Genomic DNA, 115,343 nt, shown 5'->3' with positions numbered 1-115,343 from the left:
CCCGCCCGGTCACCCGGCCATGCGGCGGCCAGCGCCTCACCCGCCGCCGCCGCGTGCCGCAGCCAGAGCTCCCGCCCGGCCGGGACGGCGGCCGCGTGCAGGACGCAGATCGCGTACTCCTCGCCGAGCCCGCCGTCCTGCGGCGGCTCGCCGGACAGCAGCGCGATCGCGTACGGCGCCACCGAGGCGGACACGCCCCGGATCCACAGGTACGCCGAGGCCGCCGCCAGCAGCCGCAGCCCGAGCGCCCGCTCCCCCGCCCCGGCCGCCCACCGCAACGCCGCCAGCAGGTTGCCGTGCTCGGCGCCCAGCACCGGCAGCCAGTCAAGCTGCTCGGCGCGGAGCAGATGCGCGTCGGCCGCCCGCGCCAGCTCCAGCAACTGCCGGGCATGGGCACGCCGGGCCTCCTCGCCCTCGCCCGCCTCCTCCAGCCGTTCGGCCCCGTACGCGCGAATCGTCTCCAGCATGCGCACCCGGCCGTCGCCCGCGACCTCCAGCAGCGACTTGTCGGCCAGCGACTCCAGAACGTCACCCCCGGCCCCGCACACCTCGCGAGCGGCCCGCCCGCTCGCGCCGCCCGCGAAGACGGTGAACCGGCGCGCCGCCCGCTGCTCCTCCGGCGACAGCAGCTCCCAGCTCCACCCGACGACCGACCGCAGCGTACGGTGCCGCTCGTCGGCCGTGCGGACGCCCCGCGCCGTGACACCGAGCACGTCGTCCAGCCGCGCGGCCAGCTCCCGCACGCCGAGGGTGCGCAGCCGCGCCGCCGCCAGCTCGATCGCCAGCGGCAGATCGTCGAGGGCCGCGCAGATCCGCCGGACGAGACCAGGATCGGCGGCGAGCCCACGCCCCGCGGCGGCCGCCCGGTCGGCGAACAGCCGGACCGCCGCCGCGCCGTCAAGCGGACGCACCGGCCAGACGTGCTCGCCGATCACCGCGAGCGGTTCCCGGCTGGTCGCCAGCACCCGCAACCGCGGACAGGCCGCCAGCAGCCGCCCCGCCAGCGCCGCGGCCTCGTCGATCAGATGCTCGCAGTTGTCGAGGACGAGCAGCAGCTCCCGGTCCGACAACGCCGCGACCAGCCGCTCCAGCGGCGCCCGCGCCCCGCCCGCGAGCTGGAGCCCGTCGTGGCGCAGGCCGAGCGCGGCCAGCAGCGCCTGCGGCAGCCCGCCGCCGTCGCTCAACGCCGCCAGCTCGGCGAAGCACACCTCACCGTCCGCGCCCGCGGCGACCTCGACCGCCAGCCGGGTCTTGCCGACGCCGCCCGGCCCGGTCAGCGTGACCAGCCGCGCCGTCCGCAGCAGAGCGGCGACCCCGGCCACCTCGCGTTCCCTGCCCACGAACGAGGTGAGCTGCGCGGGCGGCGCGGCCGGCGACGGCGCGGGACCAGCGGCCAGCAGCTCGCGGTGCAGCGCGGCCAGCTCCGGCGACGGGTCGGCGCCCAGCTCGCCGGCCAGCCGCCGCCGGGTCTCCTCGAACACCAGCAGCGCCTCCGCCTGCCCGCCCCCGGCCGACAGGGCCCGCATGAGCAGCGCGGCCGTCCGTTCCCTGAGCGGATGGCGGCGGGACAGCTCCCGCAGCTCCGGCACCGCCGCGCGGTGCTCGCCCAGCCGCAGCTCGCCCTCGATGCGGTCCTCCAGCGCGGCCAGCCGCAGCTCCTCCAGCCTGGCGGCGGCGGCGTGGGCGCTCTCTCCGTCGGGCAGCCCGGCCAGCGCCGGCCCGCGCCACAGCCCCAGCCCCTCGCGCAGCAGCCGCACCGCGGCCCCGGCGTCGCCGTCACGCAGCGCCGCCCGGCCCTCGGCGGCGAGCCGTTCGAAGCGGACGGCGTCGACCGCGTCCGCCGGCACCACGATCCGGTAGCCGGCGCCGGTCCGTTCGATGGCCGCCTCCGGGCCGAGGGCCGCGCGCAACCGCGACACCTGGGATTGCAACGCGTGGGCCGACGGCTCCGCCCCCTGGCCGAGCTCCCCCGCCAGCCGCTCGGCCGGCACCACCGCACCGGGACGCAGCAGCAGCAGCGCCAGCAGGGCGCGGCGGGCCGGCCCGCCCAGCGGCGCCTCGGTGCCGTCGTCGTGCCAGGCCCGCGTCTCGCCGAGGATTCCGAACCGCATGCCGGTGATTATCCACCGGCCCCGCGAGCCGAGCCCGAGAGCCGAGCCCGAGAGCCGGGCCTGGTGAGCCGCGCCCGTGAACAGGGCCCCTAAACAGGGCCCCTGAGCTGAGCCCGTGAGCTGAGCCTGGTCAGGCGACGCCGAGCGGGCCGAGCCAGGTGCCGCCCGAGACGTCGATCGTCTGGCCGGTCACCCAGCGGCTGTCCGGCCCGGCCAGGAAGGCGACGACGTCGGCGACGTCCTCGGGCTCGCCAAGCCGGCCGAGCGCGGTGATCGCCTCCAGCCCGGCGACGAGCTCGGGCGTGAGGGTGTGCCCGGCCGTCATGTCCGTACGCACGACGCCGGGCGCGACCGTGTTCACCGTGATGCCGCGCCGGCCCAGCTCGTTGGCGAGCGTCGGGGCCAGCGACTCCAGCGCGGCCTTGCTCACGGTGTAGGCGATCTGCATGGTGACGGCGAAGCGGCTGGCCGTGGAGCCCATGTTGACGATCCTGCCGCCGTCGTTCAGCAACGGCAGCGCCCGCTGGATCACGAAGAACGGCGCGACCACGTTGATCGCCAGCACCCGCTCCAGCTCGTCCGGCGAAACCTGCGCGACGGGGGCGATGGACGCGATGCCCGCGTTGTTGACCAGCACGTCCAGCCCGCGGTCGGCGAGCCCGGCGGCCAGGCCGTCGAACAGCCGGTCCAGCGCGTCGTCGGCGCCGAACCTGGCCTGGACGGCGAAGGCGCGGCCGCCCCCCTCCTCGATGCGCGCCACCGTCTCCTTGGCCGCCTCGGCGTTGCCGCCGTAGTGGACGGCGACCAGCGCGCCCTCGGCGGCGAGCCGCAGCGCGACCGCCCGCCCGATCCCCCGGGACGCGCCCGTCACCAGTGCCGTCTTCCCCGTCAGCATGCCCATCGTCCTGTTCCTCCGTGCACGGCCGGTCCCCTGGTGGCCCCGGTGATGGGTTTGACGATGGCGAAGACCCCTCACCGGACGCTCACCACGACCTCACCGGCGGAGCGCCTTTACAATGTAGATTCATAAGCGGTCAGGCGAAGATCTCCTGGGACGGGGTCAGGCTCGCCGACATGTTGCGTTCCATCATGCGCAGCGCCGCCTCGCCGAGGTCCTCGTGGATGGCGGCCACGCAGTCCGGCGGCACCGTCAGGTCCACGTGCCGCACGTACGCGTCCAGCGCGCTGTAGAGCACGCACTGCTCCGTCACCTGCCCCGTCAGCACGACGGTCCCGACCTCCAGATGGGTGAGCAGGTACTCCAGGGACGTGCCGAAGAACGCGCTGTGGCGCACCTTGGGCAGGAAAGCGCACTCCGCCGGCGGCAGGATCGGCTCGACCAGGTCCGGCCGCTCCCCCTCCATCGCCCGTTTCTCCAGCTCGTGCCGGTCCGCGGAGAAGTCGCCGTAGTTGTCGTTGACGTAGATCAGCTCCACGTCGTCGCGCTCACGAGCGCGGGCCACGAGCCCCGCCAGCGGCTCCACGATCGGCGCGACGTGCCGGGTGAGCTTGTCGGCGTCCTTGTGGTCATAGGGATTCAGCATGTCGATGACGACCAGCGCGGATTTAGTCATGACCCTCACCTTCTCCGGACGGCCGCGGCTAATCCCGTGCTGGTTGATCATGACGCCGAGGATGTTGCCGAACGGGGTGGCCCCCATCTCCAGCAGCCGCGCGCTCCCTCAGGGACTCGGCGGACTCACCACGCCGCTGACGCCGGAGACCGCGATGGTGCCTTGCCCAGGGTCAGCGCGGTGAGCGCGAGAGTCGAGGGCGATGTGGCGATTGTCGCTCATCACCCAGAGCCGGCCAGGTGGGACCTGAACACTGAACTTCACATACGACGCGGGCAGGCCGGCGACGTACGGCTCGTCCAGCGCCCTGCCGTCCACCTGAAGGCGCCCCCGGGAATCGCAGCAGATCACGGTGCTTCCCGGCACGCCGATGACCCTCGACACGTGCAGGGCGTCCGGGGTGATGCCGCGCCAGTCGTCCGGTATGAAGGCGATGACGTCGCCCAGGCGGGGAACGTAGTCATCGGCAGTCCGCCGCACCGTGAGGCGCGCCCCCATCTCGATGGTCGGCTTCATCGACTCGCTCGTCATGGTCATGCGGAATTTCGCCGGCAACCGTGCGCAGAAGGCCACAGCCTGCGGTGGCGATCAGGACCGGAAAGACACGCGCCACGGCGGCCGTGCGTAAAGGAATCACCAGGGCATTATCCGGGACGACGTGCCTGGCGGCTCCGCACCAAGGCCATGGCCTGCCGCATGACGTCGCGTACCTCGTCTGGTCCGTCGCCACTGGCGCGCACCTCCCGGGGGCTCGGGTCGTACGGGGCCGGTGTTGCCGTGCCGCGCCGGCGGTGCCACAGTGCCAGTGATGCCCAGTTGGCAACACTGGGGGCGAAATGTCCTTTTTGTGGCAGAATGCGGGACTGCGTTGCGTCTCCCGCCACCTGGAGGAACCTCATGCGCAGACCCCTAGGGGTGCTCGCCGCCGTCACCACCGTCGCCACCCTCGCCGCCTGCGGCCCGTCCGACGACGCGGGGAACGCGGCGGCCGGCGCGGCGTCGCGGATCACCGCGCCGGCGGACACCGCGACGCCGGCCCCATCCGCGAAGCCGGACAAGAAACCACAGAAGGAGTCGGACGACTGCCAGGTCGGCGTGGCCCGCCCGGAGGTCGCCGCGCTCACCATCGTGGCCGGCGCGACCCGACGCGACTGCGTCCGTCCGGCGCTGCTGCGCATCCGCGTCAAGCGCGCCGTCCCCGGCGCCGACCCGGTCGTCAAGAGCGGCGCCACCAGGGACGGGAAGATCACCCTGCGGCTGCCGTGCAAGCCCGGCACGTACTACGCGGTCGCCACCGACTACCGGGGCGGGACCGCCACGTCCAAGGCCGTCCGGCTGACCTGTGCCACGCCCACCCCGACCCCCACTTCTACCCCCACGGCCCCGCGGACGCAGGCGTCCGGCGAGCCGACGGCCAAGGCGTCCGCCACGTCCGCCGGCACGGCGGTGGAGAACGAGGTCGTCCGGCTCACCAACGCCGAACGGGCCAAGGGCGGCTGCGGCCCGCTCACCCACGACGCCAGGCTGCGGCGGGCCGCGTTCGGACACTCGGCCGACATGGCGAAGAACGACTACTTCGAGCACGACTCGCAGGACGGCCGCGACATGGTCGACCGCATCCGCGCCACCGGCTTCACCGGCTCGGCCTGGGCCGAGAACATCGCCATGGGGCAGCGTACGGCGGCCGAGGTCGTCAAGGGCTGGATGAACAGCGACGGCCACCGGGCGAACATCATGAACTGCGCCTACACCCACATCGGCGTCGGCGCGGCCAAGGACGGGCAGGGCCGGCTCTACTGGACACAGGACTTCGCCAGACGTTGATTCGGCCCGCCGCCGGGCAGTGTCGCTGACCACCACATGCCGGGGCCGGCGTGACCTACCGTGATGGTATGTGCACGCACGGCTCCGCAGGACGTACAGCGAAGGACCGGCCATGACCCAGACCACTCCCCCCGGCCCGGCGAGGACCGGCGACGGCCCCCACAGCCTGAAGCGCGTGATGGGCCCCGGGCTGCTGCTGCTGTTCATCATCGGCGACATCCTCGGCACGGGCGTCTACGCGCTGATGGGCGAGGTCGCCGGCGAGGTGGGCGGCGCCGCCTGGCTGCCGTTCGTCGTCGCCTTCGCGGTCGCGCTGATCACCGCCTGCTCCTACCTGGAGCTCGTCACGAAGTATCCGGAGGCCGCGGGCGCCGCGCTCTACGTGGACAAGGCGTTCGGCAGGCACGCCCTGACCTTCCTGGTGGCCTTCGCCGTCATGTGCTCGGGCATCACCTCCGCCTCGGCCGCGGCGCGGGCCTTCGCCGCCAACCTGGTCGAGGGGTTCGGCCTGGACGGGGGCAACCTCCTCGTGCTGCTCATCGCGGCCGGCTTCATGCTCCTGGTCATGGCCGTCAACCTGCGCGGCGTCGGCGAGAGCGTCAAGGCCAACGTGGTGCTCACCCTGATCGAGCTGTCCGGGCTGCTGCTGGTCATCGTGCTCAGCATGTTCTTCATTTTCGGCGGGCAGGCGGACTTCTCCCGCGTGGTCGCCTTCGAGACCGCCGCCGACAAGAACGTGTTCCTGGCGATCAGCACGGCGACGTCGCTGGCCTTCTTCGCCATGGTGGGCTTCGAGGACTCGGTCAACATGGCCGAGGAGACCAAGGACCCGGTGCGGACGTTCCCGCGGATGATGTTCACCGGGCTCGGCATCACCGGGCTGATCTACGTCCTGGTGTCGATCTGCGCCGTCGCCGTGGTGCCGGTCGGGCAGCTCGCGGGCAGCGAGACCCCGCTGGTGACCGTGGTGCGGACGGCGACGCCGGACTTCCCGATCGCCGGCCTGATGCCGTTCATCTCCATGTTCGCGGTCGCGAACTCCGCGCTGATCAACATGATGATGGCCAGCCGGCTCCTCTACGGCATGGGCAGGCGGGGCGTGCTGCCGCCGGTCCTGGCCTCGGTGCACCCGGTCAGGCGTACGCCGCAGGCGGCGATCCTGTTCACCACCGTGCTGGCCGTCGGGCTCATCGTCTTCGTCTCCCTGGATCCGGAGAGCCCGGTCGTGGCGCTGCTGGGCGGGACGACGTCGCTGCTGCTGCTCGCCGTGTTCGCCGCCGTCAACGTGGCCGTGCTGGTGCTGCGGCGGGACCGGGTGGAGGTCGCGCACTTCACCGCCGGCCGGGTCCTGCCCGTGCTGGGCACGGTCACCTGCCTCTACCTGGTGCTGCCGTGGTCGTCCGGGCGGCCGGCCGGCCAGTACGAGATCGCGGGTGTGCTGCTGGTGCTCGGGGTGGCCCTCTGGCTGGTGACCCGGCTGTTCACCAGCCCCAGGACCTGACGCGCGGTCCCCGTGTCAGGGGCCGAGGATCAGCCGGCGCACCGCCTCCTCCCCCTCCCCCAGCACGGCCGCGGCCCGGTCGAGCGAGTCGTCCACGGCGGCGGCGAACGCCCCCGGACCGCCGAGCGCCGCGACCGTCGCGGCGGGCAGGAACTTGACCAGCAGCGCCGCCGTGCCCGGCGGCAGGCCCGCGAAGTGCACGGTGAGCAGGCCGTGGTCGCGCAGCAGCACCATCGCCAGCGCGGCCGTGGCCTCGATCGGCTCCAGCGGCGGCGCTCCCGGCCCGGCGCGGCGGGCCAGCTCCGCGTTGAGCGCCTCCCCCGGCAGGCGGGTGATGAACGGGGTGTCCTGGACGAGCTCGCCGCCGAGCCGCTCGCGCAGCGCCGCGCCGACCAGCCGGGTCGAGGCGATCAGCTCGCGTACGCGTTCGTCGGTGTAGTCCTCCAGGGTGCGCACGACGGCCGGGTACAGCACCGGACGGCACTCGCTGCCCAGCTCGTAGGCCCTGGCCCGGGCGCGGGCCACCAGGTCGGCCCGGCCGCCGAGCAGGCCGACGCGGGGGCCGGCGACGCCGTACTTGTCCAGGCCGGTGGCGCCGAGGTCGGCGCCGAGCCGCAGCGTGCGGGGCTGGCCGAGGGCGGCCGGGCCGACCCGCGCGCCGCCGGCGTCGTCCACCACGACGAGGGCGCCCCGGGTGTGCGCCAGCTCGACCGCGCGGTGGATGTCGGCCTCGTCGAGGGCTTCGTAGGTGACGGCGAGCCTGGTCACGGCCACCACCGAGACGTCGGGGTGCGCGTCCAGCGCCCGTTCGTACGCCTCCAGGCCGGTCGTGTCGGCGAGCCGGCCGCCCGCGTCGCGCACCGCCCGGACGACGGCCGGATGGCTGTAGGACGGGGACAGGCCGACCACGGTGGAGCCGGGACGGACGACGACCTGCATGGCCGCGTAGAGGGCGGCGGTCAGGCGGTTGGTGACCAGGATGTCGTGCTCGCCGGGGGTGCCGCCCAGGTGGGCGAGCCCGAGCTCGCGCAGCCGGTCGCCGTACAGGGCGCCGGTCCACTCGTCGTCCATGAGCCAGGGGTCCACGTCCGGCATCGGCAGGCCGCGTTCCAGGCCGGTGACGTTGTGGAGCGGCGCGCCGGCCGCCCGCCGGCGCTGGATGTGCCGCCAGGCCTCGGCCTGTTTGCGCAGGTGGGCCTCGGTGTCGGTGAGGATCGTGCCGGACGCGTACGGCAGCCCGTCGGAGGGGCGTACGGCTTGAGCGGTCATGACCCCAGAAGATCAGACGGGCCGCCGGACGGACAACACGGACAGGAAGCTCGTTTTTTACGAGTGGACTATGAACAACGTAGTAGTGTGCTGGGCATGGAACTCGGTATCGCCTTACCCACCTCCGGGCCCCTGGCCGGCCCCGCCGCCATCGCCCGCGTCGCCCGAGAGGCCGAGCAACTCGGCTACGACTCGGTGTGGACCTACGAACGACTGCTGCGGCCGACCGCGCCGGTCGCCATCGGCGGCGGCGACCCGCAGCCGGTGCCCGAGATCTACCGGCTGGCCTACGAGCCGCTGGAGACGCTGAGCTACGTGGCCGCGCTCACCGACCGCGTCAAGCTCGGCACCAGCATCATCGACGCCCTGCTGCACCCGGCCGTCGTCCTCGCCAAGCGCCTGGCCACCCTCGACCAGCTCAGCGGCGGGCGGGCGGTGGCCGGGCTCGGCCAGGGCTGGATGCCGCAGGAGTTCGCGGCCGCCGGGGTGCCGATGAGCCGGATCGGGCGCGGCATGGACGAGGTCGTGGCCGCCATGCGGGCCTGCTGGGGGCCGGACCCGGTCGCGTACGAGGGCGACTTCACCCACATCGCCGAATCCGAGATCAACCCGAAGCCGGTGCAGCCGCGGCTGCCGGTCCTGCTCGGCGCGATGACGCCGGGCGGCATCCGGCGGGCCGCGCGCATCGCCGACGGCCTCAACCCGGTGGTGATCACCCGCGACACGCTGGTCGACATGGCCAAGGCGTTCCGGGCGGCCGTCGAGGAGCAGGGCCGCGACCCGGGCTCGGTGACCGTGGTGGCGCGGGCCAACGTGCCGCTCACGGCCGAGCCGCTGGGCGACGATCGGCCGTTCCTGGGCGGCTCGCCGCGCCAGGTCGCCGACGACCTCGCGGGGCTGGAGGGCACCGGCGTGGACCACGTGCTGTTCGCCACCGCGGGCAGCGGGACGGAGGCCGGGCTCGACGAGACCCTCTCCCTCTATTCCGACCTCATCCGCCTGGCCCGCCCGTAGCCGAAGGACCGCCGGCGGCGAACGGGGGCCGCCGCCGGCGGGTCGCCCACCTGATCGCCGCCCGGGGCCGCGAAGGCAGTTCACGTCGTGAGCACGACCTTGTTGCACTCGTCCTGCTTGTGCTTGAACAGCTCGAAGCCGTGCGGCGCCTCGTTCAGCGGCATCCGGTGCGAGATGACGAAGCTCGGGTCGATCTCGCCGGAGCGGATCCGGTCCAGCAGCGGCCGCATGTAGCGCTGGACGTGGCACTGACCGGTGCGGATGGTCAGCGAACGGTTCATGACGGTGCCCATCGGGAACTTGTCGACGAACCCGCCGTAGACGCCGATCACCGACACCACGCCGCCGTTGCGGCAGGCCATGATGGCCTCACGCAGCACATACGGGCGCTCGGTCTCCAGCCGGGCGGCCTGCTTGGTGCGGTCGTAGGCGTACATCGCCGGGGTCGGATGATGGGCCTCCATGCCCACCGCGTCGATACAGGCGTCCGGGCCGCGCCCGCCGGTCATGTCACGCAGCGCCTCCAGCACGTTCACCTCCTCGTAGTCGAGCACCTCGGCGCCGGTCCGCTGGGCCCGCTTGAGCCGGTACGGGAACCGGTCGATGACGATGACCCGGTCGGCGCCGAGCAGGAACGCGCTGGCCGCGGCGAGCTGCCCCACGGGCCCCGCACCCCAGATCGCGATCGTCTGGCCCGGCTTGATGTCGCACATCTCCGCGCCCATGAAGCCCGTGGGGAAGATGTCGGACAGGAACAGCACCTTCTCGTCCGGCAGGTCGTCCTCGATCTTGATCGGGCCGACGTCGGCGAACGGGACCCGGGCGTACTCGGCCTGCCCGCCGGGGAAGCCCCCCAGCATGTGCGAGTAGCCGAAGATCCCGGCGGGCGCATGCCCCATCAGCTTCTCGGCCATGCCCGCGTTGGGGTTGGAGTTCTCGCACACCGAGTACAGCTCCGCCTCGCAGGCGAAGCAGGAGCCGCACGCGATCGTGAACGGCACCACCACACGATCCCCCGGCTGCAGGTTGCGCACGCCGGGACCGACCTCCACGACCTCGCCCATGAACTCGTGGCCGAGGATGTCGCCCTTCTTCACCGTCGGGATGTAGCCGTCCACCAGGTGCAGGTCGGAGCCGCAGATCGCGGTCGAGGTGACGCGGACGATCGCGTCCCGCGCGTTGAGGATCTGCGGGTCCGGGACGTTCTGGACCTCGACGCTGTTACGGCCGGTCCACACATTGGCCTTCATGCGCGTGCTCCGATCGGTTGTGCGGGACGCTGGTGGAGCTGACGCCGGGCGCGGTGCCCCTCGGGGCTGCCCTCGGAGCGGACCACCTCGCCGGTCTCCATGACCTGCTTGAAACGGCGCAGATCGTCGCGGACCTGCTGCTCAGGATGCTCGCCCAACATGCGGGCGACCGCGGCGGCCAGCTTGCGGCCGGGCGCGCCGTACTCCAGCGAGACGTCCACGACGGTGCCGCGCCCGCCGGGGCCGTCGGTGAAGCTGACCAGGCCCGCGTTGCGAACGCCCTTGCCGGGCACCGAGCGCCAGGCGATGAGGTCGCCGGCCCGCTCGTCGATGATCTCGGCCTCCCATTCCAGGTCGACGATCGGGCCCTTGGCCTTCCAGCGGGAGCGGCGCTGGTCGATGGTGTGCACCGAGTCCAGGTGGACCATGAACGTGGGCAGGTTCTCCAGGTCGCGCCAGAAGCGGTAGACGTCCTCGCGCGGCTTGTTGATGGTGATGGAGGCGCGTACCTTCAGCGGCCCCTTGGTCTTGGCGGTGCCGCCCCGGGCGCAGGCGGTGTCCAGAGCGGTGAGCCCGGCGACGGCGCCGAGCGCGGCCAGCGCGCGGGTGCGGCGGGCGCCGGTGCGGTTCGCGGCGGCCCTGCCCAGGACGCCGAGGTCCATCGCGTCGCCGGCGACCCTGGTCCACGCCCACTGGGCGGGGTTCTTGGCGCCGAGGAGCAGTGCGGCGTGCAGCAGCTCGCGCCCGCCGACGAACCTGGCGACGGTCGTGGCCCCCGGCGTGTCGTCGACGCCGCACAGGCGGGTCACGGCCCGGGGCGCCGCCAGTTGCGCCGCGCCCAGCGCGAGGCTGGTCCACCCGAGCGCACGGGCGAATCTGTCGGTCATCATGCGTCCTAACGCAGGTTGTGGTGGTGTGTGGGTACGCCGCGGGCGGTCCCGTTCTGCTGACGCCCGGGCTGGATGACGCCAGGTGGCGTCCGGGCTCGTCCTGGGCCGCTTGGAGTGCGTGCGCAGGCCGTCGATGCCCTCGGCGCGGACGGCGACGAGGTCACGCCGGGTGTTCGGCGGCGGCGGCCTTCGGGCCTTTGGCGAACTCCTGGACGATGCGCTCGCAGAAGGCCGGCAGGTCGTCGGGCGACCGGCTCGTGGTGATGTTGCCGTCGGTGACGACCGGCTCGTCGACCACCTCGGCCCCGGCGTTGCGCAGGTCGGTGCGCACGCTCGGCCACGAGGTCAGCCGGCGGCCCCGCGCGACGTCGGCCTCGACGAAGTTCCACGGGCCGTGGCAGATCGACGCGACCGGCTTGCCCGACTGGACGAAGTCCCGGACGAACCGCACCGCTGCGGGTTCCATCCGCAACTTGTCCGGGTTCACCGTCCCGCCCGGCAGGAGCAGCGCCTCGTAGTCGTCGACCGACACCTCGCCGACCAGCCGGTCCACCGTGAAGGTGCCGGCGTCTTCGAGGTCATGGTCGCGTGCCTGGATCTCGCCGCTGGTGATGGAGACCACGACGGTGCGGGCGCCGGCGTCGTCCAGCGCCTGCCGCGGCTGCTCCAGCTCGACTCGCTCCACCCCGTCGGCCGCCAGGATGGCGACCCGGCGTCCGTTCAGCTCTCCGGCCATGTCAGGCCCCCGCCATCGCCGGGTGCAGGACGACCTTCGTCCAGCCCTCGTCTCGCTTGTCGAAGTGCTCGTACGCCTCCGGCGCGCGGTCGAGGGGCAGCTCGTGGCTGACGATGAAGGACGGTTTGGCCTTGCCCGCGGCGATCAGGTCGCGCAGCTGCCGGTTGTACTTCTTGACCGGGGCCTGGCCGCTGCCGATGTGCTGGCCCTTGAACCAGAACATGCCGTAGTCGAAGGCGAGTTTGCCCTGTTTGGCCAGCTCGTCGCTGGCCCCGGGGTCCTGCGGGGTGAAGACGCCGACATTGCCGATCTTCCCGGTGAAGCGTACCGAGGCGACCAGCCGGTTCATCGTCAGGTTGGGCTGCTCCCGGCCGTCGGGGTCGTGCGCCTGATAGCCGACGCACTCGCAGCCGTTGTCCGCGCCCAGCCCCATCGTCTCGTCCAGAACGGCCTGCACCGGGTCGACCTTGGAGTCGTCGATGGCGATCGCGCCGATCGATTCGGCCAGCCGCAGCCGGTCGGGGTGGCGGTCGACGACCATCACCTTGCTCGCCCCTCTGATGGTGGCCGAGAGGGCGGCCATCAGCCCGACCGGGCCCGCGCCGTAGATGACCGTCTGGTCGCCGGGCTGCACGCCGGCCATCTCGGTGGCGTGGTAGCCGGTCGGGAAGATGTCGGCGAGCATCACGTAGTCGGTCTGGCGCTGCTCGGCGTCCTCGCCCAGCCGCAGGCAGTTGAAGTCGCCCCAGGGCACGCGCAACAACTCGGCCTGCCCGCCGCCGTAGGGGCCCATGTCGGCGAAGCCGTAGGCGGCGCCGGCCATGTTCGGCTCAGGCTGAGCGGTCAGGCAGTAGTTCGTCAGCTGGCGCTCGCAGTTCTTGCAGTGCCCGCACGAGATGTTGAACGGCAGGACGACCCAGTCGCCCACCTGGACCTTGTCGACCCCGTCGCCGACCTCGACCACCTGACCCATGTTCTCGTGCCCGAACCAGCGGCCGGCCTCGAAGTCGGTCCGGCCCTCGTACATGTGCAGGTCGGAGCCGCAGATGTTCGCGGACGTGATCCGCACCAGGACGTCGGTCGGCCGCTCGATCCGCGCGTCCGGCACGTCCTTCACGCTGACCTGCCGCGGCCCCTCGTACACCACTGCCTTCATGACGATCCCCCCGTCGCAGCTGCCTCCCACCCCACCGGGCGGCCCCCAGAGCGATACCCCCAGAAAACCCCCTGAACCCACAGGCGAACGCGTTAAGCGACTTGATGGGCACTAACCGTCACACAACAGAGAACTCGGCCCCCGCCGTCGGCCGGTTGCTGTTCTGCAAGCCGGCGACCTCGCCCTGTTCGCCCGCATCGCCCCGATACAGCCCGCATGCGTCGCGCCACGAAGGGTATTCACCTGCCGGGATTCCGCCCGGCTACCGGCGAGGAGCGCCCATGGCCATCAGTCAGCAGCATCGGCCGGAGATCGTCGTCGGACTCGTGGCGACCCCGCCGGACTATCCGGCGCAGGTGGTCGCGCGGCTCGCCGTCGAGCTGGCCGCCCGGCTCGCCGAGCGGGTGGACCCGGACGTGCGGTGGATCGTCCGGGCAGGCTGGGGTGACGTGGCTCCGCGCCGCGACGGCGGCGTCGAGGCGCTGCTCGACGATCTCGCCCGCCGGCGCGCCGACGCCCGGTGGGACGTCGCGATCTGCCTGACCGACCTGCCGCTGCACACCGATCGGGTGCCGCTGGTCGCGCAGACGTCTGCCCGGCGCCGCGTCGCGATGGTGTCCTTGCCCGCGCTGGGGCTGCGCCAGCTGCGGGCGCTCCGCGCGGCTGTCCCGGATCTCGTGGGCCGGCTGCTCGCCGACACGTCCGAGGAGCGGGTGCCGCCGGCCGGCCGGGCACCGGCCGAGCTGACCGGCCAGGTCGCCGCCATTCACCGAGTGGTCGGCGAAGCCGGCGCCGGGGAACTGGGCTACGTCGCCTCGCGGCTGGCCGGCCGGGTGCGGCTCCTGATCGGAATGGTCCGGGCCAACCGCCCGGGGCGCGCCCTGCTGGGCCTGTCCAAACTCCTGGCCGGCGCCTTCGCCACGGCCGCGTTCGCGCTCACCACCAACACCATCTGGGAGATGGGAGTCGCGCTCGGCGGACTCCGCCTCACCGTGATCATGCTTCTCGGACTGACCGCGCTGGTGACCTGGCTGATCATCGCGCACGACCTGTGGGAGAAACCGGACCGGGAGACACCGGCCGAGCTGGCCAGGATGTTCAACCTGGGCACGATCCTCACCCTCACCCTGGCCGCCGTGGCGTCCTATCTGGTGCTGTTCGCCGGAACGACACTCGCCGCGGCGCTGCTGATCGACACCTCCGTGCTGGAGCAGGACCTGCAGCGGCCGGTCGGCCTCACCGACTACCTGACCCTGGCCTGGATCAGCAGCTCGCTGGCCACCGTCGGCGGCACGATCGGCTCCGGGCTGGAGGACGAGGACACGGTGCGGGCCGCCGCCTACGGCTACCATCCCGAACCCGGCGGCTGGCGGGACGAGAAGGACACGTAGCTTCCGCCCCGGGCCAGGGCCGGACCGCACTGCCGGACGGGCACTGATCGCCATGTCGAGCGCACCAGCGGGCCGGAGCGGGTGGAGCCGTCGCCGCCTTCCGGCTCGGTCCGCAGGCCGAGGGCCTTTAGCAAGATGCCGCACGGAGCGAGCTCGCCCAGCTCCTCCACCCTGCCCTGCACGACCCCGATCCCGCGTTCGGACGCCTCGGCAACGGCTTCGGCCAGCAGCCGGCTCTTCCCCGACCCCGGCTCGCCGTCCACCAGCAGCGTTCCGCCCCCCACCTCGCCGCAACTTCTGTAGCAGGCCATCGACGAGACGCCGCGAACTGGGCGCTCTCGTCCACGGTCAGCCGGTCGCGCAGCGCGTGCAGCACGGCGCGCAACGCCGCGTAGGACTGGTAGCGAGTGGGAGGACGTGAGGTCCGCCATGCCGAAGGACCTGGCCTCGATCTTGCCCTGATCGCCGCCGAGGGGTGCCACACCAGCGGGAATTTCCGGCCGGACTATGACCAGGGCCCCCGTCAGCGGCAGAGCTCGCCGAGGTTGTTGCGGGCGGCCCATTCGCGAAGCTCGTGGAAGGCCTGCCGGAGGTCCTCGCCGACCGGGGTGAGCCGGTAGAGGACGGCCGTGCTCGGCCCGTCGGCGAGCTGCCGCTCCACCAGGCTCGCCGCCATCAGCTCGCGGAGCCGGTCGGAGAGGATGCCGTCGGTGATGCCGGGGATCATCTTGGCGAGCTCGCCGAACCGCGCGGGCCGCTGCATCAGGGCCACGATGATCATGCCGTTCCAGCGTTTGCCGAGCACCTTGAACACGTCCACGAACTGCACGTCGCACCCGCTGACCTGCGCGTGCTGATCCGCGGCCACGACGGGGGAAGGACGCTCGGTCATGGCCGCCAGCCTACCCGCCCCCGCCGCTCCGGCCCCCCGCTCCGGCCTTTACCGGCCTTGGCCGGCCGTTCACCGGCGCTGGGGGCGGCGGCTGGCAGCCTGGGAGAAGGAGTGGAGGTGGTGGTCATGGCCGGACTCGCCGTCACGGGGTGCGCGCTGCTGCTGGCAGGGACCGCGCAGGCCCCCGCCGCCGCGCCGACGTCTCCGTGCCCCACGCCCGCCGCCGGGCGGCCCACCGTCGTGCTGGTGCACGGCGCCTGGGCCGACACCTCCAGCTGGAACGGCGAGATCAAGGCCCTCCAGCGGGCCGGGTACGACGTGCGGGCCGTGGGCAACCCGCTGCGCGGCCTGACCGAGGACGCGCAGACGGTACGCGACTTCCTCAACAAGCTGGCCGGCCCGGTCGTCCTCGTGGGCCACTCCTACGGCGGCTCGGTGATCACGAACGCCGCCGCGGGCGACCAGGACGTCAAGGCCCTGGTGTACGTGGACGCGGCGGTCCCGGACGTGGGCGAGACCACCGCCCAGCTCAGCGGCGCCGGGTCCGCGCTCGGCGGCGACCCGGCCACCCTCTACGACCGGGTCCCCTACGCCGGCGCGAGCGGCGGGGCGGCCGACCTGTACCTGAAGCGGCAGGTCTTCGTGCGCTCCTTCGCCTCGGACCTGCCCAGGAGCGAGGCCCGGCGGCTCTGGGCCGCGCAGCGGGCCGCCTCCACGGCCGCCTTCCAGACGCCGTCGAAGGCGGCGGCCTGGAAGACGATCCCGTCATGGTCCTTCATCGCCACCAGTGACAAGATCATCGTCCCGGCGTCACAACGGGCCATGGCCGAGCGGGCCGGCTCCCGGGTGACGCAGTTCGCGGGCGGCTCGCATCTCGCCCTCGTCTCGCAGCCGGCCGCCGTGACCCGGGTCATCCAGGAAGCGATCTGTTCCGTACGCTGACCGCGGCTCATACGCGGGCGGCGTGGCGGGCGGCGCGGTAGCCGAAGACGACGGCCGGGCCGATGGTGGAGCCGGGGCCCGGGTAGGTGCGGCCCATGACGGAGGCGGTGGTGTTGCCCGCCGCGTACAGGCCGGGGATGGCGCCGCCGTCCTCGCGCAGCACGCGGGCGTGCTCGTCGGTGAGCAGGCCGCCCTTGGTCCCGAGGTCGCCCGGATAGACGCGGAACGCGCGGAACGGCCCCTTCTCCAGCGGCCCGAGGTTCGGGTTGGGCTTGACCCGCGGGTCGCCGTAGTAGTTGTCGTAGACGGTGCGGCCGCGGCCGAAGTCCGGGTCCACGCCGGTGCGGGCGAAGCCGTTGAAGCGCTCGACGGTCGCGGCGAGGCGTACGGGGTCGACGCCGATCTCGGCGGCCAGCGCCTCCACGGTCGGGGCCTCGGCCAGCAGGCCCGCCCGCCTCCACTTGCCCGCCTGCCCGGCGACGGCGGTGTTGAGGTAGCGGCGGGTGTGCCGGACGTCGGTGACCAGCCACATCGGGCCGGCCTCGCCGTGCTTGAGCATGTCGTGCCCGACGTCGATGTAGGACGCCGACTCGTTCGTGAAACGCTCGGCGGCGGCGTTCACCATGATCGAGAACGGCAGGGAGCGCTCGGCGACGAGGAAACGCGGCTCGCCGTCGGGGCCGAGCAGGGACGCGCCCCACCAGGCGTCGTCCATGAGCGCCAGCGCGCCGCCCGCCTTCGCGCCCATCGCGATGACCGTGCCCTGGTCGCCCTCGGGGGCCGAGGAGTAGCCGGGGATGCCGTGGTGCTCGCGCCGCCATGCGCCGTTGCTGGCGAACCCGCCGGCGGCCAGGACGACGCCGCGCCGGGCGCGGATCCGGCGGGCGCGGCCGCCCCGTTCCACGACCGCGCCGACGACCGCGCCGTCCTCGATGACGAGGTCGACGATCGGGGCGGACAGCCAGACGGGGGTCTGCTGGGTGCGGACGATGTGCATGAGCGAGGCGGCGAGCGAGCCGCCGATGCCGGTCGGCCGCCTGCCGCCGGCGTACTGGCCGAGCGTGCGGAAGACGAACCGGGCGCCGCGTACGAAACCGCTCGGGGTGGACCAGGCGCGCGACAGCAGCCACACGTCGTCGGTCATGAGCGGCAGCGGGATGCCGCTCTCCTTGGAGCGGGCGCTGTCGTACCAGGCGCCGAGCAGCTTGGTGTCGAACGGCGCGACCTCGAGCGCCCGGCCCACCTTGCCGCCCGGCCGGTCGGGGTAGTAGTCGGGGTAGTCGGGGGACCTGCGCCAGCGCACGCCGAGCCGGCCGAGGAAGGCGACCACCTCGGGGGCGGTCCGCACGTACGCCTTCCTGCGCTCCGGCGAGGAGGCGGGGCCGGTCTCCTCGATGACCTCGTCCATGTACCGCAGGGCCTCCTCGGCGGAGTCGCGGACGCCGGCGCGCAGCATGAGCGGGTTGGCGGGCATCCAGAGGCCGCCGCCGGAGACGGACGTGGTGCCGCCCCAGCGCGGGGTGCTCTCCACGATCAGGGCGTCCAGTCCGCGGTCGGCGGCGGCGATGGCGGCGGTCAGGCCCGCCGCGCCGGAGCCCGCGACGAGCACGTCGACGATGCTGTCCCAGTGGTCGGTCAACTCGGCCCCTCTCGGCTCGCGGAAGTCGCCTCCCTCGAACCGGACGCAATTGTCCGGTTGGGACCGTAGTCTGGGCGATGACCGCCCGCCGGGTCAATACGCCTCAGACCGTCTTGACGGCACCGCCGTCGATCACGTAGTCGGCCCCGGTGACGCTGGCGGCGTGGGGCGAGGCCAGCCACGTCACCAGCGCGGCGACCTCGCCGGGCTCGACGAGCCTGCCGGTGGTCATCCCGGTGCCGGCCGGCAGCTGCGCCAGGAGCTGCTCGTGCTCGACGCCGAGCGCGCCGGCCAGCGCCGCGCCGTACCCGTCGGGGGACTCCCACAGCGCGGTGCGGGTGGCGCCGGGCGAGACGGTGTTGACCCGCACGCCCTGCGGCCCGAACTCCTCGGCGAGGGCCTTGCCGAACGCCGTCAGCGCCGCCTTGGCGGTCGTGTACGTGACCGGCCCGGCGTGCGGCAGGCGCGCGCCGTTGGACGAGATGTTGATGACCGCGCCGCGGCTGCGCACCAGGCCGGGCATGGCGGCCCTGGTGGCGCGTACGGCGCTGAGGAAGTTCAGCTCGTGGTCTCGGAGCCAGTGGTCGTCGGTGGCGTCGAGGAAGCCGCCGACGGGGCGGTCGCCCACGTCGCCCCCTCCGACGTTGTTGACCAGCAGGTCGAGCTCGCCCAGCTCGGCCAGGGCGCGCTCGATCAGCGCGGCGGGGCCGTCAGGGGTGGACAGGTCGGCGGCCAGCGCGATCGCCCCGGTCTCCTTGAGCTCGGGCGTGATCGTGCGGGCCGCGGCGACGACCCGCACGCCCTCGTCGCGGAGCGCCCGCACGATGGCGAGCCCGATGCCCCTGCTGGCGCCGGTCACGACGGCGGTCTTGCCCGTGAGTCGCAGATCCATGACGTTCTCCTTCGCAAAGTCGCGTCACTCCAGATGCGATCACCTTAGGACTTGCAACATCAATGATGCAAGTTAGGGTTGAGTGGCGACCGTGGCGTAACCTGTACGGATGAGCGGAACGACACGGGCGCTGAGGTCCGACGCCGAACGCACGGTCAGGACGATCCTCGCCGCGGCCGAGCGCGTGCTCAGCAGGAACCCGGCGGCGAGCATGGAGCAGATCGCGGAGGCCGCCGGGGTGGCGCGCACCACCGTGCACCGCCGTTTCGCCTCCCGCGACGCGCTGGTGGCCGCGCTGGCCTCCTGGGCCACCCGGCAGTTCGCCGAGGCCGTGGACGCCGCCCATCCCGAGACCACGCCGCCGCTCGTCGCGCTCTACCAGGTCACCGCCAACGTGCTGCGCGTCAAGATCGACTGGGGTTTCGCCATGAACCTGGCGTTCACCACCGACGCGGCGGCCCAGGTCCACGCCGACGTGGCCGAGCGCTGCGAGCGGCTGTTCGCCAGGGCCCGCGAGACCGGGACGTTGCGCGCCGACGTCGATCTGAGCTGGGCGCGGCGGGTCTACTACGCGCTGCTCCACGAGTCGGCGCAGGACCGCGACGGCGACCCCGAGGCGCTGGCGGCGCGGCTGGTGGACACCCTGCTGCGCGGCATGGGCACCGGGCAGGGGCTCTGACCCCGGGCGGAAAAGCATTGGCGCCGCGGATCGGCGGCTGGCTAGCGTGACGTGCGCGGGGCGGAGACGTGTGCCCGCCCGCGCCCGCCGTTCCGCCAGATGGGAGATCTGATGAGTTCGCAGCTCGCCGCGCTCTGCTTCGGCGCGCACGACCCCGTAGGACTCGGCCGGTTCTGGGCCGGTCTGCTGGGCAGGAAGCTCACCGACGGCCGCCACGACGGCGTCGTGCTCCCGCCGGACGACGAGACCGGCTTCGAGATCCGCTGCCTGCCGACGCTGGAGAAGAAGGTCGGCCAGAACCAGGCGCACTTCGACCTGACCAGCGACTCCCCCGAGCACCAGCAGCGGACGGTGGCCCGGGCCCTGGAGCTCGGCGCGCGGCACATCGACGTCGGGCAGCGCCCGGAGGAGGGCCACGTGGTGCTCGCCGACCCCGAGGGCAACGAGTTCTGCGTGATCGAGGCGGGCAACAAGTTCCTCGCCGGATGCGGGTTCATCGGCGCGCTCGCCAGCGACGGCACCCAGGCGGTCGGCTACTTCTGGAGCCAGGCGCTCGGCTGGCCGCTGGTCTGGGACCAGGACGAGGAGACCGCCATCCAGTCGCCGCGCGGCGGCACGAAGATCACGTGGGGCGGCCCGCCGGTCGCCGCGAAGCACGGCAGGAACCGGCTGCACTTCGACCTCGCTCCCCCGGAGGGCGGCGACCAGCAGGCCGAGATCGAGCGGCTGCTCTCCCTCGGCGCGAGCCTCGCCGGCGGCGATCGGCGCGGCGGCGGCCTGGTGGAGATGCTCGACCCCGACGGCAACGAGTTCTGCCTGCTCGCCCCCCAGTGATCAGCCCAGTGATCAGCCCAGTGACAAGCCGGGTGATCAGCCGAGCGCCTGGTCCAGGTTGAAGGCCGCGCTGATGAGCGCCAGGTGGGTGAAGGCCTGCGGGAAGTTGCCGAGCTGCTCGCCGGTCTGCCCGATCTGCTCGGCGTACAGGCCCAGGTGGTTGGCGTAGGTGAGCATCTTCTCGAAGGCCAGGCGGGCCTCGTCGAGGCGGCCGGCCCGCGACAGCGCCTCGACGTACCAGAACGAGCAGATCGAGAACGTGCCCTCGGGGCCCTCCAGCCCGTCCGGGCTCTGCTCGGGGTCGTAGCGGTAGACCAGGGAGTCGGAGACCAGCGCGTCGCCGAGCACGTCCAGCGTGGACAGCCACTTGGGGTCGGTCGGCGAGACGAACTTCGCCAGCGGCATCATCAGCACGGCGGCGTCGAGCACCTCCTCGCCGGCGTGCTGGACGAACCCCTGCAGCCGTTCCGACCAGCCGTGCTCCATGATGTCGCGGTAGATCGCGTCGCGGCTCTCGCGCCAGCGCGGCATGTCGGCGGGCAGGCCCCGCTGGATCGCCATGCGCATGGCGCGCTCGATCGCGACCCAGCACATCAGGCGGGAGTAGGTGAAGTTCTTGCGCCCGCCGCGCGTCTCCCAGACGCCCTCGTCCGGCTGGTCCCAGTGGGCGCAGACCCAGTCGACCAGCGTGCACAGCTCGTCCCAGCGCCGGCTGGAGATGGGCGTGCCCCACTTGTTGTACAGGTAGACCGAGTCGATCAGGGCGCCGTAGATGTCGAGCTGGAGCTGGCCGACCGCGTCGTTGCCGACCCGGACGGGACGCGAGCCGCGGTAGCCCTCCAGGTGCGGCAGCTCCTCCTCGGGCAGCTCGCGGCGGCCGTCGATGCCGTACATGATCTGCAGCGGCCCGGCGGGGCAGCTGCCGTCCATCCGGACGTGCTTGTCCAGGAAGCCCATGAACGCCTCGGCCTCCTCGGTGAAGCCGAGCCGGAGCAGGGCGTAGACGCAGAACGCGGCGTCGCGCACCCACACGTACCGGTAGTCCCAGTTGCGCCGGCCGCCGATCTGCTCGGGCAGGCTCGTGGTCGGCGCGGCGACGATGCCGCCGGTCGGCGCGTACGTGAGCAGCTTGAGCGTGAGCGCCGAACGGTGCACGATCTCCCGCCAGCGGCCCCGGTAGCGGGAGGCCGACAGCCACTTGCGCCAGAACCCGACCGTGGCGGTGAACAGCTCCTCGGCCTGCTCCAGCGGGCAGCCGCGGGGCTCGACGCCGGGAGCGGCCCGGTCGAGCGCGAACACGGCCCGCTCCCCCTCGCGCAGCACGAACCGGGCGGCGGCGTCGCGGCCGTCGTGCTCGACGGGCACGCTGGAGAACAGCGTCAGGCCGAGCGTCGGTGACGTGAACACGGTCAGGCCGCCGTCCTGGGTGACGGTGTGCGGCAGGCGGCCGTAGTCGAAGCGGGGCGCGACCAGGGCGCGGAAGGGCAGCCGACCGCGTACGACGGTGACCCGCCGGATCAGCCGGTGCCGGTCGACCTCGGTGCTGTCCCGTTCCACGGGCATGAAGTCCTGGATCTCCCCCACGCCGTCGTCGGCGAAGAACCGGGTGATCAGGACGTTGGTGTCGGGGAAGTAGAACTGCTTGGTCGTGTACGGCACGTCGGCGGCCAGCTCGAACGAGCCGCCCCGGTCGGCGTCCAGGATCGAGCCGAACACCGACGGGGCGTCGAAACGGGGACAGCAGTACCAGTCGATGGTGCCGTTGGTGCCCACGAGCGCGACCGTACGCAGATCGCCGATCAGCCCGTGCTCGCCGATCGGCAGGTAGCGGGGGTCGCCCCGGCGCCCATCTGCCTGCATGTTTCCAACATAAACCGCGAAAAGCCCCAGGTCTCGCCGGACGCGCCCGGTGACGACCCGCCGTCAGGCGCCGGCGAGACGCCAGAGCGAGGTGACCTCCGCTGCCCGGGCGGCATGGAGGGGATCGGCGGTGTCCCGCACCCGTGGATGCCGCGGCCGGATGCCGGTCCTGCCCACCACGCGCAGGCCCGCCGCCTCGACGGCGGCGAGCAGTTCGCCGCGCGTCCTGAGCCCGAGGCGTTCGGCCAGGTCCGACAGGATGAGCCATCCTTCACCGCCCGGCTCGAGATGCGCGCCGAGCCCGGCCAGGAAGTCGCGGAGCATGCCGCCGCCCGGGTCGTAGACGCCCAGCTCCAGGGCGGAGGTGGGCCGGGCCGGGATCCAGGGCGGGTTGCAGACCACGAGGCCCGCTCGCCCGTCAGGGAAGAGGCCGGGGCCGACGACGTCGATCTGCCCGGTGAGGCGCAGCCGGCGGACGTTGTCGCGTGCGCAGTCCAGGGCACGCGGGCTGATGTCGGTCGCCACGACGCGGCCGATCCCCCGGCGGGCCAGGACGGCGGCGAGCACTCCCGTCCCGGTCCCGAGGTCGAACGCGGTACGGCGAGCCGCCGGCGCGGGGAGCGGCGCGCGGGCCACGAGATCGACGTATTCGCCCCGCACCGGGGAGAACACGCCGTAGTGCGGGTGGATGCGAGCGCCGAGGGCCGGCACCTCCACCCCCTTCGCGCGCCACTCGTGCGCGCCCATCACGCCCAGGAGCTCGGTGAGCGAGACGGCCGTCGGCCCGGACGGCGGACCGTACGCCTCGATGCACGCCTGCCGCACGTCGGGGGCTCGGCGCAGGTTCAGGCGGTAGTCGTCCTCCAGCAGGACGAGAAGCCTGCCGAGCACGCGGGCCCGGTGGCCGCGGGCCCTGCGGTGCAGGTGGAAGGACTCCGCCGGGCTGCCGCCCCGCCGGGGAGGTCTCCTGTCGACGCGGCGGCCCATCGCCGCCAGCAGCTGACGGGCGCCGGGGAAGTCGCCCCACCACAGCAGGGCCGTTCCTTCGCAGGCCAGCCGGTAAGCGGTGTCGGCCTTCATGCGGTCGTCGGCGCGGACGACCCGGCGGGGAGGCGGGGTCGCGCTCTCGGAACGCCAGCGGGCGGAACGGAGGGTGTTCGTCTCGGTCCAGTGGATCGTGGACACGTCGTACTCCTCGTGGTCGAACGTGCGGGGACACGAAGAGCACTTCGACGAGGAGCAGCACGAACGGCCCGTGCTACGGCACGGGCGCGTGGGTCAGGGCAGGTGAGGCTACCGCTCCCGCGTCGAAGCGCGGGAGACGGCGTCGCCGAGAACCATGCCGAGCGTCACGACCAGCCCTTTCGGAGAGGTGAGGTGATCCAAAGGCTCGCACACCCCGCTCTCCGCGGGCAAACCGGTTTCACGGGGGCAGGCGTTCGAGCTTCGACCAGCCGGTCCAGCCGCGTTCCCTGAGCAGCTCGATCAGCCGGCCGGCCGCGGGGAGCGTGTCGAGCGCCCGCGCGTCCATCAGCGTGATCAGCGGCGGGTCCAGGTCGACGTCGCCGAGGTAGTCCTCGCCCTTCTCCTCCGCGAGCCGGGTGAGCCAGGCGGCCAGCTCGTCGGCCCGCTCGGCCGTCCGCGGGTCGTCAGGTGGGTGGTCGAGGGCCCGGCCCAGGGTGAGGTAGAAGCCGGCGAGCCGCGGGTCGGCGAGCTGCTCCCGCTTGCGGGCGATCCACTCCGCGACACGCCCGGGCGCGTGCGCGGCCAGCAGGACCCAGCCGTCGCGCTCGGCCCGTACGAGCCGTTCGCCGACGCCCAGCGCCCGCAGCCGGGCCAGGTATCCCGCCACCTCGGGCGGCAGGGCCAGGCCGTCACCGGCGGTGAGCCCGGCCAGGTGCTCGCGGCGTCGCTGCCGCTGCCGGATCTCGGCCTCCAGCCGCCGGTCGATGTCCGCGACCGCCGCGGCGAACTCCTCCTCGCCGGCCCGCAGCAGCTCCCGCGTCCGCGCCAGCGGCACCCCGGCGCGGGTGAGGGTGCGGATCCTGATCAGCTCGACCACGGCGCCCGCGTCGTACCTGCGGTAGCCGAGGTGGTCCCGCTCCGGCTCCGGCAGCAGCCCCTTGGCGTGGTAGTGCCGGACCGTGCGCACGGACACCCCCGCGTACGACGCCAGCTCCCCGATGGTCAGCACCGTTCCAGCCTCCCACGGATGATCCTGGCGATCTCCGGCGCGTGCGTGTGGACGAGGCCGTGATCGGCGTCGAGCCAGGACACGGCGACCCGCGGCCGGTCGCGGGTCAGCCGCTCGACGCCGGAGCGCCAGTTCCGGTTGAGCCGCGGCATCGGCTCCTCGTCGCCGTGGCCGGCCATCGCGGTGGACATGATCATGCTGATCGGGCAGCCGATCCTGCGGTAGCGGCCGAGGACGGCAGAGCGGACCGCGTCGATCTCGGCGTTCAGCGCCTCGATCTCGGGGGCGGTGAGCAGCACCTGGCGCGCGGTGCCCCGCAGGGCCTCCTGCCGCGCCGCCTGGTCCTCCCACATCACGCGCAGCCGTGGCAGGAGGTCATCGGTGAGGAACGGCTCCGGCACCGGGTTCGCCCCGTCGATGAGCACCAGCCCGGCGACAGGGTGGTCGGCGGCGTGATCGGCGGCGCGGTCTGCGGCGTGGTGGACGGCGAGGTCGGCGCCCATCGAGTAGCCCACGAGCACGGGCGCCACGCCCGGCTCGTGGCGCGCCAGGTCCGCCAGCACGGCGGCGAGGTCGGCGCCGAACGCCGCGAAGGAGTACCGGGACGCGGGCGAGGCGAGGCCGTGGCCCCGCAGGTCGAAGGTGACCACGTCGTGGTCGCGCCGCAGCAGCGCGGCCAGCTCGCCCAGGTCCGCCTGGGTGGAGCTCAGCCCGGGGCACAGGACCAGCAGTCGTCCCGTGCCGCCGCGCGACACCGGGATGGTGACGCCGTCGTGGTGGATCGTGTGCTGCCGGAGCGTGGGGGTCGTCGTCATGCGCCCATGGTGGGAGGTTGACCCCGCGTCAGGGCCAAATCCGGCGCGTCCCCGCCACGCAGGAAGGCACGGTCACCGCTCAGCGCGGTGGCCGTGCCCTTTCCGTCCGTCCAGGCGGGCGGGTGCCTCACTTGGGCATGAGGACCTTGTCGATGACGTAGAGCGTGGCGTTGCTGGTCGGGATGCCACCGCAGACGATCTTGGCGTCGTTGATGGTCATGTCCTCGCCGGAGCCCTTCACGGACAGCTCGCCGCCCTGGAGCGTCTTGAGCATGTCGCCGTCCTTCAGGTCGGTCGGGCTCACCTTCCCCTCGACCACGTGGTAGGAGAGGATCTTGGTGGCGGCGGCCTTGTCGGACATCGCGTCCTGCACGTCCGTCGGGGCCGCGTTGAAGGCCGCGTCGTTGGGCGCGAAGATCGTGATGTCCTTCGCGGAGTTCAGCTTCTCCTCCAGTCCGGCCTGCTTGACCGCCTGCGAGAGCTTCGACAGGTCCGGGATCTTCGTCAGGGCGGTGCCGGCCGGCTGATCGGCGACGCCCGAGAGGCTGTCCTTCATCGCCGCGCAACCCGGCCCCATCGGGCTGGTGGTCGCGCCCGGCGTCATCTCCCCTGTCGCCGTCGCCTCCGGACCGCCGGGAGCGCCGGGCTCACCGGTCTCGCCGGGTGTGGTCTCTTCCGGCATGCCGCCGTCCGGCGAGGTCTCCTCCGGCATGCTGGTCATCTCCGGTGCCGGTGAGCCCTCGGGCTCAGGAGTGCGGGCGGAGGCCGCGCTGGTCCCGGCGGTGGCCGCGGTCAGCGCGAGCGCCGCCGCGAGAAGCACTCGTTTCACAGTGTCCCCCGAATCTCTCGTGCCGGCGGGGTTGGCCCGCGGCGCGATCGAAGCAGATCTCACGTACGTTCCGAGCGCTTCCAGTCTCTCTGGCAGAAGGAGAAGAAGAAGTACTATCCCCACCAAAGCGGGACAAAAGGTGGATTTCACGCGTCAACCGGCCGAACGCCTTTACAATGTAGATCATAGAGAAGTGGGAATACCTTTGCGCACGGTCGGAGTAGAGTGTCATACAGCACCCCGCCCCGCGTACGCAAAGGATCCAGGATTGGCCAGCCCTCCAGAGCAGGTGGCGCGCCCGGCGACCATCAGGGACGTCGCCGCCGCGGCCGCCGTGTCGATCGGCACCGCCTCCAAGGCGCTGAACGGCCGGGGCAGGATGCGGGACGAGACCCGCGACCGCGTGCTCGCCGCCGCCGAGCGGCTCGGCTTCCGGCCCAACCCGCTCGCGCAGGGGTTGCTGGCCGGCCGCACGTACACCGTCGGCCTGGTCACCGGCGACAGCTACGGCCGCTTCAGCATCCCCGTGATGCTCGGCGCGGAGGACGCGCTGGGCGCCGGGCAGATCTCCGTCTTCCTCTGCGACACCCGCGACGACCCGATCAGGGAGCGGCACTACCTGGAGCGGCTGCTGGCCCGCCGGGTCGAGGGGATCATCGTGACCGGCCGCCGCACCGAGCCGCGCCCCAGCATCGGCCACGACCTGCCGGTCCCGGTGGTGTACGCGATGACGCAGTCCACCGACGAGTCCGACTACTCGATCATCCCCGACGACCGGGGCGGCGGCGTCCTCGCCACCCGCCACCTGCTGGCGACTGGCCGCACGCGCGTCGGGCACGTCACCGGCCCCGAGGGGTTCCAGGCGGCCCGCGAGCGCGCCGCGGGCCTCACGGCGACGCTGGCGGAGGCGGGCCTGGAGCCGGCCGGGGAGATCCTGTTCGGCGAGTGGAGCGAGGAATGGGGGCGGCAGGCCGCCGACATCCTGCTGCACGCCGCCCCCGACGTGGACGCGGTCTTCTGCGGCAGCGACCAGATCGCCCGCGGGGTGGCCGAGACGCTGCGCGAGCGGGGGCGGCGGGTGCCGGACGACGTGGCGCTGGCCGGCTTCGACAACTGGGAGCCGATGGCGCTCGGCTGCCGGCCGCCGCTCACCACGGTCGACATGAACCTCGGGGAGATCGGCCGGCTGGCCGCCCGCTACCTGCTCGACGCGATCGCAGGGAAGCCGGTCCCGTCCGGCGTCCACACCGTCCCGGCCGCGCTCGTGCCGCGCGCCTCGACCCGGCGCAGCATCTGACGGCGGCCCGCTGGGAAATCTGTTTCCCAGCGGGCCGCCCTCAGTTCTTGATGCCGGTGAGGGTGACGCCCTCGATGAAGTAGCGCTGCAGGAAGAAGAACAGCGCGATGATCGGGGCGATGACGGCGGCCGAGGCGGCCATCAGGTAGCCCCACTGCGTGATGTAGATGCTCTGGAACGACGCCAGCCCCAGCGAGAGCGTGTACTTCTGCTCGTCGTTGAGGTAGAGCAGCGGGCCGAGGAAGTCGTTCCAGGTGCCGATGAAGGTGAAGATGGTGACGACGACGATCGCCGGCTTCGACAGCGGCATGACGACCGTCCAGAACACCCGCCAGGGCGAGGCGCCGTCCATGTAGGCGGCCTCGTCCAGCTCGAACGGGATCGTCAGGAAGAACTGCCGCAGCAGGAACACGTTGAACACCCCGCCGCCCGCCCCGGCGAACCAGCTCGGCACGGTGAGCGGGACGAAGCTGTCGAGCGCCCCGAGCTCCTGCCACATCACGAACGTCGGGATGAGCGTGACCGCGTACGGCAGCATGACGGCGCTCAGCAGCAGCGCGAAGACCACGTTCCGGCCGCGCCAGCGCAGCCGGGAGAAGCTGAACGCGGCCACCGAGCAGGTGATCACCGTCCCCAGCACGCTGATCACCGCGACGATCACGGTGTTGACGAAGTACAGCCCGAACGGCTGCGCGGTCAGCGCCTCCCCGAAGTTCGACCACTGGAACGGCCGCGGGATCCACTCCGGCGGCGCGGTGAACATCTGCGCGTCCTCCATGAGCGCGCTGCGCACCAGCCAGACGAACGGCAGCAGCGTCGGCACCGCCCCGGCGACCAGCGCGAGGTAGAGCAGCGCCTTGCCGTACGGGCGCCGCCGGCGCAGCCCGCCGGTGGGCGCCACCCGTCCGGTGCGGCGCTCGCGGGGCGGCGCGGCCACGGCGGTCACCTCGCGCCCGCCATCTCATAGTGGACCCAGCGGCGGGCGTTCCTGAACAGCAGGAACGTGATCACCACGATGATCATGAAGAGCACCCACGCGAGCGCGCTGGCATAGCCCATCTCGCTCTCTCTGAACGCCTTGCGGAACAGGTAGTAGACATAGAAGAGGGTGGCGTTGTTCGGGCCGCCCTCGGTCATCACGTACGCCTGGTTGAACACCTGGAAGGTGCCGACCACGCCGACGACCAGGTTGTAGAAGATGGTCGGCGTCATCATCGGCAGCGTCACGTGCCAGAAGCGCCGCCAGGCGCCGCCGCCGTCGATGGAGACCGCCTCGTACAGGTGGCGCGGCACCCCCTGGAGCCCGGCCAGGAAGATCACCATCGTGTTGCCGAAGCCCCAGGTGCTCATCACGATCAGCGACGGGATCGCCGTCGACTCGTCGTAGATCCACTGCCCGGCCGGCAGCCCGGCCTGGCGCAGCAGCGAGTTGAGCAGCCCGAAGTCGGGGTTGAAGATCCAGATCCAGAGCACCACGTTGGCGATCGAGGGCACCAGCGTCGGCAGGTAGAAGATCGTGCGCCACAGCGCGAGGCCGCGTACGCGCTGGTTGAGCAGCATCGCCACCGCGAAGGACACGATGAGCACCAGCGGCACCGCGCCGAGCGTGTAGTACGTGGTCGCGCCCAGCGACGTCCAGAACAGCTCGTCGCCCGCCATCTTCGTGTAGTTGTCCAGCCCGACGAACGACGGGGTGCCGCCCACCTGCCAGTCGGTGAGGCTGAAGACCAGCGAGGCCACCATCGGCCCCGCCGTGAAGATCAGGAACCCGAGAATGGCGGGCAGCGCCAGGAGCCAGCCCCAGCGCCGCTCCAGGCGACGCTGACCCGACAGGCCGGCCATGTCAGACCTCCTGGACGTGCTGCCAGCCCTGCAGCATGCCGGTGATCTTCGGGGTGACGGCCTTCAGGATCTCGGCGGCGGGCCGCTTGCCCGACTCGATCTCCTGCAGCGCCGGGGTGAGGACGTCGCTGGAGATCGCCGACAGGTTCTTGACGCGGTTGCGCAGGTCGGGCACGCCGTGGTCGCGGGCGTAGTCGACCACGGCGGTGCGGAACTCCGGCGGGTGGCCGTCGTTCTTCGTCCAGGAGTCGATGGCGGCCTGGTCCTCGTAGTACGTGCGCTCCTGCGGCATCCACAGCCCCTGCCGGTACAGGTCCACGTAGCGCGGGTCGATGTGGAAGGCGAACAGCTCGACCGCCTCCTCGACGTGCTTGCCGCCGGCGAACACCGACGAGGCGCCCGCCACCTGGGAGGTGGTGAACGGCTCCTTGTACGTCGGCAGCACGCCGATGCCGTAGTCGACCTTGCTCTCGTTCATGTCGAGCAGCGCCCAGTGGCCGTCCACGACCATCGCCACCCGCTTGGTCTTGAGCAGGATGTTGGTGCCGGGCACGTCGTCGCCGGTCGCGGCGAGCTGGCCGGGGCCGGGCGCGACGCGGTGCTTGTGGATGAGGTCCTGCAGGTTCTGGAACACCTGGACGGCCTCGGGGGTGTCCAGCAGGCAGCGCTTGCCGGCCTCGTCGGCGAAGTCGGCGCCGTTGCTGCGCAGGAAGCCGTACCAGGCGGCGGCGTAGGTGATGCTGACGGAGACGCCGAACTGGCGGACCTGCTTGGGGTCGAAGCCGGACTCGTCGGGGTGCTTGCCGTTCTGGTCGACGGTGAGCTTGTAGGCGTTCTCGACGAACTGGTCCCAGGTCCAGGCGGAGGAGGCGACGGCGGGCGGCGCGGTGATGCCGGCCTCGGCGATCGCGGCCTTGCTGTACCACAGCAGCTCGATCTCGTTGGCGGTGGCGACGCCGTGCAGCTTGTCGGGGCCGTACCAGAGGTAGGCGTCCGGCAGGTAGCCGGCGAGCTGGGGGTACTTCTTCAGGTACGGGAACAGGTTGACGAGCTTGCCCTGCTCGGCCAGGCGGAACGACATCGACATCGGCACGTACCCGAGGTCGGGCACGTTGCCGCCGGCGATGAGGCTGTTGAGCTTGACGTCGTACTCGTCGGGCGTGAACAGCGGCTTGACCTCGACGCCGGGGTTCTTCTCGGCGAAGGAGCGGAGCATCTTCTCCACGGCCGTCTTCTCGAACGTCGAGCCCCAGTACATGAACTGCAGCCGCTTGTCCCCCGCCCCGGCCGTCCCGCCCCCCGATCCGCAGGCCGCGGCGGCGGCGCCGAGGGCGGCCAGGCCGCCCATCCTGAACAGGTCTCTTCTCTTCATGGGCGTGTTTCCTTACAGGTGGGGGGTCCAGACCCGCATGACGCCGCCGTCCCGGTTGTCCCACTGGTAGTAGGGAACGGCGGTCGCGGTGACAGGGGCGGGCGCTTGCCGGTCGGCGGCAGCGGTCGAGGGGAAATAGGGCAGCCCGTCCGCCGGGGCGGGCGGCAGCCGGACGGCGTCCGCCTCGATCACCACGGTCGGGCCGAGGCCGGGCACGTCGCGCTCGACGGCGCGGAGGCGCGGCTCGGCGGCGAGCGCCAGGTCCTCGAGGTCGGCCTCCTGGTCGATCTGCTCGAAGCAGTAGACCAGCGGGCCGCGCTCGACGGCGGCGCAGCCGCGCAGCGCGTCGATCCTGCGGTGCGGCACGACCAGCCGGGGCGTCAGGTCCAGGTCGAGGTCGAACACGTCGCCGGGCTTCCAGTCGCGCCGGACGCGGGCATAGCCGTCGGCGTCGGGGACGAGCCCGCCCTCGCTCCAGGAGGGGATGCGGAGTTTGAGGGTCCACGGGCCGCCGGGGGTCTCCCTGACGGTGAACCGGACCCGGCCGTCCCACGGGTAGCGGGTCTCGACGTCCAGCGTGACTGCCCCGGCGCGGATCTCGCCGGGCACGTACTGGTGGACCGACAGGCCCTCGTCGTCGGTGGTGGCGACGTAGTGGCCGAGCGAGGCGACCAGGCGCATGATGTTCGGCGGGCAGCAGGCGCAGGCGAACCACTCCCTGCGCCGCCCCAGGTAGCGGTCCTCGAACAGGTCGGCGCGGCGCTGCAGCGGGTTGACGTAGAAGAAGCGGACGCCGTCGGCCGAGGTGGAGGCGGCGAAGGCGTTGTAGAGGGTGCGCTCGATGAGGTCGGCGTAGCGGCCCTGGCCGGTGGCCAGCAGCAGCCGCCAGTTCCAGTGGACGCTCGCGATGGCGGCGCAGCTCTCGCTGTAGGCGCGGTCGGAAGGCAGCTCCCAGCGCTCGCCGAACGCCTCGCCGTCGTGGCGGGAGCCGAGGCCGCCGGTGAGGTAGGTCTTGGTGGCGACCATGTCCTCCCAGCGCCGCACCGAGCACTCCAGCAGCGACTCGTCGCCCGTCTCCAGGTAGAGGTCGACGACGGCGGCCTCCAGGTAGAGCTGGCGCACCGCGTGGCCGGCGGCGGTGTCGGCCTCGCGGACCGGCAGGTGGTCCTGCGAGTAGAGCGGGCCCATGCCGCTGTCGGCGATCAGTCCCTTGCCCCGGTTGTCGACGAGCTTGCGGGCCAGCTCCAGGTACGCGCGCTCGCCCGTGTGCCGGTAGAGCTCGACCAGGGCCGTCTCGACCTCGGCGTGCCCGTCGATGCCGTCGTCGCCGCCGGTCAGGAACCGCTCCACCAGCAGGTCGGCGAAGCGGCGGGCGACCGCGAGCAGGTCGTCGCCGCACCCGGCGCGGGAGGCGGCGACCGCCGCCTGGAACAGGTGGCCGGCGCAGTACATCTCGTGGCTGTACTCCAGCTCGGCGAAGATCTTGCCGGGCTTGACCACCTGGTAGTGCGAGTTGAGATAGCCGTCGGGGCGCTGCGCGCGGGCCAGCAGCGCGGCCGAGCCGGCGACGAACTCCGGGTAGGCGGCGTCGGGAGCGCGCAGGTGCTCCCAGGCGATCGCTTCGAGCTGTTTGTACAGGTCGGAGTCCTGGAAACGGTAACCGCGGAAGTCGCCCTCGCCCTCCCCCGCCGCCAGGCGCAGGTTGGGCAGCGCGCCGGACGCCTCCATCTGCTCCAGGCCGAGCGGGATGCTGGCCGATCGGTTGATCTCCTGCCAGCGGGCGAACGGGCCACCGGTGATCGTGACGTCGTGCACGCCCAACGGCCGCAGGACTCCGGTGCTGGGGGCGAGCGGCCCGCGGGCAGGGTCGGGGCGGACAGGGTCGGGGAAGCCGGACATCGAGCTCCTCGTCGAACTGAGAATAGGTTTTCTCGCAGGCAATGTAAGGTGTGATACAGCACTCGTCAATAGAGGCACCGGTGCAGACCGCCGACTTCAGGGGCAGTGAGGCGCCAAGAGAAAACGGTTGCGCTGCACGTTGGGCCCCGTTCCACCGAAAACCTTTGTGCTGGAGTTGCAGTCGGCTCTTGACAGTGGGGTTGACGGTGCGGTTTGCTGCCGAAAACCTTTCAGTCATTTTCGAGCACGCTGGCGTCCGCACGCGCACCCGGGCGCCACCCGCAGGACCTGTTCCCCCCGCTCGTCCCGCCGCGCTTTTTGTTAGCGCTAACACAGAGAGGTGCCGCCGATGAGACGACCGGCCGTGCTGGCCACCCTTCTCACCGTCCTTCTCGCGTCCTTCCTCACCGCCGCGCCGCCCGCCGCGCACGCCGCGCCCACCGCGCAGGTCGTGGACATGTTCGGCCGGGTCGTCAACGACTACGGCGTCAAGCTCGTCGACTGGCAGGGCTACCTGGCCAACCCGTACGTCGAGCTGACCGTCCGCCCGCCCGCCGACGTGCGCTACCCGATCACCGTCGACCTCAAGGCCGAGGGCACCTCCCGGCTGATGATGGACCTGCCGAGCCAGCTCACCGCCACCGGCGCGACCAAGACTCTGACCTTCGCCTCCGCCTCGGAGGAGAAGCCGTTCCGGCTGGCCATCCACTCCAAGCGCGGGCCCGGCGCCGACGAGCTGCACACGCTGCGGCTGACGATCAGGGACGCGGGCGGGGCGACGTACCAGCAGTCGATGCCCATCCGGGTCCAGCAGGACGAGAAGACCGCGCTGGAGCCCTCGCTGCCGCTCACGTTCGACTACCGCTACGACACCATCACCGGCTACTTCAACGCCCCGGCCTTCCGGACGGCGGCCGAGGAGGCGGTGAAGGACTGGTTCCGCTTCTTCGACATGGCGCCCTTCGACACCGTGGCGGCCGGCGCGGAGACCAACCACCTGCCCGGCAACGACTGGCAGAACTCCGTCACGGTCACCAACAACGCCGCCTACAACGGCATGTACGTGTTCTTCCGCGGGATCCAGACCCCGTACTCGACCGGCTACCCCGCCGCCAACGGCCGCTACAGCACCCGGGGCGGCCAGCAGCTCGCCGGCCCGCTGCACCGCTCGACCGCGATGATCTTCGAGTACGACGAGGCGGGCAAGCAGCTGTTCACCTCCCTGGCCGACGAGGACTGGTACAAGACCGACATCGCCGGCTCCGTGCTCGACGTGCACGGCCTGGTCATGCACGAGTACGGCCACGCGGTCGCCTTCCACAGCGACTGGGCCGGGATGCGCGCCTACGTCGCCTCCGGCGGCACCGACCCCGACGTGGTCGCCTACCAGGGGCGTGCGGTCCCCCTGGACTCCAGCTACCACATCCCCGGCGACCAGCCCAACTGGGACCGCCTCAGCGGCCAGAGCGGCGGCTGGACACACCTGTTCCCGACCCGGCGGTGGATGCTGACCAAGCTGGCGCTGCTCGTCGCCGAGAACGCCGGCTGGAAGCTCAACCGCAACCTCACCCCGTTCCTGCCGCCGTCGATCACCACCACCTCGCTCCCCCAGGCCGCGGCCGGGACCGCCTACCAGCAGACCCTCCAGGCCAAGGGCGGCGTGCCGTTCTACGACTGGCAGGTCACCGGCGGGTCGCTGCCGGCCGGGCTGAGTCTCGACCGCTTCACCGGCGCGATCACCGGCACCCCGACGGCGGCCGGGACGTCCACCTTCACCGTCAGGCTGCGCGACTACGACAAGCTCAGCACGCCGGTGACCAGGACGTACACGCTGACGGTCACCGGCACCGCCCCGTCGAACCTGGCCCGCTCGGCCACCCCGTCGGCCTCCTACACCTCGGCGTGGGAGAGCGTGGCGGCGATCAACGACGGCATCGACCCGCCGCGCTCGAACGACACCGTCAACCGCCGCTGGGGCACCTGGCCGCAGACCGGCACGCAGTGGGCCGAACTGACCTGGCCGGCCACGCAGACGATCAGCTCCGCCGACGTGTACTTCTTCGACGACGGCGGCGGCGTGCGCGTCCCGGCGTCGTGGAAGCTCCAGTACTGGACGGGCAGCGCCTACGCCGACGTGCCGGGGACGTACCCGGTGGCGGCCGACGCCTACAATCGGGTGAGCTTCCCCTCCGTCAGCACCACACGGCTGCGGGTCGTGCTGCAGAGCGGTCAAGGGTCGGTCGGGCTGCTGGAGGTGAAGGCGTACGCCTGACCCCGAGCCCCGCGCGCCGGTGGAGGCGTACGCCTGATCCCGCGCCCCGCGCGCCCCGGACGCCGCCGTGCGGCCGGGGCGCGCGACCTTTTGTGCGGGGTGACACCTTTTGTGAGGTGAGGCACACTACTGGCATGCGGACCCCTGCCGTGGCGGTGTTGTCGGCTCTGGCTCTCGCCGCGGCGGTGGCGTGCGCGCCCGCCCCGGCCTCGCCGCCCCCCAAGCCCTCCCCCACGACCCCGCAGGGCATCCTCCGGCAGACGGCCGACGAGATCGCCCGCACGTCGGCGAGCATGCGCCTCCTCGACGACCTGCCGCTGTACGAGATGACCTACCACGGCGGTTACGACGCCGAGGCGCCGCTCACCGACGCGGAGCTGGCGCGCAAGGGCGACGGCTGGGCCTGCTCGCTGTTCCACCGCCCCGGCGAGTTCGGCAGGAACTTCGACTGGCAGCCCAACCCGGCGATGGTCGTCCACAACCGCCCGCCGGGCGGCTACGCCTCGATCTCGCTGGTGGACGTCTCCTATCTGTTCTACCCGCGGATCAAGCCGAAGCTGACCAAGGCCGAGGACCGGCGGCGGCTCGCGCACGCGGTGCTGATCCCGTTCGACGGCATGAACGAGAAGGGGCTCGTCGTCGGCCTGGCCCAGGCCCCGGACGCCGAGCTGCCCGCGCCCGGCGCGGGCCGCGTCACGGTGAGCGGGGTGCGGATCATCCGGCTGATGCTGGACAGGGCCGCGACCGTGCCGGAGGCGATCGAGCTGATGCGCCGCTACGACCTCGACTTCACCGGCGGCCCGCAGCTCCACTACCTGATCGCGGACCGCGCCGGCAGGTCGGCGGTCGTCGAGTACGCCGAGGGCCGCATGAACGTCATCGACGACCGCTACCTCACCAACATCACCATGACCGGCACGGACCGGGCCGCCAGAATGGCCGACCGCCGCTACCGGCTCCTCGCCGAGGGCGGCGGCACGGAGGCGATGAAACTGCTCCGGAAGGTCGCCCAGCCGCACACCCAATGGTCGATCGTTTACGACCTCGACGATTTGACCGCGAGAATCGTCACGGGGCAGCGGTGGAACCGCGTGCGCGATTTACGCCTTTCCGCGGCCGGTTGAGCGGCGCGACTTTTGTCTTGACTTCTCCGGCGGGCAGTTTCGCCTTTCGTCGGTTGATCGTGAATCGAACTCATTTCCCGATGAATAATCAACCGCGCACGTCGAGCCGGGAGTTTCGGCGTGTCACGAGCGCGGATTAGGGTGATCAGGCAAACGGTCGGGCCGATACTTGAAAGTTTCATGGCACCTTGACAAAGTCCGCGACAAGAGAGTCCGGAGGTGAGTGGACGCGCCGCCGGGCCCTCGCGCCGCAGGGCGTGGGCGGCTTTTGGCGAATGGCCGCCGGAGAACGGCGGCAGGCGGGGCCGGGCACCGGCCCGCGCACATCTTTTCCCTCCGTGGCCGGCGGGTGCGACGGGCGGTTTCGGACGTCCGAATCTTGGTTACGGTCCTCAGGTGAGCCCTCCCATCTATCACCGCGCGACCCGCTGTGCAAGAGGCTCTTCGGGCGAATGACGGCTGACGTGGGCCGGCCGGATCGCTCATTGACGCCACCCTGCCGCGTCGATATAAGGTTCATGTCGTGCAACGGCGTGAGATCACACGCATTGTCCGACATTTCGCACCCACTCACATTTCGGTGTTGTTTCGCGGCATTTGTCGAGGAGCGCCGTAACATGGCGGTTGACGACCTCCGTATTCAGCGACGAAACCCCCAGCCCGCCCCCCTGTCCAGACCGCGTGCGCCGCGGACGGCGACTCCCGGCAAGGGAGGTGCTGGGCGATCAGTGGCCAGCTAGCCGCGGCGACGCGGGACCACCACCCCACCGGTCCGTGCGCCGCCCGTACGATGATCTGCCTGCCCTACGCCGGAGGAGGCGCGAGCGCCTATGCCGGGCTCCTCCGCCGGCTCACCGGCCTCACCGTGGTCCCCCTCCAGCTTCCCGGCAGGGAGAACCGCATCGGCGAGCCGCCCGCCTTCACGATCAGCGACATCGCCGACGAGGTCGCGCCCGCCACCGGCGAGCCGTACGTCCTGTACGGCCACAGCATGGGCGCCCGGCTGGCCTTCGAGGTGGCCCGCGAGCTGCGCAGGCGCGGCCTGCGCGAGCCGTCGATACTGTACGTCGGCGGCGCGCATCCCCCGGACCGCCGGGTGCCGCTGGCGGCCGCCGCCGACCTGCCCGACGACGCCTTCATCGACCAGCTCATCCGCAGGTCGGGGGCGCTGCCCGAGCTCAGGGACCTGCCGGAGCTGCGGGAGCTGATGCTGCCCGTGCTGCGCTCGGACTTCGCCTGGATCAAGAACTACGCCTTCGCCCCCGAGCCGCCGCTCGCCACCCCGATCGTGGCCTTCGCCGGGCTCGACGACGGGGAGGCCGGGGTGGCGGAGATGCTCGGCTGGGCCCGGCACACCAGCGCGGGCTTCCGACTGCGGACCATCCGCGGCGGCCACCTGTTCGTCAAGGACCGGCCGGACGAGCTGGCCGGGCTCATCACCGCCGACCTCACGGCCGGGCAGGTTCCCGCCGAGGCGGACGAGGTGCACCTCTGGGCGGGGCCGGCGGCCGGTCGCGACGCGGTGCTGCGCCGGCACGCGGGGCGGGAGGCGGCCTGGGGAGCCGTGGCCACGAGTGACGCCGGCGACCTGGCCGCCGTGGCCGCCGGGAGCGGGCCGGGGATCGGGGTGTGCGTGCTGCGCGCGCGGGACCTCGGCGAGCCGGTCGAGCTGAGCGCGGACGAGCGGGAGCAGGTCGAGGAGGCCGCCGAGGAGGACCGGGGGTGGCTCGCGCTGCGCGCCGTCACCGCGAAGCGGGCGCTGATGGCCGCCGACGGCGGGACCGCCGACCCCGCGGCGATCGGGTTTCCCGACCTCGCCGACCCCGGCCCCTGGCGCGTCCAGCCCGGCCAGGAGCCGGACCGGCTGTCGCGGTGGCGGATCACGCACCTGGCGCTGCACACCTCCCGGGGTGAGGCGCTGGCCGCGGTCGCCGTACCCCGCGACGGGGTGCGGCTGAGCGTCGACCTGCCGCCGGAACGAGCAAGGTGACGGGGAGCGGGCGAGGAGACAGCGGGGAGACACGAGTGACCAACGGGGCGCTTCTTCATGACCTCGTCCTGGCGCAGGCCGGGCGCACTCCGGACGCGACGGCCGTACGGCAGGGCGAGCGGAGCCTGACCTACCGCGAGCTGGTCTCGGCGGCGGCGGTGCTGGCGCACCGGCTGCGCGAGCTCGGCGCGGGCCCCGAGACGCGGATCGGCATCTGCCACCGCCGCACGCCCGGCCTGCTGGTCCGCGTGCTCGGGGTGCTGATGTCCGGGGCCGCGTACGTGCCGCTGGACCCTGCGCATCCGCGCCGGCGGCTCGCCGGCGTCATCGAGGACGCCGGCATCACCACGGTCGTCGCGGACGAGACCGGCGCGGAACTGCTGGCCGGTCTGCCCGTGCGCCTGGAGACCGCGCCACTGGAGACCGGGCCGCTGGAGACCGGGCCGCTGGAGACCGGGCCGCTGGAGACCGGGCCGCTGGAGACCGGGCAGTCGGAGGCTGGGCCGCTGGAGACCGGGCCACTGGAGACCGGGCAGTCGGAGGCTGGGCCGCTGGAGACCCAGCCGTCGGAGACCGGGCCGCTGGGGGCCGGAGGGGCCGGGGTGGTCGCGCGGGTCGTGCCGGCAGGTGCGGCGGCCTATGTGCTCTACACCTCGGGCTCGACGGGGCGGCCCAAGGGGGTCGTGGTGAGCCATGCCTCGGCGGTGTCGTTCGTGACGATGGCGGGTGAGGTGTTCGGGCTCGACGCCGGGTGCCGGTCCATCGGGTTCGCCGCGCTCGGGTTCGACGTGTCGGTCCTGGACGTCTTCGCGCCGCTGGCGCGCGGCGGGTCGGTGATGCTGATCCCCGAGGAGGACCGGGTGGACGCCGCCCGGCTCCAGCGGTTCCTGGAACGGCACCAGGTGACCTGGGGCACGATCCCGCCCGCGCTGCTCCCGCTGCTGGAGCCGGAGCGGCTGCCGTGGCTGCGCGACCTGCTCACCGCGGGCGAGCCGGCCGGGCCGGAGCAGGTGGCCCGCTGGACGGCGGGCGGGCGGCGCTTCCACAACTGGTACGGCCCCACCGAGACCACGGTGTGCGTCGTCGGCACCGAGCTGTCGGGCGTCTGGGACCGGCCGCTGCCGATCGGGCACGCGCTGCCGGGCTGCCGGGCGTACATCCTCGACGACCTGCTGCGGCCCTGCCCGCCGGGCACGCCCGGCGAGCTGTGCATCGGCGGCCCGCAACTGGCCCGCGGCTACCTCGGCCGGCCGGGGCTGTCGGCCGAGCGGTTCGTGCCGGACCCGTACGGCGGGCCGGGGGCGCGCATGTACCGCACCGGCGACCAGGTCGTGCTGGAGGACGACGGCCGGATCGGCTTCATCGGGCGGCTGGACCGGCAGGTGAAGGTCCAGGGCCAGCGCGTCGAGATCGGCGAGGTCGAGGCGGTGCTGCGGGCGCATCCCGGCGTGCGTCAGGCGGTCGCGGACGTGACCGACGGGGCCACGGGGCTGAAGGAGCTGACCGCGTACCTGACGCCCGAGGACGCGCCCGGCATCGAGGAGGTGCGGGCGCACTGCCTGGAGAGCATGCCGGCGTACATGACGCCGACCCGGGTGGTGCGGCTGGCGGCGCTGCCGCTGACCGTGGCGGGCAAGATCGACATGGCGGCCCTGCGCGCCCGGCGCGAGGAGTCCCCAGCGGGCGGCGCGGCCCCGGAGGCCGGCGGGAGCGGGGTGGAGCGGAGGGTCGCGGCGGCGTGGGCGGAGGCGTTCGGGGCCGGGGCCGAGCCGGGGCCGGACGACGACTTCTTCGCGTGCGGCGGTCACTCGCTGGTGGCCATGCGCCTGGCCGCGCTGCTCCGGACCAGGCTCGGCAAGGAGATCGAGGTCAGGGACGTGCTCGCGGGCCGTACCGTCGCCGGCATCGCCCGCCTGGCCGAGCTGGCCCCGCCCGCGCGGGACGAACCGCTCGCCGCGGCGCCGGCCGCGCTGTCGGCGGTGCAGCGCCGGATGTGGTTCGTGGAGCGGCTGGCGCCCGGCACGCCCGCGCACAACATCGCGATGGCGCAGCGCCTGTCCGGGCCGCTGGACGTCGCCGCCCTGCGGGCCGCCCTGGCGGCGGTGGCCGAGCGGCACGAGGTGCTGCGGTGGCGCGTCCCGGAGTCCGGCGGCGTGCCGGCCGTCGCCGTGTCGCCGCCCGGCCCGGTGCCGCTGCCCGTGGAGGACGTGACGGAGGCGGAGGTCGGCGAGCGGCTGGCGGAGGAGGCCCGGCTCGCCTTCGACCTGGCGGCGGGGCCGCTGTGGCGGGCCCGGCTGCTGCGCGTCGCCGCCGAGGAGCACGTGCTGGCGATCACGGCGCACCACCTGGTGTTCGACGGCTGGTCGCAGCGGGTGCTCTACGACGACCTCGGGCGCGCCTACCGGGAGGCGGCGCTCGCGCCGCTGCGCACCCCGTTCGGCGGATACACCGCCTACCTCGGCGGGCGGGACGGCGAGGCGAGCCTGGAGTGGTGGCGGCGGCACCTGGAGGGCGCGCCCGCCGTGCTCGACCTGCCGCGCGACCATCCGCGCCCGGCGGTGCAGACGTTCGAGGGGGCCGGCGCGGCGGCCGAGGCCGGGGCGGCCGTCAGCGAGGGCGTGCGGGCGCTGGCCGCGCGGCTCGGCAGCACGCCGTACGCGGTGCTGCTGGCGGCGTTCGGGCAGGTGCTGCGGCGGCTCACCGGGCAGCACGACCTGATCGTCGGCTCGCCCGTCGCCGACCGGCGCGACCCGGCCTTCCACCCGCTGGTCGGTTGCCTGGTGCAGGTGCTGCCGGTACGGCTGCGCGTCGAGGACGGCGCGAGCTTCGCGGCGCACGTGACGCGCTGCCAGGAGACGCTGTCCGGCGCGCTCGCCCATCTCGACGTGCACCTGGAGCGGCTGGTCGACCGGCTCGGGCCCGGCCGCGACCTGTCGAGGAACCCGCTGGTCCAGGTGCTGTTCAACATGTACGACTTCGCCGAGCCGCGGCTGGAGCTGCCCGGCGTCACGGCCGTCCCGCTGCCGCCGGGGCTGCCGGGCGCGCTGTTCGACCTGACTCTGTACGTCGGGGAACGCGACGGGCGGTACGTGCTGCAGGCCGCGTACAACCCGCGGCTGTTCCGCCGGGAGCGGATCGAGGAGCTGCTGGCCGGCTACCTGCGGCTGCTCGGCGACCTGGTCGCCGCTCCTGAGCTGCCGGTGCGGCGCGCGTCCCTCCGCCCTCCGCCCGGAGCGGAGCGCGTCCGCCTCCCGGACGGCACCCGTCCCCTGCCCGGCTGGAGCGGGCCCGGCGTGGTGGAACGGGTCCTCGGCCACGCCGGGAGCGCCCGGGTGGCGGTGGCCGGTGAGGATCGTGCGCTCAGTTACGCCGGGCTGGTCCGGCTCGCGGGCGCGGTCGCGGAGTCCGTGGCCACCGCAGCGGGGTCGGGGGCGGTGGTGGCGATCCTGGCTGCCCGGACGTGCGAGCTGTCCGCGCTGATGCTGGGCGTCCTGGGGGCCGGGGGGCGCTGGGCCGTGCTGGACCCCGCCCTGCCGGCCGCGCGCCTCGCGGCCCAGGCGCGGGCCGCCGAGGCCCGCGCACTGATCACCTGCCCCGGCGTCACCGTCCCGGCTGAGCTGGCCTGGTTGCCCGAGCTGGCCTGGCTGCCCCAGCCGGCCGGGCCCCTCGAACTGGCCGTCTCGCCCGAACCGACCCGGTCCCCCGACCTGGCCCGCTCGTCCGAGCCGGACCGGTCCCCCGAACCGACCTCGTCCCCCGAACTGGCCCAGTCGCCCGAGCCGGACCGATACCCCGGGCCCACCACCGAGTCCCCCGGCTCTGACGGTTCGGCCGGTGAGGGGGTCGGGAGGGTGACGCTCGCGGAGCGGGGGTATCTGGCGTTCACGTCCGGGACCACCGGTGAGCCGAAGCCGGTGGTGGCGGCTGAGGAGCCGTTGGCCCGGTTCCTGGACTGGTACGCGGCCGAGTTCGCGTTGACCGCCGACGACCGGTTCGCGCTGCTGGCCGGGCTGGCGCACGATCCGCTGCTGCGGGACGTCTGGACGCCGCTCACCCTCGGGGCGACGCTGCACGTGCCGGCGCAGGACCGGGTGCGGGACCCGGCGCGGCTCGCGGCGTGGCTGCGGGAGCGGGCGATCACGGTGGCGCATGTGACGCCGCAGCTCGCCACCCTGATCGCGGCGGCCGGGGTGGAGCTGCCCGACCTGCGGCTGGTGGTGTTCGGCGGGGACCGGCTGACGTTCGCGGACGTGGCCAGGTTCGCGGCGGTCGCGCCGAAGGCCCGCCTGGTGAACGCCTACGGCACCACCGAGACGCCCCAGGCGCAGGCCGTCCACGAGCTCACCGGCCAGGTGGGCGCGAGCGGCGACCCGGTCCCGGTCGGTCACGGCGTGGACGGGGCGGAGCTGCTGGTGCTCGACGCCGGCGGCGCGCCCGCGGCCGTGGGGGAGCTCGGCGAGGTGGTGGTGCGCAGCCGCCGCCTGGCGCAGGCGTACGCGGGCGACGACGAGCTGACCAGGAGCCGCTTCAGCAGGGAGCCCGGCGGCGGGCCCGCCCGCTACCGCACCGGCGACCTCGGCCGCTACGACCCCGACGGCCGGGTGGTGCCGGCCGGGCGGGCCGACGGGCAGGTGAAGATCCGCGGCCACCGGGTCGAGCTGGGCGAGGTGGAGGCGGCGCTGGCCGCGCATCCCGGTGTCCTGGCGGCGGCGGCGCGGGCGGCCGAGCAGCCCGGCGGGCCGGTGCTGCACGCCTATGCGGTGCCCGCCGGCGCGGCCGTGCAGGCCGGGGAGCTGCGCCGGCATCTCGCGGCCCGCCTGCCCGACTACGCCGTGCCGGCCGAGCTGGTGCTGCTGCCGGCGCTGCCGCTGACGCCGAACGGGAAGGTGGACCGGGCCGCCCTGCCCGCCCCTCCCCCGCGCGCCGCGGCCGGGCCGGGGCAGGAGCCGGCCACCGCGACCGAGCGGCTGGTCGCCGGCGTCTGGCGGGAGGTCCTTGGCCTGCCGCGGGTGGCGGCCGACGCGAACTTCTTCGAGATCGGCGGGCATTCGCTCGCCACCGCTCAGGTCCAGGCCCGCCTCGCCGCCGCACTCGGCCGCGAGGTGCCGATCGTGGACCTGTTCCGCTTCCCGACCGTACGGACGCTCGCCGCGCACCTCGACGGCGAGCGGCGTACGCCGGGTGCGGAGCGCGCCGCGCGGCGGGTCGCGGCGCGCAGGGCACGCCCCTCAACTCGGCCCCACCGGGCCAGACGGGAGAGTGACTGATGACCGCTGAGCTGAACCACGACGACGAGGGGCCAGGGGTCGAGCCGATCGCGGTCGTCGGCCTGGCCTGCCGTCTCCCGGGCGCCGAGGACGTGCCCGCGTACTGGCGCAACCTGGTCGGCGGCGTCGAGTCGGTGCGTTTCTACACCCGCGAGGAGCAGGCGGCGCTCGGCGTGCCCGACTACCTGCTGGACGATCCGACGTTCGTCAGGGCGTGCTCGATCGCGGACGGCTACGGCGCGCTCGACGCGGCCTTCTTCGGCATGTCGCCGCGCGAGGCGGAGTTGCGCGACCCGCAGCAGCGCATGTTCCTGGAGCTGGCCAGCAGCGCGCTGGACGACGCGGGCTACGATCCGGCCCGCTATCCGGGCGAGATCGGCGTGTACGGGGCCATCGGCTCCGACGAGTACCAGTGGATGTACATCCGGCCGAACAAGAAGGTGTTCGCCTCCGTCGGCAACCTCGCCGTCTACACCGGCAACCACCCCGACTACCTGGCCACGATGGTGTCGTACAAGCTGGACCTGCGCGGCCCCAGCGTGACCCTGCACACGGCGTGCTCCTCGTCGCTGGTCGCGCTGCACGTGGCGTGCGAGGCGCTGCGCACCGGCGAGTGCGACATGGCGCTGACCGGCGGCGCCTCGCTGGAGCTGCCCGCCGAGTGGGGGTACCAGTTCCACCAGGACGGCATCTACGCGCCCGACGGGCACTGCCGGGCGTTCGACGCCGCCGCGGCCGGCACGATCTGGGGCGGGGGCGGCGGCATGGCGGTGCTGAAGCGCCTGTCGGACGCCCTCGCCGACGGCGACCACATCCGGGCCGTGGTGATCGGCAACGCGATCAACAACGACGGCGCCACCAAGATGGGCTTCTCCGCGCCGAGCGCCGAGGGCCAGGCGGCCGCGGTCGCGCAGGCGCTCGGCGTCGCGCGGATCGACCCGCGGACCATCACGTACGTGGAGGCGCACGGCACCGGCACCTCGCTGGGCGACCCGATCGAGGTGTCGGCCCTGTCCAGCGTGCTCGGCGCCGGCACCGACGAGGCGGGCTGGTGCGGCCTCGGCTCGGTCAAGACCAACATCGGCCACCTGGGCCCGGCGGCGGGCATCGCGGGTTTCATCAAGACGGTGCTCGCGCTGGAGCACGGCCTGATCCCGCCGAGCCTCAACTTCGAGACGCCGAACCCGCGCATCGACTTCGGCTCCAACCCGTTCCGGGTGGTCTCGTCGCTGACGAAGTGGGAGACGAACGGCTTCCCGCGCCGGGCGGGCGTCAGCTCGTTCGGGATCGGCGGCACCAACGCGCACGTGCTGGTCGAGCAGGCGCCGCCCGCGCCGCTGCCCACGGCGCAGCCGCGCCCGGCCCACCTGCTGCTGCTGTCGGCGCGGACCCCGTCGGCGCTGGAGGCCACGGCGGCCCGGCTGGCCGGCCATCTGGAGGGGCGGGAGCTCGACCTGGCCGACGTGGCGCACACGCTGCGGTCCCGCCGCCGGTACGCGCACCGCGCCGCCGTGGTGGCCACCGACACGGCCGACGCGGTCGCGGCGCTGACCACGCCGCGCCGGGTGGTGAAGGGCCGGGCGGGCACGCCGAAGGTGGCCTGGCTGTTCTCCGGCCAGGGCGCGCAGTACGCGGGCATGGGGGCGGGCCTCTACCGCACCGAGCCGGCCTTCGCGGCCGCCGTGGACGAGTGCGCCGCGATCCTGCGTGAGGAGCTGGGCCTGGACCTGCGCACCCTGCTGTTCCCGGGCGACGACGAGCGGGAGGCCGCCGACGAGCGGCTGCGGCAGACGGAGCTCACCCAGCCGGCGCTGTTCACGCTGGAGTGGGCGCTGGCGTCCCTGTGGCGCTCGTGGGGCGTGGAGCCCGCCGCGATGATCGGGCACAGCATCGGCGAGTACGTCGCCGCGACCGTCGCGGGCGTCTTCTCCCTGCCGGACGCGCTGCGCCTGGTCGCCGTCCGCGGCCGGCTCATGCAGAGCGTGCCTTCGGGCGCGATGCTCGCGGTGCGCCTCGACGAGGCGGAGGTGCGCGGGGACCTGCCGGACGGCCTGTCGATCGCCACCGTCAACGGCCCCGGCACGTGCGTCGTCGCCGGTCCCGGCGAGCTGGTCGCCGCCTACGCCGCCAGTCTCGACGAGGCCGGCGTCCAGCACACCGCGCTGCGCACCTCGCACGCCTTCCACTCGGCGATGATGGACCCGATTCTCGGCGACTTCCACGAGGCGGTCGCCGCCGCGGCCAGGCACGCGCCCGCGCTGCCGTTCCTGTCGAACGTCACCGGCGCCTGGATCACCGCCGAGCAGGCCACGGACCCCGCCTACTGGACGCGGCACGTGCGCGAGGCCGTCCGGTTCGGCGACTGCGTGGCGACGCTCGCCGCCGAGGGCGAGTGGCGGCTGGTGGAGTGCGGCCCGGGGCGGCAGCTCGCCGGGCTGGCGCGGAACCAGCTCCCCAAGACGGCGCCGCGCCCGCTGGCCAGCCTGCCCGGCCCCGCCGACGGCAAGTCCGACCTGGAGGTCCTCTACGCGACGGCCGGGGCGCTCTGGACGGCGGGCGTGCCGCTGGACACCGACGCGCTGGCCGAGCCCGCCCGCCGGGTGCCGCTGCCGGCGTACCCGTACGAGCGGGCCGAGCACTGGGTGCGTACCGACTTCGATCCCGAGCTGGTCTTCCCCCGGCCGCCGCGCGCGGGGGCGCTGCCGCTGGAGGAGTGGTTCTCGGTGCCGGCCTGGCGGCAGGAGCCCGTCGCCCCGGCCGGGACGGCGGCGCTCGCCGGGCTGCGCTGCCTGGTGTTCGCCGGACCGGCCGCCGAACCGCTGCTGGACGGGCTGCGGGCGGCCGGCGCGGACGCGGTCCGGGTAGTGCCGGGTGAGGCGTACGGCGTCGCCCCCGACGGGACGGTCACCGTCCGGCCGGCCGAGCGCGACGACTACGAGGCGCTGCTGGCCGCGACCGGCGTGCCGGCCCGCGTCGTGCACGCCTGGGCGCTGGACGGCGCTCCCGCCGCGACCGCCGAGCAGGTCACCGCGGCCCAGGAGCTCGGCTTCCACAGCCTGCTGGCGCTGGTGCAGGCGATGGCGGGGGCCGAGCGGGAGACGCCGGTCCACCTGGACATCGTGACCGCCGGCACGCAGGGCGTCATCGGCGGGGACGTGTCGCGGCCCGAGCACGCCACGGTCGCCGGGATCACGGGCGTGGTCCCGCTGGAGGCCCGCTGGCTGACGGCCCGGCACGTCGATCTGGAGCCGGGGCCGTACGACGCCGGAAAAGTGCTGGCCGAGCTGGCCGCCGAGCCCGGCGAGCCGGAGGAGGGCGTGCCGCCGTCCCCGGTCGCGCTGCGCGCCGGCCGCCGCTGGGTGCGCGCGTTCGCGCCGGTGCCGCTGCCGCCGCAGGACGATCCGCTGCGCCGGCACGGCGTGTACGTGATCACCGGCGGCCTCGGCGGCATCGGCCTGACGCTGGCCGAGGACCTGGCCCGGCGCGCCGGGGCCAGGCTGGTGCTGCTCGGCAGGACCGGGCTGCCGCCCCGCGAGGAGTGGGACGCGCTCGACGGCGCGCCGGAGCGGACCAGGCGCGCGGTGGCCGCCGTCCGCCGGATGGAGCGGGCGGGCGCCGAGGTGGTCGTGCTGTCCGCCGACGTGACCGACCCCGCGTCGCTGCGCCGGGTCCGGGACGACGCCCTCGCCAGATTCGGCCGGATCGACGGGATCGTGCACGCGGCCGGGGTGCCCGGCGGCGGCATGGCCGAGGTCAAGGAGCGGGGGGCCGCCGACGCCGTCATGGGGCCCAAGCTCGCGGGGACGGCGGCGCTGCGCGAGGTGTTCGGCGACCTGCCGCTCGACTTTGTGCTGCTCTGCTCCTCGGTGACCGCCGTGGCGGGCGGGTTCGGCCAGGTGGACTACTGCGGCGCCAACGCGTTCATGGACGCGTACGCGCACGTCTGGCCGGGCCGGGTCGTGTCGGTGAACTGGGGGGCCTGGCTGGAGGTCGGCATGGCCGCCGAGGTGGCCGCGCCGGTGGCGTTCCGTGCCCTGCAGCGCGGCGACCGGGTCACCCGGCTGGAGCACCCGATTCTCGGTCACCGGCACGAGAGCGCCGGCCGCCGCCCCTGGTACGCCGCGACCCTGTCGCCGGAGACGCACTGGGTGCTCGGCGAGCACCGGGTGGCCGGGGTGCCGGTGATGCCGGGCACCGGCTACCTGGAGACGGCGCGGGCGGCGTTCGAGGCGGCCGTGCCGAGCCCTGGGCCCGGTCACGCGATCGAGCTGCGCGACGTCGCCTTCGTCGCGCCGCTGCCGGTCGCCGAGGGCACCAGCGCGGAGCTGCGGGTCCTGCTCACGCCGGCGGGCGACGGCATGGACTTCGAGGTGGTCAGCTCCGCCGGCGGCGAGCCGGTGACGCACGCGCGCGGCTCGGCGGCGTGGGTGGCGGCCGGCGAGCCCGCCGCGGACCTGGCCGAGGTGCGGGCCCGCTGCACGTACGGCTCCGGCGCGGCCGACCCGTTCGCCTCGGCGTCCGGGCTGGTCACGTTCGGGCCGCGCTGGCGCAGCCTGCGCGAGGTGCGGCTCGGCGGCGACGAGCAGCTCGCCCACCTGGTGGCCGTCCCCGACGTGGCCGCCGAGCTGGCCGCGCTGCCGCTGCACCCGGCGCTGCTGGACGAGGCGACCGCGTTCGTCGCCGTCTCCGGCGAGCACAGCTACCTGCCGCTCGGCTACGGCCGCATCACCGTGCGCGGCCCGCTGCCCGCCACGCTGTGGAGCCACGCGCGGCTGCGCGACACCGGCGGCGGCGAGGTGCTGGCCGCCGACCTCACCCTGTACGACGACGCCGGCGAGCCCGTGGTGGACATCTCCGACTTCGTGCTGCGGCGCGTGGACCGGCAGTCGATGACCAGGACGGTCGGCGAGGGCGCCAGGAACGCCGCCGAGGCCGTGCCGGTCAAGGAGGAGTCCGCGACCGCGGGCGTCGCCCTCGACCTCGACGGGGCCAGGCGCGGCATCCCGCCCGCCGACGGCGCCGAGGCGTTCCGCCGGCTGCTCGCCGCCGGGCTCGGCAGCCAGGTCGTGGTGAACGCGACCGCGCTGCCCGAGTTCGTGGCCGGGGTGCGCGAGCTGACCCAGGACACCGTGGCCGACGAGCTGGACGCAGCCGCCGCGACCGGCGACGGCGGCGCCGCCGACGACGACCACGTGGCCCCGCGCAACGACCTGGAGAGCACGCTCGCCGGGCTGTGGGGCGAGGTGCTCGGCGCCCGCCGGGTCAGTGTCGAGCAGGACTTCTTCGAGCTGGGCGGCAACTCGCTGGTGGCGGTCCAGCTCATCGCGCTCATCAGGAAGAAGATCGGCGTCCGGCTGCCGATGCGCAGCCTCTTCCAGGTGCCCACCGTGGCCGGGATGGCCGCGCTGGTGGAGGAGCTGCGCGGCGAGGACGCCCCCGCACGGCCCGCGACGATCACCAGGCTGCCCCGAGAGGAGAGGCGCTGACATGACGGACGGCACGTACAAGGTCGTGGTCAACGACGAGGAGCAGTACTCCATATGGTTCGCCGACCGCCCGCTGCCTGCGGGCTGGCGGGAGGAAGGCTTCTCGGGGGCGAAGCAGGACTGCCTCGACCACGTCGAACGGGTCTGGACCGACATGCGCCCGCGCAGCCTGCGCGAGGCCCTGGGGCAGTAGAGGAGCGGCCCAGGTGACCGGCACGTACGCCTTTCCCGCCTCGTTCGCCCAGGAACGGCTGTGGTTCCTGGCGCGGCTCGATCCCGGCGCGCCCGCGTACCACATCAACGCCGTGATCGAGCTGCCCGAACGGGACGATCCGGACCGCTGCGAGCGGATGCTGCGCGAGCTGGTCCGGCGGCACGAGACGCTGCGCACCGCCCTCGCCGTCGAGGACGGGGAGCTCGTCCAGGTCGTCCAGGTCGAGCTGCCGGTCGCACTCCCCCGGACCGACCTGCGCGGCCTGCCGCCCGAGCGGGCCGAGCGCGAGTTCGGCGCGCTGGCGCGGGAGCTGGCGCGGCGGCCGTTCGCGCTGGAGCGGGCGCCGCTGTGGCGGGCGCACCTGGTGCGGATGCCGGGCGGGGCCGCGCAGCGGCTGGTGTTCGTGGTGCACCACGCCGTGTTCGACGCCCGCTCGGCCACGAACTTCGCGGCGGAGCTGGAGGAGCTGGACGCGGCCTGGGCCGAGGGCAGGCCGCCCCGGCTGCCCGAGCTGCCCGTCCAGTACGCCGACTACGCCGCCTGGCAGCGCGAGCATCTGGCGGGCGGGGTGCTCGCGGCCCAGCTCGGTCACTGGCGGGACCGGCTCGCCGGCCTGCCGGCCGACCTCGGGCTGCCCACCGATCGGCCCCGCCCGGCGGTGCGCGGGCACGCCGGGGCCGAGCACCACCTGGCGCTGCCCGCCGGTCTGACCGGCGCGCTCGAAGCGCTGGCCAGGCGGCGCGGGGCGACGCTGTTCATGGTGCTGCTCGCGGGGCTGAAGGCGGTGCTGTCCCGGTACGCCGGCCAGCACGACGTCGTGGTCGGCACGCCGGTCGCCGGGCGCGAGCTGCCGGAGTTCGAGCCGCTGCTCGGCATGTTCGTCAACACGCTCGTGCTGCGCACCGACCTCGGCGGCGACCCGGAGTTCGGCGAGCTGCTCGATCGGGTGCGCGAGACCGTGCTGGACGCGCTCGACCACGCCGAGGCGCCGTTCGACCGGCTGGTGGAGGCGCTCCAGCCGGTACGCGACACCAGCCGCACGCCGCTCTACCAGGTGGGGTTCAACCTGCTGCCGATGAGCACGCGCGGCCAGTTCCCGAACGGCACCGCCCAGCTCGACCTGAACGTGGACGTCGTCAGGACCGCCGACGGCGCCGGCGTCTACTTCGAGTACAGCACCGAGCTGTTCGACGCCGCCACGATCGCCCGCCTGGCGGAGGCGTACCTGCTGGTGCTGGAGGCCGCCGCCGCCGATCCCGGCACCCGGCTGTCGGAGCTGCCGCTGATGACGGCGGAGCGGCGGCACGAGCTGCTGACCCGCTGGAACGGCACGGCGGCGGCATACCCGGAGCGGACCCTGCACGAGCTGGTCGCCGAGCAGGCGGCCCGCACCCCCGGCGCGGTGGCGGTGCGCGGGCCGGACGGCGAGGAACTGACCTACGCCGAGCTGGACGCCCGCGCCGTAGCGCTGGCCGGGCGGCTCGCGGCGGCGGGCGTGCGGGCCGAGACGTGCGTGGCGCTGTGCCTGCCGCGCGGGGTGCCCCAGGTCGTCGCGCTGCTCGCGGTGCTGCGGGCGGGCGGGTGCTACCTGCCGCTGGACGCGGCGTACCCGGCGGAGCGGCTGGCGTACCTGCTGGCCGACTCCGGCGCGGCGCTGCTGGTCACGGAGTCGGCGCAGCTCGACCGGCTGCCGGTGGAGCGGCCGCCGGCGCTGCTGCTGGACGGGCCCGAGCCGGCGCGGCCCACGGCTCCCGTGTCGTCGGTGGGGCCCGATCACCTCGCTTACCTGATCTACACCTCCGGCTCCACCGGGCGGCCCAAAGGGGTGCAGGTGCCGCATCGCGGCGTGGTCAACCTGGTCACGGACGTGATCCGGCGGCTGGGCGGCGGCAGCGCCCTGTATCTGACGTCGCTGTCGTTCGACATCGCGGCGCTGGAGATCTTCACGCCGCTGCTGTCCGGCGGCACGCTCGTGATCGCGCCCGAGGACGCCGCCCGCACCCCCAAGGAGCTCCGCCGGGCGGCCGAGGACGCGCACCTGGTGCAGCTCACCCCGTCGGTGGCGAGCCTGGCGGTGGAGCACCTGCCGCCGGGGGTGCCGCGCGTCATCCTGGGCGGCGAGCCGCTGCCCGTCACACTGGCGGCGCGGCTGCTGGAGGTCGCCGGGGAGCTGTGGAACTTCTACGGGCCCACGGAGACGACCATCTGGTCCACGGCGTACCGGGTGCCGCGCTCCCCTGACGTGATGCTGATCGGGGAGGCATTGGCGAACACGACGGCTTACGTGGTGGATCGGGAGTTACGGCCGGTGCCGGTCGGGGTGCCCGGTGAGCTGCTGCTCGGCGGGGCCGGGGTCACCCGCGGCTACCACCGGCGGGCCGCGCTCACCGCCGAACGCTTCGTCCCCGACCCGTTCGGGCCGCCCGGCGGACGGCTCTACCGCACAGGCGATCTCGTGCGCCGTCATGCGGACGGTCAGCTGGAGTACGTCGGGCGGCTCGACCACCAGGTCAAGATCCGCGGCGTCCGCATCGAACCCGACGAGATCGCCGCCGTCCTCACCGAACACCCCGCCGTCCACCGCGCCGTCGTCACCGTACGCGACGACGCCCCCGGCGGACGCGGACTCGTCGCCTACACCACCGGTGCCGGCGACGAGGCTGATCTACGTGCGCATCTGCGCGCCCGCCTCCCCGACGCCATGATCCCCGCCGCCTTCGTCACCCTCACCGACCTCCCCGTCCTGCCCAGCGGCAAGCTCGACCGCAACGCACTCCCCCCACCGCGCCCCACGGCGGACAGCGGAGGGTTCGTGGCGCCGCGCACGCCGATGGAGGAGACGCTGGCCGGGATCTGGGCCGAGCTGCTGGGGCGGGAGCGGGTCGGGGTGACGGACGACTTCTTCGCGCTGGGCGGTCACTCGCTGCTCGTGGTGCGGCTCATCGGGCGGATCGACGCGGCGTTCGGGGTGGAGCTGCCGCTGCGGCGCTGCTTCGACGCGACGACCGTCGAGGAGCAGGCGCTGGCGGTGCTCGAAGAAGGGCTGAGCGAGGCCGGCCTGCTGGAACTGCTGGAGGAGGAGCGGTGAGCGACGCGAACGGGGTACGGGCGCGGCTGGCCGGGCTCAGCCCGGAACAGCGCGCCGCACTGGAGGCCCGCCTCGCGCGCGCCCGCGCGGGCAAGCGACCCGGCCCGGACGCCGAGTCCCCTGTCGAGGCGCCGGCGGGCGGAGCACTGGCGTCGCCGGGCGGGACGCTCCCCGACGGGGCTCCAGCAGACGGGGCGCTGTCGGATGCGCAGCGGCGGCTCTGGGTGGTCGATCAGCTTGATCCGGGCAATCCGGCCTACACCCTGTCGTGGGCGTACCGGATCGTGGGCGAGCTGGACGCGGCCGCGCTGGCGGCGGCGTTCGACGCGCTCGTGGAGCGGCACCCGATCCTGGCCCATGTCGTCGAGACCCGTGACGGCGAGCCCCGGCAGGGCCCCGGCCCCGTGCGGCCCGTGCTGCGGGTCGAGGAGATGTCGGCCGCCGAGGCCGACGCCGCCGCCCGCGAGGAGGCCCGGTTCGCCTTCGACCTGAGCGCCGGCCCCCTGACCCGGGCCCGCCTGCTGCGCGTCGCCCCCGGCGAGCACCGGCTGATCCTGACCCTGCACCACATCCTGGCCGACCGCTGGTCGGTGGCGATCCTGTTCCGCGACCTGTTCCGGCTCTACAGCGGCGAGCCGATGCCTCCGCCGCCCGCGCCGTACGCCGGTTACGTGGCCTGGCAGCGCGACCGCCCGTCGCGGGAGCGCGACCTGGCCTACTGGCGGGCGGCGCTCGGCGGCCTGCCCGACGCGCTCGACCTGCCCGCCGACCGGCCGCGCCCGCCGATGCAGTCGAACCGGGGCCGCCGCCTGCTGTTCGAGCTGGACGCCGAGCTCACCGCCGGCCTCCGCGCCCTGGCCGCCGGGCAGCGCGCCACGCCGTTCATGGTGCTGCTCGCCGGGATGCAGGCGCTGCTCGCCCGCTACACCGGGCAGCCCGACATCCCGATCGGCACGCCGGTCTCCACCCGGCCGGACGCCTCCCTGGACCAGACCGTCGGCCTGTTCCTCAACACGGTGGTGCTGCGCGGCGACCTGTCCGGCGACCCGGCCTTCACCGAGCTGGTACGCCGCGCGAGGGAGCGGACGCTGGACGCGTTCGACCATGCGGGGCTGCCGTTCGAGACGCTGGTGGAGGAGCTGTCGAGCGGCCGGGACCTGTCCCGCAACCCGCTCTTCCAGGTCATGCTCGCCTACCAGAACACGCCCGCGCCGCCGGCCGAGCTGCCCGGCCTGCGCCTGGAACGCCTGGACGTGCGGCCCGGCACCGCCATGTTCGACCTGGACCTGATCGTGGAGGAGCGCCAGGACGGCTCGCTGCTGTGCGTGCTCGACTACGCGACAGACCTGTTCGACGACGACCGGGCCCGCCGCCTGGCCGCGCACCTGCGCACGCTGCTGGGGGCCGCCGTCACCGCGCCGGACCTGCGGCTGTCGGAGCTGCCGCTCATGGACGCGGCCGAGCTCCACGACACCCTGCACGCCTGGAACGGCGCCGCCGTCCCCTACCCGGAGCGCGGCATCCACCACCTGGTCGCCGAGCAGGCCGCCCGCTCGCCCGGCGCGTGCGCCGTCGAGGGCGAGGACGGGGCCGTCCTCACCTACGCGGAGCTGGAGTCCCGCGCGAACGGCCTGGCCGCCGAGCTGCGGGCGCTCGGCGTCGGCGGGGAGACGCGGGTCGGCGTGTGCCTGCCGCGCGACCCTGACCTGGTGGTGGCGCTGCTGGCCGTGCTGAAGGCGGGCGGCTGCTACGTGCCGCTGGATCCCGGCTATCCGCCCGGCCGCCTGGAGGAGCTCGTCACCGACTCGGGCGCCGCCCTGGTGCTCACCGTCGCGGCTCTGCGGGACCGCCTGCCGGGCACCGCGCGGGTCCTCCTCCTGGACCAGGCGGTCTGGGAGGCCGGTCCGGGGCCCGCGCTGGAGTTCCATCCTGATCAGGCCGCGTACCTGATCTACACCTCCGGCTCCACCGGCCGGGCCAAAGGCGTCGTGGTGCCGCACCGGGGGCTGGTGAGCCTGCTCGGCGACGTGCGCGAGCGGCCCGGACTGGAGCCCGGCGCGCGGTTCCTGTTCCTGACGTCGGTGTCGTTCGACATCGCGATGATCGAGCTCTTCGGCCCGCTGGTCACCGGCGGGACGGTCGTGCTCACCTCGGCGACCGAGGTCGAGCGGGTGCACGAGCTGATCCGGCGCGGCGGGCTGCACACCGTGCAGGCCACGCCGTCGGTCCTGGAGGGGCTGCTGCCCGCGCTCGCCCACGGGGTGCCGCGCGTGATCAGCACCGGCGAGGCGCTGCCCGGCCCGCTCGCCGACCGCCTGCTCGGCGTCGCCGGCGAGGTGTGGGATCTGTACGGCCCCACCGAGACCACCGTGTGGTCCACCAGGCGGCGGGTCACCGACGGGCGGGGCGGCTCGATCGGCCGGCCGGTCGCCAACACGACGGCGTACGTGGTCGACCGGGAGCTGCGGCCGGTGCCGGTCGGGGTGCCCGGCGAGCTGCTGCTCGGCGGGGCCGGGGTCACCCGCGGCTACCACCGGCGGGCCGCGCTCACCGCCGAACGCTTCGTCCCCGACCCGTTCGGCCCGCCGGGAGGACGGCTCTACCGCACGGGCGATCTCGTCCGCCGCCACCCCGACGGCCACCTCGAATACCTCGGCCGACTCGACCACCAGGTCAAGATCCGCGGCGTCCGCATCGAACCCGACGAGATCGCCGCCGTCCTCACCGAACACTCCGCCGTCCACCGCGCCGTCGTCACCGTACGCGACGACGCCCCCGGCGGACGCGGACTCGTCGCCTACACCACCGGTGCCGGTGAAGAGGCCGATCTGCGTGCGCATCTGCGCGCCCGCCTGCCCGACGCCATGATCCCCGCCGCGTTCGTCACCCTCACCGACCTCCCCGTCCTGCCCAGCGGCAAGCTCGACCGCAACGCGCTCCCCCCGCCACGGGCCACGACGGAGAGCGGAGGGTTCGTGGCGCCGCGCACGCCGGGCGAGCGCGTCCTGCACGGCGTCTGGGCCGAGCTGCTCGGCCGCGACGACTTCGGGGTGGAGGACGACTTCTTCGCCCTCGGCGGGCACTCGCTGCTGGCCATGCGGCTGGTGGTGCGGCTGCGGGAGGCGTACGGGGCCGAGGTGACGCTGCGGCGCTGCTTCGCGACCCCGACCGTCGCGGCCCTCGCCCCGCTCCTGGGCGGCGCGGGCGGCAAGCCGGAGCCGATCCCGCCCGCGCCCGCCGGGCCGGTACGGCCCTCGCACGCGCAGGCCCGCCTGTGGTTCCTCGACCAACTCGACCCCGGCAACCCGGCCTACAACGTCGCCTGGGCGGAGCGGCTGACCGGGCCGCTGGACGTGGCGGCGCTGACGGCCGCGTTCGGCGACCTGGTGGACCGGCACGACGCCCTGCGCCTGGTCGTCGCGGACGAGGACGGCGAGCCCGTCCTGCGCGAGGGCGACCGCAGGCCCCGGCTGGCCGTCCTGTCAGGCCAGGACGTGGGCCGGGAGGAGGCGCGGCACCGTTTCGACCTGGCCGCCGGGCCCCTGGCGCGGGCCGCGCTGGTCCGGCGCGGCGCGCACGAGCACGACCTGTACCTCACCTTGCACCACGTCGTCGCCGACCGGTGGAGCCTGTCGATCCTGCTGCGCGACCTGATGGAGCTCTACCGGGCCCGGGTCACCGGCTCCCCCGCGGAGCTGCCGGCGTTGCCCGCCCGCTACCTGGACTTCGCCGCCTGGCACCGGGCGCGGGTCGCGGAGCGGTCGGCGGACCTGGCGTACTGGAAGGACGCGCTCGACGGGCTGCCCGGCGGCCTGGACCTGCCCGCCGACCGGCAGCGGCAGGGGCGGGCGAGCGGGGACGGGCGGCGGCTGACGTTCCCGATCGACGCGGAGACGACGGCGGCGGCGCACGCGCTGGCGCTGGAGCGGCAGGTGACGCCGTTCATGGTGGTGCTGGCCGCGTTCCAGGCGGTGCTGGCCCGCTACACCGGCCGGGCCGACATCCCGGTCGGCGCGCCGGTCTCCGGCCGGTCCCACCCGGACGTCGAGGAGCTGGCCGGGCTCTTCCTCAACACGCTGGTGCTGCGCGGCGACCTGTCCGGCGCGCCGAGCTTCGCCGAGCTGCTGGCCCGCGTGCGCGAGCGCGTGCTGGACGGGCACGAGCACGCCGAGCTGCCGTTCGAGGTGCTGGTGCAGGAGCTGGCCGAGGAGCGTGACCTGGCCCGCAACCCGCTGTTCCAGGTGATGCTCGCCTACCAGAACGTGCCGCCCGCGCCGCCGGACGTCGCCGGGATCGCCCTGCGCACCCTCGACGTCGATCCGGGGGTGACGCAGGCGGACCTGCACCTGGTGATCGAGGAGGCCGGCGACCGGCTCACAGGCGTGCTGCACTACGCGACGGACCTGTTCGACCACGACCGGATGGAGCGCTTCGCCGACCACTTCCGCGCCCTGCTCGCCGCCGCGCTCGCCGAGCCGGACCGGCCGGTCGCCGACCTGCCGCTGCTCACCCCGGCCGAGCTGGAGCTCATCCGGCGGGCCAACGACACCGGCGCGGCCGTCCCTGACGCGACGCTGCCGGAGCTGCTGGCCGCGCAGGCCGCCCGCACGCCGGACGCGCCCGCCGTCGGCTGCGACGGCGGCTGGATCGGCTACGCGGAGTTCGCCGGCCGGGTGAACCGGCTGGCCAGGCGGCTGCGGGCGCTCGGCGCGGGCCCCGGGGAGGTCGTCGGGGTGTGCCTGGAGCGCGGGACGGACCTCGTGGTCGCCGTGCACGCGGTGGTCGCGGCCGGGGCGGCGTACCTGCCGCTGGAACCGGACCACCCGGCCGGGCGGCTGGCAGGGATGCTGGCCGACGCGGGCGCGCGGCTGACCGTCACGACCGGCGCCCTCGCCCACCGGCTGCCGGACCCGGCGGTGCTGCTCGACCGGGACGCCGCGGCGATCGCCGCCGAGGACGGCGGGCCGCTCGAGGTCCGGCCGCATCCGGACGACCTGGCGTACGTGATCTTCACCTCGGGGTCCACGGGGCGGCCCAAGGGCGTCGGCGTCTCGCACCGGGCGATCGTCAACCGGCTGCGCTGGATGCAGGACGCCTTCCGGCTCACCGGGGACGACCGGGTGGCGCTGAAGACGCCGTACTCGTTCGACGTGTCGGTGTGGGAGCTGTTCTGGCCGCTGATGACCGGGGCGGGGCTGGTGGTCGCCCGGCCCGGCGGGCACGCCGACCCCGCCTACCTGGCGGACCTGCTGGAGCGCGAGTCGGTCAGCACGGTGCACTTCGTGCCGTCGATGCTGGACGCCTTCCTCGCCGAGCCCGGCCTGGGCGCGCGGCTCGGCGCGCTGCGCACCGTGGTCTGCTCGGGCGAGGCGCTGGGCGCCGGCCTGGCCGCCCGCTTCGCCGCCGCGCTGCCCGGCGCCTCGCTGCACAACCTGTACGGGCCGACGGAGGCGGCCGTGGACGTCACCTGGCATTCGTACCAGCCGGGCGAGCGCACGGTCCCGATCGGGCGGCCGGTGCCGAACACCCGGCTGGAGATCCTCGACGAGCGCATGAACCGGGTTCCCGTCGGGGTGCCGGGGACCCTGTGGATCGGCGGCGTGCAGCTCGCCCGCGGCTACGTGGGCCGCCCGGCGCTGACGGCCGAGCGGTTCGTCCCCGACCCGTACGGTCCGCCGGGCGGGCGGCTGTACGACACCGGCGACCTGGCCCAGTGGCGGCCCGACGGCGAGATCGAATACCTCGGCCGCGCCGACCACCAGGTGAAGATCCGCGGCATGCGGGTCGAGCTCGGCGAGATCGAGGCGGCGCTGGCGGCGTTGCCGGGCGTGCGCGCCGCCGCCGTCCGCGCCGTCGCCGACCCCGCCGGATTGCGCCTGGCCGGGTACGTGGTGCCCGCCGACCCGGCCGATCCCGGCGGCGGATGGGAGGCGCTACTGCGGGACACGCTGCCCGACCACCTGATCCCGAGGACGTGGACGGTGCTCGCCGAGCTGCCGCTCAACCGCAGCGGCAAGCTCGACAGGAACGCGCTCCCCGACCCGCGCGCCGCCGAGTCCGCCGGGCACGCCGAACCGGAGGGGGCAGCCGAGCGGGCGGTCGCCGCCGCCTGGCGCGGCGTGCTCGGGCTGGAGCGGGTCTCGGCCCACGACAACTTCTTCGCCGTCGGCGGCGACTCCATCCGCAGCCTCAAGGTGGTCGCCCGCCTGCGCGAGGCCGGGTACGCGGTCCGGCTGGAACAGCTCTTCCGCCACCAGACCGTCAGGGAGCTGGCCGGGCGGCTGGGCACCGCGCCAAGGAGTGAGCCGGCGAGTGAGCCCGCGCAAGCCCCACCGGAGCGGCCGTTCGGCCTGCTCAACCCCGAGGACCTGGCACGACTGCTGGAAGGCGAGGCGCGATGACCGTGACGACGGGAGCCGCGCGCGGCCTGGAGGACGCCTACCCTCTGGCCGCGCTGCAGGCGGGGATGCTCTACCACAGTGCGTACGAGCCGGACGCCGCCACCTACCACGACCTGACCACGATCACGCTGCGCGGCCGGTTCGACGCCGGGGCGTTCCGCGCGGCGCTCGCCGAGGTGACCGCCCGCCATCCCGTGCTGCGCACCTCGTTCGACCTGACCGGGTTCAGCGAGCCGTTGCAGCTCGTGCACCGCGCGGCCACGCTGCCGCTGGAGGTGACGGACCTGTCCGGCGACCCGGAGGCCGGGCGGCGGCTGGCGGCGTGGTCGGAGGCGGAGAAGCGGCGGCCGTTCGACTGGGCGTCGCCGCCGCTGGCCCGCGCGCACGTGCACGTGCTGGCGGCGGAGCTGTTCGCGTTCAGCCTGAGCTTCCACCACGCCATCCTGGACGGGTGGAGCGTCGCGGCCCTGGTCACCGAGCTGCTGCGGCGCTACCACGGGCACCTGACCGGCGAGCCGCTGCCGGTCGCCCCGCCCGGCGCGGCCTTCCGCGAGCTGGTGGCCGACGAGCGCGCCGCCGTGGCCGCGCCCGAGACGCGCGCGTTCTGGCGGGAGCGGGTGGCGGACGCGCCGGACACGCGGCTGCCGCGCCTGCCGGGCCCGCACGGCCCGCACGGCGAGCCGGGGGCCGAGGTGCTGCGGCTGCCGCTGCCCGCGGAGCTGCTGGAGCGGCTCGGCGCGGCCGCCAGGGAGCTGGCGGTGCCGCTGCGCACCCTGCTGCTGGCCGCCCACCTGCGGGTGCTCGCGCTGGTGACGGGCGCGAGCGAGGTGATGACCGGCCTGGTCACGCACAGCCGGCCGGAGCGCGAGGCCGGTGAGGAGGTGCTCGGGCTGTTCCTCAACACCGTGCCGCTGCGCCTGGACGTGACCGCGCCGACGTGGGCGGCGCTGGCGCGGCAGGTGTTCGAGGCGGAGGTGGCGCTGCTGCCGCACCGGCGCTACCCGCTGTTCGAGATCCAGCGGGACGCGGGCCGGTCCCCGCTGCTGGACGTGCTGTTCGACTTCCGCGACTTCCACGTCTACCAGGGCCTGCCGGGGGCGGGTCCCGGCGTTGAGATCGTGGGGCAGGACTTCTTCGAGCAGACCGACGTGCCGTTCGCCGCCGCGTTCAGCCGCTCGCGCGAGCACGGCGGCTTCGACCTCACCCTCACCTACGACCGGGGGCAGTTCGGGGCCGGGCAGATCGCGCGGATCGGCGAGCACTACCTGACCGCGCTCGGCCAGGCCGCCGATCCGGCCGCGGATCCGCGGCCCGCCGAGCCGTACCTGGGGCGGGACGCCGCCGCGATCGACGGCTGGAACGCCACCGCCCGCGACTGGCCGGAGGCGACGCTGCACAAGCTGATCGGCGAGCAGGCGGCGCGCACCCCCGACGCGCCCGCCGTCTGCTACGACGGCACGTGGATCAGCTACCGGGAGCTGGCCGGGCGGGCCGGGGCCGTCTCCGCGCGGCTGGCGGCGGCCGGGGTCCGGCCCGGCGACGTCGTCGGCGTCCATCTCGAACGCGGCCCCCTCCTGCTGCCCGCCCTGCTCGGCGTGCTCGGGGCCGGTGCCGCCTACCTGCCGCTGGAGCCGGGGCTGCCGGCGGAGCGGGTGGCGTACATGATCGAGGACGCGGGGGCGCGCACGGTGCTGACCGGCGGCGCGGCGGGCCTTCCCGAGGGGGTCGCCCTGTCCCTCGACGGTCTCGGGGAGGAGGACCGGCCGCCGGTGCGGGTGGCTCCCGACGCGCTCGCGTACGTGATCTTCACCTCGGGGTCCACGGGCCGGCCCAAGGGCGTCGGCGTGTCCCACCGGGCGATCGCCAACCGGCTGCGCTGGATGCAGGAGGCGTTCGGGCTGGGCGCGGACGAGCGCGTGCTGCACAAGACGCCGCTGTCGTTCGACGTGTCGGTGTGGGAGCTGTTCTGGCCGCTGATGACCGGCGCGGGGCTGGTGGTCGCCGAGCCGGACGCGCACCGCGACGGCGCCAGGCTGGCCGGGCTCGCCGCCGCCCACGGCGTCACCACCATGCACTTCGTGCCGTCCATGCTGGAGCTGTTCCTGGACGAGCCCGAGCTGCCGCCGCTGCGCCGGCTCATCTGCTCCGGCGAGGCACTGGGCGCGGAGCTGGCCGCGCGCTGCCACGACCGGCTGCCGGGCACCGGGCTGCACAACCTGTACGGGCCCACGGAGGCGGCCGTGGACGTCACCTGGCATCCGTACGAGCCGGGCGAGCCGCTGGTGCCCATCGGCCGGCCCGTCGCCAACACCCGCCTGGAGGTGCTCGGCCCGGACGGCCGCCGCGTGCCCGTCGGCACCCCGGGCGAGCTCTGCCTGGGCGGCGTGCAGCTCGCCCGCGGCTACGTGAGCCGGCCCGCGCTCACCGCCGAACGGTTCGTCCCCGACCCGTACGGGCCGCCCGGCGCCCGCCTCTACCGAACCGGCGACGTGGCCCGCTGGCTGCCTTCGGGCGAGGTCCAGTACCTCGGCAGGGCCGACTTCCAGGTCAAGATCCGCGGGCAGCGGGTCGAGCTCGGCGAGATCGAGGCGCTGCTGGCCGCCGACCCCGCCGTCCGCGCGGCCGTCGTCGTGCTGCGCGGCGACCGGCTCGTCGGCTACGTCGTCCCCGAGGGCGACGGGCCGGTCGATCCCGCCCCGGCGCTGCGCAGGCGGCTGCCCGAGCACATGGTCCCCTCCACCTGGGTACGGCTGGACGCGCTGCCCGTCACCGCCAACGGCAAGCTCGACCGGGCCGCGCTGCCCGATCCCGGCGAGAGCGGGCGGGCGCCGTACCTGCCGCCGCGCGACCCGTTCGAGGCCCGGCTCGCCACGCTGTGGGAGGAGACGCTCGGCGTGGACGCGATCGGCGTGCACGACGACTTCTTCGCCCTCGGCGGCCACTCCCTGCTGGCCCTGCGCCTCACCATGCGGCTGCGCAAGGAGCTGGGCCGTGAGGTGCCGCTGTCGGCGGTGCTCACCGCGCCGACCGTCGCCCTGCTGGCCGCCGAGCTGCGCCGCCCGCAGGACAACGACGGCGCGCCGCGGCGGATCGTGCCGCTGCGGCCGACCGGCGAGCGCGACCCGGTGTTCCTGTTCCACGCGCTCGGCGGGCAGGTCTTCCGTTACCTGCCGCTGACCCGGCACCTCGGCCCCGACCAGCCCGTGTACGCGGTGCAGGCGGCCGGGCTCGCCCCCGGCGAGCGGCCGCACGCCACGCTGGCGGAGATGGTGGACGACTACACCGCCCACCTGCTGGAGGTCCGGCCGCACGGGCCGTACGTGCTGGGCGGCTACTGCATCGGCGGCAACATCGCCCTGGAGACCGCCCGCCGGCTGCGCGAGCTGGGCGAGGAGGTGCCGCTCGTCGTGCTGTTCTACAGCGACGCCGACGAGCCGGTGCTGCGCGCCTCGCTGGAGGACGACGCCGTCCTGCTCACCCACGCCCTGGCCGGCGGCAACGTCCAGGTCGACCTGGACGAGCTGCACCGGATGGACCCCGACGAGCGGCTGCTGGCCGTGATCGACGCCGCCTCCCGGGCCGGCACCCTGCAGCCCGACACCGCCGACCTGCGCCAGGCCCGCCGGTTCGTCGAGGTCTTCCGCGCCAACGCGCACGCCGTCGGCCACTACCGGCACGCCCCCTACGACGGGGACGTGCTGCTGTTCTCCCCCGCCGCGGAGGGCGTGCCGCCCGACGACATGGGCTGGCGGGACGTCGTCACCGGCCGCCTGCGCATCTCGCCCATCCACGGCGAGCGCTTCACCGTCATGTACGAGCCCCGGGTCGCCCTCGCGGCCGCCGAACTGAGGAGCAGCATCGACCATGGCCTCACCCCCCACGACTGAGCCAGCCACGTTGTGGCGCGACCGCGACTTCCTCAAGCTGTGGAGCGGCGAGAGCCTGTCGCTGGTCGGCTCCCAGGTGACCGTGCTCGCCATGCCGGTCGTCGCCTACCTGTGGCTGCACGCCTCCGTCGCCGAGATGGGCGTGCTCGGCGCGCTGGCCAGGCTGCCGATGGTGCTGTTCTTCGTCGTCGGCGTCTGGGTGGACCGGATGCGGCGGCGGCCGGTGCTGATCTGGAGCGACGTCATCCGCGCGTTCATGCTGGCCACGGTGCCGGTGCTGTTCGTCATGGATCTGCTGACGCTGTGGTGGCTGTACGTCGTCGTGCTCGTGATGGGCGTCTTCGGGGTGCTGTTCGAGATCGCCTACCGGTCGTACCTGCCGGCGCTGGTGGCTCCCGAGCACCTCGGTGACGGCAACAGCAAGCTGCAGCTCAGCGACTCGGTGTCCAAGGCGGTCGGGCCGAGCCTCGCCGGGTTCCTCATCGCCACCCGGTCGGCGCCGCTGGTCATCATCGTGGACGCGGTCAGCTACGTCCTGTCGGCGCTGTTCCTCGTCTCCATCCGCAAGCGCGAGGACCCGCCGCCGCCCGACGACGGCGGCTCCATGATCGCGGCCATCCGGGCCGGGTTCGGCTGGGTGATGGCCCATCCCGTGGTCCGGCCGCTCGCCATCGCCAGCGCCGTGTACTCCTTCTTCGACATCGGCATCCTGCAGACGCTGCTCATCCCGTACCTGATCGAGGGTCCCGGCGTGCCGGCCGGCTGGGTCGGCGGGGTGCTCGCGGTCGGCGGGGTCGGGGCCATCGCCGGGGCGTGGCTGTCGGTGCGGCTGATGAAGCGGGCCGGGCCCGGGCCCACCATGTTCTGGTCCACGGTGATCGGCAACAGCGCGCTCATCCTGGTGCCGCTGGCGGGCGGGCCGCTCTGGCTGGCGATCGGCGTGCTGGCTCTCTCCCAGTTGCTCGTCGGGCTGTGCACGCAGGTGTTCGTGGTGAACAACATCACCGTGCTGCAGTCGGCGACGCCGCGCGAGCTGGTCGGCCGGGTCATCGCCACCATCTGGGCGATGGGGCTGGTGCCCGCGCCGCTCGGCGCGCTGGTCGCCGGGCTGCTCGGCGAGGCCGTGGGGATGCGGCCGGTGGTGCTGGCCGCCGCGCTGATCGGCGCGATCGTGCCGATGATCGTGCTGGCGATGTCGCCGATCCCCCGGATGAAGGAGATGCCGCAGGCCCCCGCCCCGGCGTGAGGCAGGGCGTGACCCTGGTCGGCCGGGCTCAGGTGTTGAGCTCGGCCAGCCACCCGAGCTGGTCGGCGCGGTCGTCCACGGTGGGCGCGTTCAGCCCGACGATGAGCCGGGTCGCGCCCGCCTTGCGGTAGTCCTCCAGCCGCTCGCGCACCCGCGCGGGCGTCCCGCACAGCGTCAGGGCGTCGACCAGGTCGTCCGGGACCTCCTCCATCGCCTCGCCGAGGTCGCCGTCGAGGTAGGCGTCGCGTACGCGGGCCGCCGCCGGGCCGAACCCGAGCCGGTGCGCGAGCCGGTTGTAGAAGTTGACCTGCCGGGTGCCCATGCCGCCGAGGTAGAGCGCGAGCATCGGGCGGATCAGGTCGCGGGCGTAGTCGGCGTCGTCGTCGACCATGGCCATGACCATCGGTGAGACCTCCACCTCGGAGGCGTTGCGGCCGGCGCGGGCCGCTCCGGCGCGCAGGTGCTCCATCGTCTCGGCGAGGTGCTCGGGCGGGAAGTGGATGGGCAGCCAGCCGTCGGCGATCTCCCCGGCCAGCGCGACCGCCTTCGGCCCCATGGCGGCCAGGTGGACGGGCAGCGGCTGCCGGACGGGCGAGACCGTCATGCTCAGCGCCTTGCCCCGGCTGTCCGGCAGCGGCAGCACGATCTCCGGGCCGGCGTGCTCGACCGGGCGGCCCGCGAGCGCGGTGCGGACGACGGCCACGTAGTCGCGCAGGTGGGCCAGGGGCCGCTCGTAGCGCTGGCCGTGCCAGCCCTCGGCGACCTGCGGTCCCGACGCGCCGAGCCCGAGCAGGAACCGGCCGCCCGAGACCCGGTCGACCGTGGTCGCGGCCATCGCCGCCGCGATCGCGGTGCGGCCGGTCACCTGGAGCACGCCGGTGCCGAGGCCGATGCGCTCGGTGCCGGCCGCCAGCCAGGCCATCGTGGTCACCGGGTCGACGCCGTACCCTTCCGACGCCCACACCGAGTCGTAGCCGAGCCGTTCGGCCTCGCGTACCAGCGTGAGCTGGGCGTCGTGGCCGGCCGCCACGGGGCCGAGGGTGCCGATGCTGAATCCGAGCCGCACTGCCGCCTCCTCCTGCGCCGATCTTGCTCTACTCTCCCCCAGAAGCCCCGCGGGTGCCAGGGCCGCATCGCCACCTCGCCCCTGATCCCCCGAAGGCCCCGGCTATTCCCTGCGTGCGTCACGGCTGGTCGCCGGCCGCTGTTCGCGGATCAGCGCGAGAAACCCGGCTGTCAGAGCGTGCATGTGCTCACGGTTCCACACCGCCGAGATCTGCCACGCGGCGGCCGGATGCCCGATCGGCGTGATCGTGACCGGGGCCGGCGCGATGCGGGCGGCGCTGGCCGGCACGAACGCGGCGCCCGCCTCCGCCGCCACCAGCGCCAGGACGGTCTGCAGGTCGTGCGCCTCCTGGATGACGGTGGGACGGATCCCGGTGGCGTCGCAGAAGCGGTCGATCTGCCCTGCCAACCCCGGCCCTTTCACCTGCGCCAACTGCAGGAAGTCATGGCGGGCGACCCATCCGGGAAGGTCCGCGGGCCGTGGCGGAGGCTCGCCGGCATGGGCGAGGGCGAGGCGGTCGGTGCCCACGGGCAGGTGCTCCCAGCCGGCTTCGCGGGGCGGACGGACGAAGCCGACGTCGAGCCGGCCCGCCCTGATCTCGTCGAGCTGCCGCTGGGAGGACATGTCGTCGAGGGTGACGTGCGCGCCGGGACAACGCTGCCGGAAGGCGGCGACCAGGCGGGGAACCAGGTCGATGCTCGACAGCCCGAAGCCGACCGTCAGGGTGCCGGCCTCGCCGCGTGCCATCCTCGTCATCCGCTGGGTGAGCGCGTCGGCGTGCCGGACGAGGGACTGCGCCTCGGGCAGCAGCAGGGCGCCCAGCCGCGTCGGCGTGGCGCCGTGCCGTCCACGGTCGAACAGCCGGCCGCCCACCTGCGCCTCCAGGGTCTGGATCTGCTTGGTGAGTGTCGGCTGGGTGATGCTGAGCCGGTCGGCGGCGCGGCCGTAGTGACGGTGCTCGGTGACGGCGAGGAAGGCGCGGAGCAGGCCGAGATCCATTCGCCCAATCTATCGAACGCCACAAATGATTCATTGGACGCATGGGAGGGCGATGCGGTCTGCTGGTGCACTGGAAGCGAGAACGGGAGAGTGTTCATGAGACGGAGCGACGACATGGGCGGCGGTTCCGCGGCGGCCCTGCGCTGCGCCAGCGTGCAGTTCGAGCTTCGGCCCGACGACAAGGCGTACAACCTGGCCCAGATCGAGCAGCACCTGCGGGCCGCGGCGGAGCAGGGGGCCCAGGTCGTGGCCTTTCCCGAAATGTGCCTGCTGGGGTACTGGCATCTGCGCAGGCATCCGGCCGAGCGGCTGCGGGCGCTGGCCGAGCCGGTGGACGGCCCGTCCGTCGCCGCGGTCCGCGAACTGGCACTCGCGCGGGGGGTCGCCGCGGGCGTGGGCTTCCTGGAGGCCGGCGAGGAGGGCCGGCTGTTCAACAGCTACGCCGTCTGCCTGCCGGACGGGCGGGTGCACCGGCACCGCAAGCTGCACGCCTTCGAGCACCCGGCCATTGACAGCGGCGACGCCTACACCGTCTTCGACACGCCCTGGGGCGTACGCATGGGTGTCCTCATCTGCTGGGACAACAACCTGGTCGAGAACGTCAGGGCCACGGCACTGATGGGCGCCTCGGTGCTGCTGGCGCCCCACCAGACCGGTGGCACCGACTCCCGCAGCCCGCACGGGATGCGGTCGATCCCCGTACCGCTCTGGCGCGGCCGGCACCAGGACCCGCAGGCGATCGAGGCCGAGCTGCGCGGCCCCAGCGGGCGCGAGTGGCTGATGCGCTGGCTGCCCTCCCGGGCGCACGACAACGGGGTGTTCGTCGTGTTCAGCAACGGCGTCGGGGAGGACGACGGCGAGATCCGCACCGGGAACGCCATGATCATCGACCCTTACGGCCGCATCCTCGCCGAGACCTGGAAGGCGGGCGACGACCTGGTCGTCGCCGACCTCGATCTCACCCTGCTGCCGCTCTCGACGGGCCGGCGCTGGATGCAGGGACGGCGCCCGGAGCTGTACGACATCCTCACCCGCCGCTTCGGGGACGAACGCGCGCCACGCGCCGCGCGCTTCGCCACCGACCCGGTGCCCCTTCGCCGCCGCGCCCTCGATGAGTGACGTGCCCGAACCATCAGACCTCTGCGGTGAGCCGCGTCACTGATCGGCAGCGGCAGGACCGAACGGTCGCTGGTCGCGACTGCGAGCAAACATGCAGAATCGTGCACGACCCGTGGCCGCACGGTCAGGCATGGATGAGCGGCGCGCCGAGTGAGCGTACGGCGGCGTTCTCACCGCCGGCGTCGGTGTCGACCCCAGCGACGCCCGCCAACGGCAGAACGGCGAAACGGGAGGCTGCGCCGATCTTCTCCGAACTGGCCAGGAGCGCTCGCGAACAGCCGACGAGGACGTACGGATCGCCACCGAGCGCGGCGTGCCCGTCTACCACCGGGTGGAGGACATCCCCGGCTACCAGGCCGCCTAGCGCTTGGTCGAGGACACGATCGAAGGGCAGCTCGACGACGTGGTGCCATAACGGTTTTACATTCTCGGATCTAATCGGTTAGATAGAGCCTGCACAGCATTCTAAACGATTAGATGAGGTTGATCGTGCTGCCTCTTCCCCTGGTCGTCGACACCGACACCGTCTCCGACGACGCCATGGCCCTGCTGCTGGCCGCCGGCGAGCTGGGCGCCGGGAGCACGTGCAGGCCCGTACCGTCGGCTTTGCTCTCACCGCGGCCCGCACCGGGCTGCGCTTGACGATCAGTGATGACGGCGGCGGCATGACGGTGAGAGCTTGCGAAGCGCTGGAGGCGCGCCTGCTGACGAGCCGAGCCGATCTCGGTGCGCTGGGCGGCGGCCTCAGCGTCAACAGCGTGCCCGGCGAGGGCACCACCGTCAGCGCCGCCCTGCCTCCGCAGGCGCTCGAACACGCCTCTGAGGAGAACGACCCCGTTCCGGCCGGTCTGGCGGAATTGTAGACAATAGGTTGCCGTGCCGGACGTCACTGGCCGGTTAGCAGGCTCCGGCACCAGTGGCATCTGCGGGGGGTGTCGTGCGGCGCGCCGGCGCGCGGAGACGATGATGGGGGAAGATCGGCGATGCGGGCAGCGCGCGTGAGGTTCCGGGTGCTCGGAGCGCTGGAGGCCTACGACGATGACCGGGGCCGGGTGGAGCTGCGCGGCCGCCGCCAGCGTGCGGTGCTGGCCCGGCTTCTGCTGGCACGGGGCGCCGTGGTCTCCACGGATGCGCTCATCGCGGACGTGTACGACGGATCGCCGCCGGCCACCGCCCTGCCGACGCTGCATTCGTACATCAGTAATCTGCGCCGCGTCCTGGAGCCGGAGCGGCCTCGCGGCGTGCCGCCACAGCTCCTCGTCGCGCGGCAGCCCGGCTACCTGCTCGCCACCGGGGACGTGGACGCGATCGAGTTCGCCGGGCTGGTGGAGCGGGCCGAGGTGCAGTCGTCCGAGGACAGGCTCGACCACCTGGACAGGGCGCTGCGGTTGTGGCGCGGCGTCCCCTATGAGGAGTTCGCCGACCGGCCGTGGGCGCTCGCCGAGGTCACCCGGCTGTGCGAGCTGCGGATGACCGCCGTCGAACGCCGGGCCGAGGCGCTGATCGACCTGGGCCGTCCCCATCTCGTGATCGGCGGGTTGGAGGCGGAGACGTTCGAGCACCCGCTGCGCGAGCGGCTGTGGAGTCTGCTGGCCCTGGCGCTGTACCGCACCGGGCGTCAGGCCGATGCGCTGGCCGTGCTGCGCCGGGTGAAGGAGCGGCTCGCCGAAGAGCTCGGGCTCGACCCCGGACCGGAGCTGCGGGCACTGGAGGAGGACATCCTCCGGCAGGTGGACTCCCTGGACCCCGTACGCGCCGCCGCGGTGCTGTCCGCGGCGGCCCCGTCCGAGCGGCGCCGGCCCGTACCCGGCCGGGAGCGGCAATTCGCGGCCCTTCGGGAGCTGCTCGACGAGGGCGGTGTGGCCGTGGCCGCGGTGACCGGCGAGCCGGGCATCGGCAAGACCTTCCTGCTGGAGGCGTTCGGCGAGCACTGCGCCGGCCTCGGCCACCTCGTGCTGTGGGGCGACTGCCCCGATCTGCGGGGGGCGCCTCCGCTGTGGCCGTGGCTGCAGGTGCTGAACACGCTCGCCCGCCATCACCCGCCCGCCGACCGGGCAGCGCTGGCCGGTCTCCTTGACGACGAGCAGCCCGCAGGCCCGACCTCCGCCGCGCTGCTGCGCCGCAACCAGGCCGTCGCGGACTGGCTGCTGGCGGCGGCGCGTAGCCAGCCGATGATCGTCGTTCTGGACGACCTGCACTGGGCCGACCCGGCCTCGCTCGAACTGCTCAAAGACCTGATCATGCTGACGAGCAGGCCGGCGGCGAGGGCGCCCCTCAAGATCGTGGCGGCCTTCCGCGACCGGGACGAGTCACGGACCGCCGGCGCCGGGCTGCCCGTGGACGAGCTGCTGACCCGCCTCGTCCGCTACGACCTGCGGCGCGTCCACCTGGACGGTCTCGACACGGACGCCGTGCGGGCCATCGCGGCGGGCATGAAGGCGACGGTGGACGAGGTCACCGCCAGGCGGCTGGCCGACCGTACCGGAGGGAACCCGTTCTTCGTCCGGGAAAGCGTCCGGTTGCTCGCCCAGGGCCGCCCGCTCGACGCGGTGCCCGACGCGGTCGCCACCGTGGTCCGCCAGCGGATCGGCGCGCTCGGGCGGCGGGCGGGCGAGGTGCTCGGCGTCGCGGCGGTGCTCGGCCGCGACTTCGACCCCGCGGCGGTCGCCGAGATCTGCCGCGCACAAGCCGCTCCCCATCGCGGGGGATCCGAGGTCGCTGACGATCAGGAAATCTGCGACCTGCTGGACCAGGCGGCCCGGGCCGGGCTGGTCGTCCCGCGCGACGGCCGGATGGCCTTCGCGCACGACCTGGTCCGGGACACCCTGGTGCACGACCTCCCGCCCCTGCGCAAGGCGGCGATCCACCGCGGCGTGATGGTCTCCCTGTCCTCACGGCCGAACGCCGACGTGGCCGTCATCGCGCACCACGCGGTCGAGGCCGGTCCCGCGGCCTACGGCGAGGCGGTGCGATGGGCGCGCGCGGCGGCTGAGCAGGCCGGCCTGCGCCTGGCCTACGAGGAAGCCGCGATGTGGTGGAAGCGGGCGATCACCGCGCACGGCGCCCGCGCCGGCGACCCGCTCGACCATCTGGAGCTGCTGCTCGGTCAGGTACGGGCGCTGCTGGACTCCGGGGACGCGGTCGGCGCGCGGCAGGCCAGGGCCCGGGCCATCCACGCCGCCGACAGGGCGGCGGCGGGGCCGGAGCCGACCGCCCGGGCTCTCACCGCTCTTGACGCGCCCGCGATCTGGACGCTGCGCGACCCGTACGAGGCGGTGGACCTGCGGCTCGTGCACCGCCTGGAGTCCGCGCTGCGCGACCTGCCCGCGACCGACAGCCCCACGCGGGCCCGTCTGCTCGGCGTCCTGGCCGAGGAGCTGTACGACGCGACCGACGACCCGCGCCGCGACGCCCTGGCCGTCGAAGCGGTCGAGATGGCCCGCCGGCTGGGCGATCCGCGCCTGCTGGTGCGGATGCTCAACGCCCGCTACCTGTCGCTGCCCGCGCTGCCCGCCCACGCCACCGAACCGGTGGAGATCGCCGCCGACCTACTCGACGCGGCCGTACGGGCCGGGGAACCGGACTTCGAGCTGCTCGCGCACATGATCTTCAGTCACCACCGTCTGGAGGCGTTCGACGTGGCGGGCGCGGACCGCGCCGCGGCCCGCTGCGACACGCTGCTGGAGCGGCTGCCGCTGCCCTGGCCGCGCTTCCAGCACACGCTGTGGCGGGCCAACCGGCTCGTCCTGGCCGGCCGGTTCGACGACGCCGAGGCCCAGTACCGCGAGGCAGGCCGGCTGGCCGGCCGGCTGGGCGTGTGGCACGGCGAAGCGGTGGTGACCGCCGGGCGGCTCATCCTGCACTACCACCGGGGCACCCTGGCCGAGGCCGGGCCGCTCGTCGAGGCGATCGCGGGCATTCATCCCTCTGCCGACCACGACATGCGGGTCCTGCTGCTGATCCGGCAGGGGCGGACCGCCGAGGCGCGCCGGCTGGCGGCGGGCGGCTGGCCCGAACGGGTGCGGGACTGGTCGTGGCTGACCATGACCTGCCTCCAGGGCGCGGCGCAGGCTGCGGTCGGAGACGTCCGCGCCTGCCGGGCGACCTACGCCGAACTGCTGCCCTACAGCGGCACCATCGCGGTCAGCTCCGCCGTGGTCACGCTGGGGCCCGTCGACTTCTTCCTGGCCCGGCTGGCCGAGGCCGCAGGTGACCGCGACGCGGCCGCCCGGCATCTGGCCACGCTGGCCGGCCTTGCCGCCCGCAACGGGCTCACCTGGTGGAGCACGCGGGCGAGAGAGACGGCACTCCTGCTCGACGAGCCGGTTGCGGTGCCGTCGGCGGCATGCCGGTAGCGGTCCTCACCTGGCCGGGGAGTGGACCTGCTGCCCCGCCGTTCTGTGCTGGTAGCGCACCAGGCCGGCATAGTAGCCGCCGTACGCCATGAGCCGGTCGTGGGTGCCGGCCTCGACCAGGCGGCCCCGGTCCAGCACGACGATCAGATCGGCGTCCCGGATGGTGGACAGGCGGTGGGCGATGACGATCTGCGTCTGGCCCAGGTGCAGGAGATTGCGGCGGATGCGTTCCTCCGTGACGCCGTCCAGGCTGGCGGTCGGCTCGTCGAGCAGCAGGATCCTGGGCCGGCCGGCGAGCGCGCGGGCCAGCGCGATCCGCTGACGCTGCCCGCCGGACAGACGCGCACCGCCCTCTCCGATGTCGGTGTCGTAGCCCTGCGGCAGCCGGACGATCTCGTCGTGGATCTCGGCCAGGCGGGCGGCCTCCTCGACGGCCTGCCGGCTCATCTCAGCGAAACCGGCGATATTGGCCCGGATCGTTCCGGCGAACAGGTGCGGCTGCTGGGTGACGACTCCCACCTGCCTCCGCAGCCAGCGCAGGTCGATCTCCTCCAGCGGGATCCCGTCAAACCGGATCTGCCCGGCGGCGGGCTCCACCAGCCCGACCAGCGCCCGGCCGAGCGTCGTCTTGCCGGATCCCGACGCGCCGACGATCGCGACCCGCGCGCCCGGCGGGACGTGCAGCGAGATGTCCCGCAGCACCGGGGCGCGGGAGTCGTAGCCGGAGGACAGACCGGAGACGGCCACGCCGCCGCGCAGCCCGCCCGCCGGCCGGGTCCCGCCCACGCGTTCCGGCGTCGCGCTCATCAGGTCGGCGATCCGCCCGACGTGGGCGCCGGCGAGCTGGAGCTGGTAGGTGATGCCGAGCAACGAGCTCAGCGGCGTGATCGCGGCGGCCGCCAGCGTCACCAGGGCGAGCTGGTCGCCCAGCGACGCCCCCTGCCCGGCGGTGGCGAACACGGCCACCAGCAACCCCAGGTCGAGCGCCATCCCCAGCGCGTTGCTCGCGGCCTGCACCCCGGCCACGTGCCGGTTGCGGGCCGCACTCGTGGTCAGCTCCTCGTCGTGCTGCTCACGCCAGCGGCTGACGGCGGCGGCCTCCCCACCCGTGGCCTTGATCGCCTCGATGCCCGCGAGGCTGTCCACCAGGGCGGCCTGGGTGGCGGCACCGCTGTGCACGGCGGCCAGGGCCAGATGCCGCCCGCGACGGGCCGTGCCCAGCACGACGGCGGCCTGGGCGAGAGCCGTCACCAGCGTCAGCAGCCCGAGCCAGGGCGCGGCCACGAACAGCAGCGTCAGGTACGACACCGCGGTCAGCAGGTCGAACAGGAAGGCCAGTGACTGATCGGTGAGCAGGTCGCGCAGCACCGCCACGCCGCCCAGCCGGCTCAGCAGGTCGCCTTTGGACCTGCTCTGGAAGAAGCGGTACGGCAGGGCCAGCGTGTGACCGACGAGCTCGCGCATGACCTCCGCGGCCACCGACGTCTGCAACGCGATCAGTATCCGGGCGCGTACCCATGCGATCAGCGCATGCGTGACGACGACGCAGCAGGCCGCCGCCGCGAGCGCCGTGACGTCGACAGACAGCGGCCGGTCCACCACCAGCTTGGTGAACACCGGCACAGCCAGGCCGAGGGCCTGCGCCGCCAGCGAGGACAGCAGCACGGCGGCGACCAGTTTGCGGTTCGTCAGCACCGGGGTCAGCAGCGGGCGCAGCACGGTCCAGGGACGCGAGGGTGCGGCGGCGGGCGCCAGCCCGGCAGGGGCGTCGGCGAGCAGCACTGTGCCGGAGTAGCCGGCCTCGAACCGCTGGTGCGGCAGCCGGCGCCGGCCGCGGGCCGGGTCGAGCACGGTGACGCCGCGCGCCGTCACGCGCTCGACCACGACGAAGTGGTTGTCGTTCCACAGGGCGATGAACGGTGCGGGCAACTGCGCGACGGCGTCCAGCGGGGCGCGGCAGGCGCGCAGCCGCAGCCCGAACCGGGCGCCGGCCTGGATCATCTCCCGCAGGCTGACCCCGTCCACGCTCTCGGCGAGGTGTTCGCGCATCTCGGTGAGACCGGTGCGACGGCCCAGCGCGCTGAGCACCATGGCCAGGCAGGCCGCGCCGCACTCGCTGCGGGTCAGTTGCATCCGCAGCGGCACCCGCCGGCTCACAGCCAGAACCACCTGATGTCCGCGGAGCGCCGCCGCTCGTCCAGCCACGCCTGGTAAGCCGCGTCCCGCGCCGCGTCGAGCACCTCCGGGTCGCCGGGCGAGGGCGCGACGACCTCGTACACGACGCCGGCCAGGTATCCGCCCTCGACCGGAACCGGCCCCACCGCCTGCCCGGCCGGCAGCTCGCGTATCGGCCGGGGCAGCCGCGGGGTGAGGGCCGTGCACGCCTCCAGGCGCACGCGTGCGGAGCGCACCGCCGCGGCGGCCCGATCCAGGAACCCGTCCACCGGGCCGTCGGCGAGCTCGCCCACCACCTCCGGCCGCACCCCGGTCACCCACGCGGCACGCCGCAGCGTGAACTCCTCGGGGTGCTCGGCCAGGTGACGCCGGGCGGGCTCGCCCGCGAAGCGGTCGCGGACGCGTGCGACGTAGGCCTGCGCCCTGACGTGATGCCAGAACGCCTCCTCGGACAGGCCGGCCTCGGCCAGCCAGGTCAGTGTCCGCTCCCGGGTGTCGAGCCCGCGACGCCGGCGGAACTCATCGGCCGCCCGCTGCGTCTCGGCGTCCGTGAGCGGCCCCTCGCCGCTCCTCATCTCCCCGAGCAGGATGCAATGGTCCACCAGCCGCTCGTGGATCTGCCGGTCGCGGGCGCCGAAGGCGCGGATGGTGGACAGCGCGGCGGCGATCGACAGGTCGTGCCCGTCGACGCGGAGGACCTGCCCCGCCGCCCAGTGCGTGGAGTGGTCGACCAGCCAGGGGATGCCGTCGTCCACCTCGGTCGACAGGGCGACCGTACCGCCGGCGGGGTGCTCCAGGAGCAGGTCGTAGCCGGCTCTGGTGGATCCCGGCGGCTGATCGACCACGAGCTCGGCGCTCAGCCACGGCCGCTCCTCCGACCAGGTGCGTACGCGTCGCCGCGCCTCGTCGGGCAGGTTCTTCGGCAGCTGACGCAACAGCGCCACCGCTTCGGCGAGTTCCGTCGCGAAGGCGGCGCGGGTTTCGGAGGAGGGCGTGATCTGCTCAGTGGACATCGATGGGTTCCTCGTAGCCGGTCGGGGTGGTGAGCCAGCCGGCGATGGCGTCAGCGATGGGCAGGCCGGTCAGCGTCTCGATGAAGGCCCACTGCCCGTCGACGTTGAGCTCCAGGAAGACGTACCGGCCGTCCGGGGTCACGATGAAGTCCAGTGCGCCGAAGCTCAGGCCGAGCTCCGCGACCAGGCGGACGCACCGCTCCGCGACCTCCGCCGGGAGATCGTAGGCCGAGTAACCCACCTTGGGATCGCCGTAGTGCCGCCAGTCGACGGTCGTCAGCCGCGAGGCCTGGGAGTCGATGCGCGCGGCGAAGACCCGCTCGCCGACGACGGTCACCCGCAGCTCGTACGCCTTGGGCACATAGGGCTGCAGCATCGACGCCGCATGGCGCAACCGGTGCCGACCGGCCAGCCATCGGCGCGGCACCATGGCGGTGTAGAGGTGGCCGTACTCTCCGTCGCAGGTGAACGTCCGGAAGCTCAGAGCCTTGGTGATGAGCCGGCCGCCGGCCCTGGTCCAGGCCGGGGCGAGCTCACCGGGATCGTTGGTCACCACCGTGTCCACCACGGTGAAGCCGAGCTCAACGGCTCGGTACAGGTGCAGCAGCTTGTTGTCGATCGCCTGGAGGTGCGCCGGTCGGGCGGGCATCCACCGCGCCCGCGTCATCAGGTCGTACGCGCCGGCGAGCGCGTGCCCGGCCACGTGCTCGGCGAACTCGCGCTGCGACGGGTCCCGCACGGCCGGGGCCGACGGCCGGCCGGGGCGGCGGTGCCAGACCGCCCTCACCCGCGACAGGTCGTGTTCCTCGCCCCGGTACGTCAGCGTCTGCCGCCAGCGGCCGTCGCGGTAGCTGGTGGTGAGGGTCGAGGCTTCCGGGTAGTCCGCCTCATCCCACCACAGCGTCGGCACGCCGCGCTCACGCAGCTTGGACAGGACGGCGTGGACCGAGTCGTCGCCGTGGTCGCTAATGATCAGTAACACAGTCTGAAGTGCTCCTTCGTCGTCACGCGGGGAAGCCGGCGTCCACGGACGCCGGCTTCCCCGCGACTTTCACGACGGTCAGCTCTGCTTGCAGTCCCCGCTCTTGCCGTTGCGCAACGCCGTGCAGGTGAAGCCCGTCCCCGGCTCCATGCCGGCCGTGATCACGGAGCCGTCGTCGAGCACGATGTCGATCCCCGCGACGGTGTCAAGGTCCGAGCCGGAGAGCTCGGAAACACCCGCAGGAAGGTCGTCGATCTTGAGAATGCCACGCACGGCATTTCCCCCTTCTGGTTGCACAGGCCATGCCTTATGGCCTGCCGACAGTCTCGCGGGCGCCGCTTGTGCTTCTCTTCAGCACCTTGTCACCCCTTGCGCCCGCTTGAACGACCTGCTCCGCCTGATGGCGTGAGCAGTCAGCGGCGGCCCTTGTACGTGCGCCGCAGATCCTCGGCGCCACGCTCTCCTACGCGAGCGCGCCGCCGACGACTGGTCCCCGCGCGAGGCTCGGCGCCGCGCTGCACGGGGGCCGGCCCAGGGCGAAGGCGTCGGGTTCCATGCGGACGACTGTTCAGCATCGGCCTTGTGGCTCACATGTGGCCACAGCGTCTTCTCGGCGATGAGGACATCGAGGCCGGTGGCGGTCCGCTTGTGAAACCTTGTTTCGCGCACGCCGGTGGGGTCCCCGGTCACAAGCCGGCCACAAGCCGGCCCCCCTACCTTCGCCCCTGGCGGTCCGCGCGGCGCGGCTGCGCCCCTCCCCCCAGGGTCGACACCGGGCGCCACCCTGCCATGCCCGAGATCGACCACGCCTGGTGAGCCGGAAGCACAGGGAGGCACGTATGAAGGAGAGCGCGCTCGGCCGCTGCCTGAGCGAGGGCGTCGACAAGTTACGCCGTGACGATCCCCTGCTGTTCGACCTGCTCGAAAGCGAGCACCGCCGCCAGACGGAGTCGCTGTCCCTGGTCGCCTCCAGCGGGGGCACCGACGCCAGTGTGCTGGCGGTGACGGGGTCCAGCATCGTGAACGTCACCGCCGAGGGATACCCGGGCAGGCGCTACCACGCGGGATGTCGTCACGTCGACCAGGTCGAAGAGCTGGCGATCGAGCGGGCCAAGCGGGTCTTCGGCGCTCGGTACGTCAACGTCCAGCCCCATTGCGCCAGCTTCGCCAACCACAGCGTGATGCAGTCGCTGCTCCGGCCGGGCGAGACCATCCTCGGCATGTCCCTGGACCAGGGCGGCCACCTCACCCACGGGGCGGAGGTCAACCTGAGCGGCAGACTCTTCAAGGCGCACACGTACGGGGTCGACGACGAGGGCGTGATCGACTACCGGCAGCTCGGCGATCTCGCCCGCGCGCACCGGCCCCGGCTGATCGTCTGCGGCACCACCTCCTACACCCGCTTGATCGACTTCGACCGTGTCCGCGCCATCGCCGATGACGTGGGCGCCTACGTTCTGGCCGATGTCACCCACATCGCCGGACTGGTGGCCGCCGGTCTGCACCCGAGCCCCATCGACGCCGCGCACTTCACGACGACGTGCACGTTCAAGCAGTTGTACGGTCCGCGAGGCGGGCTGATCATGATGGGCCGCGACGCGGACGCGCTCAGCGACGACGGCGTACGCACCCTGGCCCAGCGCGTCCAGAGCGCGGTGTTCCCGCTGCTGCAAGGCTCTCCCGAGGTGCACACCATCGCCGCGAAGGCCCGCGCGCTCGGCCGGCTGCTGGACCCGGCCTTCCGCGACCTGGCCCGGCGGATCCGCGCCAACGCCGACGCGCTCGCCCGGTCGCTGGCCGGCCGCGGTTACGAGGTGGTGGGCGGCGGGACCGACAACCACATCGTGCTGTTCCGCGTGCCGGGCGGCCTCACCGGCGCCACTGCCGAGCGGGCCCTGGAGCTCTGCGACATTCTGGTCAACAAGAACAAGATTCCGGGCGACACCCGCGGGGCCACGACGACGAGCGGGGTCCGTCTGGGCAGCAACAGCGTCTCGCTCCGCGGGATGGGCCCGTCGGAGATGGAGCGCTGCGCCGAACTGATCGACACGGTGCTCGCCCACGTCGTCCTGCTGCCCGACGGTGGGCTCACCCTGCCGGACCCGGTGCGCGAGCGGGTGACCGCCTCCGTCCGGGAGCTGTGCCGCGCCTTCCCTCTGCCTTACGAGCTGCCTTACGAGGCCGAGCCGACGGCGTCCACGGGAACGAGGGCGGGTTGATCGACGAGTGGCCCCTTTCTTTCCCTCCAAGCGCTACCGGAAGGCCCGCAGAAATGGATGACGGCAGGAGTTTGACGGCACAGTGGCTGACCTGGGACGAAGCCGCGGATGGGATGCTCGCCCTGCGCAGGCGTGTGTTCGTGGACGAGATGAGCTGGCCGGAGAAGAGGATCCATCGCGACCGGGATCCGGACGGCCTCCACCTCTGCGCCGTGGCCGGCGGAGAGATCGTCTCGGCCATTTCCGCGTACGTCTACGAGCCGGGCGCCCCTGAGCTGGCCGCGCTGGAACTGTCCAGGGTGGAGGGGCCGAGCGTCGGAATAGGCATGCGGGTGGAACTCCCGGAATACCGGGGCCGGTTGCTCACCGCGGAAATCGGAACCTCCATGCTGCGGCAGATCAGCGAATCGCTGCTGCCGTCCCGGTTCTTCGTCTACGTGCACGCCGACACGCTCCTGCACCTCGTCGACCGCTACGCGAGAAGGAACTTCAGCTATCACGCCCAGGTCGGCTCGGGCGCGGACACGGTGGTGGTGATGAAGGTCGAAGGCGAAGAGGAGCTGGAGAGGTTCTACCTGCAACATCGGGATCTCACCAGGAAATACTCGGCCGCCGGCGGCATTCCCGTGCCCTCCCTGGTCCGCTTTCTCGCCGAGAACAAGCGCGCGGACCTCTTGGCGGTGACCGGTCTGGGGGCGGAGAACCATTATCTGCGACAGCTACGCCTTGAGACCGAGGCGCCCCGCCTGGCCTCCCAGGGCCAGGTGATGCTCGCCGAGCAGCGACAGCGCCTGGCCATGACGCCCTTCCCGCCCGCACCCGCGTCACTGCTGGACATCGGAAGCGGGCCGGGAGACTACCTGGCCGCGGTCGCCGAGGCGGCGCCCTTCGCCGGCTATCAGGTGCGCGGCGTCGAACCCGCCGCCGAGCTGCTCACGAGGGCCCGGGCGGCATACCCGGAACTCGACTTCCGCGAAGGCAGCGCGTACGCCACCGACGAGCCGGACTCGTCACACGACGTGATCACCGCGAACTTCGTGTTCGTCCATCTCCGCAGCCCCGATCTCGCACTTCTGGAGATGCGACGGATTCTCCGGCCCGGCGGCCTGCTGTACGTCGTGGACGTCAACGACGCCACCTTCACCGGCCCGGAGGTCGTCCGGCGGATGATGCAGGCCTACAACCAGGCGTACGCCGGCGACCGGCTGATCCTGAACGACCTGCCGGAGCGGGCCCAGGAATTCGGCTTCGAGCTCGTCCGGCAGTTCTCGACGACGGTTCGCGACGGCGGAGGCGCCCGGCCGGTTTTCGGCGAGGACGAGATCCGGCTCGGGAAAGCGGACGCATGGAGTCTGCTCTCTTTCGTGCGCACACAGCCCGGCTGCGCGGAGATCTTCGAAGAGGCGCAGCAGCACTATTTCGCCACGGAGTGCCAGATCAGCCTGAATATCGAGACCCACGTCTATCGGCTGCGAACCGCCACGGCTTGATCGCGGCTTTTTGGGAGCGGCGATCGGATGGCTGAGTCGCGGGCTTCCGCCTGGGTGGCGGAAGCCCGCTGGCACACTCAGCTGTGGTCGTCGTCGATCCGGATGACGCCCTTCATGGTCGGTGCCTGGCCGGAGGACCGGCCCTCACCGCTCAGCGAGCGCCCTTGGCCTGAACGAGCACGTAGGCCTTCTTGCTGGTGGTGGCGGCGCCGTCGTCGTCGGTGACCGTCACCGTGACCGAGTGACGCCCGGGCTTGGTGAAGATGTGCGTCCGCGTGGTGCCGCCCTTGCCCTCGCGCTCGGCCAGAGCGCCGGCGACCTTCCGGCCGTCGACGGTCCAGACGGCCGTGTGGGTGTCTGCGGTGCCCAGGTCGGTGAAGGACGCCTTCAGCGTGACCGGGGTGCCCGTCACGACCACGGTTTCGGCGGCCGGTTCCGCCAGCTTCACCACAGGGGCGGCGCCGGCGGCGTTCACCTTCAGCTGCGCGGTGCCGGTGGCGCCCGTATCGTCGGTGACCCTCACCGTGACCGTACGCTCACCGTTGTCGGTGAACACGTGCTCCAGCTTCAGCTTCTCGCCCTCCACCGGCAGCGCCCGCGGTCCGGTGCCGTCGCCGTAGTCCACACTCGCCGTCCACGCCTTCGACCCGGGATCGGTCAGCGACCCGGTCGCCTGCCAAGTGCCGCCCTCGGTGACCTTGCCGGGCCCCGACAGCTGCACCTTGGGCGCCTGGTCCGGCGTCTCGCCGGCGACGACCGTGGCGGTGAACTTCGCCGCAGTCTGCAGGCCGCCGTTGTCGCGGACCGTCACGGTGACCGGGTAGGTCCCGGCCGTGGCCCACAGGTGCTCCAGACTGATCTGGCCGCCCTTGGGGGTCACCGCCACCGGTCCGGCGCCGTCGCCGTAGTCCACAGTCGCCGTCCAGGCGGCCGAACCGGGATCGGAGAAGGTCACCACCCGCTGGAGCTTCTCGTTCACCGTCAGCTTCACATCCCCGCCCACGGTCGCCGCCGGGGCGATGTCGGCGGCCGGCGGGGCTTCGACGACGTAGTGGATGCCCTCCTCGCTGACGCCGTAGCCGCCCTTGTTGTCGGTCACGATCACGAGGGCCCGCCCCTCGGTCGGGGCCGTGAACGTCCCGGTCACGGTGACGGTGCCGCCACCACCGGCCTTCGGCGTCACCTTGACCTCGCTCTGGGGCTCCCAGTCACCCCACTCCACACCCCACCAGATCTCAGCGGTGTGGGTGTCGCCCGTGTCTCCGTCGGTGTAGGGCACCGTGAACGTGAACGGCTGACCCACCACCCCCGTCAACTCACCCGCCGGGGCCCCGACCACCGGATCGGCGTTGCTCTCGATCCCCCGACCGGCCAGAGTCATCACGTACGACGGATGATCACCATCGGTGATGACGGCGAGCTTCCCACTCGCCGCCCCCAACTGCGTCGGGCTGAACGTCACCCACATCGTGCACGACTTCCCCGGCGCGAGCTTCTTGGGCGACACAGGGCAGTCGTTGGTCTGCCCGAACGGGCCATCGGTCGTGACCGCCGTGACCGGCATGTCGGCGGTGCCGTGGTTGGTCAGCTTCACCTCCAGCGGGAGGCTGGTGGCCCCTATCCGCACAGGATCATCGAAGGTGAGCTTGGTGCGGTTCAACGCGTGGCGGACCGTCACGGTCGCCTCGGCCTTGTTGTTGCCCCTCGCGGGATCCGTCACCTCCATGGTGTACGCCGTCGCCGAGGTCTTGATCGCGACACCGTCGGCGACGTAGGAGGGGATGGTGGCGGTCACCGTGACGGTGGCGCTCCAGCCCGGCTCCAGAACCTTCACCGTGTTGCGGAACCCGCTGCCGCTCTTGAACGGGGTGCACAGACCCCGCGAGGTCTCACACACCGCCCCTTCGGCGGCCGCAGGGATGACCACATCCAGCTGGACGCCGGTCGCGGTGTCGGAGCCCTTGTTGGTCACGGTGCTCGTCCACGTGACGGTCGCACCCGGACCGAGCACGGCCGGCGAGACCTTGTGCGTGACCTCCAGGTCCGCCCGCGGAGTGGACGGAGTCAACAGGTAGGACCGATCCCCCTGCGAAGTCCCATCCTTGATGAACCCGCGGACCAGGATCTTGCCCGAGGAGTTGACGTCCGCGATCGAGGTCACGCCCATGCAGGGCATGACATTCCCGGCGCACTTCGGCAGGGGAAGCAGGTCCTCCAGGTGGTAACGCGCGCCATCCATCCACACCGCCGGCCTCGCGGAGTCGTGCGCGCCGTGGTAGCCGACCACCACACCGTGATCGTTGACGGCGACCGCGCTGCCCTCACCCAGGTCGGTGCGCTGACCGTCCTTCCACGTATAGGCATGCTCGGCGTAGTTCCCGTCCGCCGAGCACGTGCCGTAGCCGACCAGCAGGCCGCCGGCGTTGACGTCCACGGCGGCGCCTTCGTCTGTGGTGCACTTGGGGATCTCCAGCAGCGTGGTCACACCGTTGGCGTGAACGGCCGGTTCACGATCGACGACGTTGCCGGTGGGGTCCCGTTCCTTCACGACGGAACCGGCGACGACGCCCCGGTCGTTGACGGCACCGCCGAGGAAGCGCAGCGGCGTGTCGGGAATCCGCTCGAAGCCGCTCCGCTCCCAGATCCCGGAGTAGCCGTAGGTTAAGTCGTGCCACCTGGACACAGCGGTGAGCACCTGACCGTTGTCGTTCAGATCCTCTGCGAAGCTGTAGGTCGACGGCTCGTGCACCGGATGCAGGTCGGTGACCGAACCGCCGCGGTAGACCACCGCATGCTGCCAGGACCCGTTGTTCTCCCACTTCTCGGCCCAGCCGGACACGTCGCCGGCCTCGTTGATGCCCGTGGCACCCGACGGGCAGCGGGCCTCGCCCGAACCCTCACACGACAGGCCGCCCAGGTCGGTGAACGCACCGGCCTCCCAGCGCACGGCCCGCCGGTCATCGCCACCAGAGGTTCCCACCGTGGCCGCGACCTGACCACGGTCGTTCAGCGCCACCACCTCGGTCCGATCGGCGGTGTAGCCGGGCAGCGCGCCGATCTCGGTCACCTTGTAGGCGCCGAACCTGGCCTCCACCGTGTGCGGGCCGTCCATGGTGACCGTCAGCTCACCCGCGCCCCGCTCCTGACCATCGATGACCCATGCGATCGGGAGGTACCCGTCCTCAGGGGTCGCGGTCACCTTCACCTTCGTCCCGGCCCGGTAGGTGTCCTGCGCCGGCGACGCCGACACCGAACCACCCGGCCCGGCCGACAACTTCAGCGCGAACTCACGGGTGTCCGGCTTGGCCACCGTCACCGGCACCAGCGTGGACCGCTCGCCCTTACCGGTCCCGGCCACGACCGTGACCGGATACGAGCCGTCGGCCAGTTCCTCGGTGACACCGCCGTACTTGCCGTCGTCGGCGGCCTCGTCCCCGCTGTTCCCGTCGTCCTTCAGCGGCACCTCCTTCCGGGTGCCGTCGCCCAGGGTCAGAACAGCCCGCACCGCGACCCCGGTCACCGGCTGGCCGCCGTCGGTCACGGCCGCCTTGACCGCGACCTTGCCGTCCTGCGACGCCTCGGCCGTGGCCGTCACCTTCACCGGGTTGTCCACGATCCAGGTACCCAGCTCGGCCTTGACCGGCTCGGCACCCGTGTTGGTGATCTCCAGCTTCCACGCCCCCGCCTGCGGCGCATCGACGCTCAGCCCCTGGACGACCTCCATGGCCTCCTCGCTGCCCGCCGCGTACTGCGCGGCCACCTTGCCCGACGGGTCCCGCAGCGCCAGCCCCGCCGTCTCCGGCAGCGTTCCGACGACGCCGAACTCGGTGCCTTCCGGCACCTCCACCGGCACGCTCGCCGTCTTGCCCGGCTCCACCGTGGCCTCGAGCGAGGCGAAGATCGAGCTCTCACCACCGGCGGTGGCTTCGGCCTTCTCCTCACCGGCAGCGGCAGCCTCCCCACGCAGCCCGGGCAGGTCATCGGACAGCAACGACACGAGCCGCGGCCTGACATAGTCGTTGAACGCCTCCTGCGAGCCGGTCATGCTCGTGTGGGCGATCTCCATGGTCGGCGTGTCCTCGACCCCGTGTCGGGCACTCCACGCCGGCACGATCCTGTCACCGTCGTTGCGCACATCGGCATCGGGCTCGGGGACCTCCTTCCAGCCGCACAGAAGCGGCTTGCCCGTGCCCACCATGTTGGAGAACAGCACACCCTTCAGATTCGTGGTCTTCGGGTTGAAGTCATGCTGCATGTACTCCATGGTGTTTTCCCACGTCGCGGGGTACCAAGGAACGCTCTTTCCCGCCTTATGCGTGAACTGGACCAGCTTGTCGGCACAAGGACTTCCCGCGTTCGGGGCGCCCATCGCGATCAGGCGGCGCACCACCGGCTTGCCGTCCTCGACCGGCTTCATCTCCCGGGCGATGTACTCACGGCTGATCGTCGTGCCCATCGAATGAGCGATCAGGTTCACATGGTGCGCGCCCTCGGCGGTGCGTACCTCGTCGATCGTCTGGCCCAGCATCGCGGCGTTCAACGGCAGAGGATAGGTCGCCAGGTTCGGAAGGGCCTTGATGCCGGTGCTGAGAGTGCCGGCCGCCTTGCCCGTCAAGAGCGGATGCGCGGACTTCAGGAACGCCGAGTACTTACCCCAGGTGAGGGCACTGCTGTTCCAGCCGTGCACCATCACCACAGGCAGCGGCCGGACGACGATCGGCTTGGTCGCCTTGCTCTCGTCCTCGACATCCTTGAGGACCCGAGCGGTCACCGAGCGGTTCGAATACGGCTGACCATCACGCCAGGCCAGACCCGTGGTGTCCCAGGACACCCGCTTGGTGACCGTGTCCTTCGGTGGGACGGTCACCTCGAACCTTCCGTCACGCACCACCTTCCCGGTCCCGTCCTCGACCACCTCCAGCGTCCGGCGCACCGGTATGTCGTTGGGGTTGTGGAGCGTGACCGTGGCACGGACCAGGTTGCCCTCGACCGCTCCCTGCTCCGGCACCGGGACCCAGCTGTTGGAGGGGTAGACCACGGTGTCGAGTTCCAGCGATTCGATCTGGACCTTCTCCGACCCCAGGTCGAGCAGGAAGGCGTGGTCCACGTCCGATCCCGCGGGCCGGCCGATGCCGACGATCTGGCCGACATCGTTGATGCCGGTGGCATCCTTCAGGGTCCAGTCCGAACCCGGCGGCAACAGGGTGTTCAGGTCGGTTCCCGCGCCGCCCTGGTACAGAGCGGCATGCGCGGAGTAGCTGCCGCTGCCCTCCTTGATGTTGATCATCCCCACGCCGACGCCGGCCTCGTTGATCGCCTTCACCTGGCCGCCGTACGCATGGGGAATGTCCTGCTTGTGGGACCCCCCGTTCTTGTCCCACATGATGGGAACGTCCAACGGGGTCTCGTCCACGTAGCCGGCGGCCTCGCCCTTGTCGTTGACGGCGAGGGCCCGGGTCTTGTAGGCGCCGGGGACCTCGAGCTCGTCCCGGTCGAGATCGAGAGGCTCGCCGGGCCTGCTCCGGAAGGCACGCAGGAGGGTGGGCGCGTCGGGGTCCATGTCGGCCCAGCCGACGACGGATCCGGAGTTGTTCAGCGCCGAAGCCTCCACGTACTGACCCTTGAACGCTTCGAGCTTGAGCTCGGAGCCGTCGGGATCGCGTACATGATCGCCCGCGACCTGACCGCGGTCGTTGATGGCGACCGCCCATCTGCCCAGGGGAGTGACCTTGCCGGCTTTGACGAGATACACCTTTTGTCCGACGTCGTCTTTGTAGCCGAACGAGGTGACGACCACCGAGCCGTCGTCGCTGACCTCCCAGGGAGTGCTCACGTCCTTACTGGGATCGAGGCCGAGGAGCGCATGAAGATCCGTCACAGATCCGGCGGAGGACAGCCTGGCCTGAGGACGACCGTTGTCCCAGTTGGGGTCCCCGACCGCCCAGGTGACTTCACCCTTGTTGTTGACGTCCGTGACGGTACCGCCCGTGCCCACGAGGGAGCCGAGATCCGTGATCTTGGCCGGGGGGTCGGCGGACGCCGCCGCAGTGGCCGGGGACGGTGACGGTGTGGGTGCGGCGCTCGCGGGTGCGGGCACGGCGAGGGCGCTGAGCATCGCGACCAGCGCGGGAATCGCCGCCCGCCTCGCGAGGGCGCGGCTGAGTAACCACGTCAAGGAAGATTCTCCAGAGCAGGGCCGCGCACCAGGCGCGGCCGGGGGGACGTAGAGGCGAGGGCCCGCCTTTGGTGGTTTCCGTGGACTGCCGGCGCTGCGTGTCGCAGTGCCGGATCCGCGGGACAGCGATCAGGGTGCCCCATCGCCCTTGTGGCTCGTTTGGCCTCCTTGTCAAAGTTCATCCCGACTTGACCCGGGACCGTCGGCGGTCAGCTTGGCGGTGCGTCGTCGGCGGCCGTTCCGCCTTCCAGTGACCGCGTACAGGAATCGAGATTGCGCAGGCACGCCAGCCGGACCGGCTGCTCCCGCTCCACCTCGTGGTGGAGCAGGGCGACCGCCCGCCGGAGGATCGACGCGGCCGTCCGCGGCCTGCCGCGCTTCCAGACGGTCATGGCGAGGTTGTTCAGTGCCACCGCCAGTTCGGGGTGAGACCGGCCCAGCAGCGTCTCCTTGATCATGAGGACCCTGCGGTACGCCGACTCGGCCGCGTCCAGCTCTCCCCTCGCGTACTGGATGGCGGCGAGGTTGTTCAGGGCGGACGCGACCTCGTAGTGATCGGCCCCGAGTTCCCTCTCGAAGACGGCGAGGGCGTCGCGCAACAGGCGCTCGGCCTCCTCGTCCCGGCCGAGCTCGTGCAGGATCGCGGCGAGCGCCGCCTTGTCGGCGGCGACCCGCGGGTGGTCGGGGCGGCATGCCCGCTGCCGTATCTCCAGCGCCCGGCGGGCGAAGGGCTCGCCCCGCGCGTGCGTCCCACGCGCGTGGTTCAGCCCGCCGAGGTTGTGGTTGATGTCGGCGACGAAGGGGTGTGCCACGTCGAGGTGTGCCTCGACGATCCCGAGCGCGCGCCGGTACGACCGCTCGGACTCGTCGAATATTCCGATGTACTTGTAGAGCACGCCCAGGCTGTTGCAGACCCGCCCCACGTCCAGGGAGTCAGGGCCGAAGGCCTCCTCGGCGAGGGTCAGCGCGTTCCTGAGCGTCGTCTCGGCATCGCGGTAGCGGCCGCTTCGCCGGAGCGACTCCCCGAGCCCGGTCAGCAGGAGCAGGCGGGCGTCCGGCCCGGCCGGCTCCGTCACGCCGTTCCGGGGGCCGTCATCCATCATGCGTCCCCTCTCCCTGTCCCACCTGGACGGCGGAGCCGGCCGGGGTCGCGGCGACGAGGTTCGCCGAGGCGGGCAGGAGGCGTTCGAGCCGGAACGCCCGCAGCGCGACGAGGCCGAGCACCAGGACCATGCAGGCGAACAGAGCCGGTCCGTGACCGGCGCCGAGCACGGTCCCCGCCACCGCGGGTCCGATGACGACCCCGGCCGTCCCCGCGAGGCTGTAGGCCCCGTTGTACCGGCCGCGCGTCGAGTCCGAAGCCAGGTCGTTGACGATCGCTGGGAGGGTCGGGGACAGAAGCGTCTCCCCGACGGCGAACACGAACATCGCGACGGCGAAGCCGGCCGGCGCGGACGATCCGGCCGTTCCCGTCGCGGCCCACAGCACGATCAGCCACGCGGCCGCCATCAGCGCGGCGGAGAGCGCGAACCCCCGGGTGCGGCGTCTGCCGTCCATGAGGCGGAGGACGACGAGCTGCGCGAGAATGACCGTGACCGTGTTCACCACGAGGGTGAGTTGCAGCCCGGCCGCGTCGAGCCCGCCGGTCCGGGTGGCGAATATCGGGTACGCGCTGTAGAGCTGTGCGTACCCGAAGGCGAACACCCCCACCACCGACAACCAGATGGGCAGCAGGACCCGGTCGGTGAGTATCTCCCGGTATCCACGGGCTGCCCGGGGCTCCGGCGGGACTCGCCGGTCGCCGGCGGCGATCGGCGACGCCTGCCGGTGTCCGCGCGTCGCGAGGGAGATCACGACAGCGAGGACGAGGAACGTGGCCGCGTCCAGAAGATAGATGGTGACGAAGCTCTGGGCCGAGGAGAAAGTCACCGTGAACGCGGCCAGCAGCCCCCCGGCGCTGAGCCCGACGTTGAGGGAGGCGTGCCGGACCGCGAACACCTGCGAGCGCCGGTCGGCGGGAACCGACGTGCCGACAAGCGCCTGGAAGGACGGCTCGGTGATCGCGGCGCCGAGCCCGTACAGGCCGGCCGCGAGGAATCCCTGCCAGGCCGACCTGACACCGATCATCGCCGCCGTGCCGGCCGCCGCGAGGACGAGACCCGTCACGGCGGGCCACCGCGCTCCGAAGCGATCCGTCAGCAGGCCGCCGACGGGATTTCCGACGAGTCCCATGGCCGCGACCGTCGACAGGATCGGCCCGGCCGTGCCGAGCTCGATCCCGCGCACCTGATTCAGATAGATGAGGAAGAAGGGGAGGGTCAGCCCGGTGCCGAGCGCGGAGACGGCGTCGCCGCCGAGGATGAGCCACGCCCGCCGGGGAAGTTGGGGAATCAGGCCGCGCACCGGCACCGATTGCATCTGTCGTTCTCGCCTTCTCCTGGTCCGAGGCGGGCGGGGGCGTTCGCGCCGGAGCGCCGGCCCGCCCGCCTCGGACTGCTACATGCGGGTCAGGCGAGGACGGTCTCGTTGTGGTTGAGGCTCAGGCCCGGAGTGTCCGTCACGACGGTCTCGTTGTGATTCATGATCAGGCCGGGCGTTGCGTCGTCCTGGGGGCGGTCGTCCCACAGGACGGTCTCGTTGTGGTTGAGGCTCAGTCCCGGCTCGATGAAGGGCATCGTCACTCTCCTTGTGAAACGGCTCGGTCCGAGGTGCCGAGCCGATCGGTTGAGACCCCGTCAGGCTGAGCCGCCGCGCTCACGATTCGCTTGTCGTCCTTGGGCATCCTGGGATTCGTTTGCCGGCGGCGCCGGGCGGGCCGGGCCTCCGGACTCCCCGCGCAGCAGCACCGTGACGTGCCTGTCCCCATGTGCGCCCAGCCGCTGACAAGGTCATCTGCTTGTCCGCAAGAGCCCCAAGCCGTTTCCCTGTGCCGGCGGGCATCGTGGTCCGTGCCCGGAGGACTGCTCCAGGGGAGAGACCTCCGTCGGCGCATCGCTCGGCGGCACGACAGGCTCGCCTCGCCCCCCACCCCGTGCTCTCCATGACCGCGCCGCCTTCAGGTGTGCGCCCGTGGACTCCTCAGCTTTCCGTCACCAGCAACAAAGGGGCCTCCAGGATGACTTCGATCGGCGCAGCTCAGCCCGTTTCCGAACCGATCGCCGTGATCGGCATGGCCTGCCGGCTGCCCGGCGCCCGTTCCCCGCAGGAGCTGTGGGAGCTGCTCCGCCGCGGGGAGAACATGATCACCGAGGTCCCCCCGGACCGGTTCCCCGTCGAGGAGGTCTACCACCCGGTTCCCGGCACCTCGGGGAAGCTGTCGTCCCGCTACGGCGGGTTCGTCACCGGCGTCGACCAGTTCGATGCGGAGTTCTTCGGCATCTCGCCGCGAGAAGCCGCGGCCATGGATCCGCAGCACCGCATGATGATGGAGGTGGCCTGGGAGGCGTTCGAGGACGCCGGCCTCACGCTCGACGAGATGCCCGGCCTGACCGGGGCGGTCTTCACCGGCGTCATCACCAGCGACTACTGGGACCGGCAGTCGGGTGTTCCCGACAAGCTGGACGTCCACACGGTCACGGGCAGCACCCGCGGCGGCAACGCCGGTCGCATCTCCTACGCCCTGAACCTGTCGGGCATGAGCGTGGCCCTCGACGCGGCCTGCTCCTCCTCACTGGTGGCCATCCAGCTCGCCGTGCAGTCACTGCGCGCCGGATCATGCGACCTGGCCTTCGCGGGCGGGGTCAACCTCATCCTCACCCCCGACCACGCGATCGGGTTCTCGCAGGGGTCGATGATGGCGCCGGACGGCCAGTGCAAGACCTTCGACGCCCGCGCCGACGGCTACGTCCGCAGCGAGGGGGCGGGAGTCGTCGTGCTGAAGACCCTCACGCGGGCGCTGGCCGACGGCGATCGGATCCATGCCCTGGTGCGTGGCGGCGCCGCCAGCAACGACGGCCACGGGGAGAGCTTCATGGCCCCCCAGATCGCCGGGCAGTCGGCCGGGCTGAAGGCGGCCTACCGCGACGCGGGGGTGGACCCGCTGAGCGTCGCGTACGTGGAGGCGCACGGGACCGGCACCAGCGCCGGCGACCCGGTGGAGATCACCGCTCTGGACGCGGTCCTCGGCCGGGGCCGGCCGGCCGATCGGCCGCTCCTGGTCGGCTCGGTCAAGACCAACCTCGGCCACACCGAGGGCGCGGCCGGTGTGACCGGTCTGATCAAGAGCGTGCTGTGCGTCAAGCACGGCTGGCTCCCGGCCAGCCTCAACTTCACCACCCCCAATCCCGCGATCGATTGGGACCGCCTGCGGGTGCGGGTCTGCGACACGGGCCGGCCGTGGCCGGAGGGGCCCGGCCCTCGGCGGGCCGGGGTCAGCAGCTTCGGCATCACCGGCACCAACGCCCACATCGTCGTGGAGGAGCCGCCGGCCACCTCTCAGGCGCCCGCCGAAGGCGACGACCGCCCGGTCCTGTTGCCGCTGTCCGCGCGCAATCCGGAGGCGCTGGCCGCCCTGGCCGGACGCTACCGCGACCTGCTGCGTACCGGCTCCACGCCGCTGGAGCAGGTCGCCGCCGCGGCCGGCGTACGGCGCACCCACCACGACTTCCGGTGCGCGGTGGTCGCGGGCACCCGGGAGGAGGCCGCCGCCAGGCTGGACGCCTTCGCCGCGGACGGCCCCTCGGACGGGACGTACAGCGGCGAGACCGAGACCGGTCGGACGGCGGAGCGGCGCCGGACCGCCTGGGTGTTCCCCGGGCAGGGGGCGCAGTGGGCCGGCATGGGCCGTGACCTGCTCGACAGCGAACCGGTCTTCGCCGAGACGATCGCCTCGTGCGAGCGCGCCATGCGGTCGTACGTCGACTGGTCGCTGACCGACGAGCTCACCGCGGCTCCGCAGACCTCCCGGCTGACGAGGGCGGACGTGGCCCAGCCGGTCATCTTCGCGGTGCAGGTGGCGCTCGCCCGCCTGTGGCGCTCCTGGGGCTTCGAACCCGACGCGGTGATCGGGCACTCGATGGGCGAGGTGGCCGCCGCGCACGTGGCCGGGATCCTCGACCTCGACGACGCCGCCCGGATCATCTGCGGCCGCAGCCGGCTCGCCCGCGCCATCGCCGGTGGGCACGGCGCGATGGCCGCCGTCGAGTTGCCGTACGAGCGCGCCCGGGAGCGGGTGGCCGGGTACGGCGGCAGGGTGGTGGTGGGGGTGAGCAACAGCCCCACCTCGTGCGTGCTCGCCGGCGAGCCGCGGGAGATCGACGCCATCCTGCGCGACCTGGACGCCGAGGGCGTGTTCGGCAGGCGGGTGCAGGTGGACTTCGCCTCGCACAGCCCGCAGATGGACCCGCTGCGCGAGCCCCTCCTTGAGCTTCTCGCCCCCCTGCGGCCCCGAGAGGGCGACATCCCGCTGTGCTCCACGGTCACCGGCCGCTTCCTGCCGGGAGGGGACATGGACGCCGCCTACTGGGTCGACAACCTGCGCGAGCCGGTGCTGTTCGCCGACGCCGTCCAGCAGCTGGCCGAGGCGGGGTTCGACACCTTCGTCGAGTTCAGCCCTCATCCCCTGCTGGCCAGGGCGGTCCGGCAGAACCTGCGCCACACCGGCCGGGACGGGATCGTGGTCACCGCCCTCACCCGTGACACGCCCGGCCGTACCGCCCTGCTGGAGGCCGCGGCCGAGCTGTACGTCACCGGCCGCAAGGTGGACTTCGCCCTGATGCAGCCCTACGGCCCGCACCACGTCGCCCTGCCGGGCTACCCGTGGCAGCACCGGCGCCACTGGAGACACGCCGACCCGGCACGGGCCGCACGTGGGCCCGCCGGCCAGGACCGCACCGGCCACCCGATCACCGGCACGCCGCTGCGGCTGGCGCCCGACGACCACCTGCTGTGGGAGCTCGAACTCGACCTCGATCGGCTGCCCTACCTGAACGACCACCGCGTGCACGGGATGCCGATGCTGTCCGGCACGACCTACCACGAGCTCGCTCTCGCGTCGGGCCAGGACGCCTATCCCGACCAGCCCTTCCAGGTGGAGGACCTGCTCATGGAACGCGCGCTGTTCCTGACCGCCGGCACCCCCCGCCGCCTGCAGGCCCGCCTGGACGCGGCGGCCGAGGACGGGAGCCGCCGCTGGGCGTGCTTCGCCGCCGAACCCGGCTCCTCCCCCGGCGGGCCCGCGCAGTGGATTCGGCTCGCCGCCGCGCTGCTGCGCCCGTGCCCGCCTGACTCGCGGGACGGCGTGGCCGACGTCCCCGACCTCACCGGTCACTGCGAGCCGGTCGACGTGGCCGCGCACTACGCGGCCCAGCGTGATCGTGGCATCGAGCAGACGGGGCCGTTCGCGGGCGTGGCCGCCCTCCGCCGGGCCGATGGAGCCGTCGCCGCCGAGCTCACCGTGCACGACGACATCGTGGGCGACCTGGAACGCTACGTCTTCCATCCGGCGTTGCTGGACTCGGCCCTCCAGCCGGTGATGACCCTGCTCGGCGACACCGGCGCCGCGCGGGACACCTACCTGCCGGTGCGCACCGCGCGCTGCCGCGTGCACGCCCGGCCGGAGGCGGGCCGCCGCCTGTGGTCGCGTGCCGTGCGGACGTCCGCGCCGCTCGACGACGACCTGGTCGAGTTCGACGTCCTGATCGGTGACGAGACCGGCCGGCCGCTCGCGACCGTCGAGGGCTTCCGGCTCAGGAGGCTGGTCACGGATCCGCCCGAGGTCGCCGAGCAGAAGGCGCGGCGGCTGCTGCACGGGGTGGAGTGGACGGAGCTGGAACCGCTCACCGGCCCGGCGGCGGAGCGGGAGAACTGGCTGGTCGTGGCCGACGGCTCCGCCCTCGGGGCCCGGCTGCGCGCCACTCTCGCCGCCCGCGGGGGTCACACCGTCCTGGTGCAGCCGGGCGACGGCTACCGGCGACTCGGCCCCGACCACTACCAGCTGGATCCCGCGTCGGAAGCCGACTGGAAGAGGCTCGTCGAGCAGCGGGAGCTCGACGGCCTCTGGCCGCCGAAGGCGTTCGTGCACCTGGCCGCCGCGGACGCCCCCAGCTGGGGAACGGGCTCCCTGGAGAGCTCTTTCGACGTGCTGTGCCTGGTCAGGGCCATGACCACCTTCGGCCTGCAACCCGCTTCCCGCCTCTGGCTGGTCACCACCGCCGCGCAGGCCCCGAACGGGACCGGCGACGTCGACCCCGGGCAGACGGCCGTATGGGGCCTCGGCCGCGTGGTCCCCTACGAGCACCCCGAGCTGCGCTGCTCGATGGTCGACCTCTCCTCGGACCCGGGCCCCGACGAGCTTCGCGCCCTGCACGCCGAGATCAGCGCCGACGGGGCGGAGACCGAGATCGCCCTGCGGGGCGGCCGCAGGTACGCCGCGCGGCTCCGGCACCGGCCGCTGCCCGCCGCGCGTCCGGTCCCCGTCCGCTCCGACGCGACCTACCTCGTCGCCGGCGGGTTCGGCGGCGTCGGTCTGCTCACCGCCGAATGGCTCGTCCGGCACGGCGCCCGCCACCTCGTACTCGTGGGCCGGACCGGCGCGCCGGCCGAGGCCGCCGATCGGATCGCCGCGATGACGGACGAGGGCGTGCGCGTCCACCTCGCCGCGACCGACATCACCTCCCGGGCTCGGCTGGCCGGCCTGCTCGACGAGATCGGCCGGAGCATGCCGCCTCTGCGCGGAGTCGTCAACTCCGCCGTCGTCCTCGACGACGGGACGCTCGCGCAACTCGACCGCACCCGCTTCTTCACCCCGATACCGCCCAAGGTCGACGGGTCGTGGAACCTGCACGAGCTCACCCGTGACCTGCCCCTCGACTTCTTCCTCCTCTATTCCTCCGCGGCCTCCCTGATCGGTTCGCCGGGCCAGGGCAACTACTCCGCCGCCAACGCCTACCTCGACGGGCTGGCATGGCATCGGCGGGCGAACAACCTGCCCGCCCTCAGCGTCAACTGGGGGCAGTGGAGCGGCACTGGACAGGTCGCCAAGGCCGGCAAGGACCTCCGCCTGGACGAGCGCGGTTTCGCCGGGTTCGATCCCGCAGACGCCCTGACGGCCCTCGAGCGCCTGCTCACGGACCCGCCCTCCCAGGCGGGCGTCATGTCCTTCGACCCCGTCATGTGGACGCACTACTTCCCCGCCCTGCGCTCCTCCTCTCTCTTCGGCGAACTCGTGGCGGACTCTGCACCGGACGCCGCCGACGCATCCCGGCTGACCCGCGGCATGCTCGCCGAGCACGACGCCGCAGCCGCGGCACGCCTCGTCACGGCCTATCTCTGCGCCCAGATCGCGGACATCGTCCAGCTTCCCCGGGAGCAGGTCGGCCCGGCGCAGCGCCTGCACCGGCTGGGCCTCGACTCCCTGATGGCGGTCCAGTTGCGCAACCGCGTCACGCTCGACCTCGACGTCACCCTGCCGACCGCGGTGTTCCTGCAGGGCCGCTCGATCGGCGACCTCGCGGCGGTGGTCCTCGACCACCTCGGGTCCTTCCCGGCCCGGCCAGAGCGCCCCTGAACCGGCCGGAGGAAGCCGGGCGCCGAGTCGGCGCCCGGCTTTCCCGTCCCCGACACCACCGTAGGAACCAGCCTCCCGCGAGCGGACCGGGAGAAAGGCAGCAGCAGCATGAACGGACTCACAGGCAAGGTCGCGCTGGTCACCGGTGGATCGCGCGGCATCGGCGCAGCGACGGCCCGCGCGCTCGCCGACGACGGCGCGGACGTGGCCGTCAGCTACACGACCTCGGCCGGCAAGGCCGCGGCGGTGGTGGGCGAGCTCCAGGCCAGGGGCGTGCGCGCGGCGGCGTTCAGGGCCGACCAGGCCGACCCTCGCCAGGTGGAGACACTGATCGGCGCGGTCGTGGAGCGCTTCGGCCGGCTCGACATCCTGGTGAACAACGCCGCCGTCTTCGTGCTGGGCCCGGTCGACGGACCCGCCGGCGACGCCGCCGCGTACGCCCACCAGGAGGCGGTCAACTACAGCGGCGTGGTCGCGACCATCCGCGCCGCGACCAGGGTGATGGAGAACGGCGGCCGGATCATCACGGTCGGCTCCGTGGTCAGCATGCGCGCCGGATGGCCGGGCGTCGCGGACTACGCCACGACCAAGGGCGCCGCGGCGGCCTACACCAGGGCGGTGGCGCGGGACCTCGCGCCCAGGGGCATCACCGCCAACGTCGTCCAGGTCGGCTGCGCCGACACCGACATGAACCCCGCCGACGGCGTGTACGCGCCCGGGTTCCTCCCGGGCATCGCCCTCGGCCGTTACGCCCGCCCCGAGGAGATCGCGGCCCCGATCGCGTTCCTCGCCGGTCCCTCCGCCTCCTACATCACCGGGGCCGTACTCAACGTCGACGGCGGCTTTCTCGCATAGGCGAGCACGCTGCGGCGCGACCCTCACCACATCACGAAGACCCCGGCGGGTCTGCCCGGCGGGGTCTTCGTGGTCTCCGAGAGCGGCGATGGGGCGGGGCAGGTGCCCGCGGGCTTCCACCCGGATGGGCGGAAGCCCGCGGGACTGTCAGTTCCGGCCGCTGATGCGGACGATGCCGGTCACGGTCGGCGGCGGGCCGGTGCGCTGGTTGTCGTAGACCAGCTCGCCGTTCTTGCGCCACGCCCTCAGCCTGAGCTGGTCGGTGCGGTCGAACGGCTTGCCGGAGTCGACGGCTGTGATCTCGAACGTGACGTCCGTGGTGCCGTTGACTCTCCCGTTGCCCCGCAGGATCGCCTTGCCGCCCCCGGCCGCGAGCACCGTGCAGGTGGTGTCACGGAGATGGAACCCCGGAGCCTGGTAGCTCAGCTCGCCGACGGGTGTGGCCGTCTTGCGCGGGTAACCGGCGGCGACGGCGAACGCCGCCGCGCCCGCCCTGTCGCAGGCGGAACTCAGCTTGCAGGAGCCGCCCGGCGAGGCCACCACCCCCGCGCCCACCAGCGAGCCGGCCGGGTCGTACACGATCACGTACGCCTTGTCACCCCCGGCTGTGTCCACCGTGGTGGTGGCGCCGTCGTCGTCGGTGACCGTCACCGCGATCGGGTGACGCCCGGCCTTGGTGAAGGTGTGCGTACGGGTGACCGTGCCCTTGCCCTCGTGCTCTGCCACCGCCGCGTCCACCGTCTGGCCGTCGATGGTCCACGTGGCCGTGTGGGTGTCGGCGGTGCCCTGGTCGGTGAAGGACGCCTTCAGCGCGATCGGGGCGCCCACCGCGACGACGGTGCCGGCGGCCGGTTCCTCCAGTTTCACCTCGGGGGCGGCGTTGGCGGCCTGGACCTTCAGCTGTGCGGTGCCGGTGGCGCCCTTGTCGTCGGTGACCGTCACCGTGACCGTACGCTCGCCGTCGTCGGCGAACACGTGCTTCAGCCCGAGCTGCTCGCCCTCCACGGGCAGCGCCTGGGGTCCGGTGCCGTCGCCGTGGTCGACGCTCGCGCTCCAGGCGGCCGAGTCCGGGTCGGTGACGGTCGCCTCACCGGTCCACGCGGCCCCCTCCGTGATCGTGCCGGGCCCGGACAGCTGCACCTGAGGCGCCTGGTTCGGCGTCTGCGCGGGGACGACCGTGGCGGTGAAGTTCGCCGAGGTCTGCAGGCCGCCATTGTCGCGGACCGTCACCGTGACCGCGTAGGTCCCGGCCGTGGCCCACTGGTGCTCCAGGGTGATCTTCTGCCCGTCGGGGGTCACCGGCACCGGCCCCGCGCCGTCGCCGTAGTCCACCGCCGCCGTCCAGGAGGTGGAATCGGGGTCGGAGAAGGACACCACCCGGTGCAGCTTCTCGTTCACCGTCAGCTTCACGTCTCCGCCCGCGGCCACCACCGGCGCGGTGTTGGCGGCCGGTTCGTCGTCGATGACGTAGGCGATGCCGCCGCTGTCGGTTCTGTCGCCCTTGCTGTCGATGACTCCGATCATCGCGATGCCCACGAACGGTTCGTCGAAGGTCCTGGTCGCGGTGACGGTGCCGCCACCGCCGCCGGCCTTCGGGGTCACCTGGGCCTTGACGACGGATTCGTCGCCCCACTCCACCACCGCGGTATGGGTGTCGGTGGGGTCGGCGTCGGCGAACGGCACGCTCAGGGTGAACGGCTTGCCCACCTCACCCCGCAGCGGGGTCGTGGTGTCCGGGGTTTCGACGACGGGGGCGTTGTTGGCCACGATGCCCTGGCCGTACAGGGTCACCACATAGGACGGCTGGTCGCCGTCAGTGGTGATGGTGAGTTTCCCGCTCGCCGCTCCCACCTGGGTCGGAGCGAACGTCACCCCCATCGTGCACTTGTGCCCCGGCTCAAGCTGCACCGGGCAGTCGTTGGTCTGCCGGAAGGGGCCCTCGACGGCGACGGCCGTGACGGGCATGGACCCGCCGCTGCGGTTGGTCAACGTCACCTCCACCGGGTATGCGCTGGTCGCGCCCACCCGGACGGGATCGGCGAAGTTGATTCCTGAGCGGTTCAGCGCGTGCAGGACCGTGGCCGTGGCCTCGGCCTGGTTGTCACCGAGCTCGGGGTCGGTGACCGCGAGGCTGGAGGCGCCGGCCCGCGTCGCGAGTTCGGTGCCTTCGGCGGTGCCGGAGGGGATCGTGGCGGTCACCGTGACGGTGGCGCTCCAGCCCGGCTCCAGAACCTTGACCTTGTTGCGGAACCCGCCCCCGCCCTTGAGAGCGGTGCACAGGCCCCGTGAGGTCTCGCACGCCGCCGTTCCCGCGGCCGGAGGGACGAGCACGTCCAGCCGGACGTCGGTCGCGGGATCGGGCCCCTTGTTCGTCACCGTGCTGGTCCACGTGACGGTCGCACCCGGACCGGGCTCGGCCGACGAGACCGTGTGGGTCACCTTCAGATCCGCACGGGCGGTGGACGGAGTCAGCAGGAGCGACCGCTCCTCCCGGCCGGACTCCCCGCTGACGACGCCCCGTGCCAGGATCTGGCCCGAGGAGCTGACATCCCACAGCGACGTCACGGTCATGCACGGGTCGTTCTGATGGGCACACTTCGGCAGGGGAAGCAGGTCCTCCAGGGTGTAACGCCGCCCATCCAGCCAAAGGGTCGGTATGTCGGTCTTCGGCGCACCGGTGAAGCCGGCCACCAGACCGTGGTCGTTGACGGCCAGGGCTATGCCTTGGCCGAGGTCCGTGCGCTGCCCGTCCTTCCAGGCGAAGGCGCGCGTGGTGCTCTCCTCACGCGTGCTGCAGGTCGCCTGGCCGACCACCAGGCCCGTGGCGTTGACGTCGTGCGCGCTGCCGCTCTGGTACTCGCACTCCGGAAGCTCGAGCGGCGTGGTCACGCCGTTCTGGAAGAGGGCAGGTTGCCACCTCACGGGGATGCCGATGCCGTCCCGTGCCGTCACGTACGCGCCCGCGACGGCGCCCTTGCCGTTGATACGGTCGCTCCCGCCCTGGAGGGCGGAGTACGCCCCGTACGGCGGCGTCGCCGGCAATTGCTTGGCGGTCCCATTGGTCCACATCACGTGGTCGGCATTCCTGTTCCACCTGTCTGTCCAGCCGAACACCTGACCACTGTCGTTCAGGTCCGCAGCTCCGCTGTTGGGCGACGAGTCGTGCCCCGGGTGCAGGTCCGTGATCGAACCGCCGCGATAGACCACCGCATGCCGCCAGGACCCGTTGTCCTCCCACTTGTGAGCCCAGCCGGACACGTCGCCGGCCTCGTTGATGCCCGTGGCGCCCGACGGGCAGCGGGCCTTGCCCGAACCCTCGCACGACAGGCCGCCCAGGTCGGTGAACACACCGGCCTCCCAGCGCACAGCCCGGTCGTCCTCGTGCCCGATGTAGCTCTCCACGGTGGCGGCGACCTGACCACGGTCGTTGAGCGCGACCGCCTTGGTCTGATCGGCCTTGTAGCCGGGCAACGCGCCCAGCTCGGTCACGGTGTAGGAGCCGAACTTGGCCACCACCGTGTGGGCGCGGTCCATGGTGATCGTCAGCGTCCCGGGGGGCCGCTCCCCGCCGTCGACGATCCATCCCAGGGGGATGCGCCCGGCCTCGGCGGTGGCGGTCACCGTCACCGTGGTCCCGGCGCGATAGGCATCCTGCGCCGGCGACGCGGTCACCGAGCCACCCGGCTGCGCCGACAGCTCCAACTCGAACTCGCGCGTGTCGGCCTTCTGGATCTTGACGGCGTCTTGCGCGGTGCGCATGCCGGCGGGCGTGTCGGCCCGGACGCCGACGCTGTACCCGCCGTCCGGGAGCGGGTCGGTCGCGGCGCCGTAGACACCGTCGCCGGCCGCGCCGTCATCGCTTCCTCCGTCGTCCTTCAGGGTCACCTCGTGGCGGCCGGAGTCCTCGTCCATCAGGACGGCCCGCACGTCGGCCCCGGCGACCGGCTTCCCGTCATCGGTGACGGTGGCCTTCACCCGCGCGCGGCCGTCTTCCGACGACTGCCGGGACTCGACCGCCACCTTCACCGGGTTCCCCGCGACCCAGGCGACCAGGGCCGCCTCGACCGGTCCTGCGGCCGTATTCGTGATCTCCAGCTTCCACTGGCCCGCCGTCGGCCTGGAAACGCTCAGCCCCTGGATGGGCTGCTCGGCGTCCTCGCTGCCGGCGTCGTACTGCGCGGCCGGCTTCCCGGACGGGTCGCGCAGCAGCAGCCCGACGGTCGGCGGCAACGCTCCGGTGACCCCGAACCCCGTGCCCGCCGGGACCTCCAGCGGCACGGTCGCCGTCTTGCCCGCCTCCACCTTGACCGAGGGCGCGGCGAACGTCGAAGCCGCATCGGCGCCGGCCTCCGTCCCGGGCCGCGCGGCGATGCCCTTGCGCAGCGACTCCACGCCACCCGGATTGCCGGTGTTCACCAGCGTCGACGAGAGCCTCGGGACGACGTAGTCGTGGAAGTCCTGCCACGATTCGGTCATTTCCGTGTGAGCGGTCTGGGTGTAGGGGATGTCGGTGTAGGTGAACTGGGCGCTCGACTCCGGGACGTACCGGTCGCCGTCCTCGGCGTCCTGCCAGGGGAGGTAACAGGGCACGGGCCGGCCCACGCCCACGAGGTTGGAGGCCGTGACTCCCTTGAGGTCGGCGACCTTGCGATTGAAGATCTCGTCCACGTACGGCACGCTCACCTGCTGCGTGGCCGGCATGAAGGGGATGGGATAGTTCCACAACGCCAGATCCATGAGCCTGTCCGCACAGGGCGACCCCCTGTTGGGGGTGCCGAGCTGGATCATCCGGCTCACCACCGGCTTGCCGTCCGGCGAGTCGGGCATCTCGGTCTGGATGTACTGCCGGGTGATCAATCCGCCCATGGAGTGGGCGACGACGTCGACGTGGAAAGCGCCCGTCCCCCTGCGCAGGGCCTCGATGTAGACCGCCTCCTGCACAGCGTTGTCCCTGAGGGTCCTGGTGCGTTCGAAGGGGTTCGACGCGTTACCGGTGTGGAGTTCGCCGGGAATTCTCCCGTCGCCGACCGCGTACCCCTCCAGCAGGGGACTCACTCTCTTCATGAGCGCCGGATACGTGCCCCATGCCTTCTGCGCGTCACTCATGTAGCCGTGCACCAGGGCCACGGGTTTGGGCCGGACCTCGTAGGACTCGGTGAGTCTGCTGTGGACGAAGCCACCGGCGACGAGCGTCGCGGTCACTTTTCGCCGCGACTCCACCTCGCCCTTGTGCCAGGCGAAGCCCGCGGTGTCCCAGATCACCTCTTCCGTGACGGACTCTCGAGGATCGAGGATCTCGTCGATCTCCCCGCCGGGCAGAACCTTTCCGGACACCTCCTCGACCAGGCGAAGCCGTGTGGACACGGGGCGGTCACCGGGGTTGAAGATCGAGACGGAGACGCGGACCCGGTTGCCGTCGATCGTCTCCGCCTCCGGCACCTCGACCCACTCCACGGACGGGTAGATCTGCGTCGCGAAGGTGAGCGAGTGGATGACGGGGTCGGCGTCCCCGAGGTCGAGCAGGAAGGCGTGGTCGAGGCTGTCTCCCGGAGGTATCCCGACGCCGGTGATCTGGCCGAGGTCGTTGATGTCGGTGGCCCTCTTCAGGGTCCAGCCCGGCACCATGGTGTGCAGGTAGATTCCGACATTGTTCTCGAACAGGCCGGCATGGAGCCAGCCTTGTTTGTCGTACATCCTTCCCACGCCGATGCCGGTGTTGTTGATCGCATCCACCATGCCGCCGAAGGGTGTGTCCATCGGCTGAGCCCTGCCGTTCTCATCCCAGATGAGGGGGACGTAACCGCCGTTCTCGTCCGTCCCGTAGCCGGCGACCTGACCGCGGTCGTTGATGTCGAAGGCCACGGTGGAGTCCTTGTACTCCAAGCGGTCCCGCTTGACGTCGATAGGCTCGCCGGGCCTGGTGCGGAAGGCGCGGTACTTTTTGTCGTACTTGTCGGTGTTCGTGTCCATGCCGCCGGCGACCTGCCCGCGCTCGTTCAGCGAGGAGGCATCCACCCTCTGGTCTTTGTACGCCGAGAGTCTCAGTACGGAGCCGTCCGGGTCGCGGATCCAGTCGGGGCCGACGACCTGCCCCTTGTTGTTGATGGCCCTGGCCAGGCCCGGTTCGATGCGGGTGGCCTTGCCGTTCTTGAAGAGGAAGGACGGACGGCCGTCGAAGGTGCCGACCACGGTGCCGTCGTCGTTGACGTCCATGGCGACGCTGGAGCGCACGTCGGCGCCGAGGCTCGCGTGGACGTCGACGACGGATCCGGCGCTGTACAGGGCGGCTCTGCCGCCCCCGTTGGTGGGCTCCCAGGGAGCCGCGGCGACCTCGCCCTTGTTGTTCATCGCCGTGACGACGCCCATGTTGCTGTTGAGGGGGCCGAGGTCGATGATCCTGGCTTTGGAGGCGGTGGGCGCCGCTCCACCCGTGGGGGACGGTGACGCCGCGGGCGCGGCGACCGCGGACGGGGGCAGGGCGAGGGGACCGAGCAACGCGATGATCGCGGTGAACGTCATCCGACTTGCGAGAGCACGGCTGAGCGACCAGGTCAAGGAAGACTCTCCGAAGCTGCTGCCACGCGCCAGGCGCGGCATGGGACGAGGATGGTGCGCGCATCCCTGGGGCCAGGTGCGCCACGACCGGCCGGTTCTCCAGGAGGAGGACGAGCGCTTCCCGCCCTTCTGGGACTGTTGGTGAGAGTGGCGCATCGCCCTTGTGGACCGCCTGATCCGCTTGAATAGCCTCGGTCCGGCTTGCCGCGCAGGTCACAGACATGCCCCAAGTCGCGGGAACCCGGGCACGATCCTGCGCGACCCGGCCCTGCTCACACAGCCGCAGCACCCTCAGGCCGCGGCCTCGTCGAAGTGGCCGGCCGGGGCGGCATGCGCCGGGAAAGCCGGAAGCGACAGGTACCGCGCGTCAGGTCCGCCTTCGGCAGGCCGCCGGTCCTGCCGGCGCTGGTGGCGCTGCCGGTACTGCTGCCGAGAGGCACGGGCGGGACGCGGCCTCAGCGGCCGGCCTGTGACAGTGCCGTCATGGCGTCGTGTTCGATGCGGGCGAGGTCGCGCAGGAGTGCGGCGGCCTGGTCCAGCGGGCCGGTGTCGCCGCTCTCCCCCGCCTTGGTGATCAGCGCGGCCACGTCCGTCCACAGGCCCGCAGCGGAGGCGTACAGGTCGTGCCCGGTGCGGAGGCGGGCGTCGTCGGTCAGCAGGACGCACTCGCCCAGGAAGTCGCGGTAGAGGGCGCGGAACAGCGCCCCGCCGGTGCCGGCCTCCTCCATGAGCAGGGCGGCGCGCGGAAGGTCCTGTCGCGGGTCGGCGGCGCGCCGCAGCCAGCCGGGCACCCGCTCGGCCGTCTTGGCGATGCCGCGGTGGCCCAGGTTCGCGATGGGGGCGGCGAGGAAGGCGTCCGCGCACTGCCTGACGGCGGGGAGGATCTGGTCCTGCCAGCGCGGGGGACGCGCGGGCAGGGCGAGGGTGAAGGAGCGGTTCCTCGCGGTCATCGGGCCGCGTTCGGCCCGCGCCCGCGCCAGGCTCTCCCTGCCGGTACGCACCGCGCCCCCCTGCTGCCCGGTGTCCACCAGGTAGGCGTCGTGCTCGTCGTAGCCGTACATGGCGACGACGTGGCCGCCGAAGTGCACCTTCGTCCGGAAGTAGTCCAAGTGGTAGGAGTCGAGCTGGAGGCCGACCGGCCGGCCCGCGTCGACGACGGCCGCCGCGTTCTCCCACGCCTTGCGCGGCGAGGTCGTCTCCTTGACCTCCAGCGCCAGCCCCAGCCTGGCGGCCAGGTTCCTGGTGAGTTCGAAGGGTTTCACCCGCCCCGCGAGGAACGGGAACGGCATCCCCTTGCCGTCCCAGTAGAGGAAGGAAAGGCCGGAGCCGAGCCCGAACAGCATCGGCTCGCTCAGGTCGAGTCCTTCGTGCCGCAGCAACACCCCGAGCGTCGTCGTCTCGCAGTGGTGCGTGCCACGGGCTTCGATGTCCTGCAGGATGGTCATGTCTCTCCTTGGCGCTCAGCGGTAGCTTGGGGTCTCCCACGGGGGGAGAGTCCAACCGCGCCGCCCGGAGGAGGAGGACCCATGCGGGCCGTCACCGTACGAGATCGATCGGCTGGCCCTGCGGGGCTCCGCCTCACGGAGGAGCCCTTTCCGCACGCCGCCGAGAACGACGTCATCGTACGCGTGCACGCCGCCGGCTTCACCCGCGGCGAGCTCGACTGGCCGGCGACGTGGCAGGACCGGGCGGGCCGCGACCGCACGCCGAGCGTGCCGGGGCACGACGTGTCCGGGGTCGTGGCCGAGCTGGGTTACGGCACGACGGGGCTGACGGTCGGCCAGCGCGTGTTCGGGCTGACCGACTGGGCGCGCAACGGGTCGCTGGCGGAGTACGTCGCCGTGGAGGCCCGCAATCTCGCGCCGCTGCCGGCGGACGTCGAGCACACCGTGGCCGCCGCGCTGCCGGTGTCGGGGCTGACCGCGTGGCAGGGGTTGTTCGAGCACGCGCGCCTGGCCGCGGGCCAGACCGTCGTCGTCCACGGCGCCGCGGGCGCGGTCGGCTGCCTCGCGGTGCAGCTCGCGCGCGAGGCGGGCGCGCGGGTGGTCGGCACCGGCAGGGCCGGCGACGGTGATCTCGTCCGCGAGCTCGGGGCGCACGCCTTCGTCGATCTGGACGGCGGCTCCCTGGACGAGGCCGGTCCTGCCGACGTGGTGTTCGACGTGATCGGCGGCGACGTGCTGGACCGCTCGGCCGCGCTGGTGCGTCCCGGCGGCACGCTCGTCACGATCGCCCGCCCGCCCACGGTCCGGCCGGAGGACGGCCGGGCGATCTTCTTCGTCGTCGAACCCGACCGGGCGCGGCTCGCGGACCTGGCCCGGCGGGTCCGGGACGGGCGGCTCAGCCCGGTCGTCGGAGCCGTACGCCCTCTGGAGGAGGCGCCCGACGCCTTCGCGCCCGGTCGGCGCGTCCGCGGCAGGACGATCATCCGGGTCGTGGAGGGCTGGTAGCCGCTCCCCCGTTAGGGGAAGCGGCTACCTGGCCACCGCTACAGGACGGCGCCCGTGCCCTCGCGCCGGCGGGTGCGCGGCGCGGGCGGCTGGGGCGGGGGCTGCTTGCTGAAGCGCTCGAACTCGATCGCGAGCGGCCCGGCCACCAGGGACGACGACGCCGTGCCGACCACGATGCCCACGATGAGCGCGATCGCGAAGTCCCGCAGCGTGTCGCCGCCGAAGAAGGCCAGCGCGGCGAGGATGAACAGCGCGCCGAGCCCGGTGTTGACGGTGCGCGGCACGGTCTGCAGGATCGCCGTGTTGACGATGCCGGCGAAGCGGCCCTGCCGCTTGCCCTGCCACAGCTCGCGGACCCGGTCGAAGACCACCACCTTGTCGTTGATCGAGTATCCGATGATGGTCAGCATGGCCGCCAGGAAGACCCCGTCGATGGGCTTGCCGAGCCAGGCGAACAGGCCGAGCACGGCGAGGGTGTCCACGACGAGGGCCAGCACCGCGGCGGCGCCGAACGTCCAGCGGAACCTGAAGGCCAGGTACACGAGCTGGGCCGCGAGCGCCACGGCGAGCGCGATGAACGCGTTGCGGCGCAGCTCCTCGCCCAGGCTGGGGCCGATGAGCTCGTCGCGCTGCTTGGTCACCTCGCCGAAGCGGGACTCCAGCGCCTGCTCGATCGCGACGACGTCGTCCGCGCTGACCTGGCCGGCCCGGATCGACACGGCGTCGTCGGAGACGGTGACGCTCGCTCCCGGGTGCCCGGCCCCGGCCACGGCCTGCCGCGCCGCGTCGGCGTCCACCGCCTGGGTGGTGGTGAACTCGACCATCCGGCCGCCGGTGAACTCGATGCCGAAGTTGAGCCCGTGCGCGACGAGCCCGGCCACGGCGGCGGCGACCAGGAGCGCGGCCCCCGCGAGCCAGCGCCGCCCGGCCCCCATCAGGTACGGGTTGCGGCGCGTGATCCACGTCCTGACCCGGCCCTGCGTGGTCAGCCCGGACAGCCGGGCCAGCCGCGGCCCGGACCGGGCGACGAGCAGGTGGGTCAGGACGCGGGTGATGAGCATGGCCGAGGCGAGCGAGGCGAGGACGCCGACGGCCAGCGTGACGCCGAAGCCGCGCACCGGTCCGGAGGCCAGCCAGAACAGCAGCCCGGCGGCCAGCAGCGTGGTGATGTTGGAGTCGGCGATGGCGCTCCAGGCGCCCTTGAAGCCCCGGTCGAGGGCGTGCCGCAGGCCCCGGCGTGGCGCGCGGGCGTACTCCTCCCGGGCCCGTTCGAAGACGAGCACGTTGGCGTCGACCGCCATGCCGATCGCCAGGACGAACCCGGCCAGTCCCGGCAGCGTGAGCGTCGCCCCCAGGGCGAGCAGGGCGGCGTAGGACAGCAGCCCGTAGGCGGCCAGCGCGATCGTCGCCATCAGCCCCGACAGCCGGTACATGACGGCGATGAACAGCGCGGTGAGCAGCACGCCGGCGATGCCCGCCTTGGCGCTGGCCTCGATGGCCTCGGCGCCGAGGGTGGGGCCGACGGTCCGCTGCTCGATCAGGGTGAGCGGGACGGGCAGGGAGCCGCCCTTGATCAGCACGGCCAGGTCGGTGGCCTCCTGGAAGGTGAAGGAGCCGGTGATCTGGGTGCTCCCGCCCGGGATGCCGACCCGGCAGGCGAGACCGGTGTCCACTTGCGGCGAGGAGATGATCTCGTTGTCCAGGACGATGGCGACGCGCCGCCGGGGGTCGCCGGGGGCGTGGCAGGCGGCGTCGCCGGTCAGCTTCTGCCAGGCGTCGGCGTCGCGGAAGTCGACGTTCACGGACCAGGCCGGTCCCTGCTGCGGGTCGTTGCGGGCGTCGGCGCCGGTGACGCCGTCGCCGGTGATCACGGCGGGGCCGAGCCGCAGGCGCTGCCCCGACTCGTCGGGCAGGACCGGTCCGGACTCGCCGGTGGTCGGGGTGGGCTCGCCGGCCTCCCCGGCCACGGAGTGGAAGGCGAGCTGGGCGGTCTTGCCGATGACGGCGGCGGCCTGGCGCGGGTCGAGCACGCCGGGCAGTTCGACGATGATGCGCCGCTCGCCGGAGCGCAGCAGGGTCGGGTCGACCACGCCGAGCGCGTCGGCACGCCGGCGCAGCACGTCGAGGGCGCGGTCGGTGGACTCGCCGTCGGCCTTGACCGTGGGCGAGTCCTGGGTCTCGAAGACGAGCTGGGTGCCGCCACGCAGGTCGAGGCCGAGGCGTGGCGAGTTCATCACCGTGAGTAGTGATGCGGTGACGACGAGAACGAGCGCCGCCACCGCACGCCAAACGGGCGCGCGTGACATGAAAGCCTCCACGGGCTGTCGAAAAAAGGGAAAAGGACGTCAGCGCGTCGTGGAGGGGGGCGCCCGTGCCGGAGCGCGGCGACCGGCCGGCCGTGGCTCCGGGGCGGGCGCGTCGGCAGGGGCGGCCATGGGCAGCGCCCGCGGGCCGTGCTGCCCGCCGGTGGGCAGCACGGCCAGCCACAGCGGCAGCACGGCCGCCGCACCGCGCAGCGGGTGCGGGCGCAGCAGGGCGGGCACGCCGCGGGCCTGGTGCGGCCCGAGCAGCACCAGGTCCTGGTTGTCATGGGCGGCGGGGCTGCCCCACCACCACCCGGCGGAGGCCACGGCGGTCGCCGCGGACGCGGGCGGGTGGATACCGGGCCCGGGGCCGAGGAGGAAGGCCGACAACAGGAGCAGGACGGCGGACAGTCTGCTGCGCACGTCTCCTCCTGTCCGGACATGAATGGGTAAGGGTAATGAGCGGGTAAGGGGTAATGCGTGGGTATTGCGGGCCACGCTACCCGCAAGCCGCCGGGACGGGAAATGTCATTTTCCTGTGGCGTGGGCTATGGTCGGGCCTGTGAGGGGACCGTGGAGAGCATCGCGAGGGTCCATCGCGCCGACCGGCGTGATGGCCCTGGTCGTGCTGTCCTTGGTCGCCCTGTCGCTGCTGCCCTCGGGCGTCCTCGGCTGGGCGGGCGGCTCGTCCGCCGCGCAGGCGGCCGCCGCTCCCGTGTGGAGCGTGGGCGGCCTCGACGCCGACCCCGAGGGCCTGCCCCCACAGGGCAACAACGTGTGCGAGCACCACGTGCTGTCGCTGTGGCCGCCGCTGCGCGGCGCGAGCCAGGACACGCTCGCCCATCTGGCGCTGTCGCCGTCGCCGGGCTCCGACGCGGACGCCTTCCGCGATCCGCAGCAGCTCGCGCACCGCACCGCGGGCTCGCGCAGCCCGCCGGCCGTCTAGCCGACGTCTTCCCCGACGGGCTCCACGGCCACGTACGCCGCGGAGCCTGACCGCGCGTCCACACACCCGCCCGTCGCGTCCGTCCCCGTGCCTGCGCCCACCCGGTGAAGGCGGCGGGTGCCGTCGCGCGTGCCTGTGAGGCGTTCTCCGACCGTCCGTCCCCAGGGCGGCCGGCCCCTGTGCCGGACCGCCGTTCTCCACCGACTTCGCCCAGGAGCGGATCATCGTCATGCCTGTTGTCAGTTCAGCGCCCGCCGGAATGAGCGCGGTGCGGCGTTTCCTGGCGCTCGATCTCGGCACCGCGCGCACCCGGTCACTGGCCGTGGGCGGGCACGCCATCGCCGACCGGGCGTCGGCGGTCATGGGGCGGCCGTCCGGTTCCGGCTCGCCGGAGGTGGTACGGCCGCTCCGGCACGGCATGGTGGCCGATCCCGGCGCGTGCCTGCGGCTGGTCCGCCTGGTGGTGCAGGACACCCGGCTCTACGACGGCCGGCCGCCGGCGCGGGTGCTGGCCGGGGTGCCGCTCGCGGCGTCGCCGAGCGACCGCCGGGCGGTGCGGGTCGCGGTGTCCGAGGCCGCCGGCTGCGAGGTGACGCTGGTGGAGGAGCCACTGGCGGCCGCCGTCGGCGCCGGCCTGGACGTGCTCGACCCACGGCCGTGCCTGGTGCTGGACGTCGGGGCGGGCATCGTCGAGGTCGTGGCCATCAGCGAGGGCGTCGTCGTGGACGCGGCCGCCCTGCAGCTCAGCGCCACGACCGGGCTGGGGCTGGCGGCGTACGCGCTGGAGGGCGTCGTCGACATGACGGCGGGCCTGGTGCGCAGGCTGCCGGCCGTACGCGCCCGCGGCCTGCTGGTCACCGGCGGCGGCGCGCGCGAGGACCTGCTGCTGCGCCGCCTGCGCGGCACGTTGCGGCTGCCGGTCGAGGTGGCCGCGCAGCCGCAGTACGCCACCGTCCGCGGCCTGATGCGGCTGTGCCTGCAGCCGGACCTGGCGGCGGGCCTCGCCTCCGCCGCCCACTGATCTCCAACGACGAACACGTCATCGAAGAAAGGACCCACCATGATCGAGAACGTGCTCCCGGGGGCCCACCTCAGCACCGTGCAGCTCCAGTCGCTCCGCGAGGACCTGCAGGAGCAGCTCGAACAGCGCAGCCGGCAGCTCGACGCGCTGCGCGAGCAGGAGCGCGACGGCAGCGGCGCCGACGGCACCTGGCAGGAGCTGCTCGCCTCCATCACCGCCGCCGAGCGGGCCGTCGCCGAGCTGTCGCAGGCCTACGACCGGCTGGCGGACGGCACCTACGGCCGCTGCGCCCACTGCGAGCGGGGCATCCCGTTCGAGCGGCTCAAGGTCCGCCCGCTGGCCCGCACCTGCATCGACTGCCAGCGCAGGCACGAGGCCGCGTGACCTTCGGGGGCGCGGCCCCTTCCACCCATCGGAGGTGATCATGATCACGCTGGACCGCCTGGTCAACGTGCTGGGCGGGTACGGGGTCCGGCTCTGCGGCCGCCCCGAGGCCCGTTCGGCCGTGCTGCGCAGCGTCGCCATGCCGGACGCCACGGACCGGCACGTCACCGGCGACCTGCTGCTGGCCGTCGGCGCGTCCTCGCCCGCGGAGGCGGTGCGGTGGGCGGCGGCGGCGCAGGCCACGGCGGTCCTCGTCCGTCCTCCCGAGGGCGGCGGCGCCGAGCAGGACGCCGCCGCCCTCAGGGACCGGCACGGCGTGGCGGTGCTGCTGGCCGACCCCGCCGTGTCGTGGAGCCAGCTCGCCGGCGTGGTGTACGGACTGGTCCTGGAGAGCAGGGAGACCGCCTCGGGGCGGGGCCCGACGGACCTGTTCGCCCTCGCCGACAGCCTCGCCGACGTCATCGGCGGGGCGGTCACCATCGAGGACCGGCACTCGCGGGTCCTCGCCTACTCCCGCAGCCAGCAGGCGGGCGACCCCGCCCGGCTGGCGACCATACTCGGCCGGCGCGTGCCGGAAAGGCTGCGCGAGCGGTTGCAGCGGCGCGGCGTGTTCGCCCGGCTGGCGGCGACGGACGAGCCGGTGTTCGTCGCGGCCGACGACGAGCAGGGCCTGACCGGGCGGATGGCGGTCGCGGTGCGGGCCGGGCGCGAGCTGCTCGGCTCGGTGTGGGTGAGCTGCGCGGCCCCGCTGACCGGCGAGCGGCTGCGCGCCCTCGCCGACGGCGCGCGCGTGGTGGCGCTGCACCTGCTGCGCTCGCGCGCCAGCGCCGACCTGGAGCGGCAGGTGGAGTCCGACCTGGTCGGCCGGCTGCTGGAGGGCGGCGCCGACGCGGCGACGTCGGCCAGCAGGCTCGGCCTGGCGCCGCGCGCCATGCGGGTGGTCGCCGTGCGCGCGTTCACCCCCGACGACCGTCACGCCGCGCTGCTGCTCGCCTTCGAGCAGGCCACGACCGGCTTCGGCTGGTCCAGGCCGGGCCGCAGCGCGCTGCTCGGCGACACGCTCTACACGCTCCTGCCCGGCGAGGAGGCAGAGACGGCCCGGCAGTGGGTCAGGGACCTGCAGGCGGAGCTGCCCGCGCCGGTCCGCGTCGCGGCCGGGATCGGCGCGCCCGCCGAGGTCACGGACCTGCCCGCGGGCCGCCAGGAGGCCGACGAGTGCCTGGCGCTGCACGAGGGCGCGGGGGCGGGCGGTGGGCTGGGTTCCGGCCAAGGTGCCGGCCAAGGTGCCGGCCTGGGTGCCAGCCAAGGTGCCGGCCTGGGTTCCGGCCAGGGTGCCGGCCTGGGTTCTGTGCCGCCCGCCTACGACGAGTCCTGGGACGAGATCCTGCTGCTGCGGCTGCGCGCCGCCGCGCGCGGCGGGCGGACCCCGGCACGCGGCCCGGTGAGCACCCTGCGCCGGCACGACACGCTGCACGGCACGCGGTTCGTCGCCACGCTGCGGGCCTGGCTGGAGAGCCAGGGCGACCTCGCCTGGACCGCCGAGCGCCTCGACGTGCATCCGAACACCGTACGCAACCGGCTGCGCAAGATGAACGAGCTCACCCCGCTGGACCTGGACGACCCCCGCCAGCGCCTGGCCATGACCATCATGCTGGCCGCGTCCGGCGACGACGACCGGCCCTGAGCCGCCCCCTCCCGTTGTGCGCGCGCCACAACGGGAGCGCCGAAATTGTCGTCCGGCCACAACGCCGCAGGTCGCCGCAGGGGCCATCCTGGCTGGGACAGCGAGAGTCGTTCTACGTCGGAGGGTGGCATGGTCGGCAACTGGCCGCGTTCGGTGATCGTGGTGGGCGCGGGCATCGTGGGCCTGTCCACCGCGTGGTTCCTGCAGGAGCGCGGTGTCCAGGTCGACGTGGTCGACCGCGGCGGCCTGGCGGCCGGCGCGTCCTGGGGCAACGCGGGCTGGATCGCGCCGGGCCTGGCCATCCCGCTGAACGAGCCGGCCGTGGTGCGCTACGGCCTGCGCTCGCTGCTCGACCCAGCCGCGCCGCTGCACGTGCCCGCGACCCTCGACCCGGGGCTGTGGACGTTCCTGACCCGCTTCGCGGCCAACAGCCGCTGGCGGTCGTGGACCCGCGCGGCCCGCGCCAACCTGCCGCTCAACGACGAGTGCGTGGAGGCGTACGAGGTGCTGGCCGGCAGCGGCGTGTCCGCGCCCGTGGTCGCGGCGCCGATCACCGCCGCGTTCCGCACCCGCGCCGAGGCCGAGGGCCTGCTGCGCGAGCTGCGCAGGCTGGAGGCGATCGGGCAGCGCGTCGAGCACGCCGTGCTGGACGGCGACCGGCTGGCCGAGCAGGTCCCGCTCGCCGGCGAGGCGCTGACCACCGGGGTGCGGATCGACGGGCAGCGCTACGTCGACCCGGGCGCGTTCGTGCACGCCCTGGGCCGGGCCGTGATGCGGCGCGGCGCGACCGTGTACGCCGTCGAGGTCGACGACGTGCGCACCGACGGCAGGAAGGCGATCGTCAGCTCGGCCAAGGGCACGGTGCTGTCCGCCGACGCGGTGGTGCTGGCCACCGGCGCGTGGCTGCCGCGCCTGGCGGGCAAGTGGGGCGTGCGCGTCCCGCTGCGCGCGGGCCGCGGCTACTCCTTCACCGTGCCGGTCGAGCGTCCCGTCCACGGGCCGGTCTACCTGCCCGGCGTGCGCGTGGCGTGCACGCCGTACCAGGGCGGGCTGCGGGTGGCGGGCACCATGGAGTTCCGTGACCCGGACGCGCCGCAGGTGCCGGCCCGGCTGGAGGCCCTCATCGCCTCCGTACGGCCGCTGCTGCGGGGCGTGCGCCTGGACGAGCGCAGCGACACGTGGGTGGGGCCGCGCCCGGTCACCGCCGACGGCCGGCCGCTGGTCGGCGCGACGACGGCCCCCACCGTGTACGTGGCGGGCGGCCACGGCATGTGGGGCATGGCGCACGGCCCGATCACCGGGCGGCTGCTGGCCGAGCAGATCACCACGGGCAAGCAGCCCGGGGCGCTGGCCGAGTTCGACCCCCTCCGCTGACCCGGCAGGGGTCAGGGCTCGACCAGGCCCGCCCTGATGGCGTGCCTGGTCAGCTCCAGCCGGTCGCGCAGGCCGAGCTTGGCCAGGATGTTCGCCCGGTGCCGCTCGACGGTCTTGACGCTGATGACCAGGATGCCGGCGATGTCCTTGGAGGAGTGGCCCTCGGCGATGAGCTTGACGATCTCCTCCTCGCGCGGGGTGAGCACGGTGTCGGGCACCGGCTCGCCCTGCCGGTGCCGCTGGAGGTAGTCGCGGATGAGCGCGGTGATCGCCCCCGGGTAGACGAACGGCTCGCCGCGCATGGCCGCGCGGCACGCCTCCAGCAGGTCGCGGTCGGCCACCGACTTGAGCACGTAGCCGCTGGCGCCCGCCTTGAGCGACTCGAAGAAGTACTGCTCGTTGTCGTACATCGAGAGCATCAGCAGCCGGACGCCGGGCGCGCGGCGGGAGATCTCGCGGGCGGCCTGGATGCCGGTCATGCGCGGCATCGCGATGTCGAGGATGGCCAGGTCGATCGGGACCTGGCCGCGGGTGGCCAGCTCGACGGCCTCGGCACCGTCGCCCGCCTCCGCGACGACGGTCAGGTCGGGCTCGGCGTCCAGGATGAGCCGCAGCCCGTGGCGTACGAGGGCGTGGTCGTCGGCGAGCAGGATCCGGGTCGGCTGCGCTTGCATGCACTCACTCTCGCGAATCGGCGGCTTCGGGAACGGGGACGGGCACCGTGAGGCGTACGCGGGTGCCCCGCGTGGGCGCGCTCTCGATGGCGAGGTCGGCGCCGATGAGCATGGCCCGCTCGCGCATGCCGCGGATGCCGGCGCCCTCGCGGATCGGGCCGCCCACGCCGTCGTCGGTGATGCGCAGCACGACGGCGCCGTCCTCGGCGCGCAGCGACAGCTCCACGCGGGTGGCGCCGGCGTGCCGGGCGATGTTGGTCAGGCACTCCTGGGCGATGCGGTAGATGACGAGCTCGGTGTCGCCGCTCACCTGCGGCAGCCGCGAGTCCAGCAGCCGGGTCACCGTCGCGCCGCTCAGCGCGGAGAAGTCGGTGGCCAGGGAGTTCATGGCGCTGATGAGGCCCAGGTCCTCCAGCGGGCCGGGCCGCAGCCGGCGGGCGACCCGCCTGACCTCGTCCAGGCTGGAGCGGACCGTCTCCTGCGCCGCGCGCAGCTCGTCGCACAGCTCCGCGGGCGCGCGGTCCACGACGCGCTTCAGGGTGAGCAGGACCGCGGTGAGACTCTGCCCGATCTCGTCGTGCAGCTCCCGCGCGATGCGCTGACGCTCGCCCTCCTGGGCTGCGAGGGCGTGGGCGGCGCTGGAGCTGCGCTCGGCCTCCAGCCGGTCCAGCATGGCGTTGAAGGTGTCGATCAGGTTGCCGAGGTCGCCGTTGCCGCTGGAGGCGATGCGGTCGCTGGAGCGCACCAGGTCGACCCGCTCCATGAGGACGGTCAGCGCGCCGAGCGGGGCCAGGCTGGTGCGCAGCACCAGCGCGTTGGCGGTGAGCATCGCCGCGAGGCCGACGGCGAGGATCGGCAGCTCGTTCAGCAGGACCGGCGAGGACACCGTGGCCGGCGACAGCGCCAGCGCGGTCAGCCCGGTGGCGAAGACGAGCCCGTTGAACAGGAACAGGCGCCGGAACAGCGCCGACGCCGGCGAACGCGGCGCACGCGGCGTCTCCCGGCGCGTCTCCCGGTGTGCCTCCTGGTTTCCGCTGGTCGGCGAGCTCATGTCTCCAGCCTCACCGACGCCGCCGGGATCTGTCCAACCAGCGGCCGCTTCCATGGCCGGCTACATGGTGGCCACCCCCGGAAATGGGTGTTGGACCCGATGGTGCCGCCGACGGCCCGCGACGACACTGGAAGCAGGGCGGATCCGCCCACGCACGCTGCCGAGGCGGCCGCACGACCATGCGACGAAAGGAGCTGTTCAACCGTGCACATCACGCACGCTACCGTCCCGGGCATCGGAACCGTCCACCACCTCGATACCCGGGAGGGTGACCGCCTCGCCGTCATCGTCTCCCGAACCGGGCAACACTCCCTGGTCCTGTACGACCGAGCCGATCCCGACACCCCGGCCCACACCGTGGAGCTCGACCAGCAGGAGGCCGACCAGCTCGCCGACCTGCTGCACAGCCGCCCGCTCACGGACCGGCTGAGCGAGATCGAGCGGCGCCTGGCCTCCCTCGTCCCCGAGGCCCGCCCGTAAGCCGGCAACACGTCATCTGAGGATCGGAGACCGAGGATCTACCCCGAGCGACGCCTTCCTGCCCGGATTCCGCCGCCCGCCATCGCCGCACCCGGCACCGCAGCACCCGCCACCGCCGCACCCGCCATCGCCGCACCCGCCACTGCCGCACCCGCCATCGCCGCACCCGCCACTGCCGCATCCGCGACTGCCGCACCCGCCACTGCCCTCTCGTCCGCCGGAACGCCTTTCGCCGCCCTGACGGAGCCCCCATGAGCGCACCGCACCTGCTGCTGGGCGCGCCGGGAGCGCTCCTGCTCGTCGCCGCGCACGCGCTCGCCGCCGTGGCCGCGCCCCTCGCGGTCCGCCGGCTCGGCCGGCGGGCCCTCTACCTGCTGGCGGCGGTCCCCGCCGCGTCGCTGGCGTGGGCGCTGGCCAACACCGGCCCGATCCTCGCCGGCCGCGCCGTCGCCGGAGCTTATCCGTGGGTGCCGGGGCTCGGCCTCGAACTCGCCGTCCACGTGGGCGCGCTCGGCTGGCTGATGATCGTGCTCGTCGGCGGGGTCGGCGCGCTGGTCCTCGCCTACAGCGCCCGCTACTTCGCCGCCGGGGACGACCGGCTCGGGCGCTTCGCCGCGCTGTTCGTCGCGTTCGCCGGCGCCATGCTCGGCCTGGTCGTCAGCGACAACCTGCTCGTGCTGTACGTGTTCTGGGAGCTGACCACCGTCCTTTCGTACCTGCTGATCGGCCATGACGCGGCCCGGCGGGCGAGCCGGGCGGCCGCGACGCAGGCCCTGCTCGTCACCACGCTCGGCGGGCTGGCGATGCTGGCCGGTTTCGTCATGCTCGGGCAGCACGCCGGGACCTACCGGTGGTCGCAGCTCGCCGGGGCGCTGCCGGACGGCGCCTATCTGACGGTGGCGCTGCTGCTCGTCCTGCTCGGCGCGCTCAGCAAGTCGGCGATCTTCCCCTTCAGCTTCTGGCTGCCCGCCGCCATGGCCGCGCCCACCCCGGTGAGCGCCTACCTGCACGCGGCGGCGATGGTGAAGGCCGGGGTGTTCCTGACCGCGCTGATGACGCCCGCGTTCGGCGAGGCGACGGCGTGGCGGGCGGTGCTGCTGGTCGCCGGCACGCTCACCATGCTCGTCGGCGGGTGGACGGCGTTGCGGCAGCACGACGCGAAGCTGCTGCTCGCCCACGGGACGGTCAGCCAGCTCGGGCTGCTCATGGCGGTGTTCGGGGCGGGGAGCCGCGACGCGGCGCTCGCGGGCACGGCGATGCTGCTGGCGCACGCGCTGTTCAAGGCCACGCTCTTCCTCGTCGTCGGCGTCGTGGACCGCTCGACCGGCACCAGGGACCTGCGCGAACTGAGCGGGCTCGGCCGGCGTACGCCGTGGCTGGCGGCGGTCGCCGTCCTCGCGGGGGCGTCGATGGCGGGGCTGCCGCCGACGGCCGGGTTCGTCGCCAAGGAGGCGATCTTCGAGGCGCTGCTGCACGGCTCGGCGGTGGAGCGGGTCGTGCTCGGCGGCCTGGTGCTCGGCTCGGCGCTCACCGCGGCGTACACGCTGCGGCTGCTCCGGGGCGTCTTCGCCACCAAGCCGGCGGTGACGCCCGCCCGGCCGCGCCGGATCGGGTGGGCCTTCGCGGGGCCGGCGGCGGTGCTGGCCGTGGCCGGGCTCGCGGTGGGCGGGTTCGCGCCGGCGGTGGACCGGATGCTGGCGGTGTACGCCGACACCGTGTACGCCGGCGCCGCGCAGGCCGTCGCACCACCGCCCGGCGCCGCGCAAGCCGGCGCACCACCGCCCGGCGCC

Annotated in this window: 72 protein-coding genes and 1 pseudogene (1 of these 73 running past the window's edge); 33 read left to right on the top strand and 40 right to left on the bottom strand. The window is 73.2% G+C overall.

The features are described 5' to 3' along the window. From AC27IY_RS11060 to lepB, 4 genes are all read right to left on the bottom strand, one after another. Positions 1–2,111: the 5' portion of an ATP-binding protein gene (locus tag AC27IY_RS11060; protein ID WP_487177869.1), read on the bottom strand. 799 nt of this gene lie to the left of the window's left edge; 2,111 of the gene's 2,910 nt are visible here — the first part of the coding sequence; it begins with the start codon at positions 2,109–2,111; its stop codon lies off the left edge, out of view. 130 nt (positions 2,112–2,241) lie between these two features. Beyond that, positions 2,242–3,012 (bottom strand): SDR family NAD(P)-dependent oxidoreductase, encoded by a 771-nt coding sequence (locus AC27IY_RS11055; RefSeq protein WP_423471326.1) that lies wholly within the window; start codon positions 3,010–3,012, stop codon positions 2,242–2,244. 133 nt (positions 3,013–3,145) lie between these two features. Further along, a complete protein-coding gene (locus tag AC27IY_RS11050; RefSeq protein WP_344217076.1) occupies positions 3,146–3,685 on the bottom strand; it encodes a cysteine hydrolase family protein in 540 nt (179 codons plus the stop codon). A gap of 108 nt (positions 3,686–3,793) precedes the next feature. Continuing rightward, a complete protein-coding gene (gene lepB / locus AC27IY_RS11045; protein WP_423471328.1) occupies positions 3,794–4,258 on the bottom strand; it encodes a signal peptidase I in 465 nt (154 codons plus the stop codon). Positions 4,259–4,582: 324 nt separating this feature from the next. Here lepB and AC27IY_RS11040 point away from each other — a divergent pair, with 324 nt between their 5' ends. Both AC27IY_RS11040 and AC27IY_RS11035 read left to right on the top strand, forming a co-directional pair. After that, entirely contained in the window at positions 4,583–5,509 is a 927-nt protein-coding gene (locus tag AC27IY_RS11040) for a CAP domain-containing protein (protein WP_487177868.1), read from the top strand. A 112-nt stretch (positions 5,510–5,621) separates the two neighbouring features. Next, the gene (locus tag AC27IY_RS11035) at positions 5,622–7,010 is read left to right on the top strand and encodes an APC family permease (protein ID WP_487177867.1); all 1,389 of its coding nucleotides are present in this window, start codon (positions 5,622–5,624) and stop codon (positions 7,008–7,010) included. Between the two features lie 15 nt (positions 7,011–7,025). On the opposite strand, the gene AC27IY_RS11030 is transcribed toward AC27IY_RS11035, so the two are convergent. Then, positions 7,026–8,279 carry an aminotransferase class I/II-fold pyridoxal phosphate-dependent enzyme gene (locus tag AC27IY_RS11030; protein WP_487177866.1) on the bottom strand — a complete coding sequence of 418 codons (1,254 nt, stop codon included), beginning with the start codon at positions 8,277–8,279 and terminating at the stop codon, positions 7,026–7,028. Positions 8,280–8,375: 96 nt separating this feature from the next. Here AC27IY_RS11030 and AC27IY_RS11025 point away from each other — a divergent pair, with 96 nt between their 5' ends. After that, positions 8,376–9,293, top strand: a complete 918-nt coding sequence (locus tag AC27IY_RS11025) for a TIGR03619 family F420-dependent LLM class oxidoreductase (protein ID WP_423471333.1) — start codon at positions 8,376–8,378, stop codon at positions 9,291–9,293. A gap of 80 nt (positions 9,294–9,373) precedes the next feature. Here the strand turns inward: AC27IY_RS11025 and AC27IY_RS11020 are convergent, their stop codons facing one another. The 4 genes from AC27IY_RS11020 to AC27IY_RS11005 form a co-directional block, all read right to left on the bottom strand. Next, complete coding sequence (locus AC27IY_RS11020; RefSeq protein ID WP_487177865.1) at positions 9,374–10,543, bottom strand: zinc-dependent alcohol dehydrogenase; 1,170 nt, start codon at positions 10,541–10,543, stop codon at positions 9,374–9,376. Then, on the bottom strand, positions 10,540–11,433 hold the full coding sequence (locus tag AC27IY_RS11015; protein ID WP_487177864.1) for an SRPBCC family protein: 894 nt from the start codon (positions 11,431–11,433) through the stop codon (positions 10,540–10,542). Before AC27IY_RS11015 ends, AC27IY_RS11020 begins: the two co-directional genes overlap by 4 nt. A gap of 160 nt (positions 11,434–11,593) precedes the next feature. Beyond that, positions 11,594–12,169: a type 1 glutamine amidotransferase domain-containing protein gene (locus tag AC27IY_RS11010; protein ID WP_423471336.1), complete on the bottom strand. Its 576-nt coding sequence runs from the start codon at positions 12,167–12,169 to the stop codon at positions 11,594–11,596. Between the two features lies 1 nt (position 12,170). Continuing rightward, positions 12,171–13,325, bottom strand: a complete 1,155-nt coding sequence (locus AC27IY_RS11005) for a glutathione-independent formaldehyde dehydrogenase (RefSeq protein WP_423471337.1) — start codon at positions 13,323–13,325, stop codon at positions 12,171–12,173. Between the two features lie 281 nt (positions 13,326–13,606). On the opposite strand from AC27IY_RS11005, the gene AC27IY_RS11000 reads away from it, so the two are divergent. Continuing rightward, on the top strand, positions 13,607–14,716 hold the full coding sequence (locus AC27IY_RS11000; protein WP_487177863.1) for a DUF2267 domain-containing protein: 1,110 nt from the start codon (positions 13,607–13,609) through the stop codon (positions 14,714–14,716). Here AC27IY_RS11000 and AC27IY_RS10995 read toward each other — a convergent pair. From AC27IY_RS10995 to AC27IY_RS10985, 3 genes and pseudogenes are all read right to left on the bottom strand, one after another. After that, positions 14,671–15,000, bottom strand: coding sequence for a hypothetical protein (locus AC27IY_RS10995; protein ID WP_487178045.1), 330 nt, complete (start codon positions 14,998–15,000; stop codon positions 14,671–14,673). The two genes, AC27IY_RS11000 and AC27IY_RS10995, sit on opposite strands and share 46 nt — an antisense overlap. Before the next feature lie 47 nt (positions 15,001–15,047). Then, a pseudogene (locus AC27IY_RS10990) lies at positions 15,048–15,200 on the bottom strand (hypothetical protein); the annotation flags it as partial. Between the two features lie 39 nt (positions 15,201–15,239). After that, positions 15,240–15,608 carry a winged helix-turn-helix transcriptional regulator gene (locus tag AC27IY_RS10985; protein WP_344219399.1) on the bottom strand — a complete coding sequence of 123 codons (369 nt, stop codon included), beginning with the start codon at positions 15,606–15,608 and terminating at the stop codon, positions 15,240–15,242. Between the two features lie 126 nt (positions 15,609–15,734). Here AC27IY_RS10985 and AC27IY_RS10980 point away from each other — a divergent pair, with 126 nt between their 5' ends. Beyond that, positions 15,735–16,550 carry an alpha/beta fold hydrolase gene (locus AC27IY_RS10980; protein WP_487177862.1) on the top strand — a complete coding sequence of 272 codons (816 nt, stop codon included), beginning with the start codon at positions 15,735–15,737 and terminating at the stop codon, positions 16,548–16,550. A gap of 7 nt (positions 16,551–16,557) precedes the next feature. On the opposite strand, the gene AC27IY_RS10975 is transcribed toward AC27IY_RS10980, so the two are convergent. Together AC27IY_RS10975 and AC27IY_RS10970 are read right to left on the bottom strand one after the other, a co-directional pair. Then, a complete protein-coding gene (locus AC27IY_RS10975; RefSeq protein ID WP_487177861.1) occupies positions 16,558–18,189 on the bottom strand; it encodes an FAD-dependent oxidoreductase in 1,632 nt (543 codons plus the stop codon). Between the two features lie 103 nt (positions 18,190–18,292). Further along, positions 18,293–19,081: an oxidoreductase gene (locus AC27IY_RS10970; protein ID WP_487177860.1), complete on the bottom strand. Its 789-nt coding sequence runs from the start codon at positions 19,079–19,081 to the stop codon at positions 18,293–18,295. Between the two features lie 109 nt (positions 19,082–19,190). On the opposite strand from AC27IY_RS10970, the gene AC27IY_RS10965 reads away from it, so the two are divergent. Both AC27IY_RS10965 and AC27IY_RS10960 read left to right on the top strand, forming a co-directional pair. Beyond that, positions 19,191–19,760, top strand: coding sequence for a TetR/AcrR family transcriptional regulator (locus AC27IY_RS10965; RefSeq protein WP_487177859.1), 570 nt, complete (start codon positions 19,191–19,193; stop codon positions 19,758–19,760). Between the two features lie 111 nt (positions 19,761–19,871). After that, positions 19,872–20,594: a VOC family protein gene (locus AC27IY_RS10960; protein ID WP_487177858.1), complete on the top strand. Its 723-nt coding sequence runs from the start codon at positions 19,872–19,874 to the stop codon at positions 20,592–20,594. A gap of 36 nt (positions 20,595–20,630) precedes the next feature. Here the strand turns inward: AC27IY_RS10960 and AC27IY_RS10955 are convergent, their stop codons facing one another. The 5 genes from AC27IY_RS10955 to AC27IY_RS10935 form a co-directional block, all read right to left on the bottom strand. Continuing rightward, a complete protein-coding gene (locus tag AC27IY_RS10955) occupies positions 20,631–22,454 on the bottom strand; it encodes a glycoside hydrolase family 15 protein (RefSeq protein ID WP_487177857.1) in 1,824 nt (607 codons plus the stop codon). A 63-nt stretch (positions 22,455–22,517) separates the two neighbouring features. Next, positions 22,518–23,639: a methyltransferase gene (locus AC27IY_RS10950; protein ID WP_487177856.1), complete on the bottom strand. Its 1,122-nt coding sequence runs from the start codon at positions 23,637–23,639 to the stop codon at positions 22,518–22,520. A 238-nt stretch (positions 23,640–23,877) separates the two neighbouring features. Further along, a complete protein-coding gene (locus AC27IY_RS10945; protein WP_487177855.1) occupies positions 23,878–24,648 on the bottom strand; it encodes a MerR family transcriptional regulator in 771 nt (256 codons plus the stop codon). Next, the gene (locus tag AC27IY_RS10940; protein ID WP_487177854.1) at positions 24,642–25,463 is read right to left on the bottom strand and encodes an alpha/beta fold hydrolase; all 822 of its coding nucleotides are present in this window, start codon (positions 25,461–25,463) and stop codon (positions 24,642–24,644) included. Before AC27IY_RS10940 ends, AC27IY_RS10945 begins: the two co-directional genes overlap by 7 nt. Positions 25,464–25,590: 127 nt before the next feature. Beyond that, positions 25,591–26,292: a fasciclin domain-containing protein gene (locus tag AC27IY_RS10935; protein ID WP_423446997.1), complete on the bottom strand. Its 702-nt coding sequence runs from the start codon at positions 26,290–26,292 to the stop codon at positions 25,591–25,593. A 268-nt stretch (positions 26,293–26,560) separates the two neighbouring features. On the opposite strand from AC27IY_RS10935, the gene AC27IY_RS10930 reads away from it, so the two are divergent. After that, complete coding sequence (locus AC27IY_RS10930) at positions 26,561–27,589, top strand: LacI family DNA-binding transcriptional regulator (protein ID WP_423471361.1); 1,029 nt, start codon at positions 26,561–26,563, stop codon at positions 27,587–27,589. A 40-nt stretch (positions 27,590–27,629) separates the two neighbouring features. Here AC27IY_RS10930 and AC27IY_RS10925 read toward each other — a convergent pair whose 3' ends face one another. The 4 genes from AC27IY_RS10925 to AC27IY_RS10910 are packed head-to-tail and all read right to left on the bottom strand — an operon-like array spanning position 27,630 to position 32,702. Then, positions 27,630–28,526 (bottom strand): carbohydrate ABC transporter permease, encoded by an 897-nt coding sequence (locus AC27IY_RS10925; RefSeq protein ID WP_364457365.1) that lies wholly within the window; start codon positions 28,524–28,526, stop codon positions 27,630–27,632. Positions 28,527–28,531: 5 nt separating this feature from the next. After that, the gene (locus tag AC27IY_RS10920) at positions 28,532–29,431 is read right to left on the bottom strand and encodes a carbohydrate ABC transporter permease (RefSeq protein ID WP_344219426.1); all 900 of its coding nucleotides are present in this window, start codon (positions 29,429–29,431) and stop codon (positions 28,532–28,534) included. Position 29,432: 1 nt separating this feature from the next. Continuing rightward, a complete protein-coding gene (locus AC27IY_RS10915; RefSeq protein WP_487177853.1) occupies positions 29,433–30,803 on the bottom strand; it encodes an ABC transporter substrate-binding protein in 1,371 nt (456 codons plus the stop codon). A 12-nt stretch (positions 30,804–30,815) separates the two neighbouring features. After that, positions 30,816–32,702, bottom strand: a complete 1,887-nt coding sequence (locus AC27IY_RS10910; protein ID WP_487177852.1) for a glycoside hydrolase family 127 protein — start codon at positions 32,700–32,702, stop codon at positions 30,816–30,818. Between the two features lie 349 nt (positions 32,703–33,051). Here AC27IY_RS10910 and AC27IY_RS10905 point away from each other — a divergent pair, with 349 nt between their 5' ends. The 10 genes from AC27IY_RS10905 (at position 33,052) to AC27IY_RS10860 (ending at position 63,677) form a co-directional block, all read left to right on the top strand. Next, positions 33,052–34,974 (top strand): Ig domain-containing protein, encoded by a 1,923-nt coding sequence (locus AC27IY_RS10905; RefSeq protein ID WP_487177851.1) that lies wholly within the window; start codon positions 33,052–33,054, stop codon positions 34,972–34,974. Between the two features lie 134 nt (positions 34,975–35,108). Beyond that, entirely contained in the window at positions 35,109–36,098 is a 990-nt protein-coding gene (locus tag AC27IY_RS10900; RefSeq protein ID WP_423447008.1) for a linear amide C-N hydrolase, read from the top strand. Positions 36,099–36,888: 790 nt separating this feature from the next. Then, entirely contained in the window at positions 36,889–38,088 is a 1,200-nt protein-coding gene (locus AC27IY_RS10895) for a thioesterase II family protein (protein WP_487177850.1), read from the top strand. 35 nt (positions 38,089–38,123) lie between these two features. Then, entirely contained in the window at positions 38,124–43,355 is a 5,232-nt protein-coding gene (locus tag AC27IY_RS10890; RefSeq protein ID WP_487177849.1) for an amino acid adenylation domain-containing protein, read from the top strand. Beyond that, positions 43,355–48,841: a type I polyketide synthase gene (locus AC27IY_RS10885; RefSeq protein WP_487177848.1), complete on the top strand. Its 5,487-nt coding sequence runs from the start codon at positions 43,355–43,357 to the stop codon at positions 48,839–48,841. The genes AC27IY_RS10890 and AC27IY_RS10885 overlap by 1 nt, the downstream gene beginning before the upstream one ends. Position 48,842: 1 nt before the next feature. Continuing rightward, on the top strand, positions 48,843–49,034 hold the full coding sequence (locus tag AC27IY_RS10880) for an MbtH family protein (protein WP_344219442.1): 192 nt from the start codon (positions 48,843–48,845) through the stop codon (positions 49,032–49,034). A 13-nt stretch (positions 49,035–49,047) separates the two neighbouring features. After that, a complete protein-coding gene (locus AC27IY_RS10875; RefSeq protein ID WP_487177847.1) occupies positions 49,048–52,143 on the top strand; it encodes an amino acid adenylation domain-containing protein in 3,096 nt (1,031 codons plus the stop codon). Next, positions 52,140–58,544 carry an amino acid adenylation domain-containing protein gene (locus AC27IY_RS10870; RefSeq protein WP_487177846.1) on the top strand — a complete coding sequence of 2,135 codons (6,405 nt, stop codon included), beginning with the start codon at positions 52,140–52,142 and terminating at the stop codon, positions 58,542–58,544. The genes AC27IY_RS10875 and AC27IY_RS10870 overlap by 4 nt, the downstream gene beginning before the upstream one ends. Further along, positions 58,541–62,431, top strand: coding sequence for an amino acid adenylation domain-containing protein (locus AC27IY_RS10865; RefSeq protein WP_487177845.1), 3,891 nt, complete (start codon positions 58,541–58,543; stop codon positions 62,429–62,431). Before AC27IY_RS10870 ends, AC27IY_RS10865 begins: the two co-directional genes overlap by 4 nt. Then, positions 62,409–63,677 carry an MFS transporter gene (locus tag AC27IY_RS10860; protein ID WP_423471380.1) on the top strand — a complete coding sequence of 423 codons (1,269 nt, stop codon included), beginning with the start codon at positions 62,409–62,411 and terminating at the stop codon, positions 63,675–63,677. The genes AC27IY_RS10865 and AC27IY_RS10860 overlap by 23 nt, the downstream gene beginning before the upstream one ends. A 28-nt stretch (positions 63,678–63,705) precedes the next feature. On the opposite strand, the gene AC27IY_RS10855 is transcribed toward AC27IY_RS10860, so the two are convergent. Both AC27IY_RS10855 and AC27IY_RS10850 read right to left on the bottom strand, forming a co-directional pair. Next, the gene (locus AC27IY_RS10855) at positions 63,706–64,743 is read right to left on the bottom strand and encodes an LLM class F420-dependent oxidoreductase (RefSeq protein ID WP_364457339.1); all 1,038 of its coding nucleotides are present in this window, start codon (positions 64,741–64,743) and stop codon (positions 63,706–63,708) included. Positions 64,744–64,845: 102 nt separating this feature from the next. Continuing rightward, positions 64,846–65,742, bottom strand: coding sequence for a LysR family transcriptional regulator (locus AC27IY_RS10850; protein WP_487177844.1), 897 nt, complete (start codon positions 65,740–65,742; stop codon positions 64,846–64,848). A gap of 96 nt (positions 65,743–65,838) precedes the next feature. On the opposite strand from AC27IY_RS10850, the gene AC27IY_RS10845 reads away from it, so the two are divergent. Then, on the top strand, positions 65,839–66,861 hold the full coding sequence (locus tag AC27IY_RS10845; protein ID WP_487177843.1) for a nitrilase family protein: 1,023 nt from the start codon (positions 65,839–65,841) through the stop codon (positions 66,859–66,861). 124 nt (positions 66,862–66,985) lie between these two features. Here AC27IY_RS10845 and AC27IY_RS10840 read toward each other — a convergent pair whose 3' ends face one another. Further along, positions 66,986–67,189, bottom strand: a complete 204-nt coding sequence (locus tag AC27IY_RS10840; RefSeq protein WP_487177842.1) for a hypothetical protein — start codon at positions 67,187–67,189, stop codon at positions 66,986–66,988. 256 nt (positions 67,190–67,445) lie between these two features. Between AC27IY_RS10840 and AC27IY_RS10835 the strand changes: the two genes are divergently transcribed. Continuing rightward, positions 67,446–67,724, top strand: a complete 279-nt coding sequence (locus AC27IY_RS10835; protein ID WP_487177841.1) for an ATP-binding protein — start codon at positions 67,446–67,448, stop codon at positions 67,722–67,724. 120 nt (positions 67,725–67,844) lie between these two features. Then, positions 67,845–71,216 carry an ATP-binding protein gene (locus AC27IY_RS10830; protein ID WP_487177840.1) on the top strand — a complete coding sequence of 1,124 codons (3,372 nt, stop codon included), beginning with the start codon at positions 67,845–67,847 and terminating at the stop codon, positions 71,214–71,216. Between the two features lie 6 nt (positions 71,217–71,222). Here AC27IY_RS10830 and AC27IY_RS10825 read toward each other — a convergent pair whose 3' ends face one another. The 4 genes from AC27IY_RS10825 to AC27IY_RS10810 form a co-directional block, all read right to left on the bottom strand. Further along, entirely contained in the window at positions 71,223–73,385 is a 2,163-nt protein-coding gene (locus AC27IY_RS10825; RefSeq protein WP_487177839.1) for a peptidase domain-containing ABC transporter, read from the bottom strand. Then, positions 73,370–74,404, bottom strand: coding sequence for a TIGR04500 family putative peptide maturation system protein (locus AC27IY_RS10820; RefSeq protein ID WP_423471395.1), 1,035 nt, complete (start codon positions 74,402–74,404; stop codon positions 73,370–73,372). Before AC27IY_RS10820 ends, AC27IY_RS10825 begins: the two co-directional genes overlap by 16 nt. Continuing rightward, a complete protein-coding gene (locus AC27IY_RS10815; RefSeq protein ID WP_423471396.1) occupies positions 74,394–75,386 on the bottom strand; it encodes an MvdC/MvdD family ATP grasp protein in 993 nt (330 codons plus the stop codon). The genes AC27IY_RS10820 and AC27IY_RS10815 overlap by 11 nt, the downstream gene beginning before the upstream one ends. A 78-nt stretch (positions 75,387–75,464) precedes the next feature. Further along, positions 75,465–75,659: a hypothetical protein gene (locus tag AC27IY_RS10810; RefSeq protein ID WP_344219474.1), complete on the bottom strand. Its 195-nt coding sequence runs from the start codon at positions 75,657–75,659 to the stop codon at positions 75,465–75,467. A 566-nt stretch (positions 75,660–76,225) separates the two neighbouring features. Here AC27IY_RS10810 and AC27IY_RS10805 point away from each other — a divergent pair. Together AC27IY_RS10805 and AC27IY_RS10800 are read left to right on the top strand one after the other, a co-directional pair. Then, the gene (locus AC27IY_RS10805) at positions 76,226–77,605 is read left to right on the top strand and encodes a serine hydroxymethyltransferase (protein ID WP_487177838.1); all 1,380 of its coding nucleotides are present in this window, start codon (positions 76,226–76,228) and stop codon (positions 77,603–77,605) included. 53 nt (positions 77,606–77,658) lie between these two features. Further along, positions 77,659–79,095: a methyltransferase domain-containing protein gene (locus tag AC27IY_RS10800; protein WP_487177837.1), complete on the top strand. Its 1,437-nt coding sequence runs from the start codon at positions 77,659–77,661 to the stop codon at positions 79,093–79,095. A gap of 151 nt (positions 79,096–79,246) precedes the next feature. On the opposite strand, the gene AC27IY_RS10795 is transcribed toward AC27IY_RS10800, so the two are convergent. The 4 genes from AC27IY_RS10795 to AC27IY_RS10780 all read right to left on the bottom strand — a co-directional run bounded on the left by AC27IY_RS10795 (position 79,247) and on the right by AC27IY_RS10780 (position 87,945). Beyond that, positions 79,247–85,270, bottom strand: coding sequence for a PKD domain-containing protein (locus AC27IY_RS10795; RefSeq protein ID WP_487177836.1), 6,024 nt, complete (start codon positions 85,268–85,270; stop codon positions 79,247–79,249). A 209-nt stretch (positions 85,271–85,479) separates the two neighbouring features. Next, complete coding sequence (locus tag AC27IY_RS10790; RefSeq protein WP_487177835.1) at positions 85,480–86,373, bottom strand: tetratricopeptide repeat protein; 894 nt, start codon at positions 86,371–86,373, stop codon at positions 85,480–85,482. Continuing rightward, the gene (locus AC27IY_RS10785) at positions 86,363–87,688 is read right to left on the bottom strand and encodes an MFS transporter (RefSeq protein ID WP_487177834.1); all 1,326 of its coding nucleotides are present in this window, start codon (positions 87,686–87,688) and stop codon (positions 86,363–86,365) included. The genes AC27IY_RS10790 and AC27IY_RS10785 overlap by 11 nt, the downstream gene beginning before the upstream one ends. A gap of 89 nt (positions 87,689–87,777) precedes the next feature. Further along, positions 87,778–87,945: a hypothetical protein gene (locus tag AC27IY_RS10780; protein WP_487177833.1), complete on the bottom strand. Its 168-nt coding sequence runs from the start codon at positions 87,943–87,945 to the stop codon at positions 87,778–87,780. Positions 87,946–88,385: 440 nt separating this feature from the next. Here AC27IY_RS10780 and AC27IY_RS10775 point away from each other — a divergent pair, with 440 nt between their 5' ends. Together AC27IY_RS10775 and AC27IY_RS10770 are read left to right on the top strand one after the other, a co-directional pair. Further along, complete coding sequence (locus AC27IY_RS10775; RefSeq protein ID WP_487177832.1) at positions 88,386–93,776, top strand: type I polyketide synthase; 5,391 nt, start codon at positions 88,386–88,388, stop codon at positions 93,774–93,776. 108 nt (positions 93,777–93,884) lie between these two features. Next, complete coding sequence (locus AC27IY_RS10770; protein WP_487177831.1) at positions 93,885–94,631, top strand: SDR family NAD(P)-dependent oxidoreductase; 747 nt, start codon at positions 93,885–93,887, stop codon at positions 94,629–94,631. A gap of 147 nt (positions 94,632–94,778) precedes the next feature. Here the strand turns inward: AC27IY_RS10770 and AC27IY_RS10765 are convergent, their stop codons facing one another. Both AC27IY_RS10765 and AC27IY_RS10760 read right to left on the bottom strand, forming a co-directional pair. After that, a complete protein-coding gene (locus tag AC27IY_RS10765) occupies positions 94,779–101,150 on the bottom strand; it encodes a PKD domain-containing protein (protein ID WP_487177830.1) in 6,372 nt (2,123 codons plus the stop codon). A gap of 491 nt (positions 101,151–101,641) precedes the next feature. Next, positions 101,642–102,631 carry a BtrH N-terminal domain-containing protein gene (locus AC27IY_RS10760; RefSeq protein ID WP_487177829.1) on the bottom strand — a complete coding sequence of 330 codons (990 nt, stop codon included), beginning with the start codon at positions 102,629–102,631 and terminating at the stop codon, positions 101,642–101,644. Positions 102,632–102,712: 81 nt separating this feature from the next. On the opposite strand from AC27IY_RS10760, the gene AC27IY_RS10755 reads away from it, so the two are divergent. After that, positions 102,713–103,636: an NADP-dependent oxidoreductase gene (locus AC27IY_RS10755; protein ID WP_487177828.1), complete on the top strand. Its 924-nt coding sequence runs from the start codon at positions 102,713–102,715 to the stop codon at positions 103,634–103,636. A gap of 38 nt (positions 103,637–103,674) precedes the next feature. Here AC27IY_RS10755 and secD read toward each other — a convergent pair whose 3' ends face one another. Both secD and AC27IY_RS10745 read right to left on the bottom strand, forming a co-directional pair. Continuing rightward, the gene (gene secD, locus AC27IY_RS10750; protein WP_487177827.1) at positions 103,675–105,942 is read right to left on the bottom strand and encodes a protein translocase subunit SecD; all 2,268 of its coding nucleotides are present in this window, start codon (positions 105,940–105,942) and stop codon (positions 103,675–103,677) included. A 39-nt stretch (positions 105,943–105,981) separates the two neighbouring features. Next, positions 105,982–106,362: a hypothetical protein gene (locus AC27IY_RS10745; protein WP_364457310.1), complete on the bottom strand. Its 381-nt coding sequence runs from the start codon at positions 106,360–106,362 to the stop codon at positions 105,982–105,984. 139 nt (positions 106,363–106,501) lie between these two features. On the opposite strand from AC27IY_RS10745, the gene AC27IY_RS10740 reads away from it, so the two are divergent. The 5 genes from AC27IY_RS10740 to AC27IY_RS10720 all read left to right on the top strand — a co-directional run bounded on the left by AC27IY_RS10740 (position 106,502) and on the right by AC27IY_RS10720 (position 111,348). Continuing rightward, positions 106,502–106,885, top strand: a complete 384-nt coding sequence (locus AC27IY_RS10740) for a hypothetical protein (protein WP_344219502.1) — start codon at positions 106,502–106,504, stop codon at positions 106,883–106,885. 268 nt (positions 106,886–107,153) lie between these two features. Continuing rightward, positions 107,154–107,906: a rod shape-determining protein gene (locus AC27IY_RS10735; protein ID WP_423471418.1), complete on the top strand. Its 753-nt coding sequence runs from the start codon at positions 107,154–107,156 to the stop codon at positions 107,904–107,906. A 39-nt stretch (positions 107,907–107,945) separates the two neighbouring features. Next, entirely contained in the window at positions 107,946–108,290 is a 345-nt protein-coding gene (locus AC27IY_RS10730; protein WP_344219506.1) for a TraR/DksA family transcriptional regulator, read from the top strand. 40 nt (positions 108,291–108,330) lie between these two features. Then, positions 108,331–109,974 carry a PucR family transcriptional regulator gene (locus AC27IY_RS10725; RefSeq protein ID WP_487177825.1) on the top strand — a complete coding sequence of 548 codons (1,644 nt, stop codon included), beginning with the start codon at positions 108,331–108,333 and terminating at the stop codon, positions 109,972–109,974. Positions 109,975–110,103: 129 nt separating this feature from the next. Further along, a complete protein-coding gene (locus tag AC27IY_RS10720; protein WP_364457303.1) occupies positions 110,104–111,348 on the top strand; it encodes an NAD(P)/FAD-dependent oxidoreductase in 1,245 nt (414 codons plus the stop codon). A gap of 11 nt (positions 111,349–111,359) precedes the next feature. On the opposite strand, the gene AC27IY_RS10715 is transcribed toward AC27IY_RS10720, so the two are convergent. Both AC27IY_RS10715 and AC27IY_RS10710 read right to left on the bottom strand, forming a co-directional pair. Then, positions 111,360–112,022, bottom strand: coding sequence for a response regulator (locus tag AC27IY_RS10715; RefSeq protein ID WP_344219512.1), 663 nt, complete (start codon positions 112,020–112,022; stop codon positions 111,360–111,362). A 4-nt stretch (positions 112,023–112,026) separates the two neighbouring features. Continuing rightward, on the bottom strand, positions 112,027–113,073 hold the full coding sequence (locus AC27IY_RS10710) for a HAMP domain-containing sensor histidine kinase (protein ID WP_487177824.1): 1,047 nt from the start codon (positions 113,071–113,073) through the stop codon (positions 112,027–112,029). Positions 113,074–113,277: 204 nt separating this feature from the next. On the opposite strand from AC27IY_RS10710, the gene AC27IY_RS10705 reads away from it, so the two are divergent. Both AC27IY_RS10705 and AC27IY_RS10700 read left to right on the top strand, forming a co-directional pair. Then, positions 113,278–113,553 carry a cation:proton antiporter regulatory subunit gene (locus tag AC27IY_RS10705; RefSeq protein WP_364457298.1) on the top strand — a complete coding sequence of 92 codons (276 nt, stop codon included), beginning with the start codon at positions 113,278–113,280 and terminating at the stop codon, positions 113,551–113,553. A 251-nt stretch (positions 113,554–113,804) separates the two neighbouring features. Next, the coding region (locus tag AC27IY_RS10700; protein ID WP_487177823.1) for a proton-conducting transporter transmembrane domain-containing protein at positions 113,805–115,343 on the top strand (1,539 nt) is incomplete at its 3' end.

The sequence above is a fragment of the Nonomuraea sp. B208 genome, assembly GCF_057536035.1.
The sequence above is the reverse complement of the archived record's forward strand: the minus strand, read 5'-3'. Positions and strand labels throughout refer to the sequence as shown.

What these genes read in the sequence shown, in the direction of transcription:
- AC27IY_RS11055 (WP_423471326.1), bottom strand. Translation starts at nt 3,012, where the DNA reads ATGGGCATGCTGACGGGGAAGACGGCACTGGTGACGGGCGCGTCCCGG.
- AC27IY_RS11050 (WP_344217076.1), bottom strand. Translation starts at nt 3,685, where the DNA reads ATGACTAAATCCGCGCTGGTCGTCATCGACATGCTGAATCCCTATGAC.
- AC27IY_RS11040 (WP_487177868.1), top strand. Translation starts at nt 4,583, where the DNA reads ATGCGCAGACCCCTAGGGGTGCTCGCCGCCGTCACCACCGTCGCCACC.
- AC27IY_RS11035 (WP_487177867.1), top strand. Translation starts at nt 5,622, where the DNA reads ATGACCCAGACCACTCCCCCCGGCCCGGCGAGGACCGGCGACGGCCCC.
- AC27IY_RS11030 (WP_487177866.1), bottom strand. Translation starts at nt 8,279, where the DNA reads ATGACCGCTCAAGCCGTACGCCCCTCCGACGGGCTGCCGTACGCGTCC.
- AC27IY_RS11025 (WP_423471333.1), top strand. Translation starts at nt 8,376, where the DNA reads ATGGAACTCGGTATCGCCTTACCCACCTCCGGGCCCCTGGCCGGCCCC.
- AC27IY_RS11020 (WP_487177865.1), bottom strand. Translation starts at nt 10,543, where the DNA reads ATGAAGGCCAATGTGTGGACCGGCCGTAACAGCGTCGAGGTCCAGAAC.
- AC27IY_RS11015 (WP_487177864.1), bottom strand. Translation starts at nt 11,433, where the DNA reads ATGATGACCGACAGATTCGCCCGTGCGCTCGGGTGGACCAGCCTCGCG.
- AC27IY_RS11010 (WP_423471336.1), bottom strand. Translation starts at nt 12,169, where the DNA reads ATGGCCGGAGAGCTGAACGGACGCCGGGTCGCCATCCTGGCGGCCGAC.
- AC27IY_RS11005 (WP_423471337.1), bottom strand. Translation starts at nt 13,325, where the DNA reads ATGAAGGCAGTGGTGTACGAGGGGCCGCGGCAGGTCAGCGTGAAGGAC.
- AC27IY_RS11000 (WP_487177863.1), top strand. Translation starts at nt 13,607, where the DNA reads ATGGCCATCAGTCAGCAGCATCGGCCGGAGATCGTCGTCGGACTCGTG.
- AC27IY_RS10985 (WP_344219399.1), bottom strand. Translation starts at nt 15,608, where the DNA reads ATGACCGAGCGTCCTTCCCCCGTCGTGGCCGCGGATCAGCACGCGCAG.
- AC27IY_RS10980 (WP_487177862.1), top strand. Translation starts at nt 15,735, where the DNA reads ATGGCCGGACTCGCCGTCACGGGGTGCGCGCTGCTGCTGGCAGGGACC.
- AC27IY_RS10970 (WP_487177860.1), bottom strand. Translation starts at nt 19,081, where the DNA reads ATGGATCTGCGACTCACGGGCAAGACCGCCGTCGTGACCGGCGCCAGC.
- AC27IY_RS10965 (WP_487177859.1), top strand. Translation starts at nt 19,191, where the DNA reads ATGAGCGGAACGACACGGGCGCTGAGGTCCGACGCCGAACGCACGGTC.
- AC27IY_RS10960 (WP_487177858.1), top strand. Translation starts at nt 19,872, where the DNA reads ATGAGTTCGCAGCTCGCCGCGCTCTGCTTCGGCGCGCACGACCCCGTA.
- AC27IY_RS10955 (WP_487177857.1), bottom strand. Translation starts at nt 22,454, where the DNA reads ATGCAGGCAGATGGGCGCCGGGGCGACCCCCGCTACCTGCCGATCGGC.
- AC27IY_RS10940 (WP_487177854.1), bottom strand. Translation starts at nt 25,463, where the DNA reads ATGACGACGACCCCCACGCTCCGGCAGCACACGATCCACCACGACGGC.
- AC27IY_RS10920 (WP_344219426.1), bottom strand. Translation starts at nt 29,431, where the DNA reads ATGGCCGGCCTGTCGGGTCAGCGTCGCCTGGAGCGGCGCTGGGGCTGG.
- AC27IY_RS10915 (WP_487177853.1), bottom strand. Translation starts at nt 30,803, where the DNA reads ATGAAGAGAAGAGACCTGTTCAGGATGGGCGGCCTGGCCGCCCTCGGC.
- AC27IY_RS10910 (WP_487177852.1), bottom strand. Translation starts at nt 32,702, where the DNA reads ATGTCCGGCTTCCCCGACCCTGTCCGCCCCGACCCTGCCCGCGGGCCG.
- AC27IY_RS10905 (WP_487177851.1), top strand. Translation starts at nt 33,052, where the DNA reads ATGAGACGACCGGCCGTGCTGGCCACCCTTCTCACCGTCCTTCTCGCG.
- AC27IY_RS10900 (WP_423447008.1), top strand. Translation starts at nt 35,109, where the DNA reads ATGCGGACCCCTGCCGTGGCGGTGTTGTCGGCTCTGGCTCTCGCCGCG.
- AC27IY_RS10895 (WP_487177850.1), top strand. Translation starts at nt 36,889, where the DNA reads ATGATCTGCCTGCCCTACGCCGGAGGAGGCGCGAGCGCCTATGCCGGG.
- AC27IY_RS10885 (WP_487177848.1), top strand. Translation starts at nt 43,355, where the DNA reads ATGACCGCTGAGCTGAACCACGACGACGAGGGGCCAGGGGTCGAGCCG.
- AC27IY_RS10880 (WP_344219442.1), top strand. Translation starts at nt 48,843, where the DNA reads ATGACGGACGGCACGTACAAGGTCGTGGTCAACGACGAGGAGCAGTAC.
- AC27IY_RS10865 (WP_487177845.1), top strand. Translation starts at nt 58,541, where the DNA reads ATGACCGTGACGACGGGAGCCGCGCGCGGCCTGGAGGACGCCTACCCT.
- AC27IY_RS10860 (WP_423471380.1), top strand. Translation starts at nt 62,409, where the DNA reads ATGGCCTCACCCCCCACGACTGAGCCAGCCACGTTGTGGCGCGACCGC.
- AC27IY_RS10850 (WP_487177844.1), bottom strand. Translation starts at nt 65,742, where the DNA reads ATGGATCTCGGCCTGCTCCGCGCCTTCCTCGCCGTCACCGAGCACCGT.
- AC27IY_RS10845 (WP_487177843.1), top strand. Translation starts at nt 65,839, where the DNA reads ATGAGACGGAGCGACGACATGGGCGGCGGTTCCGCGGCGGCCCTGCGC.
- AC27IY_RS10830 (WP_487177840.1), top strand. Translation starts at nt 67,845, where the DNA reads ATGCGGGCAGCGCGCGTGAGGTTCCGGGTGCTCGGAGCGCTGGAGGCC.
- AC27IY_RS10820 (WP_423471395.1), bottom strand. Translation starts at nt 74,404, where the DNA reads ATGTCCACTGAGCAGATCACGCCCTCCTCCGAAACCCGCGCCGCCTTC.
- AC27IY_RS10805 (WP_487177838.1), top strand. Translation starts at nt 76,226, where the DNA reads ATGAAGGAGAGCGCGCTCGGCCGCTGCCTGAGCGAGGGCGTCGACAAG.
- AC27IY_RS10800 (WP_487177837.1), top strand. Translation starts at nt 77,659, where the DNA reads ATGGATGACGGCAGGAGTTTGACGGCACAGTGGCTGACCTGGGACGAA.
- AC27IY_RS10790 (WP_487177835.1), bottom strand. Translation starts at nt 86,373, where the DNA reads ATGATGGATGACGGCCCCCGGAACGGCGTGACGGAGCCGGCCGGGCCG.
- AC27IY_RS10785 (WP_487177834.1), bottom strand. Translation starts at nt 87,688, where the DNA reads ATGCAATCGGTGCCGGTGCGCGGCCTGATTCCCCAACTTCCCCGGCGG.
- AC27IY_RS10780 (WP_487177833.1), bottom strand. Translation starts at nt 87,945, where the DNA reads ATGCCCTTCATCGAGCCGGGACTGAGCCTCAACCACAACGAGACCGTC.
- AC27IY_RS10775 (WP_487177832.1), top strand. Translation starts at nt 88,386, where the DNA reads ATGACTTCGATCGGCGCAGCTCAGCCCGTTTCCGAACCGATCGCCGTG.
- AC27IY_RS10770 (WP_487177831.1), top strand. Translation starts at nt 93,885, where the DNA reads ATGAACGGACTCACAGGCAAGGTCGCGCTGGTCACCGGTGGATCGCGC.
- AC27IY_RS10765 (WP_487177830.1), bottom strand. Translation starts at nt 101,150, where the DNA reads ATGACGTTCACCGCGATCATCGCGTTGCTCGGTCCCCTCGCCCTGCCC.
- AC27IY_RS10760 (WP_487177829.1), bottom strand. Translation starts at nt 102,631, where the DNA reads ATGACCATCCTGCAGGACATCGAAGCCCGTGGCACGCACCACTGCGAG.
- AC27IY_RS10755 (WP_487177828.1), top strand. Translation starts at nt 102,713, where the DNA reads ATGCGGGCCGTCACCGTACGAGATCGATCGGCTGGCCCTGCGGGGCTC.
- secD (WP_487177827.1), bottom strand. Translation starts at nt 105,942, where the DNA reads ATGTCACGCGCGCCCGTTTGGCGTGCGGTGGCGGCGCTCGTTCTCGTC.
- AC27IY_RS10730 (WP_344219506.1), top strand. Translation starts at nt 107,946, where the DNA reads ATGATCGAGAACGTGCTCCCGGGGGCCCACCTCAGCACCGTGCAGCTC.
- AC27IY_RS10725 (WP_487177825.1), top strand. Translation starts at nt 108,331, where the DNA reads ATGATCACGCTGGACCGCCTGGTCAACGTGCTGGGCGGGTACGGGGTC.
- AC27IY_RS10720 (WP_364457303.1), top strand. Translation starts at nt 110,104, where the DNA reads ATGGTCGGCAACTGGCCGCGTTCGGTGATCGTGGTGGGCGCGGGCATC.
- AC27IY_RS10715 (WP_344219512.1), bottom strand. Translation starts at nt 112,022, where the DNA reads ATGCAAGCGCAGCCGACCCGGATCCTGCTCGCCGACGACCACGCCCTC.
- AC27IY_RS10710 (WP_487177824.1), bottom strand. Translation starts at nt 113,073, where the DNA reads ATGAGCTCGCCGACCAGCGGAAACCAGGAGGCACACCGGGAGACGCGC.